We start from the raw sequence: 113795 nt of genomic DNA on the forward strand, positions 1-113795 counted from the left end.
TCCAGATGCTCGCGCCGAGCTCGCAGGCGTGCATGCGGGCCGCCTTCCGGCTCTACGGCGGCATCCTCGACGAGGTCGAGGCGCAGGACCACGACGTCTTCGTCCGGCGCGCCACGGTGCCGAAGCTGCGCCGCATCGCCGTCGCGCTGCGCTGCCTGCTGACCCGCCCCGGCGCGCCGGTGCCGATCCCGGGCACGCCGTCGGACGTGTTCGACGCGGTGTCCGCGATCCCGCCGGCCGCCGCGCCGCACTCCCGCGAGCCCGCCGCCGACCTGCACCTGCCGGCCGTGCTGGACCTGCGCGGCACCGCGGCATGAAGGTCGCCGTCGTCCTGTTCACCCGCGACCTGCGGGTGCATGACAACCCCGCGCTGTCCGCCGCGTCGCGCGCCGCGGAGCGGGTGCTGCCGTTGTTCGTGCACGACCCGGCGCTGCCAGCCGGCGACAACCGGCGCCGGTTCCTCGACGAGTGCCTCACCGACCTGAAGGCGTCGCTGCGCAAGCGCGGCGCCGACCTGGCCGAGCTGCGTGGCGACCCGGTGACCGAGGCGGTCCGGGTGGCGAAGGCGGTCGGCGCCGAGGGGATCGGGCTCGCGGACGACGTCAGCGGCTACGCCCGCGACCGGGAGCGCCGCCTGCGCCTGGCGTGCGACGGCGAGCGCATCGCCCTGAAGACGTTCCCCGGTGTCACGGTCGTGCCGCCCGGCGCGGTCCGGCCCGCCGGCGGCGGCGAGCACTACAAGGTGTTCACGCCCTACTGGCGGGCGTGGCAGGCGCAGCGCCCGCGGGACGTCGAGGGGGCGCCCCGCTCTCTGCGACTGCCCGACGACCTGCCGGAGTCGTGGTTCGGCGGACGCCCGGCCGGTGGCGACGGCGGGGAGACCGCGGCCCGGCAACGGCTCACCGCGTGGCTGCCGCACCTGGAGGGCTACGAGGGCGACCACGACGCCATGGCCGCCGACCGGACCTCCCGGCTGAGCCCGTTCCTGCACTTCGGCTGCCTGTCGCCGCGTGACGTGGCGGCCCGCGTCGGCGGCCGCCCCGGTGCCGGGCCGTTCCTGCGGCAGCTGTGCTGGCGCGACTTCTACCACCAGGTCCTGTTCGCGTTCCCGGACCTGCGGCGCAAGGCATACCGGGCGTCGGCGGAGGACACCTGGCACGACGGGTCCGACGCGCTGCAGGCGTGGCGCGAGGGGCACACCGGCGTCCCGATCGTCGACGCCGGCATGCGGCAGCTGCTCGCCGAGGGCTGGATGCACAACCGGGCCCGCCTGATCACCGCGTCCTACCTGACCAAGCACCTGCGCGTCGACTGGCGGGCCGGCGGCGACCACTTCTTCGATCTGCTGCTCGACGGCGACGTGGCCAACAACTACGGCAACTGGCAGTGGGTCGCGGGCACGGGCAACGACACCAAGCCGTACCGCCGCTTCAACCCGATCCGGCAGGCGCACCGCTTCGACCCGCTGGGCGACTACGTGCGCCGCTACGTGCCGGAGCTGGCCGGCATCGAGGGCAAGGCGGTGCACGAGCCGTGGAACCTGCCGGAGCCACCGCGGGGTTACCCGGCGCCCCTGAAGCTCTAGGCGCTCGTCAGCGCCACCCGGAATGCCGTGGTCAGCGCCTCGTCGAGATGGTCGAGGAGATCCTGCGGGTCGGCGTAGACGGTCGCGGCGCCGTGGTCGAGCAGCTCCGCCGCGCACAGCCCGCCGCTGGTGAGCCCGATGCACGGGATCGACAGCGCACCGGCGGCCTTGACGTCCCAGACCGAGTCGCCGACGAACACGACCTCCCCGGCGTCCAGGCGCGAGCGGCGCAGCGCCACCTCCACGATGTCCGGCGCCGGCTTGCTCTCCCCGGCGTCGTCGGCGCTGGTCACGGTGTCGATGACCGCGTCGGCGTCCAGGCAGCGCAGCAGCGCGCCGAGCTCCGGCTTCGACGCCGACGTGGCGAGCACGTTGCGCAGCCCCCGGTCCGCGCAGGTCTCCAGCAGCTTCTGCGCACCCGGCAGCCGGCGCAGCGACGTCCATTTGGTGGCATACAGGCTGTCGTGGGCCGCCCGCAGCGCGTCGTCGTCGCCGGTGTCGCGCCCGCCGCCTTCGCCGGAGCCCAGCAGATGATCCAGGATCTTGTCCGACCCCATGCCGATCGCCCGGTGGATGCGGGCCGACCCGACGTCGTGCCCGTACTGTCGAAACGCCTGCCACCAGGCCGTCGTATGCAGATAGACACTGTCGACGAGGGTCCCGTCGACATCAAAGAGCACACCGGTCACTGGTTTGGTCATGCGTGCGTTGTACCCACCTGCGGGGGGTTTCACTGGAAATATGACCGAGCCACAGGTACGTGCAGTGGAGCCGTTCCCCGGCTTCGACGTCGACGACCTCGGTGACTTCGCGGTGGAGCACTGCAGCGTCACGCTGGCCGATCAGCTGCCCGGCGGTCCGGAGCACGCCACCGAGCCTGACAGCCCGAAGGGACTGGCCGGCATGGACGATTGAGTTCGCCGATGGATGGGCATCCATCACCGCATGGTCCGTGATGCCCTCGGCGACGTCGTACGCTTCGTGCCGTCACTGCTGCTGTTCCTCGTCATCCTGCTGGTCGGCTGGGGCCTCGCGGTCCTGCTGCGGGCGGGGGTCCGCAAACTGCTGGCCAAGGCCGGCTTCGACCGGCTGGTCGATCGCGGCGGCGTCGGGCGGGCACTGTCCCGGACGAGTTTCGACGCCGGCGACCTGATCGCCAAGCTCGTCTACTACGCCGTCCTGCTCTTCACGCTGCAGATCGCGTTCGGCGTGTGGGGCCCGAACCCGGTCTCCGAACTCATCGACAGCGTGGTGTCCTGGCTGCCCAAGGCGGCCGTCGCCATCGTCATCGTGGTCGTCGCCGCGGCGCTCGCCAACGGCCTGCGCGAGCTGGTGTCGGGTGCGCTGGGCGGCCTGTCGTACGGGCGGCTGCTGGCCAACCTCGGCTACTGCTTCGTCCTCGGCCTGGGCGTCATCGCGGCGCTGAACCAGATCGGCATCGCCACGTCGGTGACCACGCCGGTGCTGATCGCGGTGCTCGCCACGATCGCCGGCATCCTCATCGTCGGGGTCGGCGGCGGCCTGGTCCGGCCGATGCAGCAGCGGTGGGAGGGCTGGCTGACCCGTGCCGAGCAGGAGGCGCCGGCGGTGTCCGAGCGCGTCCGGGCCGCCGCGCAGGCCCGCCGCGAGGAGGCCGAGGCGCGCCGTGCGGCCGAGGCCGAGGCCCTCCGCCAGGCCGAGGAGGCCCGCCAGGCGGAGGCGGCCCGTCAAGCGGAGACGGCCCGGCAGGCCGAAGAGGCCCGGCAGGCCGAGGCCGCCAGGCAGGCGGCGGCGACACGGGTCTCCGAGTCCACGGGCCCGGCCGACGCACCGACGATGATCGTCCCGACCGTGCCCCCGGCCGTACCGCCGACTACGCAGAGTGCGCAGATGCAGGTCCCCGCCCAGCGGCCGGTGACCGAGCCGCCGAAGGACCCCGACCAGACCGTGGTCATCAACCCGCACCGCGACGACGCCTGACCGGTCCCGCTTTCGACGACCCGCCCCGAGAGGGCGGGTTTGTCGTTTCATGCTGAACCTATACAAAACTCCTCGACCGACAATTTCCCCGCACTCCGGATCACTCGGACATTGTAATTTGTTGATATGCGGCAATGGCTGCCCCGGTAAACCCTCGACATTGCCCTACATCCCCTGTTCGGCGCTTTTCTGCGGAGTGATTGCCTCTGTTCCGCGGTCTCGAAAACTGGCATGTTGTGACGGCGTATATCGAGCATTCGAGATATGCAGCGACGGCGTGCGCGTAGACCGAGGGTGGGCCACGCCGGAGCAGCGACGCGGGGGAACCAGTCACAAACCCTTCGGACACAGCCCGTCCATGAGAGGGGGCATGATGAGCCGACGGACATGGGTGCGCGCCGCGATGGTGTCAGCACTCGTTCCGCCACTGCTCGTGATCGTCTCGGCAAGTCCGAGTCAGGCAGCACCGGTGCAGCGCGGCAGCCTGTCATCGGTGCCGGGTGCTTCGCTGGTCAAGCAGACCTCGACCGCCAAGTCACCCACGAGCCGCATGGCAAAGACCGACCCAGCCCTGCTCAACCGCACCGACAGCACCCAGCTGTCGATTGCCGTCAAGCTCGACTACGACTCCACCGCCACATATTCCGGCAGCATCGCCGGATATGAGGCGACGAGCCCGTCGGTCACCGGCAAGGAGCTTTCAGGAAGTAATGCGGAGCAGCGTTACGAAAGCCGCATCGCCGGAATTGAGGACAAGTTCCTCGCCGAGCTCAAGAAGCAGGTACCGGACGCCAAGGTCGGTCAGAAGCTCCGCACGGTCTACGGCGGTATCGCACTGACGGTGCCGGCCAACAAGATCGGCGCGATCCTCAAGATCAACAACGTCGTGGCGGTCCAGTCCGACGCGGCCCGCGCGCCGCAGACCGACTCCAGCACCAGCTTCATCGGTGCGGACCAGGTCTACCCGTCGCTCGGTGGCAAGCCGAACGCCGGCAAGGGCGTCATCTTCGGCGCGCTCGACAGTGGCGTGTGGCCGGAGCACCCGTCGTTCAAGGACAACGGCAACCTCGGCGCCCCGCCCGCGAAGGCGGACGGGACCCCGCGTGCCTGCGACTTCGGCGACAACCCGCTGACCCCGGCGGCCGACCCGTTCGTCTGCCAGAACAAGCTCATCGGTGGCAAGGGCTTCCTGGCCACCTACAACGCCAACCAGCCGGTGGAGATGTTCGGGTACACCGCCCGCGACTCCGACGGCCACGGCACCCACACCGCGTCGACCGCCGCCGGTAACCCGGTCGCCTCGGCGAACGTCCTCGGCGTCGAGCGGGGGCCGATCAACGGCGTCGCGCCCGGTGCCTGGATCTCGGTGTACAAGGTCTGTGGCGCGACCGGTTGCTACAGCACCGACTCGGCCGCCGCGGTCGCCCAGGCGATCAAGGACGGCGTCAAGGTCATCAACTTCTCGATCTCGGGTGGCGCGAGCCCGTACACCGACGTCGTGGAGCTGGCGTTCTTCGACGCCTACAAGGCCGGCGTGTTCGTGGCCGCCTCCGCCGGCAACGCCGGTCCGGGCGCGTCCACGGCCGACCACCTGTCGGGCTGGGTCACCACGGTCGCGGCGTCGACGCAGAAGCGCTCCTTCGAGTCGACCCTGACCGTCAGCTCCACCGACGGCACCCAGACCGTGCTGAAGGGCATCTCGATCACGCAGGGGATCAGCACCCCGACCAACGTCGTGCTGGCGTCGGCTCCGCCGTACAGCAACCCGACCTGTGAGGTTCCGGCCCCGCCCGGGATCTTCGCCGGCAAGATCGTGGCGTGCCAGCGCAGCCCCGGGCGCATCCTGAAGGGCTTCAACGTCAAGCAGGGTGGTGCCGCCGGCATGATCCTGTACAACAACCCGGCGGCTGACGCGCTGAGCGACAACCACTGGCTGCCTGCGGTGCACCTGGCCGACGGCACGGCGTTCCTGAACTACGTCTCTGCCCACCCGGGCATCAAGGCGAAGTTCACCCAGGGCGAGAAGGTCATCGGCACCGGTGACGTGATGACGAGCTTCTCGTCGCGCGGCCCCGGCGGCCAGTTCATCAAGCCCGACATCACCGCGCCCGGCGCGCAGATCCTGGCCGGCCAGACGCCGGTCCTGGACGACGCGGCGGGTGGCCCGCCCGGCCAGTACTTCATGGCCATCGCGGGCACCTCGATGTCGTCGCCGCACATCGCCGGCTCCGCCATCCTGGAGAAGGCGGCACACCCGGACTTCACCCCGGGTCAGATCAAGTCCTCGCTGATGACCACCGCGACCACCAACGTGAAGAAGGAGAACGGGACGACTCCGGCCGACCCGTTCGATCTCGGCGCCGGTCGCGTCCAGGTCAACCTCGCCGCGAACCCCGGTCTCACCTTCGACGAGACGGCCGACCGGTTGTTCGCGCTGGGCAACGACCCGGTCAACGCGGTGCAGATCAACCTGCCGTCGGTGAACGCCCCGGTCATGCCGGGCAAGCTCACCGCGGTGCGTACGGCGAAGAACGTCACCAACAAGACGCAGACCTACCGCGTCGAGACGACCTCGCCGGCCGGCTCCTCCATCACGGTCTCGCCGGCCATCTTCACCGTCGCACCGGGCAAGACCGCGACCATCAACATCACCATCAAGTCCAGCGCCCCCAAGGCGCAGTACTTCGGTGAGGTCCGGTTGAAGCCGCTCAGCTCCAGCGTGCCGGCGCTGCACCTGCCGGTCGCGTTCATCCCGCAGCAGGGCGACGTCACGGTGACCCAGGCGTGCAGCCCGGCGTCGCTGACGCTGCTGCAGAACAGCACCTGCACGGTCACGGCCACCAACGGCACCTTCAACGACACCACGGCGGACTTCACCACCACGACCACGCTCAACCTGCCGATCGTCGGCGCGAGCGGTGCCACGGTGACGAACCTGTTCAAGGCGGAGAAGAAGAACGCCCCGTTGGCCGGCGCGATTGCGGGCACGCCGTCGATCGCCCCGGGCACCATCGCCGGGTACATCCCGCTCGACCTGTTCGGGGGCACGCTCGTGGCCCCGGTCGGCGACGAGAACCTGACGACGTTCAACGTGCCACCGTTCAAGTACAACGGTGTCGAGTACACCTCGCTCACCATCGACTCCAACGGATACCTGTATCCGGGCAGTGACGACAGCAACGAGAACAACAACTGCTGTGACATCAGCCCGATCCCGAATCCCGCGAAGCCGAACAACGTCCTCGCCCCGTTCTGGACCGACCTCGACGGCACCGGCGCGACTGGCCTGCTGGTCAACGTGCTCACCGACGGCGTCTCCACCTGGATCGTGGTCGAGTGGCGGGTGAACGACTTCGGCACCACCAACGGCCGGACCTTCCAGGTGTGGCTGGGCTCGGGTGGCGCGCAGGACATCGCGTTCTCGTATGACTTCGCGACGATCGCGAGCCTGCCCTCGGGCCAGGACCTCGTCGTCGGCGCGGAGAACGAGGCCGGTACCGGCGGCCAGGGTCTTCCCCTGAACACGCTGCCGACCACGGACCTCTACGTCACCAGCAGCGACCCGGTGCCCGGTGCGTCGACGTCCTACACCGTCACGGTGAAGGGTCTGTTCCCAGGCTCGGGCAAGGTCACCACGTCAGTGGTCACCCCGGCCGTCCCGGGCACGACCATCGTCTCCACCGACATCGGTGTGACGCTGAAGTTCAACCGCATCGGCACGTAGTCACGCCGATCGAACCCGACGGCCGGTCCTCATCCAGAGGACCGGCCGTCGGTCATTTCCGCAGCGGCTTCGCCGTAAGTGCAGTGGGGGGTTCCCACCCCACACCCCCCCATGCGCCGCTCCGCGCCGCACTCGTGCCTAGCCGTTGACGGATGTTGCACCGTGTGTGCAGGATCAAGGGCATGCGGACGTTTGCGAGTGCGGGTGAGCTGCTGGCGGCAGTCGGTGAGGTCCTGGGCCACAGCGGCTGGCGGGAGGTCACCCAGGAGCAGATCAACCTGTTCGCCGAGGCCACCGGCGACCACCAGTGGATCCACGTCGACCCCGAGAAGGCCGCGGCCGGGCCGTTCGGCACCACCATCGCCCACGGCTTCCTGACGCTGTCGATGCTGCCGGTGCTGGCCTCCGAGGTGTACCGGGTGGACGGCGTCCGGATGGGCATCAACTACGGCCTGGACAAGGTCCGCTTCCCCGCCACGCTGCCGGTCGGCTCCAAGGTGCGCGCCACGGTGCAGCTGCTGGTCGCCGACGACCTCGGCGAGGGCTGGCTCCAGCTGAAGAACAAGGTGACCATCGAGCGCGAGGGCCAGGAGAAGCCGGTCTGCGTCGCCGAGTCGCTGACCCGGCTCCTCCTGTAGCTCAGCTCGGAATCGCCACCAGGTCGGCCAACGCCGCACGATGGGCCGAGGCCGACCCGAAGGTCACGGCGTTGGAGCGGGCGCGCTTCAGGTACAGATGCGCGGGGTGCTCCCAGGTGAAGCCGATCCCGCCGTGCAGCTGGACGCACTCCTCGGCGGCCTTGACCGCCACCGGGGAGCAGAACGCCTGTGCGAGGGCCGCCGCGACCGGCAGGTCCGCGTCCCCGGTCGCGAGGCAGTCCGCCGCGTAGCGGGCCACCGCGCGGGCCTGCGTGACGCTCACCCAGAGGTCCGCGAGCCGGTGCTTGATCGCCTGGTACGACCCGACCTGCCGGGCGAACTGCCGCCGCGTCTTGACGTAGTCGACGGTCGTCGTCAGGCACCACTCGGCGACGCCGAGCTGCTCGGAGGCCAGCAGTGCCGCCCCGGCCCGCAACGCCCGCTCCACCGGTGCGGTGGCGTCGGCGCTGACCAGCCGGCCGGTCACCCCGCGCAGCGTGACGTCGGTGAGCGGGCGGGTCAGGTCGAAGCTCACCACGGGCACCCGTTCGGCGTCGGCGGCCTCGACCGCGTAGAGACCGGCGGCGGTGGGCACCAGCAGTACCTCGGCGAACCCGGCATCCACGACGCTGGTCACGGTGCCGTCGAGCCGGTCACCGTCGGCGGTCACCGACACCACGGCGGCAGAGGCGGACAGCGGCACCGCCAGCGTCGCGACGCGGCTGCCCGCGGCGACCGCGTCGAGCAGCGGGTCGCCCGTGCCGAGCAGTGCGGCGACGGCGAGCACCGAGCTGCCGAGGAACGGTACCGGCGCGACACTGCGACCCAGCTCCTCCATCACCACGGCGGTCTCCCGCCACGACGCGCCCGCGCCGCCCTCGGCCTCGGGCACCGGCAGGCCGGCCACCCCCAGGTCCACCGCCAGGGCCCGCCACAGCTTCAGGTCGACGGGCTCCGGCGACTCGATGCGCGCCAGCACCGCCTCGAACCCGGCGCGGGCGGCCAGCAGGGAGCGCACGCTGGCGCGCAGCTCCTCCTCCACGTCGCTGTACAACAGGTCGGTCATTTGGGCAGGTCCTTCCACGCGACGTCCTTGTCGAGCCGGTGCTCCGGCGGCAGTCCCAGGACCCGTTCGGCGACGATGTTGCGCAGGATCTCCGAGGTGCCACCCTCGATCGAGTTGCCTTTCGCGCGCAGGTACCGGTAGCCCGCCGTCCGACCGGCGAAGTCGACGACCGTCGGTCGTCGCATGGTCCACTCGTCGTGCCGCAGCCCCTCCTCGCCGAGCAGGTCCAGCTCCAACGCGGAGATCTCCTGGTTGAGCCGGGCGAAGAGCAGCTTCGCCGCCGAGCCCTCCGGCCCCGGCTGCCCGACCGTCAGCTGCTGGCGCAGCCGCGTACCGGTGAGCCGGGCCGCCTCCGCGTCCACCCACAGCCGCAGCAGGGCGTCGTGCAGCGCCCGGGTGCGCAGCTCGGGCCGCTTGCGCCACAGGTCCGTCACGACGCCGATGATGCCGCCCTCGCGGGGCGACGCGCCGCCGCCGATCGCGACCCGTTCGTTCATCAGCGTGGTCTGCGCGACCGCCCAGCCCTCGCCGACCGCGCCGAGCCGGTCGGTGTCCGGGACGCGGACACCGGTCAGGAACACCTCGTTGAACTCGGCCTCACCGGTGGCCTGGCGCAGCGGGCGTACCTCGACACCGGGCGCGGTCATGTCGAGCACGAAGTACGTGATCCCCTGATGCTTCGGCACGGCCGGGTCGGTGCGGGCGATGAGGATCGCCCACCGCGCCTCGTGCGCCATCGACGTCCACACCTTCTGGCCGTCGACCACCCAGTCGTCACCGTCACGGACCGCGCGGGTGGCCAGGCCGGCCAGGTCGGAGCCGGCGCCGGGCTCGCTGAACAGCTGGCACCACACCTCCTCGCCGGTCCACAGCGGGCGCAGCCAGCGGCGGCGCTGCTCGTCCGTGCCGTGCCGCAGGATCGTGGGCGCCGCCATGCCGAGCCCGATGCCGATGCGGCGTGGGTTGTTGTCGGGGGCACCCGCCGCGGCGAACGCCTCCTCGACGACCGTCTGCTCCTCGCGCGGCAGCCCGAGCCCGCCGAGCCCCTCCGGGAACTGCACCCAGGCGAGCCCCGCGTCGAAGCGGGCCCGCAGGAAGTCCAGCGGCGCGAGCGCGTGCGGGTCGTGCGCGGCCAGGAAGTCCCTCGTGCGTTGTGCTGGGGTCATGATCGGCCCTTTCAGTTGAGAGGGCCGCCGGCCACGTAGATGACCTGCCCGGACACGAACCCCGCGCCCTCGCTCGCCAGGAACGAGATGGTGTGCGCGACGTCGGCGGGGACACCGACCCGGCGGACCGGGATCCGCTCGGCCGCCGCCGTCTGGAACGCCTCGAAGTCGACCTTCATCCGCGAGGCGGTCGCGGCGGTCATGTCGGTGGCGATGAAGCCGGGCGCCACCGCGTTGACGGTGACTCCGAACGGACCGAGCTCGATCGCGAGGGTCTTGGTGAAGCCCTGCAGTCCGGCCTTCGCCGCGGAGTAGTTGGCCTGGCCGCGGTTGCCGAGCGCGGAGGACGAGGAGAGATTGACGATCCGCCCGAATTTCGCCGTCGTCATGTGTACCTGTGCCGCCCGGCTCATCAGGAACGCGCCCCTCAGGTGCACGCCCATGACGGTGTCCCAGTCGTCGTCGCTCATCTTGAACAGAAGGTTGTCGCGCAGCACGCCGGCGTTGTTGACCAGCACCACCGGCGGGCCGAGCTCGTCGGCGACCCGGGTCACGGCGGCGGTCACCGCGGCGGAGTCGGCCACGTCCGCGCCGACGGCCAGGGCGGTGCCACCCGCCGCACGGATCTGTTCGACGGTGTCCTTGCAGGCGCCCTCGTCCAGGTCGAGCACCGCGACGGCGAGCCCGTCGGCCGCCAGTCGGAGTGCGGTCGCGGCCCCGATGCCGCGGGCCGCGCCGGTCACGATCGCCACGCGGGCCTGTGTGTCAGTCATGCCTCCGATCCTCGCCCCTGAGACACGGTCCTGAAAAGGCACTGAGAGTGCAAATTGTTCTGCTGTTTCTTCCGCGGCGGCCTTCGGCCGGAAGAGCAGTGGGGGATTCTCACCCCACACCCCCAATGCTTCGCTTCGCTCGCACGCCCTGCGCTTCGCGCGGCCGGAACACGCGCGTGCGCGCGGCGATTGAAGACCCCGGCGCGAGGTTCCGGGCAGTTCAGGTCTGTCGTCCTGTTCGCCTGCCATTCGCGCGAGACGCGGAGGCAGGGCCGTCCGGCGGGGGCGGCCCGTCCGAAGAGGTCCGTGTGGCGGAATGTGGGTTGTGTCCGATTGGTGGAATTTGCGTGAAGTTCTGGGTGGGGAACCGTTTAGGTGCGGCACGGTTGCGCCGATGGTCTCAGCGTCACACGGAAGAGACGGGAACACGGGGGGCACGGATGAACGGCAACGCGATCACGAAGGCCATCACGCTCGCAGGTTTCGCCGCTCTGGCGGGGCTCGGCACGATGATCGGTTCGACCGCCGCCCATGCCTCTGCCGCCGCGACCGACGGCAAGACCGTCGCGTACGTCCGGGCCGGCGTCATCTACAGCAGCAACGGCACCGACGAGGTCCGCCTCACCGAGGACGAGGTCAACGCCCGGCCGCGGTTCTCGCCCGACGGCAGCAAGCTCGCGTACCTGCACAACGACACCGTGTGGGTGATGAACGCCGACGGCGGTGACAAGCACCAGGTCAGCGACCGGACCGCCGGCGGGCCGTCGTGGTCGCCCGACGGCAGGTGGATCGCCTACGCGGCGCTGTCCTGCACCGGCGGCCCGGGTGTCTTCCGGGTGGGCACCGAGGGCGGCACCGCCTCCGAGCCGCTCTTCCCCGCCTCCTGCCGGGACCAGGCCGCACCCGAGGTCGGCTACGTCATGGAGCAGCCCGAGGAGGCGTACCCCGCCACCGGGCCGAACCTGGTGGACCGGCTGCGGACCGACGACGCGGTCGCCTGGTCGCCCGACGGCAGCAGGATCGCGTTCCGTGGCGGCGAGTGCGAGTCGATCGCCGACAACTGCCTGAGCATCGGCAACGTGGACTCCGGCACCGAGCGTGCCATCGACTACTACGGCGGTGGCGGCAGCGGCACCAGCGGCTTCGGCGTCGTGCCGGCGTGGCGCGCCGACGGGCAGAAGGTCACCTGGACCATGTACACCGAGGACGGCACCGCCGTGCGGGTCACCGAGGCCGACGTCGACGGTGCGAACCGCCGCCAGGTCGGCGCCGCCGGCGACCGCGAGATGGTCTACGCCGGCACTCGGACCGGCGTGCTGACCGCCGCGCACCAGGGCCACTCCTGGATCACCGCGGTCAACCTGGCCACCGGCGCCCGCACCCCGCTGCACCAGGGCTCGCAGCCGACCGTCAGCGCTTGATGACCAGTACCGCCGCCATCCTCCTCAGCGCGCTGACGCTGACTGTGAGCGCCTGCGACTCCGGTTCGACACCCGTCGAGCCGGAGTCTTCGCGTACCACCGCCGGAAGCGTGATGCTCACGGTCGAGGATCTGCCCGATGGCTATGTGACCAGCCCGCCGCAGGCGGCGCCCGAGGTCAGCGCGATCGGCTCGGTGAGCGTGCCCGGCTGCGACGTGCTGCTCAACCGGTTCCGTGACGGCGGCACGGGCGTCCGGTTCGAGGCCGGCGGGTCGGGCCCCTTCCTCGCCGAGGAGCTGGCCGAGGATGCCGGTGCGCCGGGTGTAGTGCGGGACCTCGGTGGCCGGTGTGCCGCGTTCACCGACACCGACGCGGGTGGCGAGACGACCAGTGTCACGGTGGCGGAGGGCGGCCTGCCGGGGCTCGGCGACGAGTCCGCGGCGTTGCGGATGACCGCGTCGGGCGGGGCCGGCGACGACGCGTACACGCTCAGCGGCTACCTGGTCGCGATCCGGGTCGGCGGCACCACCTGCACGATCGTGCACTTCGGCCAGCCCGGCGTCGACCCGGCCGAGACAGAGACGATCGCCAGGGCCGCGGTGCGCAAGCTGCAGCGGCGACAATGAGACATGCGGCTGGGCACGTTCAATCTCATGCACGGACGGTCCCTCGCCGACGGGCTGGTCGACGCGGACCGGGTGCACGCGGCGATCGCCGGCCTCGACGCCGACGTGCTCGGCATGCAGGAGGTCGACCGGGGGCAGCACCGCAGCGGCCACGCCGACCTCGCCAGGATCGCCGCCGACGCGCTGGGCGCGCCGGAGGTCCTGTTCGTGCCGGCGGTGGTCGGCACGCCGGGCGTGGGCTTCCGGGTGGCGACCGACGCGGACCAGGACGGTGCCGACCCGCACTACGGCGTCGCGCTGGTGAGCCGGTATCCGGTGCTCGAATGGCGGGTCACCAGGCTCCCCGCCGCCCCGCTGCGCTCGCCGACCTTCGTAGGTCTGGCTGCCGGTCCGCGGCTGATGCTGCTCGACGACGAGCCGCGGGTACTGATCGCCGCGGTGCTCGAAACACCGATCGGACGTGTGACGGTCGCCACCACGCACCTGTCATTCGTGCCGGGATGGAACGTGCGGCAGCTCCAGCTGGTCCGCTGGGCGCTGCGGGCGATGCCGGCACCGCGCGTGCTGCTCGCCGACCTCAACCTCCCCGGCGGGCTGCCCCGGCTCTTCTCCGGCTGGCACCGTCTCGCGGGCGTGCCGACCTACCCGTCCTCGGCGCCACGTGTGCAGTTCGACCACGTGCTCGCCGATCGGCAGGGGATCGAGCGCCTCCCGCGGGTCCTTCAGGTGGCGAGTCCAGCGGTGCCCTTTTCCGACCACCGACCACTCGTTGTGACCCTGCGTAATCGACCGGGCACGCTTGAGATCGATTAGGGCAGATTTAAGCGCGAGTGGAATGCCTGCTTACGGCGGTTTGTCCGGGCGTGATTGCGAGCCGTGTTCGTTTAACTACGATTCTTCGGCGCCTTGTAGATTGGGCGTTCGTTTGTTGGGATGCGTACCGTCAGTGATTTCCAACCGAAGGTACAAGGCCGCAGAGGCCGCCGGTCCGGAGGATAAGAGCCGTGAAAGGTCGCCACCGCTCAGCGGGGTCGTCAGGCGCAGCGCTGAAGATGGGCGCCGCCGCCGTCGCCGTGCTCGTTGTCCTCGCCGGCAGCTGGTATGCGTTCCGGAAGTTCTCCCAGGCATCGTGCGGCTCGTCGACGAAGCTCTCGATCAGTGCGCCCGCCGACATCGCGCCCGCGCTGAAGCTGCAGGTGGCCGACTGGTCCGCGCAGGCCAAGTCCGATGACGCCTGCGTCGACGTCGAGGTCATCGAGGCCGCACCCGCCGACGTGGCCGCCGCGATCGCCGCGACCTCGAAGAAGTCCCTGACCGGCGTCGGCCAGGCCAACGGCAAGACCCGCATCCCCGACGTGTGGGTGCCCGACTCGTCGCTGTGGCTGCAGCGCCTGCGCGCCGCCAACCCGACCAGCGTGCCGGCCAGCGCCAAGCCGATCGCCCGCAGCCCGATCGTCGTGGCCGTGCCGGAGCCGATCGCGACGACGTCCTTCGGCTGGCCGAACGCAAAGATCAAGTACACCGACCTGATCGCCAAGGTGTCCGGCGACCAGAAGGTCAAGCTCGGCATCGTCGAGCCCAGCCGCGACTCGACCGGCCTCGCCGGCCTGATGACCCTCGCCGCGGCGGCGACCGCCTCCGGCGGCGGCAACGCGACCCAGGCCACCCAGATCGCGACCGCCGCGCTGCGCGCCCTCGCGGCCGGCCGGTCCTCGCTGCGGGACGACCTGATGCAGAAGTTCCCGCGCGGCTCCGACCCGCAGGCGCTCAGCGCCGGCCTCACCGTGGCGCCGCTGTCGGAGCAGGCGGTCATCCAGTACAACGCCCAGCAGCCCCCGGTGCGCATCGCCGCCATCTACGCCGAGCCGGCGCCGGTCGCGCTCGACTACCCGTTCGTGGTGCTCAACAAGGACCGGTCCGCCGTCGCCGAGCAGCTGCTCAAGTCGCTGGGCGGCGAGGGCTTCCGGGACCGCCTCGGCGCGGTCGGCCTCCGCGGCTCCGACGGCGCCGCCGGCAAGGGCTTCCAGACGCCGACCAACGCGCCGCCGGCGCTCACGGCCAGCCAGGTCCCCGAGCCGGCCGCGATCGAGGGCCTGCTGACCAAGTGGCAGGCGATCACCCTGCCGGCCCGCATGCTCGCCGTCATCGACGTCTCCGGCTCCATGCTCACCAAGGTCCCCACCGCCGGAGGCGTGGACCGCATGACGGTGACCCTGGAGGCGGCCCGCCGCGGCATGCAGCTCTTCGACGACTCCTGGGCCCTCGGCGTGTGGACCTTCTCCACCCAGCTCGACGGCGCGAAGGACTACAAGCAGCTGGTGCCGATCGGCCCACTGGTCAGCCAGCGCAACCAGTGTCTCCAGGCACTGCAGGGGATCCGCCCGAAGCAGAACGGCGACACCGCCCTCTACGACACCATCCTCGCCGGCTACAAGGCCGTGCAGAGCGGCTGGGACCAGGGCCGGATCAACTCGCTCATCGTCATGACCGACGGCGAGAACGACGACCCCGCCGGCGGCCTCTCCCTCGACCAGTTGATCGCGGAGCTCAAGGCCACCGCCGACCCCGCCAAGCCGATCCAGGTGATCCTCATCGGCATCGGCGACAAGGTCGGCGAGGGCGCCATGCGCCAGATCACCGACGCGATCGGCGGCGGCACCTTCGTCGCCCCCGACCCCGCCAAGATCGGCGACATCTTCCTGCAGGCCATCTCCCTGCGCGGCCAGGCCGCCCAGCCCAAGTAGCCCACCCCCGACGCACCCCCGTGATCACGGAACTCCAGCGGCTCCCCCAGCCCCATCCAAGTTCCGTGATCACGGGCACGCGCTCATCGACCCGTCTCGCAGGCCACGCACCCCGGTGATCGAAGCCGCTTCACGGTCGCCCGCACGACCACCACACGACTTGGATCACGAGGGCGCCACGCGCAACACCCGACCGGCGCCCCGAACCGCGACCCGACTGCGTCCCGAACCGCGGTCCGACTGCGTCCCGTTGCGTCCCGACCGCGCCCGCCAGTCGATGTGGTCATCCGGGCGACCAGCACGCGACTTCGATCACGAGCGGGTTGATCGAAGTCGTCCGACGGTCGCCCGCGCGACCACCACGCGACTTGGATCACGAGGGGTGCCATGCGCAACACCCGACCGGCGCCCCGAACCGTGGCCTGACTGCGTCCCGATTGCGTCCGCCGGTCGTGGTGGTCATCCGGGCGGCCAGCGCACGACTTCGATCACGGGCGGGTTGATCGAAGTCGTCCCGCGGTCGCCTGCGCGACCACCACGCGACTTGGATCACGAGGACGCCACGCGCAACACCCGACCGGCGCCCTGGACCGCGGCCCGACTGCGTCCCGCTGTAGCCCGACCGCGCCCCGAACTGCGGCCCGACCGCGCCCCGTTGCGGCTGTCCGCGACTGCGTCAGCCGGTCGTGGTGGTCATCCGGGCGGCCAGCGCACGACTTCGATCATGAGCGGGTTGATCGAAGTCGTCCCGCGGTCGCTTGCACGACCACCACGCGACTTGGATCACGAGGGCGTCACGCGCAACGCCCGACCGGCGCCCCGGACCGCGGCCCGACTGCGTCCCGCTGTAGCCCGACCGCGCCCCGAACTGCGGCCCGACCGCGCCCCGAACTGCGGCCCGACCGCGCCCCGTTGCGGCTGTCCGCGACTGCGTCAGCCGGTCGTGGTGGTCATCCGGGCGGCCAGCGCACGACTTCGATCACGGGCGGGTTGATCGAAGTCGCCCGGCGGCCGCCTGCACGACCACCACGCGACTTGGATCACGAGGATGTCGGGCGAGATCAGGTTCGAAGCCGGGGGCGAGTCGGGGAGGGGCCGGATGGGGTCTCGACTCGAGATTGGACGTCAGACCTGTCGTGAGGAGCGAAGCGAAGCACTGGGGGTGTGGGGCGAGAATCCCCCACTGCTCTACCAGCCGGACTTGCGGGCCCTCGCCTCGTAGAGCAGGACCGAGGCAGAGACCGAGACGTTGAGCGAGTCGCCCGAGCCGAGCATGGGCACCGCGACGCGCTGGTAGCCGTGGCCGTACCACTCCTTGCCGATGCCGTAGCGCTCGCTGCCGACGACCAGGGCGGTGCGGCCTGAGTAGTCGGCCTGGCGGTAGTTGACCGCCTCGTCGGTGTCGGCGAGCAGGACCGTGAAGCGGTGCCGGTCGAGCCAGGCGACGGCGTCGGCGGTCTCCTCGAACTCCACCGTCGGCACGGTCAGGATCGTGCCCTGGCTGGCGCGGATCACCTTCGGATGGGTCAGCCGGGTCTTGCGGTTGGTGAGCACCAGGCAGTCGGCGTCGCATGCGTCCAGGGACCGGATCAGCGTGCCGAGGTTGCCGGGGATCTCGACGCCGTCGGCGACCAGTACCAGCGACGTCTTGCCGAATCGGAGATCCGAAGGCTCCCACCGGGGCAGGGCGGCCAGGGACAGCAGGCCGTCGGGCTTGTCGCGCTCAGACATCTTTTCCATCGTGCGCAGCGACACCCGGAAAGACCGTTCGGCCCGCTCGGCGATCTCCGCAGCCCGGCGGTGCGCCTCGTCGGCGTAGATGGCCTCCGGGCACCAGAAGAACGTGTCGATGGGCGCGTTGGCCTCCAAGAGCATGTTGTGCGCCCAGAGGCCCTCGGCGACGAAGAGCTTGTAGCGGTTGGGTGCGGTGTTGTTCTGGATGTGCTGCACCTGCCGCACGGCGGGGTGCTGGACCCCGATGGCCTGGAGTTCCATCACAACGTGACGGTAACCGACAGCTCAGGTGCGTCCGTGACGGCCCACTCGCGCACGTTGCCGGCGGCGGTGAGGTCGGCCCGCACCTGCTCGAGCACCGCTGCGGGGGCGGTCACCTCCAGCAGTGCCACCTCGGCGCGCATGGACTGCTGGGCGGCGGACTTCGCCTTGCGCACCGCCGCCAGCACCGCGGTCGCAACCGACAAAGGCGAAATGTCCGAAGAGTCGGTCAAGGTGGGCCAGGGAGCGCGGTGCACCGAGCCCGGCTGCCACCAGGACCAGACCTCCTCGGTCACGTACGGCAGGAACGGCGCGAACAGCCGCAGCAGCGTCGACAGCGCGGTCGTCAGCGCGGCCCGGGCCGAGTCGCTGCCGGGGACCTCGCCGTAGGCACGGGCCTTCACCAGCTCCAGGTAGTCGTCGCAGAACGACCAGAAGAACTGCTCGGTGCGCTCCAGAGCACGCGCGTAGTCGTACACCTCGAAGGCCGCCGTCGCCTCGGCCACCACCGTGGACAGCGCGGCCAGCAATGCCTTGTCCACGGGCTCGGTGACCACGAACGACGCGCCGGAGGGGAAGCCGAGCACGAACCGGCTCGCGTTGAGCAGCTTCGTCGCCAGCCGCCGGCCGACCTTCATCTGGTTGAGGTCCAGCGCGGTGTCCACGCCCGGCCGGGCGCTGGTCGCCCAGTACCGCAGCGCGTCCGCGCCGAACCGCTCCAGGAGTGCCTCCGGCGAGTCCGGCGCGTTGTCCTTGGACTTGCCGATCTTCTTGCGGTCCGGGTCGACGATCCAGCCGGCGATCGAGGCCCGCTTCCAGGGCAGGACGCCGTGCTCCACGTGCGCGCGCAGCACCGTCGAGAACAGCCAGGTCCGGATGATCTCGTGCGCCTGCGGGCGCAGGTCCATGGGGAACACCCGGCCGAAGAGGTCCGGGTCGTCGAGCCAGCCGCCGATGATCTGCGGCGTCAGCGACGACGTCGCCCAGGTGTCCATGACGTCAGGGTCGCCGACGAACCCGCCGGGCTGGCCACGCTGCGACTCCTCGAAGCCGGGCGGCGTGTCGCTGCTCGGGTCCATCGGCAGGGAGGCGGGCACGATCGGCTCGTCGTGGATCGGATGGGCGTCGGCGTCCAAGGGATACCACAGCGGGATCGGCACGCCGAAGAACCGTTGCCGGCTGATCACCCAGTCGCCGGTGAGGCCCTCCACCCAGTGCTCGTAGCGGGTGCGCATGTGCGCCGGCGTCCACTGCAGCTCCCGCCCGCGCTCCAGCAGGGCGGCCCGCAGCTGCGGCGACCGGCCGCCGTTGCGGATGTACCACTGCCGGGTCCCCACGATCTCGAGCGGCTTCTCGCCCTTCTCGTAGAACTTCACCGCGTGCGTGATCGGGCGCGGCTCGCCCTCCAGCTCCCCCGATGCCCGCAGCGCCGCCACCACCTTCTCCCGCGCCTGGTGCACGGTGAGCCCGGCGACCAGCGCGTAGCGGTCCTCGTCGACGTCGGCGGGCGGCTGCAGCCCGAACCGGCCGTTGCGCTGGATGACGGTGCGGGTCTGCAGGTCGAGCTCCCGCCACCAGGTCACGTCGGTCAGGTCGCCGAACGTGCACACCATCACCAGGCCGCTGCCCTTCGAGGGGTCGGCCAGGGGGTGTGCGAGCAGCGGCACCTCGACGTGGAACAGTGGCGTGCGCACCGTGCTGCCGAAATGGGGCTGGAACCGCTCGTCCGAAGGGTGCGCGACCAGCGCCACGCACGCCGGCAGCAGCTCCGGCCGGGTGGTCTCCACGGCGAAGTCGCCGAACCGGACACGGTGGTAGGCGCCGGGCCGCTCGCGGTCCTCCAGCTCGGCCTGGGCCACGGCGGTGCCGAACGTCACGTCCCACAGCGTCGGGCCGTCCACCGCGTACGCGTCGCCGCGCTCGAGACTGTTGAGGAACCCGCGCTGCGCGGCGGCCCGCGCCCGGTCGCCGATCGTGGTGTAGAGCAGTGACCAGTCCACGGACAGGCCGAGGTTGCGCCACAGCTGCTCATACGCCTGCTCGTCGACCTCGGTCTGCCGCTTGCACAGGTCGATGAAGTTGCGCCGGCTGATCTTCTGCGGCGGGCCACCGGGGGTCTTCGTGATCACCAGGTGCTCGTCGTAGGGCAGCGTCGGGTCGCACTGCACCCCGTAGGTCAGCTGCACCCGCCGCTCGGTCGGCAGGCCGTTGTCGTCCCAGCCCATCGGGTAGAACACGACCCGGCCGCGCATGCGCTGGTAGCGGGCGATCGCGTCGGTCTGCGTGTAGGAGAACACATGGCCGATGTGCAGTGCCCCGCTCACCGTCGGCGGCGGCGTGTCGATGGAGAACACGTCGTCCCGCGAAGCGGTCCGGTCGAATCTGTAGGTCCCTTCGGCGTCCCATACCTTTACCCAGCGCGCCTCGAGGCCATCGAGGGTCGGCTTGGCAGGTATACGCGTCGAATCGGACATGTGCCCCATGCTAGAGCGGTGACTGCCGCGACACCCCTCAATAACCGCATCGCCGCCGCTCTCGTCTTCCTGACCAGCGGTGCCGTGCTCGTCCTGGAGATCGTCGGGCTGCGGCTCGTCGGCCCGTACGTCGGCGTGACGCTGTCCAGCAGCACCGCGATCATCGGCGTCGCCCTCGCCGCGATCGCCTACGGTGCCTGGACCGGCGGCTGGCTCGCCGACCGCCGCATCGACCAGCGCCGGCTGCTGTCGCCGCTGCTGCTGCTCGCCGCCGCCGCGACCGCGGCCACCCTGCCGATCATCCGGGTTGCCGGCGAGTGGCTGCGTGGCACCGAGGCCACCAGCGTGCTGCTGCTGGCGACGATGACCCTCTTCGTGCCGGCCGCGCTGCTGTCCGCGGTCACCCCGCTGGTCGTCAAGCTCCAGCTCGCCGACCTGGCGCACACCGGCAGGGTCGTCGGCAAGCTGTCCAGCGTCGGCACCCTCGGCGCGATCACCGCCACGTTCGCCACCGGGTTCGTGCTGGTGGCGACCGTGCCGACCAGCGTGATCCTCTTCGGACTCGCCGGTGTCCTGGCGCTTGCAGGGTTCGGATTCGGCGGGTACTGGCGCCGCCGCGGCAACCTGTCGGCGGCCGCCGTGTTCGTCGTCGTCGGCGTGCCGATCGGGATCGTCGCGCCGAACCCGTGCGACGTGGAGACCGCCTACACCTGCGCCGCGATCGGCGTCGACGGCTCCGGCCGCACCCTGTTCCTCAACGGCGCCCAGCACTCCTACGTGGACCTGGACAACCCGGCGCACCTGGAGTACGCATACACCCAGTGGATCGGGTCCTATGTGGACAGCCTGCCGGCCGGACCCCTCACGGTGCTGCACCTCGGCGGCGGCGGGTTCACCCTCCCGCGGTACGTCGCCGCGACCCGCCCCGGCAGCGACAACCTGGTCCTGGAGCTCGACCCGGCGCTCGTCGACCTCGACCGGCGGCGCCTCGGACTGCGGACCGGCCCGCTGCTGCGGGTCGAGACCGGCGACGCCCGCGCGAACCTGCGCCGCCAGCCGTCCGCGTCCAGGGACGTGGTCATCGGCGACGCCTTCGGGCACCTGGCGGTCCCGTGGCACCTGACGACCCGCGAGCTCGTCACCGACGTGCGCCGCGTCCTGCGCCCCGGCGGCGTCTACGCACTCAACGTCATCGACGGCCCAGCCCGGCGGTTCATCCGCGCGGAGGTCGCCACCATCGCCGCGGTCTTCCCCTACGTGACCCTGGTGGCGCCGCTGCCCGCGCTGCGCGGCGAGACCGGCAGCAACTTCGTCGTGTTCGCCTCCACGGCGCCGCTGCGGCCCGCCGCGGACTCGCTGACGGGTGCCGACCTGCACGCCTTCGCCGGCGGCGCAACGGTGCTCACCGACGACTACGCGCCGGTCGACCAGCTGCTCACCTGGGACTGAGCGGCTTCGCGGGCCGCCCGGTCAGGCGCCGCACGTCGTCGCTCACCGCGGCCAGCTCGCCGGCGGCGATCGCCTCGTAGGAACTCACCCAACCGGCCACCTCGAACGCCGGCGCGCCGTAGTGGGCCCGGGACGCGTACGCCTCCTCGACGGTCTCCGGCTCGTAGCGGACCCCGAGCCGGGCCGCGACCTCGTGCAGGCTCAGCGCCTCGGGCCCGGTCAGGTCGTAGGTCCGGCCGTCGTGGCCGTCGCCGGTGAGCGCCACGACCGCGCACGCGGCGATGTCGTCGTAGCTGACCGCGGCCACCCGGCCGTCGCCCGCCGGGCCGCGGATCACCCCGTCGGGTCCGGCCAGCATCGGCAGCATCTCCTGGTACAGGTTGTCGCGCAGGAACGTCCAGCGCAGCCCGGTGGCCCGGATGTGCTGCTCGGTGTGCCAGTGGTCGCGGCCGAAGGTGAAGGTGCAGTCCGGTGCCGCGCCCGCGAACGACAGGTACACGATGCGCCGCACGCCCGCCGCGACCGCGGCGTCGACGGCGCTGCGGTGCTCGGCGAGCCGGTCCGCCGACTCCCGCCCCGAGACCAGGAACAGGGTCTCGACCCCGTCGAGCGCCTGGCGCATCCGTGGCGTGTCGCGGTATTCCGCGTCCTTGCGCGTCAACCGTCGCGCCTGCGGCAACGCCGCCGCCACCCTGCCGCCGACCTGGCCTGACGATCCTGTCACCGCGATCATGCCAACCAGTATGCGGCGGCCCTCAGATGGATTTCAGGTGGCGGGCCGCCTCGGGGAGAGGCTCGCCGACCGTCTGGTGCACCGACCGCCACAGGCTGTCCACCGCGCCGGCCGGCTCACCCCGGGCGGCGAACAGCGCCGTCAGCCAGTCGCTGGCCTCGCGCAGCAGCCGGGGGTCGTCGGTGAGCAGCGCCGCGGACAGCGAGTGCAGGGCGTGGTCGACGGCGTCGTCGGCCAGGCCGGGCTCGTCGGACGGATCCCCGGGCGCGTCGAGCCAGCGGCGCCGGGCGGCGGCGCGGAACTCGGCGAAGCGGATCACCATCTCCGCGTGCTCGTCCGCGCCGGCGTGCCGGGCGCGGTCCGTGGCCCAGGCCGGGTCACCCCCGCGAGCGTCGCGAGCACGCCCGCCGCGGCGCGGGCGTCCTTCGCCCAGCCGGACGCGCCCAGCGCCCTGGCCCGGGTGTCGTCGGTGCCGAACGCGCCGCCGCCGACCAGGACCGGCAGGCCCGCCTCCCGGGCGGCGTCGATGAGGCGCCGGGCGGCCGGCAGCGACGCCGCGACGGAGCAGCTGATCGCGACCGCGTCGGCGTCGACGTCGTCGAGGAACCGGGCGAACTGCTGCGGCGACGTCGACGCGCCCAGGAACGTGGTGCGCCAGCCGGCGGCCTGCAGGGCGAAGCCGACCAGCCGGGCGGGCAGGCCGTGCCACTCCCGCTCCGCGCAGGCCAGGATCACGTGCCCGAGCGGCGCTGCGGGTGCGGGGATCCGGCCGCCGACGGCCATCGCGACGGACTCGCTGATCGCGGTCGCGGCGTGCTCGTGCGCGACGGTCCACGCGCCCTGCGCCCAGCGCACGCCGACCTGCTCCTGCGCCGGCGCGACGACGTCGAGCAGGACGTCGACGGGGTCGGTGCCACCGTCGAGGAGGGTCATGGCGTGCCGGAGCGCACCCGCGGCGTCGCGCTGCTCGAGCAATGCGAAGTACGGCCGGAAATCCAGCGCCGTCACGCTGTCACCTCCGCTGCGCTCCGGCGCCCGCGTGATGGACTGCGCTGCTGGTGACCGGTTCCTCCGCTGCGCTCCGGACCGGTCACGGGGCCTCCGCCCGCAGGGCCAGCACCGCCAGGTCGTCGCGTTGCGTGCCGCCGGAGTCTTCCAGGACCGCGATCTCGATCGCCTCGACGAGGGCGTCGACGCCGGCCTGCGCGTAGTCCGACAGCAGGCCGGTGAGGCGCCGGGTGCCCCGGCTGACGCTGTGGTGCCCCGCCTCGGTGACGCCGTCGGTGTAGAGCACGAGGGTGTCGCCGGGCGCCAGGAGGACCTGCGTCTGGGAATACTCGACGCCGGCGATCAGCCCCGCCGCGAGGCCGCGCACCGCGACGGGCTCGACCACGCCGCAGGTGCGCACGAGCAGCGGCGGCGGGTGGCCGGCGGACCCGACGGTGACGTGCAGGCCGCCGCCGTCGCGCCGGCGGACGCGGCCGTAGACGGCGGTGACGTAGCGGCCCGAGGTGGTGCCGTCGAGCATCGTGTTGAGGGCGCGCAGCACCGCGGCCGGCTCCCGGTCGACCGCGGAGGCGCCGCGCACGGTGTGCCGGGCCTGGCCGGTGACCACGGCCGCCTCGACGCCCTTGCCGGAGACGTCACCGAGGACGAACGACCAGTCCGCGGGGTCGCCCCAGGCGTCGTAGAAGTCGCCGCCGATCTCGCCGTCGCCGGAGGCGGGCCGGTAGCGGGCGGCCAGCGCGCTGCCCTCGAGTTTCGGCAGCTCCGGCGGGCGGAGGCTGGCCTGCAGCACGGTCGCGATGCTGGAGCGCTCCGCGTAGCGGCGGGCCGCGTCGACGGCGAGCGCGATGCGCACTGCCAGCTCCTCGGCGAGGGCGATGTCCTCGGCGACGAACCCGTAGCCGCTGCGCCGGGCCAGCGTCAGGGTGCCGAACGTGGTGCCGCGGGCGGTCAGCGGCAGGCCGAGCACGTCGGCGGGGCGCAGGGCGGCGACCTGCTCGCGCATCCCGTCGTCGGGCACCAGCGCGGCCAGGCCGTCGGGCTCCAGCGGGTCCTGGTCGAGCGAGACGTGCAGCAGCTCGGGCCGGCCGGTCATGAGGAGCCTCGCCTGGCCGCCGACGCCGTCGGTGCCGGGATGCCGGCGGGTGGTCGACGCCGGGCCCGAGCCGCCGGTGACGAGGCTGGTGTACGTCGCGCCGTCCCGCCCCACCTGCATGATCTGCGCCCAGTCGGCGAGGTGCGGCACGCACGCCGCCAGCGACCGGCGCACGGTGTGCGGCAGGTTGAGCGACCCGGACACCTGGCGGCCGGCGTCGGCGAGGAACTGCGCCCGCCGCTGCGCCACGGCGAGCATGGCGGCGTCGTCGAGCGTGACCAGGGCACGCCCCACGAAATCCAGATCACCGCTCATACGATCGAGTCTGCGTGGTGCCGCAGACCGGGTCAAACGGTGCGAGCGTTTGAAGTCCGCCCGATGGGTACCACACACTGTTGACCAGCGATCAGTAGCAGATCCGCAGCTCGGTTCGCGAAAGGACATGGCACAACGTGGTCAACGACGAGACGGTATGGGAACTGTCCGTGCACCGCGCAGACGGGCTGGTGACGCTCGAGGCGGTGGGTGACCTCGATCTGGACACCGCGCCGAAGCTGCTCACCGAGGTGGTCAGGCAGTTGGACGCGGGGATGACGGAGCTGGTCATCGACCTGACCGCACTGGAGTTCATCGACTCGAGCGGCCTGGGCACGCTGGTCGGCTGCTGGCGTCGCGCGCAGCAGGCGGGCGCGACCCTGATCGTCGCCAATCCCAGCGACGACGTGTCAATGACGCTGGCGATCACGGGCCTCGATCAGATCCTGCCGATCCGGGACGGGAAGCAGGCCGCCTGATCCGGGACGGGAAGCGGTTCGCCTGATCCGGCGGGAATCGGGGCCGCAGGGCCCTACTGCACCAACTCGGCCCAGACGACCTTGCCGGTCGGGAGCGGGCGGACGCCCCAGGAGCGGGCCAGCCTCGACACGATGAACATGCCCCGGCCCGACGTGCTGGTCTCGTTGTCGATCTCGGCGATCTGCGGCAGCGCCGGGCTGGCGTCGCCGACCTCGATGAGCACCGCACCGTCGCGGCGGAGCAGCCGCAGCGCCGCCGGTGGCATGCCGTGGCGCAGCGCGTTGGCGACCAGTTCGTGGCCGACCATCACCGCGGCCCTGGTGAGGTGGGTGAGGCCCCAGGCGGCCAGCGTGCGGGTGATGACCCCGCGGGCCTGCCGGGCCGCGCCGGCCGGCACCTCGACGGTGACCTCTGCGGTGTCGGGCTCGGTGGTGACCACGTTGCTCATGGTGCCCGCTCGCGCCGGAGTTGAACAGTGACGCCGTGCCCAGAGTCGGGGATGAGTCAGGTTTGCGCCACGTCCGTGGTGGGCACACCGGAACCCAGTCATAGGGGATACAGCGCCAGTACAGGGGGCCCAGGGATGCTCGTCCAGCCAGAAATGACGGTTGCCGGTGGTGCGCAGCGCTCCTCGGATCTTCGTTCCGCGCTAGGCGCGCGTCACCAGGAACTCGCCGCCGAGTATGCCGACGCGGTCGCCGAGATGACCATGGCCGGTGTGGTGGACGCCGGTGACGACGTCGCCGACCTGGGCACCAAGGCGTTCAGCCGGGACCAGGAGTTCGCCCTCGCGCTGTCGATCCGGGCCAGGATGGACCAGGTGGAGCGCGCGATGGAGCGCCTCGACGAGGGCACCTACGGCCGGTGCGAGCGCTGCGCCGAGGACATCCCGGTCGCGCGGCTGACCGCCTTCCCGTCGGTCACGCTGTGCGTGCGGTGCAAGAGCCTCAGCGAGCGCCGCTAGCGCTGAGCCGCTCGACGACGCCGAGCGCCCGGTGAGCGGCGCTCTGCAGGTGCGGCAGGTAGTCCGCGGCGGCGGGGTTGTCGCCGAGGTCTTCGGACAGAAACGCCACATAGTTCAGGATCGCGCCCAGAGCATTGGAAAGGTCATGGGCGCCGTCGGCGACCTCGGCCCTGAGCTGGGCGAGTTCGTCGGCTGGTTCCTGCTCGCCCATCCGTCCCCCTGGCTAGAGTGAGTCCCGTCGACTGTAACGGGGCGTAGTCAGATGGTAACTCTAGTCACAGCGCTGTTGGTACTAGCGGTGTTCTTGCGTGCGCTCGGAGGGTTTCTCGCCACCCGGGACCCGATGCAATGGAACATCACGCTCATCTTCCTGCCGCCGGTGGCGGTATGCGGCACCGCGCTGGTCCGGGAGGTCACCGGCGGGCCGCTGCCGCCGGCGGTGGGCGCGACCGCCACCGCACTGCTCATGCTGCAGCCGTACCTGACGCTGCGGCTCATCGCCCGGCTGCGGCAGGTGCCGACCTGGCTGGACCGCACCCTGCTGGTGTTCCTGCTGGCGAGCATCGTCGCCGTCGCGGCCGCGCCACGCCCGCTGAACGTCGGGTACCTGCTGCTGGCGTCCGGCACGTTCGCCGTGACCGAGGTGGCCGCGGGCACCTATCTGCTGCTCGGCGCGCAACGGCGCTCCGGTGCGGCAAGGGCCAGACTGCGCATCGCCGCGGCCGCCACCTATGCCTTCGTGCTGATGATGCTGCTGCTGTACACCGGCGCCGCGCTGTCGCCGAGCACCAGGAGCTGGGTCGCGCCCATCGGGCGGGTCGTCGCGCTGGTCTCCGCGGTCGGCTACCTCATTGCGTTCATGCCGCCCGCCTGGCTGCGCCGGATGATGTCGGCCACCGTCTGGTACGAGGCGACCGAGGACCTCCAGCGACTGCCGGCGGCCGTCAGCACGGGCCAGGTGTGGCGCCGGTTCGTGCAGGTGGTGCACGAGACGACCGGCACCGACGCGGTCGTGCTGGTCCGCACCACGCCCGACGGCCACGTCGAGCAGGTCGCCGCCGCATGCCGGTCCGGCGCGAGCCTGCCGCACGACCCGATGCCGGAGCTGACCGACAAGGACCTCGAGCTGCTGCTCGCCACCCGGCAGCCGGTCGCGGTCGGCACGAACCGCAGGCCCGTGCCCGCGCTCGCGGCGTACTACGCGCAGACCACCGGCGCCCGCCTCGTCACCGCGCTGGAGCTGCCACTGTCCTCGCACGAGTGCGGCGCCGTGCTGCTGCTGGACCGCTACCGGGCCCTGTTCACCGCCGACGACCTGCGCCTCACCGCCGTGCTCGGCGGCCAGGCGCAGGCGCTCGCGGAGCGCAGCACGACCCTCGCGGAGCAGCGCCACCTGACCGAGCAGCTGGCCGCGTCCGTCGAGGCGCTCACCCACGCCAGCCAGGCCAAGAGCGACTTCCTCGCGGGGATGAGCCACGAGCTGCGGACCCCGCTGAACGCGATCATCGGCTTCAGCGACCTGATGCGGGCCGAGCATCCCGACGGCGATCGGCGCACCGTACCCGCCGACTGGGTCGACCACATCCACAACAGCGGCCGGCACCTGCTCGGGCTGATCAACGACATCCTCGACCTGGCCAAGGTCGAGGCGGGGCGGCTGGAGCTCAACCCGGAGCCGCTCGCCCTCGACGTCGCGGTCAACGACGTGATCACCGGCCTGCGGCCGCTCACCGACCGCAAGCGGCTGGAGGTGCTGCTCAGCGTGCCGCAGGTCGCCGTGCGCGCCGACCCGCTGCGCTTCCGGCAGATCCTGGACAACCTGCTGTCCAACGCGATCAAGTTCACCCCCGAGGGTGGCCGGATCGCGCTGACCGCCGCCCAGGAGTCCGGCGAGGTGGCGCTGACCGTCGCCGACAACGGGGTCGGCATCGCCGCGGAGAACCACGTCCGGGTGTTCGAGGAGTTCCAGCAGGTCGGCAGCGTCGCCCAGCGGCAGGCCGGCACCGGGCTGAGGCTCGCGCTGACCCGCCGGCTGGTCGAGGCGCACGGCGGCTCGATCGCGCTGCAGTCCGCGCTGGGGGAGGGCAGCCGGTTCACCGTCCGGCTGCCGGACGCGACCGCGGAGATGCCCGACACCGCGCCGGCCGCGCTGCCGGTCGCGGAGCCGGTCGGCACCGCCCGCGGCCGGGTGCTGATCGTCGACGACGACGCCCGTGCCGCCGAGCTGCTGATGACGTACCTCGCCGCGGCCGGCTACCAGGTGCGCGTCGCGCCCGGCGGTGAGGAGGGCCTGGCGGCCGCGCGGGCCTGGGCGCCCGACGCGATCCTGCTCGACGTCGTCATGCCCGGCCTGGACGGCTGGGACGTGATCCGGGAGCTCAAGCACGAGAAGTCGCTGCGCGGGATCCCGGTCTTCTTCGCCACGATCATCGACGACCGGAAGGTCGGCATGTCGCTCGGCGCCACCGACTTCTTCGTCAAGCCCGTCGACCACGACCTGCTGCTGGCGCAGCTCGCCCGGCACGTGGTGCCGTCGAGCGGGGGCGAGGCCGCCTCGGTGCTCGTCGTGGACCGCAACGACCAGACCCGGCACGTGGTCGAGCAGCACCTGCGTGACGGCGGCATCGACGTCGTCACCTGCGACGACGGGCCGGAGGGGCTGCGGCTGTCCCGCGACCGGCACTTCGACCTGATCATCTGCGACCTGCAGATGGCCGATGTCGACGGGTTCGCGCTGCTCGCCGGGCTGGAGGGTGACCCGGCGACGCGGGGGATCCCGGTCCTGGCGCTCACCGAGCCCGACCTGTCCGACGACGACCGGATCCGCCTGACCGGCAAGGTCATCGGCACCATGCCCCGCAGTGCGGCCGCCTCCGACGGCGTCCGCGAGTGGGTCGACCTGGCCGCGGTGGCCAGCACACTGTCCGACGCGCGGGGGAACGGGGCACAGAAGTCATGAGCAAAGTGCTGCTGGTGGAGGACGAGGAGCTCAACCGGGTCCTGGTCCGGGCGATCCTGGCCCGCGCCACCGACGACGTGATCCGCGAGATCGAGCTGGTCGAGGCGGGCAGCCTGCAACTGGCCCGCGACGCGCTGATGGAGAGCCCCGTCGACGTGATCCTGCTCGACGTCAACCTGCCCGACGGCAACGGGCTCAGCCTCGCCGCGGACCTCAGCACCCAGCCCGGCCGCCCGCAGGTCATCGCCCTGACCGCGAGCGTGCTGCCGCACGAGCGGGCCGCCGCCATGAGCGCCGGCTGTGACGCCTTCCTCGACAAGCCGTACGGGGCGCAGGACCTATTGAAGATCCTCGCTTCACATCTCCCTTCCTAGTCGCGTTTGAGCGTCACCTACCCGGGGGTAGGTGTGATGACGCTCACTCGTCGTCAAAGGGGAGGAACGGGTGCAGACTCTCGCCGAAGGTCTACGCCTACAGATGGACGCGCTGGACTACGTCCTCCTGTCGCTCTACTTCATCACCGTCCTGGGCGTGGGTCTCGCCGCCCGCCGCTCCATCAAGAACAGCGCGGACTTCTTCCTGTCCGGGCGCTCGCTGCCGGCCTGGGTGACCGGTCTCGCCTTCATCTCCGCCAACCTTGGCGCGCTGGAGATCCTGGGCATGGCCGCGAACGGTGCCAAGTACGGCATCATGACGGTCCACTACTACTGGATCGGCGCCGTGCCGGCCATGGTGTTCCTCGGCATCGTCATGATGCCCTTCTACTACGGCTCCAAGGTCAGAAGCGTCCCGGAATACATGCGGCGCCGCTTCAACCGCCCCGCCCACCTGCTCAACGCGCTGTCGTTCGCGCTCGCGCAGGTCCTCATCGCCGGGGTCAACCTGTACGCCCTCGCCCTGATCATGCAGGCGCTGCTCGGCTGGCCGCTGTGGACCGCGATCGTGGTCGGAGCGGCGATCGTCCTGACGTACATCACGCTGGGTGGTCTCTCCAGCGCGATCTACAACGAGGTCCTGCAGTTCTTCGTGATCATCGCCGGTCTGCTGCCGATCGCGATCATCGGCCTGGTGAAGGTCGGTGGGATGGACGGGCTGTTCGCCGCGGTCCGCGACACGAAGCTCGGCGAGGCCGGCCTGCACACCTGGGCGGACACCGGCGGCAGCGACAACCCGCTCGGCGCGCCGTGGTGGGGCATCGTGTTCGGCCTCGGGTTCGTGCTGTCGTTCGGCTACTGGACCACGAACTTCGCCGAGGTCCAGCGTGGTCTGTCGGCCCGCAACATGAGCGCCGCCCGTCGCACGCCGATCATCGCGGCCTACCCGAAGCTGGTCATCCCGTTCGTCACCGTCATCCCCGGCCTGGTCGCGCTCGTCACGGTCAAGGGGCTCGGCGCCGACCAGGGCGACCTGCAGTACAACAACGCCATCCCGCTGCTCATGCGCGACTTCCTGCCCAACGGGGTGCTCGGCATCGCCGTGACCGGTCTGCTCGCGTCGTTCATGGCGGGCATGGCGGCCAACGTGTCCGGCTTCAACACCGTGTTCACCTACGACATCTGGCAGGAGTACATCAAGAAGGACAAGCCCGACGGCTACTACCTGCGCATCGGCCGCTGGATCACCGTGGTCGGCGTCGTGATCGGCATCGGCACCGCGTTCATCGCCTCCGGATACAGCAACATCATGGACTACATCCAGGCGCTGTTCTCGCTGTTCAACGCCCCGCTGTTCGCGGCGTTCATCATCGGCATGTTCTGGAAGCGGATGACCGCGTGGGCGGGCTTCTGGGGGCTGCTGTGCGGCACGATCGCGGCGTTCATCACCTACGCCGGCTACAAGTGGTGGGGCTGGTTCACGTTCGGCTCCGACCTGGACGAGTCGTTCTGGGGCGCCGGCATCGCGTTCGTGACGGTCACGATCGTCTCCGTCGTCGTCACCCTGTTCACCACCCGCAAGACCGATGAGGAGCTCAGCGGTCTCGTCTACGGCATCGGCCGCCACGACCTGAGCGCCGGCGCGATCGCCGGTGACCAGGCCTGGTACCGCTCGCCGATCCTGCTGGGCATCGGCGCTCTGGTCCTGGCCGTCGCGTTCTACCTGCCGTTCCTGTAGTGGAGAGGGTGTCTGCACATGTCTGACCAGACGACGAAAGCGGAGACCGCCAGGGCGGCCCGGCTGTTCGACGTGCGCCGCGTGATCGGTGGGCTCTTCACCGTGTACGGCGTGATCGTGACGATCCTCGGCATCTTCGACTCGCAGGCGGAGATCGACAAGGCGGCGGGGGTCCGGATCAACCTCTGGATCGGCCTGGGCATGCTGGCGCTCGGGCTGCTGTTCCTGCTCTGGCAGTGGTGGCGCCCGGCCGAGCCGCCGCCGCCGAGCGACATCCCGCCGGCGGATGAGATTCGGGAGTAACAGCCAGTTCCGGGGTCCGGCGCGGTGAGGGAAACTGCGCGGCATGAAGATCGTGCTCGCCGACATGGCGCCGGACCCGGACCCGGCCACCAACGCAGTGATCGTCGTGGTCGCGCTCGGCGTGGTCGTGGTGGTCGCCGCCGTCATCCTGCTCGTCGTCTGGCTCCGCCGCCGGGCCCGTTCCTAGAACACCAACCCGATGAGCAGCGACGCGGCGTTCGCGCCGAGACTCGCCACCAGCAGCAGCGCCGGGTCGCGGCGGGTCGCCAGCCACAGCACGGCGGCCTCCGCGACCACGACCGCAGCTTCCGCGCTCCACAACGCGCCGGCCGACGGGCTGGGCGCGAGCGACCACCACAGCAGCGGATGCGTCAGCAGGTTCACCGACACGCCCAACAGCACGGCGCGCCCGGCTGTTGCAAAACGCAACGCCGTCAGCGCCAGCACATACAGCGGCACCTCCACGGCGAGGGTCAGCAGCAGCGCCTGGATCACCCGATGAAGGTAACGCTGCCGTTCCTGCTCGCGGCCGCGGCCGCGCTCGCCGTCGCGCTCGGCGCGCCCCTGGCCACGACGGTGCTCGGACTGATCGCGTTCGGAGTGCTGCACAACGTCCTGGAGCTGCGGTATGTGACCGGCCGGTTCGCGCCGGTGCTCAGCGGGCGCTTCCTGGCCGTGCTGTTCGGGCTGATCAGCGCGATCGTGCTGTGCCGGATCGGGGCGCTGTTCGTCGGGCAGCCGGCGCGCGACGCCGAGATCCTGGTCGGCTACGCCGTGCTCGCCGCGGGGTGCGCCCACGCGCTGCGCGGGTGGCTGCTCGGGGGTGCGGGCACGGTGCTGGCGCTCGCGGCGGTGGTCTCGCTGTCCTGGCCCGGCTACCACTTCGTGGTCCTGGCGCACCTGCACAACGTGGTGCCGCTGTTCTTCCTGTGGGAGTGGGCCGCGGCGCTCCCTGTCGTGACGCGCCGCTGGTTCCGGAGCGTCCAGGTCGGCTGGGTGCTCGTGCTGCCGCTTGCCGTCCTCCTCGGCGCATTCGACGGGGCACTGGGCAATGTCTCCGCCTCGACGGTGGCGTCGTTTGCCGGCGACCCCGCGAAGATCGTCGCGCTGAGCGCGCCGCCCGGATCCGACGCGCTGATCGGCGCACGATTCCTGGTCGTGTTCGCATTCCTGCAGACCATGCACTACTTCGTCTGGGTCTGGTTCCTGCCCCGGCACGCCCCCGACGCCGCTCGGGCCTTCGAGAGCCGGGTGCCATGGCTGCGTGGGCGTCGGGCGTGGGCGCTCGGGACAGGGATCGGCTCCGCGCTCGCCGTGCTGTTTGCCGTTGACTACACGTCCGGGCGGGCCATGTACGGCGCATTTGCCTCATATCACGCGTACCTGGAGTTCCCAGTGTTGCTGGCGATGCTGCTCGGGGCCAATGCAGCGCGTTCACAGCTGGTTTTCAGGGAAACCGCAACGGACGGCCAGGAAGGGGTTGCACTCTCGACGTTGACAAGGGAATCCTGACCGAACCGGGAGCGAATCATGACGCGGCTGCTTGTGGTCGACGACGAGCCGGACATCGTCGAGCTGCTGTCCGCGAGCCTGAAGTATCACGGCTACGACGTGGCCAGCGCCACGAGCGGCCGTCAGGCGATGGAGGAGGCGCGCCGCTTCCGCCCCGACATGATCCTGCTCGACGTCATGATGCCCGAACTGGACGGCTTCGAGGTGCTGCGCAAGCTGCGCGGCGAGGGCACCCGCGTGCCGGTGCTGTTCCTCACCGCCCGCGACGCCACCGAGGACAAGATCAAGGGCCTGACCCTCGGCGGCGACGACTACGTCACCAAGCCCTTCAGCCTCTCAGAGATCCTCGCCCGGATCCAGGCGGTGCTGCGCCGGGTCGCCGACCCGGCCGGCGGCGCCGCGGCCCCGTCGTCGCGGCTCACCTTCGCCGACATCGAGCTCGACGAGGACACCCACGAGGTGTTCAAGGCGGGCCACGAGGTCCAGCTGTCGCCGACGGAGTTCAAGCTGCTGCGGTACTTCATGACCAACCCCGGCCGCGTGCTGTCCAAGGCGCAGATCCTGGACCACGTGTGGCAGTACGACTTCGGCGGCGACGCCGGCGTCGTCGAGTCCTACGTGTCCTACCTGCGCAAGAAGATCGACACGTCCGAACCGCGCCTGCTGCAGACGCTGCGCGGGGTCGGCTACTCGCTGCGGCTGCCACGGACATGAGGGCGTGGCCGCTGCGGGTCAAGCTGGTCGCCCTGATGCTGGTGCTGCTGGCCGCCGCACTCACGATCACCGGTGGCATCGGCCTCTACAGCACCCGCAACTACCTGAGCACCAAGCTGCAGGCCCAGCTCACCGAGACCGTTCCGCGGGCGGGCATGGACTGCACACCGGCGGGGGTGCCCCGGCCGCGCGACAACGGTCCGCACGGGCCCGCCCTGGGCAGCGGCTACTGGGCGGCCTGCGTGGCCGGCGGCACCGGCACCATCACGAAGGCCACCTTCGACCCGCGCACCGCGCAGCAGGCCGAACCCAAGCTGCCCGGCAACATCAAGGACCTCGAGGGTCCCGGACCGTTCTTCACGGTGCCGTCGACCGACGGCACCGGCCACGACTGGCGCGTGCTGCTCGCCCGTGGCCGGGACGGCGGCTACGTCCTGGTGGCGCTGAGTGAGGACGAGATCGACGAGACCGTCAACCAGCAGCTCTGGGTCACCGTCGGCGTCGGCGCCGGGGTTCTGCTGCTGCTCGCGGTCGTCGCGTACCTGCTCGTGCGGTCCAGCCTGCGCCCCCTCGTCGAGGTCGAGCAGACCGCCGAGGCGATCGCGGCCGGGGACCTGACGCGACGCGTGCCGGAGGCGGACCCGCGCACCGAGGTCGGCGGCCTGTCGACGGCGCTGAACACGATGCTCGGCCAGATCGAGACGGCGTTCGAGGAGCGCCGGGCATCCGAGGAGGCCGCGCTCGCGTCGGAGGAGCGGATGCGGCGCTTCGTCGCCGACGCCAGCCACGAGCTGCGCACCCCGCTCACGTCGATCCGGGGCTTCGCCGAGCTGCACCGCCAGTCGGGCCGCGCCGACGACTACGTCGGCCGGATCGAACACCACGCCACCCGCATGGGCCTGCTCGTCGACGACCTGCTGCTGCTCGCCCGGATGGACCAGCAGCGCCCGCTGGAGAAGAAGCCAGTCGACCTGCTCGCCCTGGCCACCGACGCGCTCATCGACGCCCGCATCACCGCCCACGACCACCGGCTGCGCCTGCGTACCCAGGGCGGCGACGACGATGACGACGTCGAACCGGCGATCGTCCTCGGCGACGAGACCCGCCTGCGCCAGGTGCTGCAGAACCTGATCATTAACGCGCTGACCCACACCCCGGCGGGCACCGAGGTCACCGTCTTCGTCGGCACCGAAGGCCGCGACGCCGTCCTCGAGGTGTCCGACAACGGCCCTGGCATGACGCGGGAGGACGCCGAGCGGGTGTTCGAACGCTTCTACCGCACCGACCCGAGCCGGACCCGCGCGCTCGGCGGATCCGGCCTGGGCCTGTCGATCGTCAGCGCCCTGGTGGCGGCCCACGGCGGCAAGGTGACCCTGCGCACCGCCCCCGGCAAGGGCGCCGCCTTCCGCGTCACCCTCCCCCTGGCCCCGCTCGCTTGATCAAAGGACGCCCGTGGTCGCCGGGGTGGCCACCGACGTCCTTCGATCACGTTCACAAGATCGTCCGCCGGCGCCGAACCGCGGCGGTGGGCCGTTGATCAACGGCAGGAAGGGCGGACCGCCGGCGAAGCGGTCCGCCCTCCGCTGGGTTACGGGTGCGTCCAGGTCTGGGCGCCCGTGCCGTTGCAGTCGTAGATCTGCAACTGGTTGCCGTTGGTGGTGGTCGAGCCGGGGATGTCCAGGCACTTGTTGGCCTGGGGGTTGCGGATCGAGTTGTTCGCGCCGATCACCCACTGCTGGGCGGCGGTGCCGTTGCAGGTGTACAGCTGCACGGGCGTGCCGTTCACCGTGCCGCTGGCCTTCACGTCGAGGCACTTGCCGGCCAGGCCGGTGAGGGTGCCGTTGGCGTTGACCGTCCACTGCTGCGCGCCGGTGCCGTTGCAGTCGTAGATCTGCACCTTGGTGCCGTCGGCGGTCTGGCTCGCGTTGATGTCGGCGCACTTGCCGAGCGCCGTCAGCGGGCCGGTCCGGGCGCCGGGGGTGCCGATGCCGGGGCCGGTGAACGTGTAGCTGTCCAGGTCGAGGATCGCCCCGGTGCCGCCGGTGAACACGATGTACAGGTCGTGCGTGCCGTCGTCAGGCTTCGTCACCGGGCCGCTGACCTCGGCGTACGTCTCCCAGCCGCCCGTGTTCGGCACCGTCAGCCGGGCGACCTCGGTGCCGGTGGGCGAGTCGTAGCGGAAGGAGACCGTGCCGCCGCCACCGCCGGACGAGACCCTCGCCTTGACGCCGGTGATGTTCTTCAGCGATACCGCGTGGTGCCGGACGCTCTCGCCGGACTGGATGTCGCCGAGACGTTTGCCGCCGTCCGCCGCGGCCGCCGTGATGACCTGCGGGCCTGACAGCGACACGTAGTGCTCGGCCTGCCAGTACTTGGGCCACAGCGTGAACTCCGAGGAGCCGGTCAGCGGCACCGAGCCCGACGCGCCGTTGTCGGTGTAGGTGGCGCGCACGACGAAGAACAGCACCGAGTCGGGTCCGGCGTGCACCGGCCCGGTGTTGAAGGTGGCCGAGCAGCCGGTGCCGGCGCCCTCGTCGTGGGCGTGCTCCTGGTGGCCGAGGGCGACCGCGATCACGATCTTCGAGCAGTCGATCGGGCCGTCCTGCGGGTCGGTGGCCGAGGCGGTGACGGTGAAGTTGTCGTTCCAGTCGAACATGCCGCCCGCCGGCACACCGGAGATCGTGACGGTCGGGCGGTTGTTGCCGACGGTGATCGGCACCAGCGTGGTCCCGGTGTGACCGGCCGGGTCGCGCACCGTCAGCCGGGCCTGTTTGGCTCCGTTCGTGGTGTACGTGTACGCCGGGTTCGCCGCCGTCGAATCGGTGGTGCCGTTGTTGTCGAAATCCCAGGCGTAGGTGATCGCGTCGCCGTCAGGGTCGCTGGAGCCGGCGCTGGAGAAGGTCACCGCCAGCGGCGCGAGGCCGTTGTCCTTGTTCACGGTGGCCTTGGCGATCGGCGAGCGCCCACCCTGCACATAGTTGATCTTGTACAGGCCGGCGTCGGCGGCGCCGGAGAAGTAGCCGCTGCCGTACTCCAGCATGTACATCGAGCCGTCGGGGCCGAACTGCCAGTCGATCGGGTGCACGAACGGCGACCCGGCGAGCACCGGCTCGACCTGGCCGGCTACGGGGTTGCCGGTGGCCGGGTTGCCGTTGTCGAAGTTGACGGCCTTGACCCAGTTGCGGCAGTACTCCGAGATGATCCACTTGTTGTCGTAGTACTGCGGCCACTTCACCGAGGAGTTGAGGTTGGGGTCGTAGTGGTACACCTCGGTGTGGTTCGGCGATCCGCAGCCGCCCGGGCTGTCCAGCTGCGGCCACTGCACGCTGCCGCCGTGCTGCTCCCAGACCAGCGCCGGCCTGGTCGGCGGGAGCTGCTGCAGGCCGGTGTTGCGGGGCGAGTTGTTGACCGGCCCGGTGCTGCCGCCGCACGGGAACCAGCCGCGGGGCGCGTTGGCCGCGAAGTCCCAGTCGTTGTAGGCCACGTTCGGCCCGCCGCAGTAGGGCCAGCCGTAGTTGCCCGGTTCGGTCGCCCGGTTGAACTCGTCGAACGCCGCCGGGCCGCGGTTGGCGACCGTGGCGCCCGCGTCGGGGCCGACCTCGCCCCAGTACAGGGTGTTGTTCGCCTTCGTGTCGACCCAGATGCGGTACGGGTTGCGGTTGCCCATCGTGTAGATCTCGCCGCGGGTCTGCGCCGTCTGCGCGAACAGGTTCCCGGCCGGGATCGTGTAGGTGCCGTTGCTCTCCGGGTGGATCCGGTTGATCTTGCCGCGCAGGTCGTTGGTGTTGCCCGCGGTGCGCTGGGCGTCGTACTGCGGGTCGCGGCCGGTCCGCTCGTCGATCGGCGCCATGCCGGCCGAGTCGCCGCCGGAGTTGGTGTTGTCGCCGACCGCGAAGTACAGGTTGTTGCCGCTGTCCCAGGTCATCGAGCCGGCCGAGTGGCAGCACAGGTTCCGCTCGGTCGGCCACTCGATGATCATGTCCTCGCTGGCGGGGTCGAGGACGTTGGTGGTGGCGTTGAACGTGAACCGGGAGATCCGGTTGACCAGCGGGGTCACCTTCGGTGAGTAGAAGATGAAGACCCAGCGGTTGGTGGCGAACTGCGGGTGCAGCGTGATGCCGATCAGGCCGTCCTCGAAGCGCGCGTCCAGCTGGAGCGTCAGCGCCACCGTCGTGGACTGGGTCGCCGGGTTGTACAGCCGGACCTGACCGCCGCCCGCGGTGGTGCCCCGGTTGATGTACATGACCTTGCCGTCCGGCAGGACGGCCAGCTCGATCGGCTCACCCATCGTGAGACCGCCGTCGAGCTTGACCTTCTCGAAGTCGCTGGCGGGCGGCGGTGCCGCGGCGGCGGCGCCCGGAGCGGCGGTCTCGACGGCCGCGAACGTTGCAAGACTCACGAGACTCGATGCGATCAGGACCAGGGCTGACGTGCCGACGGTCCATCGTCGGCGGTGGGGTGGTTTCACCGGACCTCCTGTTAGCGGACTGCCCGATGGACTCCCGCCGACTGGAGGACATCGATGTGCGCCAGACAGTAGCGTCTTTCGTTCAGAAGCAACAGACTTTCTTCTATATCGACGAAAGTTGACCGCTGGACCGTTCACTCTTGCGGGGTGCATGCGAACAGCCGGCCGCCAGTTGGGTATGGAGTGGGGGTGTTCGAGGACCGGGTCGACCTGTGGGACGTCACGCTGCGCGTCCGCCGGGAGGGGACGGGCCCTGCGGTGCTGCTCCTGCACAGCCACGCCGGCACGCTGGACGTCTGGGACGACCTCGCTGCGGCCCTCGCCACCAGGCACGCCGTGGTCCGTCCCGACCTGCGCGGCTATGGCGGCTCGGACCGCGCCACGGACGAGGCGTGGCCGGCCCTGGAGCACGAGATGGTGCTGGACTGCCTCGCCCTGATGCATGCCTCGGGCCACGACACCTTCGCGGTGGTTGGCGTCGACCTGGGCGCGCACGTGGCGGCCCGGCTGGCAGCGGAACACCCGACGAAGATCGACCGCCTGGTCGTCATCGACGCCGTTCCGCTGCCCCCGCCGACCCGCCCGACCCTGGTGCTCTGGTCGGGCGGGGCCCCGTTCGGCGGGCCGCTGCTCGACTTCCTCGGCGCCGGGCCTCAGGACCGGTAGAAGGCGACGGCGCCGGCGTCGTGCGCCGGCACGGGATAGGTGTGCACCACCTTGAAGGACCGGTCGAGCACCTTCACCTGGGTCGCGGTGACCACAACCGCGCCGTCCGGGCGGAACCAGACGTGCTCGAACGTGCCGAGCGGCATGCGCTGCTTCGCCACCGTGTCGTAGACCAGCGCCGTGGAGTACACATGGGACGGGTCGCTGTTCACGTTGCCGAGCGCGACGTACCGGCCGTCGTCGGACACGGCCTGGACCGAGGTCGGGCAGCCGGCGGTCTGCTCGCATTCGGCCAGGCCACTGACGGACACGTCCCGCGGCGCGCTGCCGTCCACCTTCGAGATCCTGACGGCGTTGTACTGGTCCGGCGAGATGTATGCCGTCCTCGTGCCGCTCGGGGAGTACACCAGGTACTGCGGCGAGCCGGTGAACGGGCTGCTCGCGCCGGTCGTTGCGTCGTACCGGACACCGTCGGCGATCAGAGTCGTGCCGTCCGGCGTCCAGACGACCGTGCTGCCGCCGGACCAGTTGACGTTGCGCGCGACCGTGCGCCGCGTGCCGCCGGCGGCGACGACCACCAGGTCACCCGGGTGGATGTTGCTGATGTCCGGCGAGGTGTTGATCGCCAGCCGGGTCCCGTCCGGCGACGGCGTCGCGTAGATGTCCTTGCTGGTGGCGGTGCCGAAGGTGACCGTCTGCAGGGTGCCGTCGACGTAGCGGTGCAGCTCGATCGGTTTCCCGGCCTTCAGCGTGAGGAACGACAGCGCGCCCGGGATCGCGTCCGCCGTGGACGCCGGCGGAGAACTGGGCGGGGAGCCCGGCGTGGACGCCGCGGTGGACGGCACGGTGGACGGCGGCCGCGACGGCGAGGCCGAGACCCCCGGCAGCACCGGCGGTCCGTCCTCGGGCCGCAGTTGCAGCAGGGTCGCGCCGCCGGTCAGCGCCGCCAGCACCGCCACCGCGGCCGCCGCCGTGACCACCGTCCGCCGGGTCCGCAGCCGCCGCGAGGTGCGGTCCACCCGGTGCCGGAGGTCGGCGAGGTCGGTACCGGTCATCTCGTCGGCCAGGTCGTCGAACTGTTCGTGCAGGTTCATCGGAACATCCCCTCCGTCGCCAGGTCCGGCAGCGCCTTGCGCAGCGCCGTCAGACCGCGCGACGTGTGGCTCTTCAACGTGCCGATCCGGCAGCCCAGCAGCTCGGCGGCCTCCGCCTCGCTGTGGTCCTCGAAGTAGCGCAGCACCAGGGCCGCGCGCTGCCGGGTCGGCAGGGTCAGCAGCGCCTGTCGCAGCGCCAGCCGGTTTGCCGCGTCGCCGGCCTGGTCACGGCCGTCGCGGCGCTCGGGCAGCTCGCCGGGCAGCGACTCCGGGACGCGTCTGCGGCGCCACCGGCTGACCTGCAGGTGGTACATGACCTGCCGGGCGTACGCCTCAGGATTGCCACCGTCACGCAGCTTCCTCCATGCGCGGTGCGTGCGTGCCAGGGCGTCCTGCACCAGGTCCTCGGCGAGGTGCCGGTCACCGGTCAGCAGGTACGCCGAACGCAGCAACGCGGGAGTCCGGGACCGGTAGAAGGCCTCGAAGTCGTGCTCGTCCTGTTCCATCGCCGCGGAGACCTACGCGGTGTAGAACAGCTCGCCGGCGGCGGGCGCCGGGAAGGTGCCGGTGACCCGCCACGACGCGTCGACGACGTGCAGCCCCTGGTCATCGGCGATGACGGCGCCGCCGGCGGCGGTGAACCACACGTGCTGCAGGTGCGGGTACGCCCTGAGGTTGACGGCCTCGCCGGTGCGGGTGTCCACGACGAGCGTCGTGGCGGCGGTGTGGCCCGGGTCGGTGTTGCCGCGGCCCAGCGCCACGTAGCTGCCGCTGTCGGAGACGGCCTGGACGGCGAAGGGGCAGGCCGTCTCGCACCCGGGCAACTTGGAGACGTCGACGCTGCGGGCCTTGCCGCCGTCGGCGGCCGCGACCCCGACCGACTGCTCGGACCTGGCGTAGGCGACGGTGCCGCCGCTCACGGAGTACGTCAGGTACTTCACGTCGCCGAAGCCGGTCGCCTTGGGGGCGCCGCCGGACACCGCGAACTGGATGCCGCCGAGGACGACCGACCTGCCGTCCGGGGCCCAGGTCGGCGCCGCGCCGCTGCCCCAGGAAAGGTTGTGGGCCAGCGCCCGCCGCTCCCCGCCGGCGTCGACGACGACCAGGTCGCCGGGGGCCACGTTGTGTGCGTCCGGGCTGCTGATCAGGGCGAGGTGCTGCCCGTCGTAGGACGGCCGGGCCAGCACGTCCCCGGCGGCGGCGGTGCCGAACGCGACGGTCTTGCCGGCCCGCTGCAGGGTGATCGGCTTGCCCTCGGCGAACGTCAGCACCGACAGGGTTCCCGGAAAGCCTTTGGTCGCGGCGGGCGGCGCCTTGTCCTGGACCGTTGGGCTCGGTGCGGGGGTCGGCTGTTTCGTCTGGCAGCCGGCGAGCCCGGCGGCAAGGGCGACGGCGGCGACGGCGGCGACGGTCCGGGCGATGCGGTTCATGGGGTGGCATCCCTTCCGTGGTGTATGCCAGTGACCGCTATAGAAACGCCACCCCCGCCCGATCGGGTTACCTGGATCCGGAAGTTTTCCCCGACAGCCGAGTGCCCGGGATCCGCAGGGGGATCCCGGGCACCCGACCCTGTGGGAGTTAGGCCTTGGTGATGGCGTCGCCGTTGACCTTGATGGCGACGGCCTTGAGCGCCTTGCTGGCCGGGCCGTTCGCGACCGAACCGTCGGCGACCTTGAACTTGCTGCCGTGGCACGGGCAGTTGATCGTGCCGCCGGACACGTCTCCCACGACGCAGCCGGCGTGCGTGCACACCGCGGTGAAGCACTTGAACTGGCCGGCGGTCGGCTGGGTCACCACGATCTTCTGGTCTTCGAAGATCTTGCCGCCGCCGACGGGGATGTCGGAGGTCTTCGCGAAGCCGCCACCGCCGCCGGCCGGGGCGCCGCCGTCACCGGTGGCGCCCGTGGCACCGGCGCCGGTGTCCGCCGGGGCGGGCGCCGCGGTGTCGGTGCCGGTGTCGCCGTAGGCCGCGCAGCCCGCGAGGGCCGCGGTGAGCCCGACCGCGCCGGCGCCGGTCAGCAGGGTCCGTCGAGTCGTGTTGCTCATGGTTCTTCGATGCCCTTTCAGATCTTGACGCCGAATGTGGTGAAGAACCACAACGCGGAGGTGACGAACAGGCCGGAGAGTGCGGTGAAGACGAGGCCGCCGAACAGGGGCAGCGCCCAGCCGGGCACGCCCTTCTTGGCCAGGATCAGCATCTTCGCGGCGAAGGTGCCGTAGAAGAAGCAGCCGAGCAGCGAGTGCATGAGCACCCGCGTGTCGAAGTCCGCGAAGCCCAGGGCGTACAGGCAGTGCAGCGCGACCGGGATCGAGGCGATGAAGGCCAGGCGTCCCGACCAGCGGTGCACCCCGCCGAGCCACGACGCGTTCTTCAACGGGATCTTGCCGTACATGACGAGCGCGGTGAACAGCTGCACGATCGCGAGCGCGAAGGCGAGCGTGGCGAGCCAAACCTTGACCGTCTGCGGGCTGGAGAAGCCCGCGACGTTCACCGCGATACCGGTCGGCTCGTGCAGCTTGCCGTAGACGCCGAGGGCGCCGGCGACGAAACAGGCGACCAGCACCGGCACGATGAGGGTCGCGGCCGTCTTGGGGTTGGTGGGCTGGATGACCGGAGCGGTCTGGGTCTCATCCGGGGACATGTGGACGGCTCTCCTCTCAGTAACCGGAGCTGGCGTTGGGGTCGCCCGCCTCGATCGGGATCTTCGTCCCGTCGACCGTGGCGGTCTTGCTGTTCACGTCGAACGGCGGTGCCTCACTGGTCTCGCCGTTCTTGTTCTTCTGCACGCCGACCTGCTTGCCGTCCGGCAGGACGACCCAGCTGGCGTCGAGCTTGTTGCGCAGCGAGGCGGCCGAGCGGTACAGGCCGGAGGGCGCCGTCGCGGTCTTGACCGTGAACCCCCACGACTTGCTGCCGGCGGTGACGTTGCCCTTGACCTGGCCGCCGCCGTAGGTGCCCTTCAGGTTCCCCTGCGGTCCGGTCAGGTCGATCTGACCGTTGGCCATGGTGCCGTTGAGCCACGCCTCGACCTTCTTGCCGTCGCAGACGTAGGCGATCGCCTTGCCCTTGTTGACGACGATGGCGAGCGACGCCGCGCCGCCGTCGACGGACCCGGCGTAGGTGACCGTGCCCTGCTGGCCGGCGTTGCCGGTGCCGTCACCGACTTGTGCGCTGGACGCCGCCGCGCTCGGCGGCGGGTCCGTTGTCGGCTGGGTGGTCGGCTGCGCGGAGCCCGGTGCGGCCGGCGCCGCGGCGGTCGTGGTCTGGTTCGCCGCAGCGTTGTTCTTCTCGACGTCGTTGCTGAGGTCGACGTTGAGCGTGTACAGAACGCCGGCAACTACAAGTCCGGCGCCGAGCGTGATGAGCGGTGCCTTGAACTTCATCGGTGACTCCCACAGTTGATCGCACCCGTCAGGTGCTTCGGTGAATATGAGACCGAGGTTGGCGTACGGTGTCTGCGTCCAAAGACGCACAACGCAACTGCTGCAATGTCGCCAAAGTGACCAGCTCAGAGAATGGTGCGTGCGATGCCTCGTGTCGTTGTGTGGGCAACCCACCTGGCGTTGCCCCTCGCCGGTCTGTGGTTGCTGCTGACCAGGCCCGGGGCCGACCAGATCTGGCAGCACCACGACACCCACTTCTGGCTGGTCATCACGGTTGCCGCGGTCAACGTCGCGGTCGGCGTCGCGATGAGCGTCGCCGCGCACCGCCGCCAGGACGGGCGGTTGTTTCTCGTCTCGCTGGTGTTCCTGGCCGGCGCGGGTTTCCTTTTCGCGCACGCGCTCGCCACGCCCAAGGTCCTCATCGCGCACCCCAATGCCGGCTTCGACATGGCGATGGCGGTCGGCCTGATCATCGGTTCGGTGCTCGCGCTGGTGTCGTCATTGCGACTGCCGGCCGGCATCACGCGGTGGCAGCTGGCCCTGCGCCCCGCTTTGGGGCTGGTGCTGTTCGCCTGGATCGTCGTGTCGGTGCTGGACCTGCCGCCGCTCAACCGGCAGACCCAGGTGCGTGACGTCGAGGGGCCGATGGTCGTCGCCTCGTACGTCGCGGTCGCGCTGTACCTGGTCGCCGCGGTGCGCTTCTACCTGCGGTACCGGCGCGCGCCGGGCGTCGTGCTGATGTCCGTGGTGACCGCGTTCGCGCTGCTCGCCGAGGCGATGCTGGCGGTGACCCTGGCTGACAAGTGGCGGCTGTCGTGGTGGGAGTGGCACCTGATCCTGACCGCGGCGTTCCTGTTCGTCGGGTACTCCGCGTACGTGCAGTACCGGCGGGAGGGCAGCGCGGCCGGCCTGTTCGACGGCATCGCGGTCGCGGAGACCACCCGCCGCATCCGGGCGCAGTACGAGACGGCCCTCGAGGAGCTCGTCACCGCGCTGCAGGAGTCGGAGGCGGGCGGCCGGCCGGAGCGGCTCGCGGCGCGGATGGCGGAGCGTTTCGGCCTCACCGAGAAGCAGGCGGAGGTCCTCGACCGGGCCGCCGCCGCGCTGCTCGCCGAGCGGGACCTGTCCGGCCGGCTCGGCGCTCTCGTCACCGTCGGCGAGCAGGCCCGCGTCGGCGCCGGCGAGGAGGAGTTCCTGCGCTCGGCGGTCCAGGCGGTCCGGCCGTCGTTCGGCGACGTCGAGGTCGGCCTGGTCTCCGGCGGCGTGACCCGCGTGACCGGCGCCGACGTGCTGCCGCTCACGGTCAAGGGCAAGGTCGCCGGCGGCGTGCGGATCCCCGCCGACGGCCGGCCCGAGCTGCGCGCGACCCTCGCCAACCAGCTGTCGATCGGTCTGGAGAACTCGCGCCTGTACGGGGAGCTGTCGACGCTCTTCCGCCAGTACATGTCGCCGGACGTCGCGGCCGCCCTGCTCGCCGACCCCGACCAGGCCGCGCTCGGCGGGCAGCTGGTCGACGTGACGGCGCTCTTCGCCGACCTGCGCGGCTTCACGACCTTCTCCGAGGCGGTCGAGCCGGGCGAGATCGTCGAGATGCTCAACCGGTACCACGGGGTCGCGGTGCCCTGCATCCTCGACAACGGCGGCACGATCGTGCAGTTCGTCGGCGACGCGCTGCTGGCGCTGTTCAACGCGCCCGCCCGGCAGGACGACCACGAGACGCGGGCGGTCCGGGCGGCGCTGGAGATGCAGGACGCGGTCCGCGTGATCGCGACCGGGCACCCCGACTGGCCCCGCTTCCGCGTCGGTGCCAACACCGGGCCGGCGCTGGTCGGCAACATCGGCAGCGAGCTGCTGCGCGGCTTCAACGCGATGGGCGACGCCGTCAACGTCGCGGCGCGGCTGCAGACGATCGCCGAGCCGGGTCAGGTCGTCATCGGCGGCGCCACCTTCGACGCGCTCCGCGACGTGGTCGCGACCCCGCTCGGCGACCTTGAAGTGAAAGGACGCCGACAGACAGTCCGGGCATATGTGGTGGAGACTATGGCGTCGTGACCGAGTTCTACGAGCTTTTGAGCGCCGACGAGCAGGCCGCCCTGGAGGCGGCCGGGCATCGCCGGCAGTGGAAGCGCGGCGCGGTCATCTATCGCGAGGCGAGCCGCTCCGAGTCGGTCATCGTGCTCAAGGACGGCCGGGTCAAGGTCTCCTCCGACACCGCCTCGGGCGTCGAGGTCGTGCTCGCCGTGCGCGGGCCCGGCGCGCTGCTCGGTGAGTTCTCCGCCGTCGACGGCGGCCCGATGTCGGCGACCGTCACCGCGCTGGAGCCGGTGACCGCGCTCGCCGTGCCGACGCCGGAGTTCGAGCGGTACCTGCTGGGCCACGCGCGCGTCTCGATGCTGCTCATGCGCGAGGTGATCCGCAGGGTCCGCGACGCCGACCGCAAGCGGATCGAGTTCGGCGCCTACGACACCACCGGACGGGTCGCGGCGCGCCTCGTCGAGCTCGCGGAGCGCTTCGGCGAGCAGACGGAGGAGGGGCTGCGGATCAGTCTGCCGCTGTCGCAGGACGAGCTCGCGGGCTGGACCGGATCGTCCCGGGAGGCGGTCACGAAGGCGTTGCGCACGCTGCGTGAGGAGGGCTGGATTCAGACCGGCCGCCTGCACGTGATCGTCCGCGACCTCGCCGCATTGAGAGACCGCGCTCAATAGCTGGATTCACCCTTGCTTTGACCCTTGCAACTATGCGCATACCCGGTTGTTGATCTTTACAGGCAATAAGGACCCCCTAGTCTCTCGCGACAGGTGCATCGAGGCATCGACATCATGCCTGGGTGCTTTCGCCCCACCAGGGAGGTACCTGTGCGTAAGTTGACCGTGGGACTTTTGAGTCTCACGCTTGCGTCGGGTATGGGGGTGTTCGCCGGTGGTGGTGCTGCGTATGCGGTGCCGGCATCCGGGGGACCGTCCGTAGCCGACGCCGCGTCACCCTCCGACGAGTTGCCCAACCCGTTGGAGGACAAGCGGCGCGAATCCCGTGAGGTCGCGATCTCGCAGATCCTGAGCGGCCAGGCGACGCCGGAGAAGCGTGGATCCAGCACGGTCGTCAAGATCGGCCAGAAGGGCCCGAGCGGTAAGGGTGGCGACACCAAGACCAAGAAGGCCCGCGTCGACCAGTACGTCGAGCTGAGCCGCGAGAAGACCGACAAGATCTTCGTCGTCCTCGCCGAGTTCGGCAATACGCGGCACCCGAGCTACCCGGACCAGGACACGTCCGCCGCGACTCCTGGCCCCACCGTGTTCGACGGGCCGCTGCACAACGCGATCCCCGCCCCGGACCGGTCGGTCGACAACTCGACCGTCTGGGAAGCGGACTTCAGCCAGCAGTACTTCTACAACAAGTACTTCGCGACCGGCAGCGGCGCGGAGTCCTTGAAGACGTACTACGAGAAGCAGTCCTCGGGTCGCTACAGCGTCGAGGGTCTCGTCACCGACTGGGTCAAGGTCCCGTACAACGAGGCCCGGTACGGTCGCAGCAACGGCTACCCGTGCGGCAGCAACGTCTGCAGCAACACCTGGTACCTGATCCAGGACGCGATCAACGCGTGGGTCGCGGGCCAGCAGGCGCAGGGCAAGACCGACGCCCAGATCAAGGCCGCGCTCGCCTCCTACGACCAGTGGGACCGTTTCGACTACGACGGTGACGGCGACTTCAACGAGGCCGACGGTTACATCGACCACTTCCAGATCGTCCACTCCGGTGGCGACCAGGCCGATGGCGACCCGTACCAGGGCGAGGACGCGATCTGGAGCCACCGCTGGGCGGCGTTCCAGAACTTCACCAGCGGCCCTGCGTTCAACCAGATGGGCGGCACGCAGATCGGCTCGACCGGCCTGTGGGTTCGTGACTACACGATCCAGCCCGAGAACGGCGGCCTGAGCGTGTTCGCGCACGAGTACGGCCACGACCTCGGCCTGCCGGACCACTACGACACCTCGGGCGCCGGCGGCAACGCCGAGAACCCGGTCAACTGGTGGACCATCATGGCGCAGAGCCGGGTCAGCAAGCCGGGCGACAACAACATCGCGGACCGCGCGGCCGACCTCGGTGCGTGGGACAAGCTGCAGCTCGGCTGGCTCGACTACGAGATCGTCGTGGCCGGGCAGAACAAGACGCTGGACCTCGGGCCACACGAGTACAACAGCAACAAGGCCCAGGCGGTCGTCGTCGTGCTGCCGAAGAAGCAGATCGTCACCCAGCTGCCGGCCCCGCCGGAGGGCACCAAGTCCTGGTGGAGCGGCTCCGGTGACAACCTCAACAACTCGCTGACCCGCACCGTGACGCTGCCCGCGGGCACGTCGACGCTGAGCTTCAAGGCGGCGTGGGACATCGAGGACTGCGGCCCCGACGCGTGTGACTACGCCTACGTCGAGGTGGACGACGGCACCGGCTTCAAGTCGGTCCCGGGCTCGATCACCACCGCGGCCGAGGGCAACGGCATCGACGGGACCAGCGCGGGCTTCGTGCCGGCGACGTTCGACCTGTCCGCCTACGCGGGCAAGACGGTCGGCCTGCGGTTCCACTACTTCACCGACGGTGCCGCCGGCGGCCAGGGCTTCTTCGCCGACGACATCAAGGTGACCAACGGCGCGACCACGGTCTTCGCCGATGGTGCCGAGGCCGGGGCCAACGGCTGGACCGCGGTCGGCTTCACCGCCGTGGGCAGCACGCTGACCACCGCGTACGACAACTTCTACATCGCCTCGAACCGTCAGTACGTGTCCTGGGACCAGTACCTGCGGACGGGCCCGTACAACTTCGGGTTCGCCGACCGGCCGGACTACGTCGAGCACTTCCCGTACGAGCAGGGGCTCCTGGTGACCTACTGGGACACCTCCTACTCGGACAACAACACCAGCCAGCACCACGGTGGTGGCCTGATCCTGCCGATCGACGCGCACCCTGACCTGATCTACAAGCTGGACGGCACCCCGTGGCGTCCGCGCATCCAGGGCTACGACGCGACGTTCGGCCTGACCAAGGCCAGCTCGTTCACGCTGCACTACGGCCCGAACAGCACCCCGAGCTACATCCGGGGCCAGAACGGTGTCGCGACGTTCGACGACAGCAAGAACTACTACCGTGAGGACCCCGCCACCAGCACGTACTACGGTGTCAAGGTCCCCAACAACGGTGTGAAGATCAAGGTGCTGTCCACGAACGGCACGACTGTGAAGATCCGTATCACCGGCTGAAGTAGTAGCCGCTGACGCGGAACCACGCACAACGGGAGGAGGTCCAAGTGCTATGAAACGAGCACTGGGCCTCCTCCTCGCCGTCACCACCGTGTCCCTGGCCGGCTGTGCCGCCAGGTCGACCGACGACGCCGCCGCGCCGCCGCCCTCCGCCTCGGCCCCCGGCACCCCGACGCCCGCGCCGTCCGGTTCGAAGGCCGTGCCCAGCCCCGGTGACTCGGTGATCACGCTGCCGTCCGGGGTACCGAAGACGACCGCTCCGCACGAGCCGACCGACGACTTCACCGTGCTCACCACCACCGGCCAGATCCGGCTCGAGGGCGCCTGCGTCGAGCTGGTCACGGACAAGGTGGTGTGGCTGCTGATCGGCCCGCCCGCCGCGGGGCTCCGCGCCGGCCAGCGGGTCAAGGTCACCGGCCTGCCCGACCCCGGGTTCGAGTCGCAGTGCACCGGCAGCCCGTTCAAGGTCACCACGGTCACCCCGGCCTAGTGACCCGTCCCGCGGCGCAGCGGCGAACCGTTGAGGAATGAGCGGTTCTGTATCTCAGCCCGTGCCCCAGGCGGTGCTTCGTGCCGGACAGCGGGCACCTGACTTCGAGTTGCCCAGCGCACCCGACCACCGGGTCGGCACGTCAGAGTTCCGTGGCCGCCCGGCTGTGCTCGCGTTCTACCCGGCCGACTGGAGTCCGGTCTGCGGCGACCAGATGACGCTGTACCAGGCGGTCATGCCGGAGTTCGAGCGCTACAACGCCGGCGTGATGGGCATCTCCGTGGACAACGTCTGGTCCCACCGGGCGTTCGCCGAGGATCGGGGGATCACGTTTCCGCTGCTGGCGGACTTCGAGCCCAAGGGTGAGGTGGCCCGGCAGTACGGCGTCTACGACGAGCACAGCGGCGTCTGCCAGCGGGCCCTCTTCGTGCTCGACGGCGAGGGCGTGGTGGTCTGGAGCCAGGTCGCGCCGCCCGGGGTCAACCCGGGCGCCGACGGGATCCTCAACGCCCTCGAAGGGCTCGACAGCGGACGGCGGCCGGTGCTGTGACCACGACCCCGTTCCAGGTGACCGTGGCCCGGCTGGTGGTGCCGGTCGGGCCCGAGGAGCACACCCTGTCCGACGGCCCGGTGTCGCTGGTCGAGTACGGCGACTACCAGTGCCCGTACTGCGGCATGGCCCACGCTATCGTGCAGGACCTGCTGCGGCTGCGGCACGAGACGATCCGGTACACCTACCGGCACTTCCCGCTCACCAACGTGCACCCCTACGCCGACCTGGCCGCGGAGGTCGCGGAGGCGGCGGCGGTCCGGGGGAAGTTCTGGCCGGCGCACGACTGGCTCTTCGAGCACCAGCGCAGCATCAACCCGCGCCAGCTGATGGTCGGTGTCGAGCGGCTCGGCCTGCCGTCGGAGGAGATCGCCGAGGAGGTCGGCGCGCACGTCCACCTCGACCGGGTGCGGCGCGACTTCGTCGGTGGGGTCCGCAGCGGGGTCAACGGCACGCCGACGTTCTTCATCAACGGGGTCCGCCACGACGGCGGCTACGCGCTGGAGGAACTCCTCGAGGCAGTGGACGAGGCCGCCGAATCGATTGTCTGACCTTTATGCAACGTGAGGCCGGTTCCCATCACGCGCCGTATGGGAGCCGGCCCGCCCGCGTGTTCACCGCCGGTTACCCAGCGCGATATCGATGGTTGACTTCTGTACCGCAATCATCAGCGAATAAAGCTCAACAATGGCCTTGCCGTACGGATCTGAATGTTACAGACCGTGTGATCAGGTGACCTTTGGACCCGAATTACGTCTGATCACGCTCGGTAGCGTTGACTAGCTGAGTCAACCGTCAATATCACTTTGCCAGTTAGCCGATCATTCAAATCCTCATTACATAAGTTGCGGAGCACTGTCCCCGCAGTGCATGCTTTCGCGTTGGGTCTGTGAGATCTTTCGGAACCAAACTGAGCTGAAGACGGAAGTGTGGTGACGGTGCGCGCCGGCTGGTGTTCGTGGCGCCCTTCACCCTGCCCTCTTCGAGGAGTGCGGGCGGATGCTGCTTGCAGATGACTTCTTCCTGATCGCGCACGACGACCGGGACGGCCGGTCCCGCCTGTCGCAACGGGCGGTCGAGCTCGGCCTGGCCGGAGCGATGCTCGGCGAACTGGTCCTGGAGCAGAGGATCGTCTGCGAGGGCGACCGGCTCAGGGTCATCAGTCACGAGCCTCCCTCAGACCCTTTGGCGCACACCAACCTCGCCACCATGATGGCCGAGATCCAGCACCGCGAGATCCGCACCTGGCTGCTCTTCCTCGGCCAGACCGCGGTCGACGCGGTCGGCCAGCGGCTCGCCCGTGTCGGGCTGGTCGAGCAGCACCAGGTGCGGCGCCTCCTGCGCACCTCGACCCGCTGGATGGCCACCGACATCAACCTCCCCGCAGGGCGGGTCGTGCGACTGCGCCGCCTGCTCACCGGCCACGAGCCGATGCGGGTCGCCGACACCACCCTTGCCGGACTGGCCGACGCCACCGGACTGTCCGGTCACGTCCTGTGGGACACCGACCAGAACAGCGTCAGAAGACTTCAGCAGGCGGTCAGCGCACTGCCGCCACCACTGCGAGACCTGATCCTCCAGGTCGAGTCGGCGGTCGGCGACGCAGTGCTCTCGCAGCGCGGCTAGCGGACTTTCCTCTCCCCTTCCCCCCAACAAACCCCCTGGAGGACCGATGTCCGCAACGTCGCCTGCGCGACCGAGCGTGGTATCACAGGCACTGGCCCGGGACCGTCTCGGCGTGCCGTCCGTCATCATGTTCGCCCTCACGGCGGCCGCCCCCCTCATGGTGGTCGGCGCCCTCGTCTCATCGGCGTGGGGGTGGGTCGGTGTCACCGGCTTCCCGCTCGCCTTCGTCATCATCGCGATCGTCCTGGCGATGTTCAGCTTCGGCTACGTCGCGATGTCCCGGCACATCACCAACGCCGGCGCGTTCTACAGCTACATCTCCCAGGGCCTCGGTCGCCCGCTCGGCGTCGGCGGCGCGCTGGTCGCGCTGCTCGCCTACAACCTGCTGCAGATCGGCCTCTACGGCGCGTTCGGCTTCTTCGCCTCGGTCATCCTGGCGGACAAGGCAGACCTGACCGTCGACTGGTGGATCCTGGCGCTCGCGCTGTGGCTCATCGTCGCGGTGCTCGGCCTGCTGCGCGTCGACGTCAACAGCAAGGTCCTCATGGTCCTGCTCGGCGCCGAGCTCATCGCGGTGACGATCTTCGACTTCATCTTCCTCAGCAACCCGGCCGAGGGCGGCGTCAGCTTCGAGCCGTGGGCATGGGGCTCACTGAAGGACGCGGCCGGCCCGGCCTTCGCGGTCTGCATCACGGCCTTCGTCGGGTTCGAGGCCGCCCCGGTCTTCGCCGAGGAGGCCCGCAGCAAGAACCGGACCGTCGCGGTGGCCACGTTCCTCGGCCTGGCCGTCATGGTCGTCTCCTACGCCGTCACCAGCTGGGCCGCCGCGGTCAGCATCGGCGTGGACGCCACCGTCCCGATGGCGCAGACCCCGGAGATCGCCCAGGCCGGTGGCCCGTTCTTCCCGGCCCTGGCCGAGAAGGGTGGTGCCTGGGCCGCCGACCTCGGTCTCGTCCTGCTGACCACCAGCATCGCCGCCGCGGCCCTGAGCTACCACAACACGACCGCGCGGTACGCATTCGCGCTCGGCCGTGAGCGGGTCCTCCCGGCGTTCTTCGGCCGCACCCGGGCCCGCTCCGGCGCACCGGCCTCCGGCTCGCTCTTCCAGACCGCGATCGCGCTCGTCGTGCTCGTGCTCTTCGCGGTCCAGGGCTGGGACCCGATGCTCAACCTGTTCTTCTGGCTGGGCACCTCCGGCGGCGTCGGCGTGCTGTTCCTGGTCTTCGCGACCTCGCTGTCGGTGATCTTCTACTTCCTGAAGGACGCCCGCGGTGAAGGCGCATGGTCGCGGCTCATCGCGCCGATCCTGTCGTCGGTGGCGCTCGGGTACATCATCTGGCTCGTCGTCGACAACTTCGGCGGCCTGCTGGGCTTCCAGCCCGGCACCGAGAACGCCGCGGTCTGGGCGTTCCCGGCGGCCTACGGCGCGGTCGCGGTCATCGGCATCATCTGGGCCCTGATCCTGCGGGGCATCAGCCGCCAGGACTACGACTCGATCGGTCTCGGCGCCCGCGCCAACACCGCCCGGTCCGACGCCCCGGACTACGCCACGCAGTCATAGTTCGGCGTTGCACGACGAAAGAGCCGGGGCGGCCGCCCCGGCTCTTTCTGTTCAGCTGGACCAGTTACCCGTAGGTGAGGGCCGGCGTGGGCTCGACTCGGTCGGCCGCGCGACGCAGCGTGCGAGCGGTGAAGTTGCGCATCTTGCCCATGGTGGCCGACTCGCGGCGACGGTCGTCGACGACGGGGGCGTTCGGCATGGCCGAGTTCGCCTCCAGGCGGACGGCCTCCAGCGACATGATCAGTGCGATCGGGGTCATGACTTCTCCTTGGCAGTGTTGGGTCCGGTGGTCGACCTGACCACCAGGGATACGGGCAGCGTCAGGCGACGCAGCGCCGGGTCTTCGGGCGGGTCGAGCAGCAGCTCGCCCGCGAGCCGCCCGCGCTCGACGCTGGGCTGGCGGATCGTGGTGAGCCCGGCGGCATCGGCCTCCGGGATGTCGTCGAAGCCGGTGACCGAGGCGTCCCGGCCGGCCTGCAGGCCCCGCACCCGCAGCGCGTCGAGCACGCCGAGGGCCAGGACGTCGGAGGTGCAGAGGATCGCGGTCGCCCGGTCGAGCCGGTCGAGCGCGTGGGCGGCCGCCGCGGCGCCCTCCTCGCGCTGGTTGCCCGCCGCGTTGATCAGCACGACCTTCTCCCACGGCACCCCCGCGGCCAGGAACGCGTCGCGGAAGCCGCGGACCCGCTCGCCGGTCACGTAGTAGCGCAGGTCATCGGGGTCGGCGTGCACCTGGCTGGTGACGCCGTCGTCGACGATCCAGTGCGCCACCACCGCGATGTCGCGGTGGCCGAGGTTGACGATGTGCTCGCCCAGCCGCCGGGCCGCCGCGCGCTCGTCGATGCCGACGTAGCTCGCCTCCGGCCCGAACGCCTGCGGGTCCTCACCGATCACCACCGGCACGCCGCGGGAGCGGACCAGCTCCAGCGCCGAGTGCCAGTCGGGGACGCAGTAGAGGCAGAAGGCGTCGACGGCGGCGTTGCTGATGACGCGCCGGCCGGCCGCCTCGTCCTTGGGCAGGTTGAGCAGCAGCAGGGAGGTCTCCCTCGCCGAGGCCGCCTCCGCGAGTCCGCGCAGGTAGGCCACCGCGTAGGGATCGGTGAAGGCCATCGACAGGTTGTCGGTCAGCAGCACACCGATCGCGTTGACCTTGCCGCTGCGCAGCGAGCGCGCCGTCGGGTTCGGCCCCGAGTAGCCCAGCCGCTGCGCCGCCGAGAGGATCCTGGCGCGCAGCTCGGGGGAGAGCTGATCCGGCCGGCTGTAGGCGTTGGACACCGTGCTGCGTGACACGCCGAGCTCGTCGGCGATGGTCTGCAACGTGGCCTTCATGGTTCAGTTCCCTCCCTTCTCTGCATCGATCCAGTTCCTTCTGTATCGATACAGTACGTCGGGAGGGAGTCAGACCGCCAGCCTTTTGTCGGGTCCTGGCATGTGTGCCCTGACACGTGCCCTGACCTGCTCATTTAACCCTTACGCAATGGCCCGCCACCATGGTTCAACTGCCGGCAACGCGTCGATGTTGAGTCGGTCACCTGGACGGGGGATCGCCAGCGTGATGTCACGGGCGGCCGCCTCGTCCAGCAGCCGCTCGACCGGCTCCGACCACGCGTGCACGGCCAGGTTGAACGTGCACCAGTGCAGCGGGATCAGGACCCCGGCCCGCACGTCGAGGTGCGCGCTCGCGCCGTCCTCGGGCTTCATGTGGATGTCCGGCCAGGCGTCGCCGTACGCCCCGACCTGGATCAGCGACACGTCGAACGGCCCGTACTCCTCGCCGATCTCCTTGTAGCCGCCCCAGTAGCCGGAGTCGCCGGTGTAGAACAGGCTGCGCCGCTCGCCCTTGACCGCCCAGGACGCCCACAGGGTGCCGTCGCGGCTGAACCGGCGGCCGGAGAAGTGCCGCGCCGCCGTGGCGGTCAGCGTGACGTGCCGGACGTCCACCGACTCGTCCCAGTCCAGCTCGACGATCCGGTCCAACGGCACGCCCCAGCGCTCCAGGTGCGCCCCGACGCCGAGCGGGACCAGGAACGGCGCCTGCTGCGTGCGGGCCAGCGCCTTGATCGACGCCAGGTCCAGGTGGTCGTAGTGGTCGTGTGAGATCACGATCGCGTCGATCCTCGGCAGCTCCTGCACGCCCAGCGGCATCGGGTGCAGCCGCTTCGGTCCCACGAACGACGTCGGCGAGCAGCGGTCGCTCCACACCGGGTCGAACAGCACCCGCACGCCTTCGACCTCGGCGAGGGCCGTCGAGTGACCCAGCCACGTGACGTGCAGGTCGCCGTCCTGCTTCGCGGGGAACGCCGGCTTCACCACCGGGATCACCCCCTTCGGCCGCCTCGGCTGCTGCCCGAAGATCAGCTCGCGGAACGCGGCGGCCATCGCGCCGTCCGGCAGGACCTCCCGCGGCACGGGGTTGACGAACTTGCCCTCCCCGTACTGCGGGGAACGCCGCATCCGCTCCGCCCTCGCACCCGAGGCCGCGGCGCCCAGCTGCGCCGGGAGGTCACGCAGCGCCCACGCCACCCCACCCGCCGCAGCCGCGACCGCCGCCAGGGTCAGGACCCGTGTCGTCTTGCCCATGCTCCGTCGACCTCCAGTTCACCCGCTATGTCGTGAGCTTCAGCACCAAGCTTTCCATCGGCACCACATCCACGGTTGCACGGATTTTCCACTGTTCCTGCCGTCACGGCCCGTCACAAGCCCCCTCATCAGCGCAAATGCCTCCGAAGGCCGTGGCAGGTGCCGGTCGGCGCGTGAGCGAACAGACAGAACCGGCAGGTCGTGCCGTCTTTCCGGCTCTGTTGCCGAGCATCGAGGTATGGAAGGCTGCGCGCAAACTTCCCCCTTCACGCGTCGGTCACTTTCCCCCGGAGGCCCGTCGTGACCTGGTTCATCAACCAGTCACTGCTGTTCATCGTCATCGCATTCCTACTCGGCCTGCTCGTCGGCTACCTCTGGTGGGGTCGTCAGGTGCGCCGGATCCGTACTCAAGAGAGCACCGCCACCCCCGCTGCCGTACAGCCGCTGGTCGCCGCGGCACCGGCCGAGCCCGTCAAGGACGAGGTGGAGACCGAGGCCGCGTCCGCTGCCGAGCCGATGCCGGCCGAGCCCGTGGCCGCCGACCCGGTCGTCGACGAGCCGGCGCCGGTCGCGGTCGCAGACCCCGAGCCCGTCCCCGTCGTGGAACCCGTCGCCGAGGTCGAGGCGCCGGTCGAGTCCGTGGAGGACGTGCCGTCCGATGTGGACGACGAACTGGTCGCGGACGTCGAGTCCGCGTTCGCGGCCGCGCCGGTCGCCGCGGCCGAGGACGACCTCGCCCGCATCGAAGGCATCGGACCGAAGATCGCCGCGGCGCTGAAGGCGGCGGGCATCACCACGTTCGCGGCCCTCGCCGACGCGGAGCGGTCCACATTGGAGGATGCGCTCGCGAACGCCAACCTGCGGTTCGCGCCGAGCATCGGCTCGTGGGGGCGGCAGGCGCGCCTGCTCGCCGACGGTGACGAGGCCGGCTTCAAGGAGCTGACCGACTGGCTGATCGCGGGCCGCGAGCCCACCGCGAAGCCCGCCGCCGCATTGCCCGTGGCCGCGGCGGTGCCGGCCGGGCCCGAGGTCGCCGACCCGGTCGAGCCTGAGGTCGCCTTCGCGGCTGAGCCGGTCGTGGAGCCGGTGGCCGAGCCTGAGCCCGTCGCCGTGGTCGAGCCCGAGCCGGTTGCTGTGGTTGAGCCCGTCGCCGAGCCTGAGCCCGTCGCCGTGGCCGAGCCTGTCGCCGTGGTCGAGCCCGAGCCGGTTGCTGTGGTTGAGCCCGTCGCGGAGCCGGAGCCGGTGGTCGAGCCCGTCGCCGAGGTCAAGCCGGTGGTCGAGCCCGAGCCCGTCGCCGAGCCGGAGCCGGTCGTCGTTCCCGCCGCCGTGGTGGTCGAGGACGGGCCGCCGGACGACCTCCAGCGCATCGAGGGGATCGGGCCGAAGATGTCGGCCGCGCTCCTCGCCGCGGGGATCCGCACGTACGCGAAGCTCGCCGACTCCGACGTCGACACGCTGCGCACCGCGATCGAGAACGCGAACCTGCACTTCGCGCCGAGCATCGTCACGTGGGCCCGCCAGGCGCGCCTGCTCGCCGACGGCGAAGAGGAGGCGTTCAAGGAGCTCACCGACTGGCTGATCGCCGGCCGTGAGCCCACCGCGAAGCCCACCGCCAGCAGCGACGCCGGGTCGGTCTGATGGCGGGCACGACGACGACCCGTACCGTGCGGCATGAGCTGCGCAAGGTCAACCCCTGGGTGCCGATCGTGGTCGGTGTCGTGGGGCTGGCCGCGCTCATCGGCGGCGCGGAGGTGCCGTTCCGGCACCACATCGAGGCGGTCCTGACGGATCACACGAAGGTCGCGCTGAGCAACGCCGGGATCGACGCGGACGTGTCGTTCACCGGTCGGGACGGCACGGTCCGTGTCGACTCGGCGGACGAGCAGCGCAAGGCCGAGGACGTCGCCGGCGCCGTCGAGGGCGTGCGGGTCGTGACGGTGATCGCGCCGCCGAAGGTCGAGGTGCCGCCGTCACCGGTCGCGGTGAAGCTGCTCGTCGACGCCGGCAAGGTCACGCTCACCGGCACCGTGTCCGACGCCGCGGCCAAGTCGGCGCTGGGCGACGCGGCGAGGGCGGCGTTCGGCGCCGACAACGTCCTCGACGAGGTGACCGTCGACGCGAAACGCAGCAGCGACGGCGTCAAGATCGCCGCGCTCGCGCCGGTGCTGGCCGCGCTGGGCAAGGAAACCAAGGCCGGCGTCGTCGACCTGCAGGGCGGCACCGTGACCCTCACCGGCACGGTCGTGTCGCAGCAGGTCAAGGACCAGGCGGAGGTCGCGGCCCGCGACGTCACCGGCATCGTGCGCAACGAGCTCGCGGTCGGCGAGGCGAAGGCCGAGCAGGTGCAGACGCAGCTGGTGGCGCTGCCGACGGTCGAGTTCGAGAACGACAGGGCGACGCTGACCCCGCAGGGCCAGGCGGTCGTGGCGAACGTCGCGTCGATCCTCAAGGCCAACCCCAGCATCCGGATCAGCATCGAGGGCCACACCGACAGCACCGGCACCGAGGCGCGCAACCAGGCGCTCAGCGAGGCCCGCGCGAAGACGGTCCTGGACACCCTGGTCTCGCTGGGCATCGCCGCGGAGCGGATGAGCTCGAAGGGCTTCGGCGAGTCCCGCCCGAAGGTCCCCGACACCAACGACGCCGCCAAGGCGATCAACCGGCGCGTCGAGTTCATCGTCCAGCAGTAACCACACACGAAAGCGGGGCCTGCCGGATCCGATCCGGCAGGCCCCGCTGCTTTGCTACCTGCTAGTGGTGCACGGGGTACAGCGGCTCACGCGTCAAGCTGTCCGCCCGCAGCGACTTCGCCTGCAGCGAGACCGCGGTCGGGTCGGGCTGCGGCAGCGCGTCACAGGTGGCGTCGGGCTTGTCGCCGGCCTTGCGCTTCGGCAGCTTGCCGGTCGCGAGGTAGTCGGCGATCGCGTTGTCCACGCACTCGTTGCCGTTGAGCGAGTTCGCGTGCGTGGTCTGGCCGACCTCCGCGAGCAGCGCGCCGTGCGGGAAGCGGCGACGGGCCTCGAGGCTGCCCTCGAACGGCGTTGCCGCGTCCAGCGTCGTGCCGACGAACAGCACGCTCTGCACCTTCGAGCCGTCGACCTTGACCGGCTTGGACACCTTGCCGGGCCAGAAGAGGCACGGCGCGTTGTACCACGCGTTGTCCCAGGTCATGAACGGCGCCTTGAGGAACGTGCGCCAGTTGTCGCGCTCCCAGGTGCTCCAGCTCTGCGGCCACTGCGTGTCGGTGCACTGCACCGCGTTGTAGACCGCGAAGCCGTTGTCGTCGCCGGGGGCGACGTAGTTCTCGTACGCCGCGACGATCAGGTCCGTGTTCTTGTCGTTCGCCCAACCGGCGAACGCCTCGGCCAGCTCCAGCCACGTCGACTGGTAGTACCCGGCGTAGAGGAAGATGTCGGCGAACTCGTCCGGCCCGACCACACCGCCGGCAGGCGTGCTGCGCAGCTTGTTCTGCTCCGCGTACCAGCGCAACTGCACCTGATCGGCGGTCTTGCCGAGGTGGTAGACGTCGTCATACTTGGCGAGCCAACCGAACCAGATCTTCTCGTTGCGCTCGAAGTTCACGTCCTGATCCAGGTTGGCCTGGTACCAGACCTTCCGCACGTCGACGTTGCCGTCCAGCACCATGCGGCGCACCTGCTTCGGGTGCAGCGTGCCGTAGACCTGGCCGAGGTACGTGCCGTAGGAGAAGCCGTAGAAGTTGATCTGGCTGGCGCCGAGCGACTTCCGGATCGACTCCATGTCGTTGACCGAGTCGACCGTCGTCATGTGGTCCAGCAGCGCGCCGCCGGCCTGACCGCAGGCCTTGGCGTAGTTCTTGGACCGGTTGAGCCAGGTCGTCTCGATGCTCTGGTTCCACGGGATGTACTCCGGACGCGGCCCGTTGAAGTAGTCGTTGTCGCACGACAGCGCGGGCACGCTCGATCCGACGCCACGCGGGTCGAAGCCGATCCAGTCGTACGCCTCGCCGGCCCCGTTGGGCACGAACTCGCCCAGCACCGACAGCGTCAACCCGGAGCCACCCGGCCCGCCGGGGTTGACCAGCATGATGCCCTGGTAGTCCTTCGCGGCCACCTTGGCCTTGATCCGCGACACGGCGATCTGGATCTTCTTGCCATTGGGCTTGCTGTAGTCCAGTGGCACGTCGAGCAGCCCGCACTCCGCACCACGACGCTGCAGCCCGGGGCTCTCACACTGCCCCCAGGTGATCTTCGCGGCCCCTGCCGTGTCCGCTGCCGGCGCTGCAGAGGCGCTGTTGCTCGGGGCGACGGCCAACATCGTGGCCGCCGCGGTGAAGAGAACGAGCCCCTTCACAGTTCTTTGCTTCACAGATCCTCCCAAAGTTGCCCAAATGAGTGTCTTCGGGCAACTGATTCGGGCAAAACAATGTCACGCTGATCGTTGAGGTCCAGCCAGACGCGCGGAAGGCGTACGACCCTTTCCTCCACCCGAGCAACCAGCGGATTGGTTGGTGATGCCTGTGACGGAGACCCCGCTGGATCGGCTCTGCGCGCATCGCGGGGTCGCGGTGCCGGCCGCCGGGCACCTGCTCGACCTGGCGGCGGAGCTGGACCTGCGCCCGGCCGACCTGCTGACGATCGCCGGCGGTGCGGTGCCCGCCGAGTACCTCCCCGCCGACCCCGGCGCGGCGCCGCTGATCGAGTCGTTGCCACTGCTCCGCCTGAAGGTCGCCGCGGCCGAGGCCGCCCGTGGTCACGCCCGTTCCCTGGCCGGGCCGCCGACGGCCGGCGGATCGCCCGGCCTGCCCGCGCTCGAGGCGGTGACGTTCGGCGCGGTGTTCAGCCGGCTGATGCAGATCCGGAACATCACACGCTGGGGCATGGCGTACGCAACGAGCTCGGCGCTCAGCACGGTGGCCAGAACGATGCGCGGCGGCGTGCCAGGCCCGGAACGCGTGGCGCTCATGGCCGCCACGCTCTGCCTGCGCCCCGACGACGTCGAGGCGATGGCCGCACGAGGGACGGAGGCGCCACCCCCTGAGGCATGGGTCCACGATCACCTGCCACAGCTGTGGGCCGTCGGCGAGCTGATCCTGGCCCTGGTGCCGCTCCAACGCGACCAGATCAACGCCGTGCTTGCCCGGGCCCCGGACTGAGGTCGTGCACCGATGCCGGCCGGGGGAACGGTCGACCGCGGTGACCTTCCTGCCCCGCCGGTGCAGCGGCCCGGCGTGCCGGTGTGGGTCGCCGGCTTCCCGGGCAAGCGGCGACCGATGCAGCGGGCGGCCCGGCACGACGGCAACTTCCCGGTCAACCTCGAGCACCCGGACCAGCTGGCCGAGGCGGCCGCGACCATCGCCGGGCTGTGGGAGCCCGGGCCGTATGACATCGCGGTCGAACTCGTAGCGGGCGTCGATCCGGGGCCCTACGCGGCGGCCGGTGCCACCTGGTGGCTCACGGCGTTCGAACCCACGTCGGTGACCGTCGACGAGGTGCGCGGCGTGCTGCGGGCCGGCCCGATCACCTGAGCACCACCGCTCAGCTGCTCGCGATCCTGGTCAGCCACTCGTCGAGCAGGGCGAGCTCCGCGGCGCTCAGCGCCGTGACCCCGGGCAGCGCCGTCCGCAGCGCCCCGGCGGCGCCCGCCAGGCCGGCGCCCGTGCCCGCCTGCCCGCCCGTGCCCGCCTGCCCGTCCGCGCCCGCCGGCTCGCCGGTGACGGCGGCGATGACCGACTCGCGGGCCAGTACCGGCAGCGCGGGGTCCCGCTGCTGCGGTGGCAGCGCGATGAGGGTGAGCGTCATGCCGCAGCCCGCCGAGTGGATCAGGTGCGCGGCGCGCTCCTCGCTGACCCGCAGCCGGCCCGCCGCCGCGATCCGCCGCACCTGCCCGGCGAGCACCTCGGCGGCGGCGCGGGCCGCCGGGGACTCGACGCCGGGGCGGGGCTCGCCGTAGATGAGGGTGTAGGCGGCCGGGTGCTCCAGCCCGAACGCGACGTGCAGGTCCCAGCCGCGCCGCAGGTCCTCGACCGGGTCGGCGCTGTGCCCCAGTGCCGTCTTGCCGCGCAGGTAGGACACGAAGCCGTGGCTCGCGACCGCGTCCAGCAGGCCCTGCTTGTCGCCGAAGATCCGGTAGATGGTCGGCGCCTGCACGCCGGCGGCCGCGCTGACCGCCCGGGTGGAGATCGCCTCACGGCCCCCCTCGTTCAGCAGCGCCGCGGCCGCTTCGACGATCTTTTCGCGGGTAGTGGTCACGGTAACAACGCTAACACTTGCACGTTAGCGTATTGATGCTAACGTCGAGTTGTTATCAGTGCTAACACGCCTTCGGGAGGGTGTCATGAACAGGGTTGCCGTCGTCACCGGTGGATCGCGCGGGATCGGCCGGGCCGTCGCGCTGCGGCTGGCCTCGGACGGGCAGGCGGTCGTCATCGCGTACGGCCATTCGCCCTCCGCCGCCGACGCCGTGGTGGCCGAGATCACCGGCAAGGGCGGGCAGGCGGTCGCGGTGCAGGCCGACGTCGCCGACGAGACCGCCGTCGCCGCGCTCTTCGACGCCACGGAGCGGCAGTTCGGCGGCGTCGACGTGGTCGTCAACGCGGCCGGCGTCATGGTCCTTTCACCGGTGACCGAGCTCGACCTCGACGACCTGGACCGCATGCACCGCACCAACATCCGCGGCACGTTCGTCGTCGACCGCGAGGCGGCCCGGCGGGTCCGCCGCGGCGGCGCGATCGTCAACTTCTCCACCTCGATCACGCGGCTGTCGGCGCCGACCTACGCCGCGTACGCCGCGAGCAAGGCCGCCGTGGAGGCGATCAGCCCGATCCTCGCCAAGGAGCTGCGCGGCCGCGACGTCACCGTCAACGCCGTCGCCCCCGGCCCGACCGCCACCGACCTCTTCCTCAACGGCAAGGACGACGCCACGATCGAGCGAACCGCGAAGATGAACCCGATGGAGCGGCTCGGCACCCCGGAGGACATCGCCGAGGTCGTCTCGTCCCTGGCCGGGCCCGCGCGCTGGATCAACGGCCAGACGATCTACGTCAACGGCGGCGTCGCCTGACCCCTCGGAAAGTCGCCTGACCCCCTCCGAAAACAGTGTCGTCGGACTCTTGTCGCAACGGCGGCAGACGACACCTGCGGAGGGGATGTACCGTGTCGGGCACGAGGATGAATTCAAGTTGTCACGACGCCGGGCGCGGCATTGCCACCGCCCCTCGGCGCACGGGAAACGGGGAGCCGACATGGGACGTGGACGGGCCAAGGCCAAGCAGACGCGGATCGCCCGGGAGCTGAAGTACTTCACCCCGCCGACCGACCTCACCGCCCTCCAGCACGAGCTCGCCGGCGTGCACCTCCCCGAGAACGACGACGCGGACCCGACCGACCACACCCCGGACCGCGACGACCGCACGCCCCGCTAGCCGGCGGTGCCACCCGGCGAGCTGACCCCCAGGCGGTCAGCTCGCGGCGGACGCCTGCCGCAGCGCCTCCCGCATGACGCGTTCGAACTCGCGTGGTGCCGAGAGCATCGGGAAGTGGTCGGCCTCGGGGATGACCGTGAGGGTGGTCTCGGGTGCTCCAGCCGGGCGAAGTGCTCGTGCCGCTCCGCTCGATCACATCACCCATGCCCGTCAACCTATGAGCTGCAGCTCCGCGAGCTGGGTCTCGCCGGCGCCGTGGTTGGCGGTGATCTGCAGCCGGTAACGCGAATAGGCCGCGTTCCCCGCGACGGTGAACACCCGTGTCTGCCGGCGGTCGATGAAATCGACGTCGGTGCGGGTGTCGACCGTCGTCCAGGTGACCCCGTCGTCGGAGCCCTGCAGGACCCAGTTCCTCGGGTCGCGGCCGGGCAGGTCGTCGGCCGAGGTCAAGGTGTACTGCTTGACGGTGGCCGCGGAGGTGAGCCGGCAGGTGATGGTGGCGGTGCCCGCGACCGTCAGCCACTTCGTCAGGGACGAGTCGTCGGTGAGCTTGGCGCGGCCCTCGGCGGGGGTGTCGCCGCTGACGGTGACGGTGCTGCCGGTCGCCTTGTCGAGCAGCTGCTGCGGTGCCGCGGTGCCGGTGGTCAGCGAGCCCGGGATGTCGGAGGCCCCGGTGCCCCACGACGACGGGCTCGGGCCCATCACGAAGTGCAGTGTGCCGCCGGCGGTGAGGTCGGCGTGGGTCAGGTAGTTCTTCGTGTAGGCGACGCCGTTGAGGGTGGCGCTCTGGATGTACCGGTTGGTGTCGCTGACCCCGGGCGCGGTGACGGTGAACGTGCGCCCGTTCTCCAGCGTCAGCGTCGTCTTCGGGTGCAGCGGTGCGCCGATGGCGTAGTCCGTGGTGCCCATCCGCGCCGGGTAGAAGCCCAGCGCCGAGAAGATGTACCACGCGGACATCTCGCCGTTGTCCTCGTCGCCGAGGTACCCGTTGCCGGTGGCCGCGCCCGAGTTGTAGAGGCCCGTGAGCACGCGCCGGACCTGGTTCTGGGTCTTCGCGGGGGTACCGGCGTAGTTATACATGTAGAGCATGTGATGCGTCTGCTCGTTGGCGTGCGCGTACTGACCCATGTTCGTGTCGTAGATCTCGCGCATCTCGTGGATGATCGCGCCGTAGCAGCCGGTCAGGTAGTCCCGCGGCGCGGCGAGCATCGCGTCGAGCTTCGCCGACAGCTGGGCCCGGCCGCCGTAGAGGTTCGCCATGCCCTGCGGGTCCTGCGGCGCCGGCGTCGCGTAGTGCCACGGTGCGCCCTCGACGAACTCGCAGCCCCACAGGTTGGCGCTGAAGTCGGCGTCGCTGGTACGCCACGTGCCGTCGCTCTGCCTGCCCCGGAAGAAGCCCACCGACGGCGAGAACAGGTTCACGTAGTCCAGGGACCGGTTGCGGAAGTAGGCGGCGTCGTCGGCGTACCCGAGCGCCTGGGCCATCTGCGCGATGCCGAAGTCGCTGGTGGCGTCCTCCAGGGTCCACGACGCCGAGTCCCCGCGGGAGTCCGAGGGCACGTACCCCTTGAACGTCGACACGTCCAGCCCCATCCGCCCGTTGACCCACGGCGAGTACACCATGGCGTTCTTGACCATCGAGGCGTACGCGGCCTGGTAGTCGAAGTTGCGCACACCCTTGGCGTAGGCGTCGGCGAACACGAGGTCCTGGTTGGTGCCGGGCATGATCGCCCGGTTCCACGGCGCCGACCAGCTCGGCGTCCAGCCGCTGGTCTTGTACGCGTTGACGAACCCGTCGAGCATCTCGCCGGTGCGGCCGGGTTCGAGCAGCGTCAGCAGCGGCCACTCGGCCCGCGCGGTGTCCCAGAAGCCGTTGTTCACGTACATCTGCCCGTCGTGGACCGTGTTGTCGTAGGGGCTCTGGTACTTGCGGACCCCGCCGACCATCTCCGAGCGGTTGTTCGGGTACATGAGCGACCGGTACAGGTTCGAGTAGAACGTGACGAGCTGGTCACCGGTCGCGCCCTCGATCCTGACCCTGCCCAGCGCCGTGTCCCACTGGGCGGCGGCCTCGTCCCGCACCGTGTCCAGGCTCTTGGCGCCGATCTCCTGGTTCAGGTTCGCCGTGGCCTGCGCGACGCTGATCCAGGACGTGCCGGTCCGCAGGGTCACCTGCTGGTTGACGGTGGTCGCGACCCGGATCCAGCTCGTCGCGCCCTGCCCGGTGATCGTGCCTGACGCGGTGATCGCGGCGTCCACGGTCGCGGAGAAGTACAGCTTCTGGCCCCGGTGGTCGGCGTAGCCGGAGATGGTGCGCGCCGCGGCGTCGACGCTGATCGAGCCGCCGGCGCTGTCGACGGTGTCGAACAGGATGGTGGCGTCCGCCGCCGCGGGGAACGTGAACCGCATGACGCCCGCATGGTCCGTCGGCGCGATCTCGGCGGTGATCCCGTACGTGTCGAGCCGGGTCTTGTAGTAGTGCGCCTTCGCGACCTCGTTGGCGTGGCTGAAGGTCGACTTGCGCGCCTCCGGGGTGGACTTGACGCCGCCGGTCATCGGCATGATCTGCAGCTGGCCGTAGTCACCGATCCACGGGCTGGGCTGGTGACTGATCGCGAAGCCCTGCACGGTGGACGCGTTGTACTGGTACAGCCAGCCGTCGTTGTTGCCGTTCGTCACCGGGGTCCAGAAGTTGAACCCGTGCGGGACCGTCGCGCCGGGGAACGTGTTGCCCCGCGAATAGTTCAGGTCGGAGTTGGAGCCGCGGCGGGTGTCGACGAGATCGGAGACGCTGCCGGCGGCGCCGGCGCTGATCCGGATGTCGTCGAAGTAGCCGCGGAACGTGCCGGTGCCCTCGGGCTTGTCGTAGCCGATCAGGATCCGGTCGATCGTCTTGCCGCTGACGGCCTCGCCGATGACCGACGTGACGTAGTTCCAGGTGTCGAAGGCCAGGACCCGGCCGCTGCCCTGGTCGCGAGGGTTGACCCGCACCCCGTGCTGATCGACGGCGCCGGAGTTGCGCAGGTACGTGCCGTCGGTGAACACCAGGTCCACGGCCACGTCGAGGTTCCCGCCGCGCTGCGGCAGCACCCAGTAGGACAGCGTCGTCGACGCGCCGACCACGATGTCGACGTCGAAGACCCGGTTGTAGGAGGAACTGCCGGTGGTGCTGGTGTCGGTGCCGGAGTACATCAGCGCGGCGCTGCCGGTGTGTGCGGCCTCGGCACGGGTCCCGCTCTGCATGCCGGGGAGGCCGCAGCAGTACCCGCCGACGCCGGCGCTGCTCTCGACGGTGTCGGTCCATGTGGGCTGTGCGTCGCCGGCCTCGAAACCGGAGCTGAAGTCGCCCGGTGCCGCCGTCGCCGGGGTGGTGATGGCGGTGAAGAGGCCGGCGACCAGCGCGCCCGCGGCGATCCAGACCGAGGCGCGGCGACGCACAGACGTTTCGGTCACGGGTCCTAGCTGAACACGCGCAGCTCATAGATGCGAGTCGCGACCTCGCCGGTCTGCGTGGGGGTACCCACGTTGAGGCGCACGTAACGGCCGGTGACCCCGCTGACCGGGTGACTTGTGGTCGCCGCCGTGTTGCCGGTGATGTTCACCACCTGGGTCCAGGTCGTGCCGTCGCCGGACACCGAGATCGTGAACGCCCTGGTGTTGAGGCTCGCCGCCTCCCCACCGGCCTGGGCGTGCGCGAGCTCGAACCGGCCGATGCTCCTGGCGCTGCCGAGGTCGACCTGCAGCCAGGCACCGGCGACCGACGAGCAGAACTTGTCGGAGTTGCCGCCGCTCACGCTGCCGTTGACGGCCTTCTCCGGGCCCTCCGACGCCACGCACGGTGACGTGCCGGTGGCGGGCCTGCCCTGCGCGACGTTGACGCCCGCGCCCACCGGCGCCCCGACCACCACGTTGTCGAACGTCGCCGCCGCGTTGAAGACCCGCACCCCGTCACTGCCGGACGCGTACGTGCCGTCCGTGACGTTGATCTTCGGGTTGGCCATGTCGTCGACGTACACCTTGATCGACGACCCGATCGCCGTGACGCGCAGGTGGTAGCTGGTGCCGGCCGTGACGGTGAGGTTCGCGGTGCCCAGCTGGGTCCAGTTGTTGGCGGCGCGGCCCAGCACGACCCGCCCGGCCGGGCTGATGCCGGCGTAGTAGCCGTTGTAACCGTCGGTGCCGGAGGTCGCGTTCGTCACCCGGAACGTCAGCCCCGCGTCGCCGCCACCGCTGGTCACCGTGACGTCGGCGTCGTAGGAGAAGTCGCCGAAGTTCGTGTCCAGCTGCGCCTTGCCGCCCAGGCTGCTCCCGGCGGTGTACCTGCCGTTCACGGTGCTCCAGGCACCGCCGTAGGCCCTCCACCCCAGCGCATTGCCGTCGGCGAAGTTGTCCTTGACCCGCATGGTGATGCGCGGAATCGTGCCGTCGGCGTTGAACGTCATCCGGTCGTAGGCGAGCTGCCGGTGGTTGCCGTCGGACTCGGCCAGGGGCCGCCGGTGATACAGGATGTACCACGTGTCCGTGCCCGGCACGTTGATCACCGAGTTGTGCCCCGAGCCCTTGGCGACCGTCGGGTCCTGCGCGAGCACCTTGTCCAGCTTGGTGAACGGCCCGGTCGGCGAGGTCGACATCGCGTAGGACACCGAGTAGTCGGGCCCGGTCCAGCCGCCCTCGGACCACATCAGGTAGTACTTGCCGTTGCGCTTGAACATCTGCGAGCCTTCGACATACCCCGACGGCGTGATCTCCTTGAACGTGCTGCCGTCGCTGAACGTGCCGAGACTGATCATGTCCGCGTTGAGCTTGGCCACGTTGGCGTGACTCCAGCCCCCGTAGTAGATGTAGGCCTGCCCGTCGTCGTCGATGAAGACGTCCTGGTCGATCGGCTGCGCACCGTTGTAGAACTGCCCGATCAGCGGCCTGCCGATCGCGTCCCGATACGGCCCCGCCGGGTTGTCGGCGACGGCGACCCCGATCCCGCCGAGCGCGGAGTTGTTCTGGATGTCGTTCGCGGCGAAGTACAGGTAGTACTTGCCGTTGCGCTGGATCGGCGCCGGCGCCCACATGGCATAGCTCGCCCACGACACGTTGGCCTTGGTGAGCACGTTGGGATGCTTCGTCCAGTTGACCAGGTCCGTCGAGGAGAAGGCGTCGAGGTAGGTCTGCTCCGAGTAGCTCTTCGACGTCGTCGGATAGACCCAGAACGTGTTGTTGTACACGGCGACGTCAGGATCGGCATACCACCCGTCGACGAACGGGTTGCCCGCCTCCGCGGTCGTGTAGTCCGGGACGGCGGCGGCGCCCACACCGGGCACCAGCACACCCCCGACGATTGCGGCGGCGGTCAGGGCGGCGAGTCTCTTGGCTGCGGTGAACATCGGTGGCGGCTCCGACGGTGACGCGCTGGCGGGCGCGGGGGTGGTGGATCGCACATGTTCCGTAAATATTGAACAGAACGTGCCGACCACGTCAAGGTTGAACCCCCACTGAGGCCCGAAATGACACATATACCAAAACGCCAACCAACAATTTCTGACTTTCTCTGTCAACCCTTCGCGGAAGTCCTGCCGAGCACCGTCAACTCCCGACGAAAGCCCGGCGCGGAGCCGCACGGCCGTTGCCGCGTCCGCCCGACGACAGCGGCAGATGCGCAACGCCCGCCGTCGCAGTTGGACGGCGGGCGAAGGCGGGCGGCTCGAGGTGACGATGCAGAGATCAGCCCTCCGCTCTACGGTGAAGCGGGCATTTCGGGTCGGGTTGGTCGAGCTCGTGCCAGGTGTCTTCGACGCAGCTGCCATCAAGCAGGTCGACGCGCGCGGTGCAGCGACTCCAATGGCAGATACATCCGGCTATAAGAGCCTTTTCGTATTCCATGAACGGATTTTCTCGCGTCGCCAACACGATGGGGCGCCTCAAGACCAGGCTCACACGCGGGTCACATTGCGTCCTGAAAAGGGTGACCGCCGCCCGTGCCGTCGCACCCCCCGCCGGGAGCACGGTGAAGCCGTGCGCTGAGGACAGTGAGCCGGGTGGGAAATCCGGTGTCCGTGGGGAGTGGGGTCGGCTACAACTTCTGTGTGCTGCGCAAATACCCGAGGACACCGCACCTGCAGGGATCGCGGCTGCAGCCGGGCGACCATGACCTGGCGCAGGTGCCGTTCGCGCAGCTTGCCGGGCAGGTGCTGGTCGTCGAGGAGAAGCTCGACGGGGCCAACTGTGCGGTCAGTTTCGATGCCGATGGTGAGCTGCTGCTGCAGTCGCGGGGGCACTACCTCACCGGCGGGCCGCGGGAGAAGCAGTTCGGGCTGCTGAAGGCGTGGGCGGCGACCGTGCGGTACGAGTTGCAGCCCGTGCTGAGCGACCGCTACGTCATGTACGGCGAATGGCTGTACGCCAAGCACACCGTCTTCTACGACGCGCTGCCGCACCACTTCTGCGAGTTCGACGTCTACGACCGGGTGGCGGAGGAGTTCCTGTCCACCGGGCGGCGCCGTGAGCTGCTGGAAGGGCTGCCGGTCAGCTCGGTGCCCGTGCTGTACACCGGGCGCATCGGCAAGCTCGCCGAGCTGACGGCGTTCGTCGGGCCGTCGACCTGTAGGACGACGAGGTGGCGCGACGCGCTGCGGGAGGCCGCCGTTGCCGGTGGTGCCGACCCGGACCAGGTCGTCAAGGAGACCGACATGTCCGAAGACATGGAGGGGCTGTACCTGAAGCTCGAGGACGCCGGCACCGTGCTCGGCCGCTACAAGTGGGTGCGGCCCAGCTTCCACACCGCGATCCTGGACTCCGGCAGCCACTGGCAGGACCGGCCGATCGTCGCGAACCGGGTGCGGGCGTGAACGTCTTCGAGCGGCTCTGCCCCGCCGGGCCGTCGTGGTCGGTGCCGTGGCAGGAGATCCACGCCGCGTTCGACTGGGTGCGGCGGCTCGACGGGGTGCCGCAGGACGCCGTGCACCACGCCGAGGGTGACGTGGCCACGCACACGCGGATGGCGTGCGAGGCCCTGGCGCAGCTGCCGGCGTGGCGGGAGCGGCCGGCCGGCGAGCGGGCCCGGCTCTTCGCGGCGGTGCTGCTGCACGACGCGGCGAAGCCGGACTGCACCCAGGTCGAGGAGGACGGGCGGATCACCGCGCACGGCCACTCGCGCCGCGGTGACCTGACCGCGCGGCGGGTGCTGTGGGAGGCGGGGGTGCCGATCGCGTGGCGGGAGCACGTGGCCGCGCTGATCCGGCATCATCAGGTGCCGTTCTGGGCGCTGGAGCGGCCCCGCGGCGACCTCGACCGGATCATCCACCGGGTCAGCCTGCTCGCCCGCAACGACGATCTCGGGCTGCTCGCCACCGCCGACATTCTCGGGCGGGTCTGTGCCGACGCGGGTGAGATGCTCGACAACGTCGCGCTCTTCGTGCAGTACACCACGGATGACGGCTGCCTCGACCAGCCTCGGCGCTTCCCGTCCGAGCATGCCAGGTTCACCTATTTCCGGAACCTGGATCGGGTCGCTGACTTCGCGGCGTACGACGACACCAAGGTCACTGTGACCGTCATGTCGGGGCTGCCCGGATCGGGGAAGGACCACTGGATCGCCGCCAACCGGCCGGGCGTGGCGGTGGTGAGCCTCGACGACTGGCGCGAGCGGCTGCGGGTCAGGCCCACCGACGACCAGGGCCCGGTGATCGCCGCCGCGACCGACCAGGCCAAGGTGCTGCTGCGGGCCGGCACGCCGTTCGTCTGGAACGCGACGAACCTGACCCGGCAGATGCGGGCGCGGTGCATCGGGCTGGTCGCCGACTACGGCGGGAGGATCGAGATCGTCAGCGTCGAGGCGCCGCCGGAGGTGATGCGGCGGCGCAACCGGGCCCGCCCGCGCCCGGTGCCGGACGGGGTGGTCAACCGGATGGTCGGGCGCTGGGAGACGCCCGACCCCACGGAGGCGCACCGCGTGAACTGGGTCCTCAACGCCTGATCGTGCCGGTGGTGGTGGCGGTGGTGCGCTGCCGCTGCATCGCGAGGGCCTGCAGGGCCGAGGAGCGCACCAGCAGCAGCGGGTTGAGCGGTTCGTTGGCCGCGATCGGCTTGGCGTACGGGCGGTTCTCCACCGACCAGCCGTCGTGCAGGTTGTACTCGACGGAGAAGCTGCGGTTGCCGGTCTTCGAGTAGTCCAGCAGGATGCCGGGGCCGAGCGCGCGGGTGGCGACCTCGCCGGCCATGTGCGGGATCGGCGAGAAGAAGAACGCGACCTTCGGGATCGGCTGGAAGAGGTCCACGTCGATCAGGTCGAAGATGCCGACCGGCTGGTACATGCCGTGGGTGTCGTGGATGCACAGGCCGGCGCCGAGCTCGACCCGTCCGGTGTTGTCGATCTCCATGTGGCCGGCCGGGCCGCCCGGCGTGACGATGCCGGCGCCGTCGTTGCCGGCGACCGTGAGCACGCTGCCCAGCGGGGCCGGGTAGTTGTGGGTCGGCACCACCTTCGTGCTCGGTGCCATGGTCGAGTGGCGGGCCGTGAACATCGAGTACGTCTCGTGCCAGGCGACCTCGAGATGGCGTTCGAGGTAGTGCACGGAGAGCCAGATGGTCGGGGCGCCGCTCGCCGAGGTGGCGATCGCGTGGAGGCCGAAGAGCGCGAAGTGGTGGTCGCGCAGCTGCTCGATCGTGGCCTCGTTCATATCGATCGTGAGTTTGTGCTGCTCCACGGCTGTCCTCCAGGGTTCTGCGCGGCAGTAGAACCTCAGTGTGGAGCGATTGGGTTGCGCAATCGGGGCATTTCGTGAAAGTCACTCACGCCCTGGCCGGGCTGCATCGATGACGGCGCGGGCGGCGCGGTCCAGCTCGGCGGGGTCCGGCTGGAAGGCGGCGGCGATGTCCGGGTGGAGGCTCGACCTGGCGGTCTCCAGCAACCGGGCGCCGACCTCGGCGGCCGACTCTGCGTGGTAGTCCTGGGCGACCTGTTCGGCGGCCCATTGCAACGCCGAGCTCAGCTGGGCTTCGAGAGGCTCCTGCAGCTTCTGCGCCGCCGGGCTGAGCTGAGCGTCGTCGAGTGAGACGTGGAGTTCCTGCATGATCGCGCGATACCCATGTGCCGCGCGTTTCAAGCGCTGCGCGCGAGCAGTCGCACCGACCGGGGCGCGTTGCGCCGGGCCGGGTACGTCGAACGGACCAGCGCGAGGGCCCACGCCATCCGCGCCACCGCCGTGTCCGGGTGGTCACCGAACTCGCCGGCGACCTGGGCCGCGCAGCCCTTGATGCCGACCCGCCGCAGCGTCGTCGCGACCGCCGCACGGATCTCGTCGCTCTTCGGCGCCTGCGAGCACTGCAGGTGGGAAACGAACAGTGCCTCGGCTCGTACCGCCTCGAATGTCGTGATTGCCATCTCGCACCCCTTGGTGTGTGTTCCTGATAACACCAACGCTAGAAGTGTCCGAAGCGTTCGGGCTCACGGATTCATGCCACCGTCGTGTACCCGTCACCCTGCGTGTGGTGGTGCGGTGGCGTAGGGGCTGTGACAGGGTGATCGCGTGTCGTTGACCCCGTCTGGTCCGGTCCGTCTGCACCGCGCCGCGCGCATCGAGGACGCCTTCCACGACGTGCTGGAGCGGCGGCTCCGGCTGCGCGGGTGGAAGGTCGCCGTCACCCCGTACACCGGCTACGGCGGCCCCGGCTGGGTCCGCGTCCTCGGCCGGGTCCTGCTCGCCCGCCTGGACCCGAAACCCGGGCGGCGCCTGAAGAAGCTGCGGGGCTGGCGCTCGTTCACCGCCGTGTCCGTGGCGAACGCCCCGGTGCGCATCACCGCCGGGGACCGCACCTGCGAGGTCCGCTGCGACCGGGGCGGCTTCATCGACACCGTCATCGAGGCGGACCTCGCCCCCGGCTGGGCAACCGTCACGCTGCAGAGCGAGGACAGCACCCCGGTCGAGGCGCCGGTGCGGATCATCGACCCGTCGGTGCGCTTCGGGATCGTCTCCGACGTCGACGACACCGTCATGGTCACGACGCTGCCGCGCCCGCTGCTGGCCGCGTGGAACACGTTCGTCCTCGACGAGCACGCGCGCGCCTCGGTACCGGGGATGGCGGTGCTCTACGAGCGGCTGGTCAACGCCAACCCCGGCGCTCCGGTGTTCTACCTCTCGACCGGCGCCTGGAACGTCGCGGCGACCCTGACCCGGTTCCTGTCGCGCCACCTGTACCCGGCCGGCCCGCTCCTGCTGACCGACTGGGGCCCGCAGCCCGACCGGTTCTTCCGCAGCGGCCAGGCGCACAAGCGCGCGTCCCTGGCGCGGCTGGCGGAGGAGTTCCCCGACATCCGGTGGCTGCTCGTCGGCGACGACGGCCAGCACGACCCGGAGATCTACGCGGAGTTCGTCGCCGAGCACCCCGACAGCGTGGCCGCCGTCGCGATCCGGCACCTGTCCCCGACGCAGGCGGTCCTCGCCGGCGGCTTCCCGACCACGGTCGAGAGCACCCGCCGGCTGCCGGCCGACGCGAGCGCCGCACAGCGCTGGCTGCGCGCCCCGGACGGCGCCGGTCTCTGGCGCCTGCTCCGGGACACGGAGATGCTCTAACCCTGGTCCGGTCCCGGCGCCACCATCCACAGGTGGCCGTCGGGGTCGGCGAAGGCGCCGGCGTACCCCCACGGCTGCTCGGCGGGCTCGGTGACGACCCGGCCGCCGGCGGCCCTGGCCCGCTCGATCACGGCGACCACGTCCTCACGGCCCGGCACCGACCGGCTCAGGACGCACTCGCTCGTCCCGGCCGGCGCCACCTGGTGATCGCCGATCACCCAGCCGAACCCGTCGGCCGGCACCAGCATCAGGGCGACCCCGTCCGCGACCGGGAACTGCAAGGGCTCCGGCAGCCCGTCGCCACCCTCCGGGCCGAACGGCTCGGCGTCCAGGACTGCGCGGTAGAAGGCGTGGGAGGTGTACCGGTCGGCGACCGGCAGCGCGATGGTGAAGGTCATATGAGGTATACGTCAGGGAGTGCCGGAACTCATCGCGGCCGCTCGCGGGGCGCCGACCTTGGCGATGATCTCCCGCAGGACGCGCTCCGACGCGTCGTGCGGGACCTGGCAGGTGCCGGCCGCCAGGTGGCCGCCGCCGCCGTACTCGAGCATCACCGAGCCGATGTCGGTCGGTGAGGTGCGGTCCAGGATCGACTTGCCGACCGCGAAGACGGTGTTGAGCTTCTGCCTGCCCCAGATCACGTGGATGGAGACCCGGGCGTCCGGGAACAGCGCGTACACCATGAACCGGTTCCCCGCGAAGATCACCGCTTCGTCCCGCAGGTCGACGACGACCACGTCACCCTCGACGTGGCTGACCCGACGCAGCTGGTCGACGAAGAGCTCCTGCTGCTCGCGGAAGAGCTCGGCCCGCTCTGCCACGTCCGGCAGCGCCAGGATCTCCTCGACGTCCTGATGGTCGATGCACGCGTCGATGAGCTGCATCATCAGCTGGTAGTTGGAGATCCGGAACTGGCGGAACCGCCCCAGCCCGGTGCGGCTGTCCATGAGGAAGTTCATCAGCGTCCACCCGACCGGCTGCAGGATGTCCGCGATGTCGTACTGGGCGGAGTCGGCCTTGTCGACCGCCTCCATCAGCTCGTCCGACACGTTCGGGAAGCGCGCGGCGCCGCCGAAGTGGTCATAGATGACGCGGGCCGCCGACGGGGCCTCCGCGTCGATGATGTGGTTGTCGTTGTCGCCGGTGTTGCGCAGCGTCTCCGAGTGATGGTGGTCGAAGACCATGTGGGCGCCCGGCGCGTACGGCAGATTCGTCAGGATGTCGTTCGGCCCGACCTCGACCGCGCCGTCCTGGACGTCCTTGGGGTGCACGAACGTGATGTCGCCGATGAGCTCCAGGTGACGCAGCAGCACGGCGCACACCAGGCCGTCGAAGTCGCTGCGCGTCACGAGTCGGTGCTTCACGAGAAATCCCCTCACCTGCGTCGGCCGGTCGACAGTTGCCCTATCGGCCGGCCGTCCGCAGACGTGAGGGTCTTACAGCACGGACAGATGCACGTGGTTGGTGTGGTCGCTGGAGGGATCCCCGCCGACGCCGCTGTAATGGTGCCAGCCGACCGCGGGCGTCCAGATCTGTTTGAACCAGATGACGTACATGACGCCGAGCCGGTCCGCGTTCTTCACGAAATAGGTCGCGAGATTGGCGCCGTAGACCTTGTCCTCGCCGGCGGCGACACCACCGAAGCCGGACTTCGATTGTACCGAGAAGTCGCAGGCACGACCCTTCGGGTGCTCATACGGCCCGCTGGGCCGGTAGCACGAGACGAACCGCTTGAAGCCGGCCGCCTGCGCCTGCTGCATCGCGTGCAGCGTGCGCTGCGTGATGCAGCCGGTGGTGGTGGGATCGTTGACCTTGCACGACTCCGCCGACCAGCCACCGCTGGCGTTGCGCGGCGACGGCTGCGCGAGCGGCAGGTTGGCCGAGACGAAGCCGTTGCTCGGCCCGCCCGCCTGGGCCAGGCCCTTCTCGGCTTCCTTCTTCTTCGCGGCCATGACCGCGACCTGCTCCTGCTGGAGCTTGACCTCTGCCTCCAGCGCGGCCTTCTGCGCCGCCTGGTCCTTCTTCAGCTGGTTGAGGTCGCGCAGCAGGTTGTCATTGTGGTGGGCGATCTCGTCGATCGAGCCGGCGCGCTCCGCGAACCCGGTCGGGCTGCCCGAATCCATCAGCGCCACGAACGTGGTGAGCGGCCCCGTCCGGTACGCAGCGACGGCGATCGCCGAGACCTGCTCGGTGACCCTGGCCAGCTCCGCCTCGGTCACGGCGAGCTTGGCGGTCAGATCGGCCTGGTTCTTGACCGACGCGTCGAACTTGTCCTTGGCCTCGATCCAGCCACGGGTGCTCTCGTCGAGGACCTGCGCGAGGGTCGCGTTGGAACCCTCGTCGCCTGTGTCGTCGCCCGGCTCGGCGGCGGCCGGTGCGGCAGCCATCCCACAAAGGACGGCGGCCGTCATCAGGACGGCGAGAATCCGCCGACCGGGATGTCGTGATGACATCTGGCTCGTTGTTCCTTCCGTCGGCCGCCGACCGGGTTAGCTGACGGGTTCGGGACGGAACGATCCCTACCGCGGTTGCCCGCGGATTCACCCCAGTTACGGTTGGGTCCCCGATTCGCCGGTGTCGAGCCGGCGATTAGGCGGCAGTCGCGCCCGGCACCGCGGGGAGCGGTGCCTGTCGGACGAGACCGACGGCCAGCCTACCCAGGGCGATTCGCCCGCGCAGCGCACCGATTGTGCGGTGCTGTGACACACCTCTCGAAACGGCACCACCCCAGCAGGTCGCCTAAGCGTCCCGAAAGAAATCGACGTGATGGAAATCACTAAAATGCTTTCACGCTTCCGGAACCGTCTGCCCGCGACCATTGTTCTACGCAACCTACCGATCGCGCAGTGTCACCACCCCGGATGCGGCGGAATGCCGCAATGCGCCGCTATTCAATCTTCAGAGTAGTGAATGCGCACAAATGACACCCGGCCGCGCTTGCCGTTCTTCCACCGATGGTCCACGCCCGTGATCCAAGGACGGCGCCGACCGCGTTCCGTCCTTCGATCTGCCATCCGGGACGTCGCCCCGGATGGCGCCGCCGCTGCCCGCGATCCGCCGGCCGCGCCAACCTGGTCGACGCCGCTCACGACCCGCGAAACGGCATGGCCGCCCCTGCCTCGGTCGCCTCCGCCCGTGATCCAAGGACAGGGATGGCTGTCCCGGTAGCCAGCCCCATCCTTCGATCAAGCAGGCCGCGAAGGCTACCCCCACCGGAGTCGCCTCCACTCGTGATCCAAGGACGCCGGTGGTTGTCCCGGTAGCCGGATCCAGCCTTCGATCATGCAGGCCGGGAGGCGACCCCCGGCCGACGTCGCCTCCGCTCGTGATCCAAGGACGGCGGTGGCCGCCCGGATGGCCAGATCGCGCCATCGATCACGGAAGTCGACGCGCGGCCGGCGCACGCCCGATCGGCAGACCACGAACGCGGCAGCAGACGACCCCTGGCGCGCCGAGCACGCACGCCCGCCGCCGGCCCGTGCCGCCCAGGCCCGCACGCGCAAGGCAGCCGCCCGACCCCGATCTCGACCTCCACGCCCGACCTGCGGCTCACCCCGAGCCGCGCCCGGCCCTCCCGTGATCCAAGGACGGCGGTGGCCGCCCGGATGACCAGATCGCGCCATCGATCACGGAAGTCGACGCGCGGCCGGCGCACGCCCGATCGGCAGACCATGAACGCGGCAGCAGACGACGCCGGGCGCGCCGAGCACGCACGCCCGCCGCCGGCCCGAGCCGCGCCAGGCCCGCCTGAACCGGGCCCGCATGCGCAATGCAGCCGTCCGACCCCTGCGGCCACCCGAGTGGCGCCCGGCCCGCCCGTGATCCAAGGACGGCGGTGGCCGCGCGGATGACCAGATCGCGCCATCGATCACGGCAACCCACGCGCGCGGCCGGCACACGCCCGATCGGCAGGCCATGAACGCGGCGGCAGACGACCCCGGGGGCGCGCCGAGCACGCACGCCCGCCGCCGGCCCGCGCCGCGCCAGGCCCGCACGCGCAAGGCAGCGCCCGACCCCGATTTCCCGCTCCACGCCCGACCTGCGGCTGACCCGAGCGGCGCCGGGTCCGTGATCCAAGGACGCCGGTGGTCGCTCGGGCGACCGGATCGCGCCATCGATCACGGAAGTCGACGTGCATAGCGGCCGCCCATCCGGGCCGCGGCCGGCACGGCCCTCGATCCCGATCTTCCGACTCCCCGTCCGGAGCGCTTGCACCCGGCGCTGCACATGCACGCCGACGGCTGGACCGCCCCTGCTTCGCGCCCGACCTGCGGCTCACCCGAGCGGCGCCGGGTCCGTGATCCAAGGACGGTGGTGGTCGCTCGGGCGACCGGATCGCGCCATCGATCACGGAAGTCGACGTGCATGGCGGCCGCCCATCCGGGCCGCGGCCGGCCCGATCCTCGATCCCGATCTCCCGACTCCCCGCCCCGAGCGCACCGTGCAAGGCTCCGCACACGCACGCCGCCGGCTGGCCGCTGCTTCGCGCCCGATCTATGGCTCGCCTGAGCGGCGCCCGGTCCGTGATCCAAGGACGGCGATGGCTGCTCGGGAGGGCAGCGCCGCCCATCGATCGCGGTGCGAACGTTAGGGAAACCGTAAAGTTTGTTCATAAATAGGTGTTGTCGGTGGTCAGGGGGTGGTCGGGCTGGTCGTATGAGGGACCAGTGTCGATCTGAACGGAAGTGATCAGGTGTCCAGAGTGCGCCTGCTGGCGATGCTCGCCGCGACCGCCGTCGTCGGTGGGGTCGTCGCCGTGTTCAACATGCTGCCGGCGTCGGCTGCCACCTGCGCCGCCGCGTGGCAGTCGTCGGCGGTCTACACCGGGGGCGCCACCGTGTCCCACAACGGCCGTAACTTCCTCGCCAAGTGGTGGACGCAGAACGAGGCGCCGCCCGGCACCAGTGGGGTCTGGCAGGACCAGGGCGTGTGCGGCGGGAGCACCCCGCAGCCGCCGACGCAGACCGGGTCCGCCGGCGGGTGCAGCTTCCCGGCCTGGGTGCAGGGGCGCAACTACGTCACCGGTGACGTCGTGAAGTTCACCGACGGCAAGTACTACGTCGCCGAGCACGACAACCCGGGGTACAGCCCGACGATCAGCACCTGGTACTGGGACCCGTACACCTGCAACGGGCAGCCGAACCCGACGACGCAGCCGCCGACGAACCCGACGACGCAGCCGCCGTCGAACGGGGCGTTCGTGGTCAGCGAGGCGCAGTTCAACCAGATGTTCCCGAGCAGGAACCCGTTCTACACGTACAACGGCCTGGTCGCGGCGTTGAGCGCGTATCCGGCGTTCGCGAAGACCGGCACGGACGCGGTGCGCAAGCAGGAGGCGGCCGCATTCCTCGCGAACGTGAACCACGAGACCGGTGGGCTGGTGTACATCGTCGAGCAGAACACCGCCAACTACCCGCACTACTGTGACACGAGCCAGCCGTACGGGTGCCCCGCCGGGCAGGCCGCGTACTACGGTCGCGGGCCGATCCAGCTCAGCTGGAACTTCAACTACAAGGCCGCCGGTGACGCGCTCGGCATCGACCTGCTGCACAACCCGAACCTGGTGCAGACCGATCCGGCCGTGGCGATGAAGACGGCGCTCTGGTACTGGAACACGCAGAGCGGGCCGGGCACGATGACGCCGCACAACGCGATGGTCAACGGCGCCGGGTTCGGCGAGACGATCCGCAGCATCAACGGCAGCCTCGAGTGCGGCGGGCGGAACCCGGCGCAGGTGCAGAGCAGGGTCGCGGCGTACCAGCGCTTCATCGGCATCCTCGGCGTGGGCGTCGGAGCGGGCTCGCTGAGCTGCTAGGTCAGGAGCTGGAAGGGCGCCCCGGGGAGTGGGGCGCCCTTCTTCTATGCGAGGGCGGCACGCAGCAGGCGTTCAAGACGCGCCGCGCGCGCCGGGTGCCCGTGCGAGGCCCACGAAACCAGGCCGGTGAGGTGGGCGGCGAAGTCGGGGTGCCCGTCGCGGTTGGCGGCGTCCAGGCCGTCGCGGGCCGCGGTGTGCAGCATGGCGCGCAGGCGGTCGTAGTCGTCGCGGGGGACCGCCGGGTGCGCGTTGACGACGAGGCCGGCGAGCCGCTGCCGGTCGCCGCTGCCCCGGACGCGGGTCTTCGCCGGGTTGACGTGGAATCCCTCGTCCGCAACGACCGCGCTGACGGCTTCGACCAGGCGGGAGGGGTACCCCAGCGAACCGGAGAACGCCAGATCGTCGGCGTAGCGGCCGTAGGTGACGCCGAACCGCGCCGCGAGTCCCGTGAGGCGGCGGTCGAGGCGGAACGCGACGAGGTTGGCCAGGGCCGGTGACGTCGGCGCGCCCTGCGGCAGGTGCGGGGTGCGGTGCTCGATGCGCCCGGAGACCGCGTGCGGGGTCCGCGTGGTGCACATCGCGGTCAGGGCGTGCGCGACCGGCTCCGGGTAGCCGGCGGTGCGGAACAGGCCGTAGACGCGCCCGGCGGTGACACTGGTGAAGAACGCGCGCAGGTCGAGGCGCACCACGGTCGCCTGCCCGGCGTGGGCCGCCGCGAACGTGTGCGCCGAACGCCCCGGGACGAACCCGTGCGCGGCCTCGTGCACCGGCAGCGGTCCGAGCACCTCGTCGAGCAGGCGGCGCTGGATCGCCTTGAGCCGTGATTTCGGTGCCTCGATGAGGCGGTCGCCGATCCAGATGTACGAGTAGTGCCTGACCTTGTGGTCGGCATGCTTCCGGTTGATCCCGCGACGGTCGGCGAACCAGTCCAGTTCGTCGGGGTCGAGGTCGAGCAGCTCGGCGAGCGCGGCCAGGTCGTCGATGCGCGGCGAGTCCCAGCGCTGCCGCACGGTGCGGGTGGCGGTCGCGCGGCGGACCCGGATCGGCTGGCGGGACGGCGCGGTGATGAACTCGGCCAGCTCCCGGGGCCGGTCCGCGGGCGCCTCCCGGTAGGCCCGCAGGACGGCGGTGACGACCGGGCCGAGCCACCGCGGCCGGCGGCCCAGCACCTCGTAGCCGACGTCGAGCAGCGGACCCCGCGCCCAGTCGACGGTCAGGAACGCGTCGGCGAGCGCGCCGGCGACGACGCGGGCAGCGTGTCCCGACGAATCCCGGTCGTGCCTGCGCCGGCTCGCGCGAAGCGCGGGGGCGCGCCGGCGATGCGCTGCCGTGCTCAATCCTGCGTCCCCGGGGTTACCCCGGAGAGACCATCGCTGGTCTGCTCGGGACACGCTGCCACCCCGCCACCCTAATGGTCAGGGCAGGTGCTGCCGGTACTCCTGCAGCGCGCGCCGGGCAAAGACCTGCTGGAACGTGGCGACCCGCTCCGAGCGGCCGCGGCCGATGAAGCTGACGAACCAGTGCAGGACCGCGGTGACCCGGTTCTTGAAGCCGACCAGGTACAGCAGGTGCACGGCGAGCCACATGAGCCAGCCGATGATCCCGGAGAAGTGCAGCTTGCCGACGCTCGCCACCGCCGAGAAGCGGGAGATCGTCGCCATGCTGCCCTTGTCGAAATACTTGAACGGCTGCCCGGTCGGCTGCCCGGCGAGGCGCTTGGTGATCTGCCCGGCGGCGTGCCGGCCGCTCTGGATCGCGACCTGCGCGACGCCCGGCAGCCGGTTGAGGGACATCATGTCGCCGACCGCGAAGATCTCCGGGTGGCCCGGCACCGTGCAGTCCGGGTTGACCTCGAGCCGCCCCGCACGGTCCGTGGACGCGCCGGTCGCCTTCGCCAGCTGCGTCGACAGCGACGGCGCGGCCACACCGGCCGCCCAGATCTTCGTCATCGACTCGATGCGCTGGTGACCGTTGCGGGTCTCGACCTCGATGCCGGTCTCGTCGACGCCGACGACCTTCGTGCCGAGCTCGACCTCCACGCCCATCTTGTGCAGCTGGCGCAGCGCCTTCGTCGACAGGTGGTCGCCGAACGTCGACAGGACCGTGTCCAGCGCGTCGACCAGGATGATCCGCGCGTGCTTCGGGTCGATGTTGCGGTACTGCCCGGGCAGGTGGCGATGTGCCAGCTCGGCGATCTGGCCGGCCATCTCGACCCCCGTGGGGCCGGCGCCCACCACGACGAACGTCAGCCACCGCTCGATCACGGCCGGGTCGGTCTCCAGCTCCGCGAGCTCGAACGCGCCGAAGATCCGCCCGCGCAGCTCCAGGGCGTCGTCGACGCTCTTCATGCCGGGCGCGTGCTCGGCGAACCCGTCGTTGCCGAAGTAGGACTGCGACGCGCCCGCGGCGACGATCAGCGAGTCGTACCCCACGGTGTAGCTGGTGCCGGGGGCGACCGCGGTGACCGTCTTCGCCTCCGGATCGATCTCGGTGACCGTGCCCAGCAGCACCTTGGCGTTGTCCTGCCGCTTGAGGATCTCCCGGATCGGCGGCGCGATCTCGCCCTCGGACAGGATGCCCGTCGCGACCTGATACAGCAGCGGCTGGAACAGGTGGTAGGCGGTGCCGTTGATGAGGGTCACGTCGACCGGCGCGTTCTTCAGCGCCTTGGTCGCGAACAATCCACCGAACCCCGCGCCCACGACCACGACACGGTGACGTCCTTGTGCACGCTCGTCCATCTACATCTCCCGATCAGAGTGTGGATCGTGCAGATCAAGTACACCACCACTTCGCGCCCGTGGCCGTGTGTCGTCCGTGACGTTTCCGGGGTGCCGCTCAGGGAATTCCGGGGTGCCGCTCAGGGAACTCCGGGGTGCCGCTCAGGGAATGAGGCCTCGCACATACGCGGCCTGACCTGCGTGCTGCGTGTCGTCGTCCAGGACGCTGACCAGGCGCACCCCGAGCGTCACCGGCGGATCCCATCGCTCGTCGACGATCCGGTCCAGGTCCTGCTCCGTCAGCGTCGCCAGCCACTCGACGGTCCGCGCCGACACCGCCTCGAAGTACCCGACGAGCACCTCCGGGCTCTCCGGGTGCACCGCCAGGACCTGCGCCGCGGTGTGCCCGTAGCCGGTGTCGTCCGGGTCCGGCTTCAGCCCGAACCGCGCCGCCCAGTCGCCATTGACCCACACCTGCTCGGCGCCGTCGATCAGCTCCGTGACGTGGTCGTCCTGGACCCGCGTGAGGTGCCAGACCAGCCAGCCGATCGTGTTCGCGCCGTCCGCCGGCGCCCACCGCAGCTGCTCCGCCGTGAGCCCGTCGACCGCGCCCCTGACGAGGTCCGGCAACCGCCCGAACCCTTCGACCAGCAGTTCACTCACCCGCATCGTCAACAGTTCCTCTCGTGGCACGTTTCCGGGATTTGACCTTCCACCAAGGTCCGTAGTGTTCAGCACATCGCAAGAACGCACCGAACACCACATAAACGCTAGCTTTCACAACAAGGGGAATGACATGAGCGAGTACGGCGAGTTCGAGACCGGCGAGCAGCACGAGGCGCTGGACCAGGTGCACGAGGTCGACGCCAGCGAGCAGGACTACCAGTCGCAGTTCGGCGTGTACGAGCAGGACCACGCGTCGGCCGAGAACACCAGCTTCGACCAGGGCCACCACGTCGAGTACACCAACCCGTCGGGTGAGCACTACGAGGAGTCGGACTTCACCTCCTACGACCACAGCGAGGCCGAGGCCGACCACATCTTCGCCGCCGAGGGCTCCGAGTCCGCGTCGTCCAGCGAGTTCCACCAGCTCGACGCCCTGCAGGCGCGCTTCGACGCCGCGTTCGCCGAGGGTACCTACGCCTCGAACTGACGCCTCACCCGGCTGCAATGAAAAGGGGGTCCCGTCCCGGGGCCCCCTTTTCAGAATTTGGTCGGAATGATCGCGGCGAGCGCGCTCACCACGAACGGGCTGATGATCACCAGTCCGCTGCGCAGCTCCCCGAACGTCGTCTGGTCGATGCCGAGCAGCTTCTCCAGCCTCGCCCGCTCCTCGGCCTTGTCGACCAGGTCCTCCAGCGCGACGTCCGTCAGCGGGAAGTGCCGGTCCACGAACAGCGCGCACCGCCGTCGCAGGGTGGTGCTCGCCGGCACGTACATGACGCCGACCACGAACGAGGCGACCGCCCCGGAGAACAGCACCGCCGCCTTCGGCAGCTCCGCACCCCACCCCGTCGCCGCACCGTTGACCAGCGTGACCAGCAGCACCAGGAACCCGAGCTGGTTGAGCAACCGGCTGACCAGCCGCCGCAGGCTCAGCAACGTGTTGAGCTGATGCCCCGGCGAACCTTCGATCCTGCGCCGCGCCACCCGCTGCACCGCACCCAGCGTCGCCGCCGACGGCAGCGCCCCGCAGATCGCGATCGCCGACAACGCCAGCCCGCGCCCCGTCAGCCCCTGCTCCCCGAGCACGTACGGCGTGGCGGCCACCAACCCGACGGCCACCGCCACCGACGCGAGCACCAGATGCAGCACGTGGAACAGCCTGACCCGATGCACCGTGCCCAGGTCCCGCCACCGCGCCGCCCCGAACCCGAACGCCTCCCCGCTGGCCGCCCCGAGCACCGCCGCCAGCACCGCGAACAACACCCACCGCGGCTCATGCCCATGCTGCGGACTCGTCCACGCGATCCACGTCCCGAGCACTGCCCCGAGCAGCATCGCCAGCAGCCGCACCTCGCCGGTGATCGTCTCCTCGGCATCCTCCGTCACCGCCACGCCGCACAGCTTCTCATCGCTGTCACCCTGTCGATAGGGTCGGCATTCGTGATCACTGTCGCTGCGCTGACCCCCTCCGACCGTCCCGCGTGGGAGGAGCTGTTCACCGGGTACAACACGTTCTACGAACGGGTCCTGCCGCCCGCCCGGTTCGACATCGCGTGGGCAGGCTTCATGGCCGACACCCGCATCCACGCCCTCGGCGCGAAGCTCGACGGCCGGCTGGTCGGCATCGCCCACTTCCTCACCCACGCCAGCACCACCACGGACGACGTCTGCTACCTGCAGGACCTCTTCACCGCACCCGACGTCCGCGGCAAGGGCGTGGCCAGAGCACTCATCGCGGCCGTGGCCGACTGGGCCCGCGAGCAGCACTGCAACCGCATCTACTGGTCCACCCACGTGTCCAACGCGACGGCCCGCCGCCTGTACGACCAGGTGGCCGTCAACCGTGGCTTCATCCTGTACCAGATCCCGCTCTGACCAGGAACGTTGCCACGGACGGAAACACCCGCGTGCTCCAGCCAGCCGACAAGGTAACCTGTCTCCGCGGGCTGCTAGCTCAATGGCAGAGCTGCGGACTTTTAATCCGTAGGTTCAGGGTTCGAGTCCCTGGCGGCCCACGTTCCGCCAATCGGCGCAGCCTGCTCATCGGCTGTGCCGATTCGCGTTGATGGCTCCACTTTGCCCCGCGCAAGGCTTCGCCTTGCTCCCCAGTGGGGCTTCGCCACCCCACACCCCCCGAAACCGTCGCCGGCTGGTTTGGTTTGGTCTGGTCTGGTCCTCTTTTCGCGTTTGCCGGTGGTGTACGAGGTGCCCCCGGCGGGGCCGTTCTGGGTGGCTGGCCGGTTGGATCCGGGGACCGAGGGTTGGGATGGTTCGAGTGCAGCGGATGAGGTCGCGGGGGTGCCGTCTCGGCCGTCCTGCGGACAGATGCTGGCACGATGTCTGATACGGATCCGCCGGTGGAGCGGGGCAACCCAACCTGCTCACGATGCGCGACGCCACCTTGTCACGGCCTTCGCCCACCTCGGGCACGCAGAGCACGCCGACCTGTATAGCCAAAGGTTGAAAACGGCATGCGTCGTGTCAGCGCTTCGGAGTTGGCACGCATCGCGGAGGAGACGGGTGAGCCTTTCGAGTGGTTGGTGACCGATTCTCCGCCGGCAATCAATTCATACCGGGTGGGCTTGGGCGTTGCTACGACATCCTCCGATCAGCTCGTCGAGGCGCATGATCGGCCGACTCGTGGCCCGCTCCGCCGCGGGCGGTCACGGTTCCCAGTAAAGCAACGGCGTCGTCCTCCCGCAGGATGTCCAGTTGGAGCCGACCTGGCTGCCGCCCCTGTCGCTGTCGACGCCGATCCCGCGCCGTTTCCTCGCTCCAGTCCGCTGGCTTATCGCCGTTCTGCTCGTCAGGGGACGGTGCGCCGCCGACCAGACGGTGGCGACGACCTGACATGTCTGGTGTCCGCCAGGTGCAGCCGTAGCGCGCCGCCCCGGTCTTCACGAAGCTTTGCCCACCGGTACGGACCCTGGTACCGGCAGAAGGAGGGCCAGCTCAATGCCAAGCAAGAGACCGACGTTGGTCGGCGCTGTGCTTGCTGCCACGCTCGTCGTGGCCGGCAGCGGAAGCGCGTACGGCCACGAGCCACTGGAGCCCGTAGCCGGGGTCACCGGCGTACCGGCGTCGTCGGCAGCCGCCCAGCAGATCACGCTCATCACCGGTGACGTGGTCACGGTGACCAACGTGGGGGGCAAGCCGGCGGTCACGGTGACCCCGCACCGCGCGAACAGCCTCTTCCGCACATATTCGATCGGCAGCGACATCTACGTCCAGCCGTTGGAGGCTCAGCCGCTCATCGCGTCCGGCCAGGTCGATCGGCGTCTGTTCAACGTGACCGAGTTGATCGCGCAGGGATACGACGACGCGCACAGCACGTCGATCCCGCTGATCGTGCGTTACCCCAAGAAGGGGGCCGGCAAGGCCGCGGCGCCCGCCGCCCCGGCCGGGAGCCGGAAGATCCGGGACCTGCCCAGCGTGCGGGGCGCTGCGGTTGCCGCCGAGAAGAAGCAGGCGGCCGCGTTCTGGGAGGCGGTCGACGACGACACCGCCGAGGGGCGTGGCCCGAAGGCGAAGTTATCGGGCGGCATCGAGCACATCTGGCTGGACGGCAAGGTGAACGCCCTGCTCGACGTGAGCGTGCCGCAGATCGGCGCGCCCGAGGCATGGGCCGCCGGGTACGACGGCACCGGGGTCAAGGTCGCCGTGCTGGACACCGGAGTGGACCCGAATCACCCGGACCTGGCCGGGCAGATCGTCGACAGCCAGAGCTTCGTCCCCGGCGAGGCCGTTCAGGACGGGCACGGGCACGGCACCCACGTCGCCACCACGATCGCCGGCACCGGCGCGGCCTCCGGCGGTAAGTACAAGGGCGTCGCACCCGGGGCCAAGCTCGTGATCGGCAAGGTGATGTCCAACGCGGGCAGCGGCTACGATTCGCAGATCATCGCAGGGATGGAGTGGGCGGCCCACTCGGGCGCAAAGGTCATCTCGATGAGCCTGGGGGGCACGCCCGACGCCGACACCACCCCGACGGCCGAGGCGGTGAACGAACTGACGGCGGAGACCGGCGTGCTGTTCACCATCGCCGCCGGCAACGCCGGGCAGAACGGCGCGAAGACCCTCGGCTCGCCCGGCATCGCCGAGGCGGCGCTGACCGTCGGCGCGGTGGACGGCGCCGACGCGGTCACCTACTTCTCCAGCCGTGGCCCTACGCCCGGCGGACGTCTCAAGCCGGAGATCACCGCGCCGGGCTGGAAGATCATCGCGGGCCGGGCGTCCGGCACCACCATGGGCGCCCCGGTGGATGACTTCTACACCGCCGCCAGCGGCACATCCATGGCCACGCCACACGTCGCCGGCGCCGCGGCGCTTCTGGCCGGGCAGCACCCGGACTGGACCGCGCCGCGGCTGAAGAGCCAGCTGATCAGCACGGCGAAGACCACCCCGGGCGCCCCGGTCTACGACCAGGGCGCCGGCCGGACCGACGTCGGCCGGGCGGTGCGCCAGTCGGTGTCCGGCTCCGGTGTGGTCGACTTCGGCACCCAGGACTGGGACACGACCAGCAAGTCCGTCAAGCCGATCACCTACTTCAACGACGGTGACCAGCCGGTCACCCTCGCCCTGACGGTGAAGGGCGACGGCAGCGACCTGCCGGCCGGGGCGCTGGCGCTGGGCGCCGACACGGTGACCGTGCCCGCCCACGGCACCGCCGACGTGACCGTGAGGCTCGACCCCACCATCCTGCGGACCGGCACGTACGGCGCCCACGTCGCCGCTGCCTCCGCCGACGGCGCAACGGTCGTGACCACCGCGGTCGGGGTCGTCAAGGATGTCGAGCGCTTCAACGTCAGCGTCAAACTGATCGACCTGGACGGCAAGGCACCGGCCGAGACCTACAGCATCATGTGGTACTGGAGCTTCTCCGACAGCACGGTCGGCGGCCAGTACATCTTCTTCGGCGCCGATGGCACGGTCGACATGCGGCTGCCCCGTGGTGAATACGCCTTCGTGTCAGCCACCTACCGCAACACCCCTGGCTTCAACCAGGTCCGGGATTACGTCTACGGCGCGGAGTCGGGCGTCGTCATCGATGCCGACCGCACCATCACCTTCGACGGGCGCAAGTCAAACCTGGTCACCGTCGACACGCCCAAGCCGAGCCAGGCCAGACAGGTCCGGATGGGCTTGTCACTGATGAACCACGACAAGTCGCTGACAGCCGGGCTTCAGGAAGATCTGTCGGGCAGCACGCGGCTGCACGCCATCCCGTCGCAGCTGGGTAACGCGGCCGTGGAGCACCGGCTGAACTGGTCGCTGACCGCGCGGGCAGTGGAGGCGCAGATCGTCAGCACCGAAGCCTTCCCGATCGCACCGGAGTACGTCGACGGCTGGATCGGCTCGCCACATCTGGACGGCACCCAGGTGCTGCGCGTGGTCGACGCCGGCATCGGGCGACCGCAGGACTACGCGGGCAAGGCGGCCAAGGGCGCGCTGGCACTGGTACGGCGCAACGACGAGGTTGATACGGGCACGCAGATCGACAACGCGGCGAAAGCCGGCGCCGGCGCCATCATCATCTACAACGACGTGCCCGCCGACTGGGGTCTGACCAGCTACTCGTGGACGCCGGCCGCGATCCCGGCCATGACCCTCAACAACGGGCCAGGTGCTCGACTGGCCGGCCTGGCCGCCCACGGCGACGTCAGGATCAAGTTCAGGGGGACCGCGGTCAGCCCGTACACCTACGAAGTGCTCAAGTATCAGCAGGGCATCCTGCCCGACCAGCACCACCGGGTCAGCACCGAGGAACTGGCCACCGTGGAGACCTCTTTCCACGCCTCGGCACGCGATACGGAAGGCGGGTACGGCAGGTTCTTCTACACGCCGCAGCAGGCATTCCTGGTCATGACCCGGGCCCGGGTGGTCATGCCCCAGTTCGTCATGCAGTACGTCACAGCCGGAACACTGACGATCGAGATCATGGCGCCGGCCTCGGTACGGGAGTCGTTGCCCGGTGACCACCAGACGGGACTGGCCGCGTTGCGGCCGGGTCAGCGGGCGACCCAGATCTGGAACAAGGCGGTGGTCCGGACCGCGATAACGGCCAGCACTCCCGAGGGTGCCCTCCGGCAAGGCGATGTCGGGGTGATGCTCCCGGTCGGGCTCCTCGATGGGGCGACCGGTCAGGTGCTCGGGTACCGGCACGGCGCCGACAAGGAACTGACCACCGTGTACCGCGACGGTCAGTTGCTGGGAAACGCCGCCACCACGCAGGTGGCCTTCCCGATGACGGCCGAGCGGGCCCAGTACCGCGTCGTGATGGACGTGCAGCGGGACCTGCCGGCGTGGACGACCTCCACCAAGGTCAACACCGCCTGGACGTTCCACTCCGAACACACCGAGAAGGCATTGCTACCGGTGATCTCGGTCGACTACGACCTGGACGTCGACCTGAACAACAGTGCGAAGGCAGCGTCGATGACCCCCGTCAACCTCGGCTTCCGCTACCCGCACGGCCTGGACGGCCTGCGGATCAAGGAGGCGAAGCTGTGGGCGTCATACGACGACGGCGCCACCTGGCAGCGGGTGACCCTCACCAGCACCGGCGCCGCCGGCGCCACCGGAAAGATCCAGAACCCCCGGCTGCGCGGCGGCAACGGGTTCGTCACCCTGCGGGTGCAAGCCACCGACGCTGACGGCAACACCGTCGAGCAGACCGTGACCCGCGCCTACCAACTGCGGTAACCACCCGCGGGTCGCCCTCGTCCGTGACCCGGACGGGGGCGGCCCGCCCTCGCGGGCGGACCCTCAGGGTGCGATGAGCCCCGACCGGGCGGCGTACCAGGCCAGTTGCATGCGGCTGTTGGTCCCGGTCAGCTTCATCAGCCGTTGAACCCGGCGATGCACGGTTCGTTCGCTGGTCCCGAGCCGGCTGGCCACCGTCTTGTCCGGCATGCCGGACAGCAGGTAGGTCAGCAGCGCGACGTCGACATCGTCCCACGCCGACGCCCCCTCGTTGAGGCCGGCGGCGGTGAGCCGCAGCGGCGTGGCGGCCTGCCAGACCCGCTCGAAAAGCGCCACCAGCAGGTGCACCAGCGACTGTCCCCGGACCAGGAGGAACCCGGGGTGGATGCCGGTCTGGTCGGGCAACATAGGTAACAGCACCGCCGCCTGATCCACGATGATCATCTTGCTGGGCAGTTCGGCGGCGACCCTGATCTCGTACCCGTTCTTGAGGAACCTGCCGAGTTCGGCGGGTGTCCGTGGATCGTCGAGGGCGGCGCGTTCATACACATACCGGTAGCTGGGCACTTCGGCGGAGCTGTCGAGGTCGACGTCGAGCACGTACGGAGGGCGGAAGAATGCAAGTACCTCCTGTTTGGCGCCCCGCTCAATGTTGTCGATCCAGGTGGCAAGCTCCTCCGGCGTGCTGAGCGCCTCCACCTCACTCACGGTGGAGGCCGCCCCGGTCCGGTATACGTCCACCAGCTGAGCCAGCCGGCCCTGGACCTGTTGCAGCTCGGTCTGCCGTTGCACGATCATGGTGCCGAGCCCGACATCCGGCGGTACGACCATATGCAGGCCGCCGCCGTCACGGGTCGCCAGGCCGAGCGCGACCAGCCGCGCCATCACGGACGCCGCAACCGGTTCCGGCAGTCCGAGCGCCTCCGCCACCTCGGCGATGGTCGCCCGCCGCCGCCGCAGCAGCTCGACGTACACGGCCTCGTCCTGTTCGCTGATACCCAGACCGTGTAGCATCCGTCACCCATTCCAACCCTCATTGCGGCGTCGCCCGGCCTACTATGCCGCGCCCAGACGACCGGCGACAGGGGCGAATGGCGGTACTTTCCCTGGTCGGGGGCGTCTTCGGCGCCGCGTCCGATGGTCGATGCCGCCCGGATCGAGCACCACGGTCATTCGGCGGGCGCGGTGCGTTCCAGAAATACATGGCCGGCCCCGTACCCGGTAGACCTCCAGCCTGGTGCCGTCGAGCCGCGCATCGGTTCGGTCATCGGGCATCACCGTGCCCGCGTGACCTGCGAAGACGCAGCGGCAGCGGGTCGCCCACTACAACATGAGCCGGGTTCGCATGGTGATACCTGCGGCCCACCACCTGGCTACCGTGGCTGTCGCCGCGGGGCGTGGGGTTCCCACCCCGCACCCCCATGCGCCGCGAGCGGCGCACTGCCAGCGCTGCGCGCGGCAGCTTCTGCGCTTCGCGACCCATCCCGGTGGTCACCGTCAAGTGCAAGTCAGCGCCGGTGCCCGCTGTTCCGGGTGCCCTGGCAGTGCCCTGGCAGGGTCATGCTCGAACGGCCGCCCAGGGCACGGCCATCACGGCATCTCACAGTTCGTGGATGACCCTCCTGGTCGGTGGGGCCCTATTTCTGTCTCCTCGCCCGCGCGACCTCGTCCATGCTCGTCACTTTCAGTCCGGGCCTTCCCGGCCGTCGAGCCGGCTCCAGCTTCCCGGTGGCCTGTTTCCTCGCCCGCGCGACCTCTTCCGCGCTCATCACTTCCAGTCGCCTTCCCTGCGGCTGAGCGAGCTCCAGTTCCCCGGTGGCCGGGATCGCCTCCAGTTCCCCGGTGGCCAGGATCGCTTCGGCACCAACTCGGGCTGGAGAGACGTGCCGTCCGTGACCCCGGGCTGATCTCGTGGACGGTGTCGCCCGAGCACCGAACAAGGCACATCATCCAGATGCTGCGTACGCTGCGAGCGCGTCGGCGGCCTGCTGCGCGGCCCGGCGGGCGGTCTGCACCGTCGCGCCGGCCAGGTGCGGGGTCAGCACCGCGTTGGGCGCCGTCCGCAGCGGCGAGTCGGCCGGCAACGGCTCAACGTCGAACACGTCGAAGGCGGCGGCCCGCAGCCGTCCCGATTCGAGGGCGGCGGCCACGGCCGGATAGTCGAGGAGCCCGCCGCGTGCGGAGTTCACCAGCACCGCGCCGTGCGGCAGTTGGGCCAGTTCCTTCGCGCCGATCATGCCGCGGGTCTCGGCGGTGAGCCGGGCGTGCAGGCTCAGCACCTGGCTGCGGGACAGCAGCTCGTCCATTGTGACCAGTTTGGCGCCGTCGAGGGCGCCGGGGTCGGCGTACGGGTCGTGCACGAGCACGGTCGCGTCGAATGCGCGCAGAATGCGGGCCACCCGGCGCCCGATGGCGCCGTAGCCGACCAGACCGACGGTGGCGCCGCCGAGTTCCGAGCCAACGGCGTCGAGCGCGTACAGGTCGGAGCGCCACTCGCCGGCGAGCACCGACGCGTGGGTGGCCGGGATCTGGCGCAGCGCCGCGAGCAGCAGCGCGATGGTGTGTTCGGCGGCGGCTGCGGCGTTGCGTCCCGGTGTGCTTCGGACCTCGATCCCGCGGGCTTCGGCGGCGGCCAGGTTGACGTTCACCGGCCCGCCACGGGTGACCACGATCAGTCGCAGCGCTCGGGCGTCAGCCAGGACTCGTTCGGTGAACGGTGCCATCTGGGTGATTGCCACCTCGACCCCGGGCAGCAGGGCGATGAGTTCGTCCTCGATGTCCGACGCCTCGTCGACCTCGCCGACCCGGCCGAACGGTGTGTGCGGCCATGGTCCGGTGTGCGTGATGATGTCGAGGCCGGTGAACCGGCCGAGGGCTTCGACAACGAGCGGGGGGGTGACGAAGTGGTCGCCGGCGACGAGTACGCGGGTCACGGGGTGGTCCTCCAGGTCGAGCGGGCGTTGGCAACGGCCGACAGGTAGTCGGCGTAGCGGTCGTCGTGGGAGCGGTGAGGGGTGAACACGGTGGTCGGCGGTGGCGGCAGTTCCGGGCCGCCGACGGTGCGCAGGGCCGCCTGGGCCGCGCCGCGGGCACCGATTTCCTCACCGGTCAGCACCCTGACGGGTCGGCCGAGCACGTCGGCGAAGATCTGGGCCCACGCGGGGCTGCGCATGCCGCCCCCACCGGCATACAGCTCGCCATCGAGCCCGGCGACGGTGAGGCAGTGCCGTGCGCTGTACGCGATTGCCTCGCAGGTGGCGACCACCAGGTCGGCGAACATGACCCCGGTGTGCAGCCCGTCGATGCGGGCCCGGGCCGCGGGCGCCACGAACGGCGCGCGCTCTCCCGCCTCGGCGAAGAACGGCAGCACGGACAGGCCGGTGGAGTCACCGCCAGCCAGCAGCGCCGGCAGGTCGTCGATGCTCGCCCCGCCCATGCCCAGCACCCAGTCCAGTCCTGCCGTGCCGACCATCGCCGGCAGCGCCCGGAGCCACCGCCCCGGCTCCCAGGTGGTGAGCGTCAGCCCGGCGGGCTCGCCGGTGCCGATCCGGTCGGTGAGCACCTGGCAGGCCAGGGTCGTGCCGGCGATCAGCAGGCCGTCGCCGACCTGTGAGACGCCGGCGCCGAGGGCCGAGGCCGGCAGGTCGTACGGCGCGGCGACCACCGGGGTGCCGTTCGGCAGCCCGCCGACCGTGGCGCCCAGCTCCCCAACCGGTGCGGCCAGCACCGGCGCGAGCAGGTCCCGGCGGTGGGCCAGACCCAGCGCGACGAGCAGGGCGGGGTCGTAGTCGCGGGTGCCGGGATCGAGGAACGGCACCGAGGACACGTCGGTCGCCCGCAGCCCGGTCAGCCGCTGCACGACGACGTCCTTGCAGTACGCGGCGGTGGCGGTTTGATCCAGTGTGGCTGGCTCGTGGCGGTCGAGCCAGGCCAGCAGCGGGCCGGCGTTGCCGGCGAACGGCAGGTTGCCGGTGCGGTCGAACACGTGCCGCAGTACGCCGCTCGCCGTCCATTCCGCGACGATGTCGGCGGCGCGCGCGTCGAGCCAGGAGATGGCCGGCCGGACCGGGTGGCCGGCCTCGTCGATCGCCCAGAGCCCGTCGCCCTGTCCGGTGACGCCGACCGCGGCGACTGGGCCGGGTTCGAGCTCTTCCAGCACGGCCACGACGGAGGCGGTGACGGCCGCCGCGTCCTGCTCGTATCGGCCGGGGCCGGTCCGGTGCAGCACGGTGGGCCGGGCGGCGCGACGGAGCGCGGTGCCATCCGCGGCGAAGGCGACGGCTTTGGTGACGGTGGTACCGACGTCGACACCGACCGCGTGGGGGCTGTCATACCGCTTCATGCTCGACTCCGCTTTCCCGCATTTCCAACAGCGCCTCGGGCGGTGCCTGCTTGTCGGTGATGACCAGGTCGATGTCGGACAACGGGGCGAGCCGGTGGAGGGCGACCCGGCCGAGCTTGGTGTGGTCGACCATGAGCACGGTCTTCTGCGCGGCGCGGATCATGGCCCGCTTGACCAGGACGATCTCCTGTTCCTGGTGGTAGGCGTAGTTGGCGGACACCGCGGAGGTGGAGGCGAAGAGCAGGTCGACGCGCAGCGCGTCGATCGCGTCGATGCACGGCACGCCGAGGAAGGAGTCGTGCGTGAGGTAGTACTCCCCGCCGAGCGCCAGCAGTCGGATGCCCCGCATGGTGCTGAGCAGCTTGATGGTCTCCAGGAAGTTGGTCATCACGGTCAGTGGCGCCGCGTCCTCCAGGAGCCGGGCGAGCGCCAGGGTCGTGGTGGAGTCGTCGAGCATGATCGCCATCCCGGGTTCGATCAGCTCGCGGGCCCGTTGCGCGATCGCGAGCTTCTCGGCCTTCGCGGCGCGCAGGCGGTAGGACACGTTGCTCTCGAACACGCTTGACGGTTGGGCGCTCACGCCGCCGCGGAACTTGCGGACGATGCCCTGCCGCTCCAGCTCGTCGAGGTCGCGGTGGATGGTCATGAGGCTGACTTGGAACTGTTCGGCCAGCTCGTTCGCCGACACGGAACCATGTTGCAGGACGTGCTCGACGATCTCCGCCTGCCGCTGGGCCGGTCGGCTGCGCTCCGTTGCGTCGGTCATGGCTGCCATCCTTCAGACACCGGCATGTTGTAGGCCAGCAGGGCCGCTGGCGCGTCGTGCGCGGGCAGCCGGAGCGTGGTCACCGCGGTCGGATCGAGGACCGGCAGCCGGCGGCGGTACTCCGCGAGCGGCAGACCCAGCGCCGCGCACACGACCAGCCGGATGACCGTGCTGTGTGCCACCACGAGGACAGGACCGTCCGGCGCTCGCTCGCTCAGCGCGGCGAGCCCGGCGCGGAACCGGTCGACGGCGTGGGCCGGATGCTCTCCGCCGGGGAAGTGATGTGTGACGGGGTCGCGGACGAACCGCTTCGCGACGGCGGGGTCGAGGTCGGCGAGGGTGTGCCCCTCCGCGATGCCGAAGTCGAGTTCTCGCAGACGCGGGTCGGCGGCGGGGACGAGACCGGTCGTCGTCGCCGCGGCAGCCGCCGTGTCGACAGCCCGGCGCAGGTCGGAACTGGCGAGCGCGACGAACCCGCGGTCGGCGGCCCAGCGGGCGAGCGCGGCCGCCTGCCGTACGCCGGCAGCGTCGAGCTCGATGTCGCTGCGCCCGGTGTAGCGGTTGGGTGCATGCCAGGCCGTGCGGCCGTGCCGGGCCAGCGCCACGGTCCTCATGCCACACCGCCGGGAGCGCCGACCAGTGGGGTTGTCCTGGCGTAGTCGGCGAGCACGGTGTCGATCCAGTCACGCTCGACCAGCGCGTCGAGGAAGTTCGCGTAGGCGTCGGCGAACCGTGCGGTCGCGCCGGGCCGGGGCGTGACGACGGTTCCGGGGCGGATCATGCGGTCGGCCGCGGTGACCAGCGGTTCGTCGCCTGCGGCGGCGAGGACGGCCATGCCGAAGGCCGGTTCGGCGCTGGCCGGCAGGATGAGTTCGTGGCCGAGGATGTCGGCGCGCAGCTGACACCAGTAGCGGCTGCGGGTGCCGCCGCCGGTGATGTAGTACGGCCCGTCGGTCCGCGCGCCGAGGCGGCGCAGGTGTGCGTACGCGAGCTTCTCGACGTACGCGACGGCCTGCAGCGTCGCGGCGTACCGGTCGTCGTCGTCGACGAAGTCTCCGGCGTCGAACGCTTCCGCGTCGGGGCGTACGAACGGGAAGCGTTCGCCCCGGCCGGTGAGCGGGTAGACGATGCCGCCCGCCGGCTCGAATCGTGCTGCTGCCGCGTCCCGGGCGGTGCGATCGGCGGCGGGGAAGCGCAGGACGAGCGCGCCGGCGCCGACGCTTGACGCGCCGCCCGGCAGCCAGCCGTGATCGGGGTGGCGGTGCGAGTACACGGCGCCGGCGGGGTCGTCGAGCCGGTGCTCGGTGACGCCCTTGAGGACGAGGGTGGTGCCGAGCACGGCGTTCCACGAGCCGGGGGTCAGCGCGCCGGCGGCGATCTGCGCGGCGCAGCCGTCGGTCATCCCCGCCCGCACGGGCGTGCCGTCGGCGAACCCGGTGTGCGCGGCGCCGTGCGCGTCGATCCGGCCGAGCAGCGTCCCGGGTCGTACCACGTCCGGAAGTACGTCCGGGGGTATCAGTGACGTCGCCGGCCAGTCCCGCGCGGCCGGGTCGTAGCCGGTTTTCAGCGCGTGGCTCCAGTCGGATGCGACCGGGTGTCCGACCAGTCGCGCGGCGAGGAAGTCGGGGCAGTGCTCCAGCCGGACCCGCCCGGCGCGGAGGCCGGCGCGCACGGGTGCGCTGCCGTGCTCGGCCAGCCACGCGAGCTTCGCCGTCGGCCAGGAGGGCTGCCCGAGGCCGGTCCAGCCGTCGGCGGCGCGTCCGTCGTCGTACATGAGCGCTGGTGTGAGTGCCCTCGCCGGGGCCGCCGCGTCGCCGGCGAGGAGGAACGTTCCGGACGTGCCGCAGATCGCCAGCCCGCGGACGAGCCGGGCAGGTCGGGGGTGGACCCGCTCGGCGCTGGTGAGAGCCTCGCTGCTCGCCCGGCCGAGGACCTGCCACCACTGCTCGGGATCCTGCTCGTGGATGGGGCCGGACCGGTGGCTGTCCAATCGGCCGGCGCCGCGCCCCACGACGGCTCCCCGGTCGTCTACCAGCAGGACTCGCAGGCTCTGGGTGCCGACGTCGACGCCGGCCCAGAGGCCCGGGGTGGAGGTGTGCTCTGTTCCCATGCGCGGTCGCAGCTTCCCATCATGCTAGGTGATCAATTGATGTGAAGATAACATCAATATATCGCTCGGGCTAGGATCGGGGCGGCCGAGCCTGGTCAAGCTGGTTGTGGAGCCGGGCCCGTTCCGGTCGCTGCTCGCGACGGGCGCAAGATTGTCGATGGCCCAGCTCGATGCCTCGGTACGACCGCTGCCCAGGTGCTCCCGGCGGACGGCCGAGGCTGCGGCGGAGGCGAAGAAGCCCGGTATGCGGCCGGCCTGTCGGCGGGCGGCCGCGGCCCTCATGGCGGACGCCGGTCCACGGGCCCTCACGCTGGCGCTTCTACTCGTGATGTTGGTCTTGTGAAAAAAACACTGCTGATGTTAAATCGACGTCACCGCTGTTACACCCTGTCTTCGATATTCACCCGCCGCGCTGCCACATCAGGAGGAGGCACGCCACGGAGACGCCTCCTCGCGGCCGTGACCGTGCTCGTCGTGGAATCACCATGCTCGTCGATGTGGAGGCCCTCCGCCGTCGTGGCGAACGCGCGGCACGCGGAGGGAAGCGGGGCCGTGTGCCTCATCACCAAGGGAAGGAAGCACGAAGATGTCCCACCCGCGCAAACGACGGATCCAACGTGTCCTCGCGTTGAGCACCGCGGCGCTGCTGTCCGTATCGCTGTTCGGCTGCGCGAGCAACGACGTCGGTCATGGGGGCGCCGGCGCCGCTGACCAGCGGCGGTTCTCCGCACTCACGGTCGGCCACGACGTCACGGAGGACGTCTCGGCCGGAAAGAAGAAGAGCAAGGCGCCTGTCGTCTGGGCGCACCGCGGTGCGTCGAAGATCGCCCCCGAAGAGACCCGGGCGGCCTACGAGCAGGCGCTGAAGGACGGTGCCGATGTCCTTGAGGGCGACGTCGCCCAGACCAAGGACGGCGTGCTCATCATCATCCACGACGACACCCTGAGCCGCACGACGAACGTGGAGGAGGTGTTCCCGGACCGATCGCCCTGGAACGTCAGAGACTTCACCCTCGCCGAGATCAAGCAGCTCGATGCCGGATCGTGGTGGGACGACTCCTACGCGGGCGAAAAGATCCTCACGTTACGTGAGTGGATCGCCTTCGACAACGGCCGCGCGGGACTCGCCCCCGAGCTGAAGAGGCCGGAGGTGTACCCCGGCATCGTGGAGAACTTCGCGCGGGAGATGCGCCACTGGGGTTACACGAGCGGCAACCTGAAGGCGAAGAACGGCGCGCCGATGATCTGGGTGCAGTCCTTCAGTGAGCAGGCGCTCAAGGACTTCGGCGCGTTGCTGCCCGATGTTCCGGTGTTCGCTCTTGTTTCGGGCTACACGTACATCAACGGCACCGACGAGGTGCTGGCAGACGTCGCCACCTGGGCCGATGCGATCGCGGGCAACCCTGCGCTGAGCCGTGCCTCGCAGGTGAGCCGGGCCAAGGCGTTTGGATTGACGGTCATCGGCGAGGTCGAGGACAGCCCAGAGCTGATCGAGGCCACGGTCAACCAGGGCTACGACGTCGTGTTCACCGACGTTCCGGACGTCGCCAAGGCACAACTGTCCGGAAAGAACCCGCTGCCGCACCGCGGCGCGGTCGTGATCGACACGGTGCTCTACGACCCGGCGGGGGACGACATCGCCGCGGAGGGCGGGGAGTACGTCGCTCTCCGAAACACCAGCAACCGTGCCGTCGATCTCTCCGGGTACACGGTGCGTGACTTCTCGAACAACGTCCTCTCTGTCGGCAACGGCGCCGTGATCGAGCCCGGAAGCCGCTACTTCATCTACGTCGGGCCGGGAACCGACCGCGCCGACGCCCACTTCAACGGGCGCACGGCGGGGGTGTTCAACAACACCGTGACCGATCACGCCTTCCTCTACAACGGCAAGGGGATCGTCGACATCTACTCCTACATCGCCTGACCCGCAACGCCTTGCGGAGCGCTGTGCACCCTCCGCGAACGACCGGAGGGTGCACAGCCTCGTGGGTGTCAGTGCTCAGAAGCGAGCGTGGGGTGGTTGACGTGGTCGATCGCCCAGGCAGCAAGCATTCAGTCGAAGGAGACTCAGTGAAGAACCGAATCGTCGGGGCCGCCGCCGCTGCCACGGTGCTTGCGCTCAGCATCACCGCGTGCTCCGCCCCATCAGTCGACGACTCGCGCGATGATGCCGGCGCTCTCGTCATCTATTCCGCCGAGGAAGTCGTCGACTTCTTCGCCAAACGCTTCGAGAACGACCGGTCCGGCGTGAGCGTCGAAGTCGTCAAGGGAAGCTCGGGCGAGTCCGTGAGCAGGGTGATCGCCGAGAAGGACAACCCGCGGGGCGACATCGTCATCGCCGGCAACGACCCGGCTTCGTCGAATCCGGGCGTGTTCGCCAAGAACGAGGGCGTCGATCTGTCCGGCATCAACCCCGCACTCATCGACGATGCGGGTTACGCGGTACCGGTCGTCGTCTTCCCCGTGATCTTCGTCTACAACGAAGACCGGCTGAAGGGCGATGCGGTTCCCACCAAGTGGGCCGAGCTCGCCGACGCCAAGTGGAAGAAGCGCGTCTACATGGGCAACCCGATCACCTCTGAGGCCGCGTACAAGGCCATGGCGACGTGGTGGGCGATCGGCGGCTGGGACCTCGTCAAGGCGATCGCCCAGAACGTCATCGTGACCGAGGGCTCCACAGACCCCATGCGCGCCGTCGGCAACGGCGAGGCCGCCATCGGCATCGGCGTCGAGCAGCAGGTCTACAAGTGGGCCGATGGGAAGAAGACGAAGGCCGGGTACCCGACCGACGGCATCATCCTTCACGTCCAGACCTGGTACAAGGTGGCGCATTCGCCGAGCCCGACCAACGCGACGAGCTTCCTCAACTTCATGTTGACGCCGGAGAACCAGAAGCTCATGACCAAGGAATATCCCGGGATGCGCTCCGTGCTGACGGACGAGCCCGTCTCGGATGCCGTGCCCCCGCTGAGCCGGCTGAACATCATCGACCTCCCCGAAGAGGCGATGAAGGACCGCAAGGCCTGGAACGACCGCTGGAAAGACATCATCACGTCCGTCGGATAGGCGAACGTGTCTGGCCCGGCGGCGGCATCTCGGTGTCGCCGCCGTCCCACCACAACGAATGAGGACACATGACTCACGACACGCGGCCGGGAACGGTCACCAGACCAGGCCCGTCCGGTGCCGCCGTGACCGACCATGCACCGGTGACGCTGGACCGTGTACGCATCCGATTCGGGACGACGGTCGCCGTGCACGGCGCCGATCTGCGGATCGAGTCCGGGGAGTTCTTCACGCTGCTCGGCCCGAGCGGGTGCGGCAAGACGACGCTGCTGCGCACCATCGCCGGCTTCAACCGGCAGGACTCGGGGACGATCAGCGTGGGGGACGAGGTGATCGACCACCTGCCGCCCCATCGCCGGGACACCGGCATGGTCTTCCAGAACTACGCGATCTTCCCCCACCTCAACGTGTGGGACAACGTCGCCTACGCGCTGAAGCCGCGTGGCGTCACCGGCAGCGAGCTCAAGCAGCGCGTCGCGGAGGCCATCGAGATGGTCGACCTGCAGGGCTACGAGAAACGCATGCCCAAGCAGCTGTCGGGCGGCCAGCAGCAGCGCGTGGTCATCGCCCGGGCCGTCGTCGCGCGCCCGCGCGTGCTGCTCATGGACGAACCCCTCGCGAACCTCGACGCGAAGTTGCGGGTGCGACTGCGTGAGGACCTCCGTGCCCTGCAGGCGACGCTGGGCATCACCACCGTCTACGTGACGCACGACCAGGAGGAGGCGCTCAGCCTCTCCGATCGGATCGCGGTCATGAGCGCGGGGCACATCCTGCAGGTGGGGACCCCGGAGCAGATCTATCGTCACCCGGTCTCGCTCAAGGTGGCGGAGTTCATCGGCGAGGGATCGTTCATCCGCTGCACCGCGAGAGCCGAGGTGGGGGCGACCCTGCTTCGCTTCGAGAACGGCGCCGAGATGCGTGCGAGCGGCACCAGCACGGCCGTTGACGGAGGCTCGGGGGGCTCGGCCTGGATCGGCATCCGGCCGCAATCGCTGCGGGCGGTCACGGACGGTGGCGTCGGCGCGAACGGCCTGCGCGGCACGATCGTGCGGCGCACGTACTACGGGCCGTACACGCGTTTCGACATCGAGTGCGGGACCGGCCGCCCCTTCTCGCTGCAGGCCTCCAGTGCCGACCTGCCCGACGCCGGTCTCGATATCGGCGATCCCCTGGCCTTCGACGTCGACCCCGATGACGTCATGGTGTTCCCGGGTGATGATCAGGAGGGCGAGCTGTGACCACCGTCCTGCCGCGGGATGCGCCGGCCCCGACGCGGCGGCGCCGCCCCCGCTTCACGTTCTGGACGGGCGTGACCGCCGCGACGATCCTGGTGTTCGTCGTGTTGCTCCTGCTGCCGCTGTTCTCGCTCGTGATCTCGAGCTTCGCCGGCAAGCAGTCCGACGACGTCAGCCTCTGGCAGGTGTACGTCACGCTGTTCACGAAGCCCTATTACTACAAGGCGCTCATCAACAGCTTCGTCCTGAGCATCGCCGCGATGGCGCTCTCCCTCATCATCGGCTTCCCCCTGGCATATTGCGTGACGCGGTTCAACATCGCCGGCAAGCTCATCATCCGTGCGGTGATCGTGCTCACCTTCGTGTCACCGCCGTTCATCGGTGCCTACTCGTGGATTCTGCTGCTCGGCGAGAGCGGCGTCCTGCGCCGCTGGCTGGCCGCCGTGGGTGTGACGCTGCCGCCGATCTATGGGTGGTTCGGGCTGATCCTCGTGCTGTCGCTGCAGGGCATCCCGTTCGTGTTCCTCATGGTGAGCTCGGCGCTGAAGACCGTGGACCAGAGCATCGAGGATGCCGCGATCAACCTCGGTCGCGGGCCCATCGCGGTGATCCGCACCGCGATCCTCCCCCTGATCGTGCCGGGTGTGTCGACGGCCGCCCTCCTGGTCTTCGTCACCGCGTTCTCCGACTTCGGCACGCCCGCGATCATCGGGCAGAACCTCCGGGTCTTCCCCCGGCTCGTGTACAACGAGTTCGTCAACGAGACCACGGGCGGCAACTTCACGGTCGCCAGCGCCCTGTCGGTCGTGCTGCTGGCCGTGTCGATCTGCGCGCTGCTCGCGCAACGGGGCTACGCCGAGCGGCGCTCGTACGGCCAGGAGGTCCTGCGGCCCCTCGCCGTGCAGCGCATCGGTGGAGTGCGGCGCCTGCTCGCCACGGCCTTCGTGTACGCCGTGGTGTTCGTCGCGGCCCTCCCGATCGTCACGGTCGTCGTATCGTCGTTCCTCGAGAGCAAGCACTCCGTCATCACCGGGAACTTCACGATCGAGGGCTATCTGCAGGCCCCGCGGTTGTGGTCGTCGCTGTTGAACACACTCATGTTCGCCACCGTCGCGACGCTGCTCTGCGTCGTGTTCGGTGCCCTCGTCGGGTACGTGACGGCACGTTTCCGGACGCGCCTCGCGTCGTTCATCGACCTCATGTCGATGATGCCGTACGCCGTGCCCGGGGTCGTGCTCGGCATCGCCTTCGCCCTGTGCTTCGCCGGTGCGCCCCTCTTCCTGGGTGGGACGGCGGCGATCCTGATCCTCGCCTACTTCGTCCGAAGGCTGCCCTACTCCATCCGCTCGACCTCGGCGATGCTGAGCCAGATGGGCACCCAGACCGAGGAGGCGTCGATCAACCTCGGGGTCGCCCCGGGCAAGACCTTCCTGAGGATCACGGTGCCCATGATGACCCCGGCCCTCATGTCGGGCGCGCTGCTGACCTGGGCGACCGTGGCGCGAGAGTTCAACGCGACGGTGATCCTGTACGGCAGCAGGACCACGACGATGTCGGTCGAGGTCTTCCGCGAGGTGCTGTACGGCAACTTCGGCAACGCCTCCGTGGTGGGCACGGTGCTCATCGCCGTGTCGATCGTGCCCATCGTCATCCTGTTCAAGGCGCTCGGCAAGGACGAGGACGTGCTCCTGTGACGCCGTACATCGACAACTCCGCGCCGGAGCGTGAACTGCGGGAGTCGCTGCGCCAGCTCGCTGTCGCGGTCGCCCGTGAGGGCGCCGATCTCGCGATCCGTCTGCAGCGCGAGGGCATCGAGGTGGCCGACACCAAGAAGGCGCCGGAAGACATCGTCACCGCCGCCGACCGTGCCGTCGAATCGCTCATCTGGACACGTCTCGCCGAGGCCCGGCCGGGCGACGGCTTCTGCGGGGAAGAGTCGCCGCAGGTCGGCAGCGACACGGGCTACTTCTGGATCGTCGACCCGATCGACGGCACGGTCAACTACTACTACGGGCAGCAGCCCTCGTCCGTCTCGGTCGCCGTTGCGCGGGGCTCCGCCGATCCGGACACGTGGCAGTTGCTGGCGGGCTGTGTCGTCAACATCTCCAATGGGGAGACGTTCTCGGCGGCGAAGGGGGCGGGGGCCTTCCTCGGCTCCGCGCCGATCCGCGTCCGCCACACCCGTCCGAGCTCGCTCGCGCTCGTCTCGGCGGGGTTCGGGTACTTCCCGGAGCAGCGAATGCAGCAGGCCGAGGTGCTCAAGCGCCTGCTTGGCCGCGTGCGGGACATGCGCCGCGTCGGCTCGGCGGCTCTGGAGCTGTGTTCGGTGGCGTCCGGACGCCACGACATGTACTACGAGCGGGGCCTCAACGCGTGGGACATCGCCGCCGGCATGCTGATCGCGGCCGAGGCCGGCGCCGATGTCGTGGGCCTGGACGGGCGCCCTGCCGGACCCGAGTTCATCATGGTCGCGCATCCCGAGCTCGCCGCCGAGTTCGCGCCGCTCGTGATCGAGTGGCATCGGGACGTCGGGCTGATCCCGAGCGGGGACACTTGCTGAGCTTGACTTTTCGTCGACACCTGCAATACCGGATCGTGCTTGCCGAGACGAGCAGGAACGGCATCAACCGCGTTCCGTGCTCGTCACTGGTAGTGGTAGCGGCAGGAGATGATCGTGACTTCGTCCGGCGCGACGGCGTAGACCAGGCGGTGCTCGTCGTCGATCCGGCGGGAGCGTAGGCCGGCCAGGCCAAGCGAGTCGTGGAGATCCACTCGATTCGGCATCGCCGCGACGCCTACCGTTCGGCGGGCACGTCCTGATGCGGCCCCGACAACGTCCGCCATGCCTGCGACGACACATCCTCCCATGGGCTGCCGCCTCGGCGCCGAGGGCGGGGCAAGGCGGCGGCAGTGCATCGCCGGCGATCGTGGCTACCCGCTTCGCATGGTGATGCGTCCGGCCCACCGACCTGGGTCGACCCTGCTCGCCGGACCTTCGGTCCGGCTCGCCATCGGCCGGTGGATTCCCCGCGCAGCCTTCGGCTGCTCCCCAGCGGGGGAGCTTCGCTCCACCCACACCCCCTCAACCCCGTCGCCACCCGGACGTGTCGCAATGCTCCGTGTGGTTGCTGCGCGTAGCGCGTCGGCGTGTCTGCGCCACAGCGCTTCCATCGTGCTCTCGTAAGGGCGCACATCCGCCTCGTCCGGATCGGGGCCGCCAGCCTCGCCCGCTTCGACGTAGTCGCAGGTGTACGCGTACAGCGCCGCCTTCGGGTCCGCTCCGTAGGTTCAGAGTTCGAGTCCATGGCGGCCCACAGTGGCGCTGAGCAGTATCTTTGTGGCGTTCGTTTGCGCAATGTGCGAACTGCTGGCCGTGTGGGGTGTTTCGTCGAGCCTGGGCGCGTGGGGAGTACGGTCCTGGTCAGGGCGATGACTTCGGTTGACGAAGCGGCCGCTCTTGAGGCTGAAGCCGAGGAGTGTCCCGAAGAGCGGGGTGAGCTTCTGCTCGAAGCTGCGGCGGCTTGGCGTCGGGCCGGCCGTGCCGACCGGGCGAGAGGGCCGCTGACGCGGTTGGTCGCGGAGGGCGGCGATGACGCTTGCTTTGCCCGTTTCGAGCTGGCTGAGGGTTACTTCGAGGACGATGCCATTGATGAGGCGTACGCAGAATTGGATCGGCTGGCCCACGAGGCCGCGCTGACCGATGATCATTGCACGTTCGTCGCTGAGCTGCTGGCCGAGCGTGGCGATCTGGAAGGCGCACTGCGCTGGTACGACCGGGCGGTGGCCCGGCTGGAGCCCGAAGATATCGAGGCGCTGCGGGGACCCAGCGGATGGATGCGCATGTCTTCGGTGATGGTGCGCGGACGCCGCGAGGTGCGGCGGCGACTGGGTCTGCCGGTTGATGTCACCGATGAGATCGCCCCGCACGCGCCTCTTCAGAGCCCGCCGGTCGATGGTGAAGAGCTGCGGGACTACCTGGAGTCCGGCGAGGCACCGAAGCGGGTGCGGATGCTCGTGTTCCAGCGGGCGGAGCGAGCCGAGGCCCGGCGCCGGTGGCCACAGGAGTACGAGGCGCCGGACGAGGAGTACTACCCGGCCAAGGAGCAGAGCTGGCGCGAACTGGCCGCCAGTGGTGTCCCCTCGATCCGGGTCGTTCCGATGAGCGTCTCGCAGCTGTGTGAGCTCGCGGAGCGGATCGGCGGTTCGCCGACGGACTCGCGGGTGAAGGTGCGGTATGCCGAGACGGTTGCAGAGCAGGCCGATATCGTCTGGCCGCCACCGCGAAACGGGGCGTGCTGGTGTGGCTCCGGCGTCAAGTACAAGAAGTGCTGTGGCGGGGTGCGCTGACACGTCGATGTTGGTCATCGCCGTGATGTCTATGCGCGTAGTCTCTGCGTCATACCCCACCATCCTGGCGGCTTGACCTGCGGAAACGCATCGGCAAGGGATCGCCGGTAATGACGTGGGCCGGGTTCGCATGGTGACGCGTCCGGCCCACAGGCTTGGGCGCACCCTGCTCGCGGGTCCCCTTCGGGAACCGGCTCGCCGGGGTGCCTGTCATTCTCCGCGCACGGCTTCGCCGTGCTCCCCAGTGGGGGAGCTTCGCTCCACCCACGCCCCCTCAAGACCGTCCCGGGGCGGGGTGTGTGTCCTTTGCTCGGCTGCCGCCGCCGAGGCTGGCGCTGAGGCGGGTCAACGCATCTCGTCCAGGTCTGTCGGAAGCGAGCCACGGCGCGCCGATCTCCGCGTTGTCTCGTTCGGTGTCGAGGTGGCAGCGGTGAGCTAGCCGAGGGTCGCGCAGACGGCGTCGAGCACGGCGGTCTTGAGTTCTGCCTCCGGCACGTCGGTGAACATCACGGTGCAGTCGCCGAGGCCGCCGACCGCGACCGTCGCCCGGGTCCGCTGGGCGAGGGTGGGTGCGGGGCCGAACAGCAGGGTGGTGAGCCTGCGGCCCCATTCGGTGACCTCCGCCGCCAGGTTGAGGTCGGCGAGCACGCTGGGGTCCTGCATGACCATCTTGGTGATGTCGCGGTGGTGGTACGTGACGTCGAAATACGCGCTGAGGACCGCGCGGCGGTCGGTGAGGTCGCCGGGCCAGCGGCCGGACTCGAAGGCGTCCAGCAGTGCCGACACGTCGTCGACGAGCGGCTGGAACAGGCTGCGGACGAGGTCCTCGCGCGAGGCGAAGTGGTAGTACAGCGCGGGCTTGCTGATGCCGACGCGCTCCGCGATCTCGCGCAGGCTTGCCTGCGCCACGCCCTTCTCGCCGATCAGCTCCATCGCCACGGCGCGGATGCGGTCGGCGGTCTCTGTGGTCCTCACCCTTGGCACGCGTCACATTCTACTTTACTTACCGGGAGGTAAGTGGTTCCCTTTACCTATCGGTAAGTAAACGAACCTTGGGGGAGCCATGCACGTGCTCATCTCCGGTGCGAGCGTCGCCGGGCCCGTCCTCGCCTACTGGCTGCACCGCGACGGTCACCGTGTCACCGTCGTGGAGCGGACCTCGCAGCTGCGGGTCGGTGACGGCGGGCAGGCGGTCGACCTGCTCGGACCCGCCGTCGAGGTCATCGCCCGGATGGGCCTGCTGCCGCAGGTCGAGGCGGCGCGGACCACGACCGACACGATGACCCTGATCCGGCCCGGCCGCCCCGACGTCACGATCGACGCCGCGCAGCTGCTCGCCGGCGTGTCCGACCGGCACGTCGAGATCATGCGGGGCGACCTCGCACAGATCCTGTTCGACGCGACCCGCGACGACGTCACGTACACCTTCGGCACCACCATCGAACGGCTGCTGGAGCACGACGGCGGGGTCGACGCGACCCTCTCCGACGGGACCACGGCCACCTTCGACCTGGTCGTCGGCGCCGACGGCCTGCACTCCGGAGTGCGGCGGCTGGTGTTCGGCCCCGAGGAGGACTACAGCCATTTCCTCGGTGGCTGCCTCGCCGTGTTCAGCGTGCCCGACTTCATCGGCCTCGACGGGCGGGTCCTCGGCTACAACACCGTGGATCGGGCCGTCGCCCTCTACCCGACCCGCACGCCCGGCCGCGTCCGCGTCGTGATCCTGTTCCGCGGGCCGCAGCCGGACCACCGCGACCAGGCCGCGCAGCGGCGGCTGCTGCGCACCGTCTGCGCCGGGCTCGGCTGGGAGGTGCCGCGGCTGCTCGAGCACCTCGACGCCGCCGACGACTTCTACCTCGACTCGATCAGCCAGATCCGGCTGCCGTCCTGGTCCCGTGGCCGGATCACCCTCGCCGGCGACGCCGGTTACGGGCCCGGTCCGGCCGTCGGTGGCGGCAGCAGCCTCGCGGTCGTCGGGGCCTATGTCCTCGCCTCCGAGCTGGCGGCCGCCGGTGACGAGCACGCGGTGGCGTTCCCGGCGTACGAGCGTGCCCTCGCCGAAGCGGTCGCCGCCAGCCGGACGATCGGCCCGTCGGTCCTGGCGACCCTGATCCCGCGCAGCGAACTGCAGGTGTGGACGATGGCGCAGGCGATGCGCCTGCTGCCCCGGCTGCCCGGGTTCCTGCAGCGGAAACTGACCTCGTTCGGGGGAGGCCCGGCGGCGATGCTCAACGGGGTCGACCTGCGCGACCCTCTAGTCTTGCGCTCATGACTGACGGGGTGGTGGCCGCCGACGCGGCCGGGCTGCGCCGCGCCGCCGAGCTGCTGCGGCAGGAGTCCGTCTGCGCGTTCCCGACCGAGACGGTGTACGGGCTCGGCGCGCACGCCTTCTCCGCCAAGGCCGTCGCCGAGGTGTACCGGCTGAAACGCCGCCCCTCCTGGAACCCGTTGATCGTGCACGTCGCGTCGACCGCGGACGCGGAGGCCCTCGCGCACGAGTGGCCTGAGGCGGCGCGGCTGCTGGCGGACCGGTTCTGGCCCGGCCCGCTCAGCCTCGTCGTGGAGCGGGCCCACCACCTGCCCGCCGTCGGCGGCCCCCCGACGATCGCGATCCGCGTGCCGGCGCACCCGGTCGCGCTGGCCCTGCTCCGCGAGTGCGGGCTGCCGCTCGCGGCGCCGAGCGCGAACCGGTCGGAGAGCATCTCGCCGACGACCGCGCAGCACGTGATCCGCAGCCTGCCGGACGTGCCGCTGGTCCTCGACGGCGGTCCGTGCCGCTTCGGCATCGAGTCCACCGTCGTCGACGTCACCGTCGCGCCGCCGCGGCTGCTGCGCCCCGGCGCGTTGAGCCTCCGCGCGATCCGCGACGTCGTCGGCCCGCTGCAACTGCCCGGCCAGGGTTTCGCGGGCGCGGAGGTCAGGTCGCCGGGGCTCGCCCACCGCCACTACGCGCCGCGGGCCCGGCTGCACCTGGTGGACGACCCGGCGGTGCTGGCGGCGACCGCGGAGGACGCGGACCCGGGCACCCTCGGCATCCTCACCCACCGTTCGACGGCGCCGCCGGGGGCGCATGTGGAGCTGCTGTCCGCGGACCCGCTCGAGTACGCCGCCGACCTGTACGCCGCCCTGCACCGCCTCGACGACGCCGGCGTGGCGATGATCCTCGCGCAGGCGCCGCCCGCCGGCGACGACTGGCTCGCGATCCGCGACCGTCTCACCCGGGCGTCCGCCCGCTGACATTGCCTGGGCGGCCGGAGCGGGACGGCGACCCCCCGTTTCGAGTCGCCGGCCCGTTCCTGACCGCCGCTGCCGTTGTGCTGCCGTCCGACCGGCTACGCGGCTGACCAGCAGCTATCGCCGCATCGCAGTGGTTGCCGCAGCTTGAGGAACCTGCTGTTCCTGCCGCCGCCCGCGCTGCCCAGGCCGCAGGCGGTGCGGTCCTAACAGCGGCAGCCGATGCGGGCGGGGACCTGCGTCGCCGTACCGGCGGCCGCGGCCACCGCCTCCAGCATCGTGTCGCGGCGCTCGGCGGTGATGAGCTCGCCCCGCACGACGACGGCGTGGATGTGGCGGGTGTTGCGGATGTCGGCGAGCGGGTCGGCGTCCAGCACCACCAGGTCGGCGGGCGCTTCGCGGCGGACCGTGCCGGAGCCGAGGCCGAGGAACCGCGCCGCGTCGCGGGTCGCCGCCTGCAGCGCCCGCATCGCCGGCACGCCGGCCCGGACCAGCAGCTCCAGCTCGTCGTGCAGGCTGAACCCGGGGTACACGTAGGAGGTGCCGGTGTCGGTGCCGGCCAGCAGCGGCACCCCGGCGCGGTGCAGCGCGCCGACGAACCGGCCGCGGTGCCCGAAGAGCTCCTGATGCCCGGCCGCCTCCTGCGGGGTGCGCCCGTCGAGGTAGATCTCCTGCATCGCGAAGTCCCAGGCGGCGCGGACCTCGGCCGGGATGTACCGCAGCCGCGGGTCGTCCTGGTCGACGGTGCCGGGCAGGTCCAGGACGCGGTGCATGACCAGCGTCGGGGTCTGGTGGGCGTCGCGGGCCCGCAGGCGGGCGAAGACCCGGGCCGCCCGCCGCGGGTCGTAGCCGCGGGCCGCGGCCAGTTCGAGCGGGTGGACGCGGTGCAGCCAGCCGTTGTAGTCGCCGGCCTCGACGGTGAGCTCCGACAGGGCACGGCGGATCTCGTCCTCGTGCCGGGACGTGGCGTACCAGCTGGTGAAGACGTGTTCGAAGCTGCGCTGCCCGAGGTCGGCGGCGGCGGTGACCGGCACGTCGTCGGGGCAGTGCCCGGCGAACTGCAGGCCGAGCCGGTGCGACTCCTGCGCGATCGCGGTGAACGACTCCCGCGACAGCCGGCTGTACACCTTGACGAAGTCGGCGCCGTCGGCCGCGACCTGCCGGACCGCCGCCCTGGCCTGCTCGGCGTCGGCGACCTCGACGTAGGGCGCGCCGAGGCCCGTCCACAGCGACGGCGAGCCGTCGATGAGCGGGCTGGCGATCACCGACCGCGGCCCGAGCAGCGTGCCGTCGGCGACCCGCTGCCGCCACTCGTGCAGCGTCGGGTAGCCGGACATCTCCCGGACGGTGGTGACGCCGTTGGCGATGAACAGCGGCGGGTCGATCGTGTCGATGCCGCTGCTGTGCACGTGCATGTCGGTGAGGCCGGGGATGACGAAGCGGCGCCGGCCGTCGACGACCGCGGCGTCGCCGGGGACCCTGACGGTCCGCGCCGGGCCGAGGTCGGTGATCCGGTCGCCGCGGGCCACGACCGTCATGTCGTGCCGCGGCGGTGCGCCGGTCGCGTCGATGACGGTGCAACCGACGACCGCGACGGCGGGCCGCGTGGTGGCGGCAGCGGCGGGTGTACCGACGACGAGCCCGGCGCCGATGCCGACGCCGGTACCGAGGAGTGCGCGGCGGGAAACGTTGATGTCCATGGCATCGACTCTTCGGCATCGCAGGCCGCTGGTCAGTGGCGCCAGGGAGCCGATCGGGGTGGTGAAAAGTCCACCCCGCCGGGCAAGAGCAAGGGCGGGCGCCCCCCGAGGCACCCGCCCTTCCCGCTACCGGTGTGTCATCACCACGGCGCGGGCGCCGGGGGCACGACGACCGGCGGGCGGTCGTCGCAGGTGATGGTGTTCGGCAGTTCCCACGGGGCGAGCCACGGGCCCGTGGTGCCGCCGCCGTCGTTGCCACCCAGGTCGACGACCGAGAACTCCGAGCCGGCCGGGGTGAAGTGGAACGTGCCGCAGTTGTTGATGCCGACGGCGCCGACGTTGCGGGCGTCCACGTTCTCGAACGTGGCGGAACCCGCGGCGCGTGCGCTGAGCACCGAGGTGCCCGTGCCGTCGACCCGGATGTTCTTGAAGTGGACGTTGGTGATGGAGTACAGGTCCTTCACCGGCCAGTCGGCGACGAGCATGATCGCGTTGTAGGTGTTGTCGAGGAAGTGGTCCCCGGTCACCTGGATGTCCGCGTCGATGTTCTTCTCCAGCGCGAGGAACCAGATGGCACCGAGGCCGATGTTCCAGTTCAGCTCGTACGTGCCGGCGCGGACCGTGGTGTTGTCCGTGACCTTCACGAAGCCGGTGAACGGCTCGGCGCCGAAGCGGGAGCCGATGTGGATCGCGCTGCCCTCACGGATCGGGTCCGCGACGAGGTTGTTGGACACCGTGGTGTCCTTGCCGCCGTAGATCGCGATGCCGTTGGCGAGGACCGGCGTCTGCACCGTGTTGTGGTCGAACGTGTTGCCGGCGTTGGTGGTCTTCTCCGCCCACATGGCCAGACCGTCGTCACCGGAGTTGCGCACGAAGTTGTTGGACACGCTGGAGTTCGTCACACCGGTGTGGAAGTTCAGCCCGTCGGCGATCTGGTCGACGATGATGTTGTTGGTGACCTTGGTGTTGGTCATCGGGCCGTCGAACCACAGGCCGACCTTGGTGTGCTGGATGTACAGGCCGTCGACGGTCGAGTTGCTCAGCGCGCCGCCGATGCCGTTGACCTGGTCGGTGTCGATGCGCTCCCGCACGTCACCGATGATCGAGAAGCCGGACAGGTGGACGTTGCTGCTGCCACCGTCCTGCGAGTACCTGCCGTAGAAGCCGACCCCGGTGTGGATCGAGTTGTCCGGCGCGGGCTCGCTGAGCGCGACCTCTTTGCCCTTGATGATCGTGTACCAGGAGCCGGCGCCCTCGATCGTCACGTTGTCGACGATGATGTGGCGGTTCACCTGGTAGGTGCCCGGCGGGATGTACACCTTCAGGTGCGTCTTCTTGGCGAACGCGATGGCCTTGTCGATCGCGTCGGCCGAGTCACGCCGGCCCGTCGGGTCCGCGCCGAACAGCCACACGTTCGCGGCGATGAGGCTGACCTTCGGGGCGCCGACCAGCTCGGAGTCGAGCAGGTCGATGACCGTCCACGCGGCGCTGTTCTTCGGGGCGGTCAGGCGGACCTTGTCGCCGGCCTTGTACGTCTTGCCCAGCAGCAGCCGCTGCTCGTCGTAGAAGTGGTTCGGCCGGAACGGGGTGGTGATCGTCGGCGTCGGCGTGGTGGCGGCCGGCACGCAGGCGCACTCGGTGATCCACCAGTCGGGGTGCAGCAGGCCCGCGTTCGGGTCGTTCGAGAACGGGTACTGGTTGTACAGCCACGAGTACTGCGACGTGAGCGTCATCGTGGTCTTCTTGCCGCCGTTGACCGTCACGTCCAGCGGCGAGGTGATGCCGCCGCCGTTGGGCGCGTCGGGGATGCTGTAGCGGACGTTGATCGCGTTGGCGGACTTCGGCAGCGTGAACTCCACGTACTGCCCGGGGGTCAGCTTCACCGCGCTGCGGCCCGAGGCCTCGGCGGGCAGCGTGTAGGCCGTGCGGTCCGGCCCGATGACGGTGCCGTTGGTCTTGGCCTTCTCGGCTTCCTGCTCGACGAAGCCGACACTGGCGCCGCGGCCCGCGGTCAGTGCCGGGTCGATGGCGGCGCGGGTCACGGCTGGTGAGGTTCCGGCCGCGGAGGCCGGGCCGGCGCCGGTGACCACGACGCCGAGACCGACGGCTGCGGCCGTCGCCGCCGCGGCCCACCGCGGCGGCCCGCTGGACCACCGCGATAAAGGTCCTGTGCTCCGTGACATCGATGACTCGATTCTCTCGGGAGGGGCGGACGCCCGAGACGCTCTACGGCGGGGCGGCGCCATGAGGATGAGGGTGAGGTGACCTTAGGACCCTCGTTCCCCACTCCACAAGGCTCTGCGAAATATTTACGCAACGTTGGAACCGGATCTGTCGTCGTCTTGTCGGTTTGTTGCGCAAAACCGCCGTCATCGTTGCGGCACCAGGACATGCGAAAGCGGCGGGACCCGATGCCGGATCCCGCCGCTTTTGCCGGACTTCGATACGGGCCCTAGCCCTGCGTGCCGATGTTGACCATCCACGGGATGCCGAACCGGTCGACACAGGCGCCGAACTCGTCGCCCCACATCTGCTTCTCCAGCGGCACACTGATCTTCCCGCTCGCAGACAGCTTGTCCCAGTAGCCGTGCAGCTCGACGCTGTCGTCGCCGCTCAGGCTGACCGTGATGTTGTCGCCAGGGTTGTGCGCCATCTCCGGCGGCGTGTCCGAACCCATGATCGTGTAACCGCTGGGGGTCTCCAGCATGCCGTGCATGATCTGGTCGGCGATCGGGCCGGCCTCCGGGTTGAACTCGCCGAACGTGTTGAGCCGCAGAGCGCCACCGAAGACACCCTGGTAGAACTCCATCGCCTGCCGGGCGTTGCCCCGGAAGCTCAGGTACGGATTGAGCCGAGAGGTCATCACAAACTCCCTTGGTCGCGATGCACAACGGATGTCAGCACGTCGATCCGAGCCTATTCGCCGGCCGGGCGCCGCGAGGCCGAATCCGCCGGGCCCGGCCTACCACCGCCGCTCCAGTCGCTCTTCTAGGGTAGGTCGATGCGACGGTTGCCAACGCCTCGAACGGCAGTCCGCCTGCTCGTCGCCGCGCTGTGCGCGCTGGCCCTGCTGCAGGCGATGCGCCCCGCTGTCTACTCGACCCGGATCGGCGTGGACACCGTGCGCATCGCCGGACAGCAGCACCCCACCCGGCAGTACCGGGAGAAGCTCGAATACCTCAGCCGGGAACTGCACCGCCAGGTCCCCGCCGGGACCAGGGTCGTGATCGTCGAGAAGATCGTGGACCTGCAGATGCGCCTCGTCGAGTTCGCCACCATGTACGGCATCGAGGTCGTCGACCTCACCGGCCGCGCCGACCTCGAGGTGTACCTGGAACCCGACCCCGCCGCACCGCACGGCGTGCGGCTGCTCACCCGGAAGCCGGCCGCATGATCCAGACCCTGCTCGCGGTGCTCATCCTGGTCGTCGTCGGGCTGCCGCTCAGCTACGCCCTGACCCGCGCCGTGCCGCTCGCGATCGTCCTCGCACCGATCGCCGGCGCCGCCGTCGCCACCGCGGCCGTGCTGCTCATGCTCGCCTGCACCGGCCCGCTGCTGCTGTGGTTCGTCCCCGTCTACCTGGCCACCGGCGTCCTCGCCTGGCGCCTGCGCGACCGGCCCCGGATACCGTGCAGCGGCTGGCGCGACGC

99 protein-coding genes, 1 tRNA gene, 2 pseudogenes and 1 riboswitch (2 of these 103 running past the window's edge) are annotated in these 113795 nt (G+C 70.4%); of the genes and pseudogenes, 54 read left to right on the plus strand and 48 right to left on the minus strand.

What is annotated here, in order from left to right; all coding sequences use genetic code 11:
- Positions 1 to 194 (plus strand): annotated as a pseudogene (locus OHA72_RS08995) (phytoene/squalene synthase family protein); its annotated part reaches 706 nt to the left of the window's first position; the annotation flags it as partial.
- A 119-nt stretch (positions 195 to 313) separates the two neighbouring features.
- Positions 314 to 1585, plus strand: coding sequence for a cryptochrome/photolyase family protein (locus tag OHA72_RS09000; RefSeq protein ID WP_327007371.1), 1272 nt, complete (start codon positions 314 to 316; stop codon positions 1583 to 1585).
- Here the strand turns inward: OHA72_RS09000 and OHA72_RS09005 are convergent.
- Positions 1582 to 2286, minus strand: a complete 705-nt coding sequence (locus OHA72_RS09005) for an HAD family hydrolase (RefSeq protein WP_327007372.1) — start codon at positions 2284 to 2286, stop codon at positions 1582 to 1584. The two genes, OHA72_RS09000 and OHA72_RS09005, sit on opposite strands and share 4 nt — an antisense overlap.
- Before the next feature lie 40 nt (positions 2287 to 2326).
- Here OHA72_RS09005 and OHA72_RS09010 point away from each other — a divergent pair, with 40 nt between their 5' ends.
- The 4 genes from OHA72_RS09010 to OHA72_RS09025 all read left to right on the plus strand — a co-directional run bounded on the left by OHA72_RS09010 (position 2327) and on the right by OHA72_RS09025 (position 7906).
- Positions 2327 to 2500: a hypothetical protein gene (locus OHA72_RS09010; RefSeq protein WP_327007373.1), complete on the plus strand. Its 174-nt coding sequence runs from the start codon at positions 2327 to 2329 to the stop codon at positions 2498 to 2500.
- Positions 2501 to 2530: 30 nt separating this feature from the next.
- Complete coding sequence (locus OHA72_RS64570; protein WP_442788544.1) at positions 2531 to 3544, plus strand: mechanosensitive ion channel family protein; 1014 nt, start codon at positions 2531 to 2533, stop codon at positions 3542 to 3544.
- Positions 3545 to 3914: 370 nt separating this feature from the next.
- Positions 3915 to 7268 carry a S8 family serine peptidase gene (locus OHA72_RS09020; RefSeq protein ID WP_327007374.1) on the plus strand — a complete coding sequence of 1118 codons (3354 nt, stop codon included), beginning with the start codon at positions 3915 to 3917 and terminating at the stop codon, positions 7266 to 7268.
- A 182-nt stretch (positions 7269 to 7450) separates the two neighbouring features.
- Positions 7451 to 7906, plus strand: coding sequence for a MaoC family dehydratase (locus OHA72_RS09025; RefSeq protein ID WP_327007375.1), 456 nt, complete (start codon positions 7451 to 7453; stop codon positions 7904 to 7906).
- A gap of 1 nt (position 7907) precedes the next feature.
- On the opposite strand, the gene OHA72_RS09030 is transcribed toward OHA72_RS09025, so the two are convergent.
- Genes OHA72_RS09030 through fabG form a run of 3 tightly spaced genes read right to left on the minus strand, consistent with a single transcriptional unit; the run spans position 7908 to position 10911 of the window.
- Positions 7908 to 8972, minus strand: coding sequence for an acyl-CoA dehydrogenase family protein (locus OHA72_RS09030; RefSeq protein WP_327007376.1), 1065 nt, complete (start codon positions 8970 to 8972; stop codon positions 7908 to 7910).
- Positions 8969 to 10138, minus strand: coding sequence for an acyl-CoA dehydrogenase family protein (locus OHA72_RS09035; RefSeq protein ID WP_327007377.1), 1170 nt, complete (start codon positions 10136 to 10138; stop codon positions 8969 to 8971). The genes OHA72_RS09030 and OHA72_RS09035 overlap by 4 nt, the downstream gene beginning before the upstream one ends.
- Before the next feature lie 11 nt (positions 10139 to 10149).
- On the minus strand, positions 10150 to 10911 hold the full coding sequence (gene fabG / locus OHA72_RS09040) for a 3-oxoacyl-ACP reductase FabG (RefSeq protein ID WP_327007378.1): 762 nt from the start codon (positions 10909 to 10911) through the stop codon (positions 10150 to 10152).
- Positions 10912 to 11351: 440 nt separating this feature from the next.
- Between fabG and OHA72_RS09045 the strand changes: the two genes are divergently transcribed.
- From OHA72_RS09045 to OHA72_RS09060, 4 genes are all read left to right on the plus strand, one after another.
- Positions 11352 to 12332, plus strand: a complete 981-nt coding sequence (locus OHA72_RS09045) for a TolB family protein (RefSeq protein WP_327007379.1) — start codon at positions 11352 to 11354, stop codon at positions 12330 to 12332.
- Complete coding sequence (locus OHA72_RS09050; RefSeq protein WP_327007380.1) at positions 12329 to 12958, plus strand: hypothetical protein; 630 nt, start codon at positions 12329 to 12331, stop codon at positions 12956 to 12958. Before OHA72_RS09045 ends, OHA72_RS09050 begins: the two co-directional genes overlap by 4 nt.
- A 3-nt stretch (positions 12959 to 12961) precedes the next feature.
- A complete protein-coding gene (locus tag OHA72_RS09055; protein ID WP_327007381.1) occupies positions 12962 to 13771 on the plus strand; it encodes an endonuclease/exonuclease/phosphatase family protein in 810 nt (269 codons plus the stop codon).
- 239 nt (positions 13772 to 14010) lie between these two features.
- On the plus strand, positions 14011 to 15702 hold the full coding sequence (locus OHA72_RS09060) for a substrate-binding domain-containing protein (protein WP_327007382.1): 1692 nt from the start codon (positions 14011 to 14013) through the stop codon (positions 15700 to 15702).
- 1188 nt (positions 15703 to 16890) lie between these two features.
- On the opposite strand, the gene OHA72_RS09065 is transcribed toward OHA72_RS09060, so the two are convergent.
- On the minus strand, positions 16891 to 17697 hold the full coding sequence (locus OHA72_RS09065; RefSeq protein ID WP_327011515.1) for a TrmH family RNA methyltransferase: 807 nt from the start codon (positions 17695 to 17697) through the stop codon (positions 16891 to 16893).
- Positions 17697 to 20171 (minus strand): valine--tRNA ligase, encoded by a 2475-nt coding sequence (valS, locus tag OHA72_RS09070; protein WP_327007383.1) that lies wholly within the window; start codon positions 20169 to 20171, stop codon positions 17697 to 17699. The genes OHA72_RS09065 and valS overlap by 1 nt, the downstream gene beginning before the upstream one ends.
- Before the next feature lie 18 nt (positions 20172 to 20189).
- Here valS and OHA72_RS09075 point away from each other — a divergent pair, with 18 nt between their 5' ends.
- Positions 20190 to 21620 (plus strand): fused MFS/spermidine synthase, encoded by a 1431-nt coding sequence (locus OHA72_RS09075; RefSeq protein WP_327007384.1) that lies wholly within the window; start codon positions 20190 to 20192, stop codon positions 21618 to 21620.
- Here the strand turns inward: OHA72_RS09075 and OHA72_RS09080 are convergent.
- The 4 genes from OHA72_RS09080 to OHA72_RS09095 all read right to left on the minus strand — a co-directional run bounded on the left by OHA72_RS09080 (position 21607) and on the right by OHA72_RS09095 (position 24769).
- Positions 21607 to 22353, minus strand: coding sequence for an NAD(P)H-binding protein (locus OHA72_RS09080; protein WP_327007385.1), 747 nt, complete (start codon positions 22351 to 22353; stop codon positions 21607 to 21609). The two genes, OHA72_RS09075 and OHA72_RS09080, sit on opposite strands and share 14 nt — an antisense overlap.
- A gap of 22 nt (positions 22354 to 22375) precedes the next feature.
- The gene (locus tag OHA72_RS09085) at positions 22376 to 22675 is read right to left on the minus strand and encodes a hypothetical protein (protein WP_327007386.1); all 300 of its coding nucleotides are present in this window, start codon (positions 22673 to 22675) and stop codon (positions 22376 to 22378) included.
- A complete protein-coding gene (locus OHA72_RS09090; protein WP_327007387.1) occupies positions 22669 to 23361 on the minus strand; it encodes a cobalamin B12-binding domain-containing protein in 693 nt (230 codons plus the stop codon). The genes OHA72_RS09085 and OHA72_RS09090 overlap by 7 nt, the downstream gene beginning before the upstream one ends.
- 82 nt (positions 23362 to 23443) lie before the next feature.
- A complete protein-coding gene (locus OHA72_RS09095) occupies positions 23444 to 24769 on the minus strand; it encodes a PP2C family protein-serine/threonine phosphatase (protein WP_327007388.1) in 1326 nt (441 codons plus the stop codon).
- A gap of 191 nt (positions 24770 to 24960) precedes the next feature.
- Between OHA72_RS09095 and OHA72_RS09100 the strand changes: the two genes are divergently transcribed.
- Positions 24961 to 25248 carry an STAS domain-containing protein gene (locus tag OHA72_RS09100; RefSeq protein WP_327007389.1) on the plus strand — a complete coding sequence of 96 codons (288 nt, stop codon included), beginning with the start codon at positions 24961 to 24963 and terminating at the stop codon, positions 25246 to 25248.
- A 53-nt stretch (positions 25249 to 25301) separates the two neighbouring features.
- Here the strand turns inward: OHA72_RS09100 and OHA72_RS09105 are convergent, their stop codons facing one another.
- Positions 25302 to 25697, minus strand: a complete 396-nt coding sequence (locus OHA72_RS09105) for an ATP-binding protein (protein WP_327007390.1) — start codon at positions 25695 to 25697, stop codon at positions 25302 to 25304.
- Between the two features lie 153 nt (positions 25698 to 25850).
- Between OHA72_RS09105 and OHA72_RS09110 the strand changes: the two genes are divergently transcribed.
- Complete coding sequence (locus OHA72_RS09110) at positions 25851 to 26213, plus strand: TraR/DksA family transcriptional regulator (RefSeq protein ID WP_327007391.1); 363 nt, start codon at positions 25851 to 25853, stop codon at positions 26211 to 26213.
- Here the strand turns inward: OHA72_RS09110 and OHA72_RS09115 are convergent.
- Positions 26197 to 26424, minus strand: a complete 228-nt coding sequence (locus OHA72_RS09115; protein ID WP_327007392.1) for a hypothetical protein — start codon at positions 26422 to 26424, stop codon at positions 26197 to 26199. The genes OHA72_RS09110 and OHA72_RS09115 overlap by 17 nt on opposite strands.
- Before the next feature lie 87 nt (positions 26425 to 26511).
- On the opposite strand from OHA72_RS09115, the gene OHA72_RS09120 reads away from it, so the two are divergent.
- The 5 genes from OHA72_RS09120 (at position 26512) to OHA72_RS09140 (ending at position 31774) form a co-directional block, all read left to right on the plus strand.
- Positions 26512 to 29172: a hybrid sensor histidine kinase/response regulator gene (locus tag OHA72_RS09120; RefSeq protein ID WP_327007393.1), complete on the plus strand. Its 2661-nt coding sequence runs from the start codon at positions 26512 to 26514 to the stop codon at positions 29170 to 29172.
- Positions 29169 to 29546 (plus strand): response regulator, encoded by a 378-nt coding sequence (locus tag OHA72_RS09125; RefSeq protein WP_327007394.1) that lies wholly within the window; start codon positions 29169 to 29171, stop codon positions 29544 to 29546. The genes OHA72_RS09120 and OHA72_RS09125 overlap by 4 nt, the downstream gene beginning before the upstream one ends.
- 103 nt (positions 29547 to 29649) lie before the next feature.
- Entirely contained in the window at positions 29650 to 31284 is a 1635-nt protein-coding gene (locus OHA72_RS09130) for a sodium:solute symporter family protein (RefSeq protein WP_327007395.1), read from the plus strand.
- Positions 31285 to 31302: 18 nt separating this feature from the next.
- A complete protein-coding gene (locus OHA72_RS09135; RefSeq protein ID WP_327007396.1) occupies positions 31303 to 31587 on the plus strand; it encodes a hypothetical protein in 285 nt (94 codons plus the stop codon).
- 43 nt (positions 31588 to 31630) lie between these two features.
- Positions 31631 to 31774: a hypothetical protein gene (locus OHA72_RS09140; protein ID WP_327007397.1), complete on the plus strand. Its 144-nt coding sequence runs from the start codon at positions 31631 to 31633 to the stop codon at positions 31772 to 31774.
- Here the strand turns inward: OHA72_RS09140 and OHA72_RS09145 are convergent.
- Positions 31771 to 32082 (minus strand): hypothetical protein, encoded by a 312-nt coding sequence (locus tag OHA72_RS09145; RefSeq protein WP_327007398.1) that lies wholly within the window; start codon positions 32080 to 32082, stop codon positions 31771 to 31773. The two genes, OHA72_RS09140 and OHA72_RS09145, sit on opposite strands and share 4 nt — an antisense overlap.
- Before the next feature lie 3 nt (positions 32083 to 32085).
- Here OHA72_RS09145 and OHA72_RS09150 point away from each other — a divergent pair, with 3 nt between their 5' ends.
- Genes OHA72_RS09150 through OHA72_RS09160 form a run of 3 tightly spaced genes read left to right on the plus strand, consistent with a single transcriptional unit; the run spans position 32086 to position 35252 of the window.
- Positions 32086 to 33099, plus strand: a complete 1014-nt coding sequence (locus OHA72_RS09150; RefSeq protein ID WP_327007399.1) for a hypothetical protein — start codon at positions 32086 to 32088, stop codon at positions 33097 to 33099.
- Positions 33100 to 33117: 18 nt separating this feature from the next.
- Positions 33118 to 33813: a response regulator transcription factor gene (locus OHA72_RS09155; protein WP_327007400.1), complete on the plus strand. Its 696-nt coding sequence runs from the start codon at positions 33118 to 33120 to the stop codon at positions 33811 to 33813.
- The gene (locus OHA72_RS09160) at positions 33810 to 35252 is read left to right on the plus strand and encodes a sensor histidine kinase (protein ID WP_327007401.1); all 1443 of its coding nucleotides are present in this window, start codon (positions 33810 to 33812) and stop codon (positions 35250 to 35252) included. Before OHA72_RS09155 ends, OHA72_RS09160 begins: the two co-directional genes overlap by 4 nt.
- A 149-nt stretch (positions 35253 to 35401) precedes the next feature.
- On the opposite strand, the gene OHA72_RS09165 is transcribed toward OHA72_RS09160, so the two are convergent.
- Positions 35402 to 38212 (minus strand): PQQ-dependent sugar dehydrogenase, encoded by a 2811-nt coding sequence (locus OHA72_RS09165; RefSeq protein WP_327007402.1) that lies wholly within the window; start codon positions 38210 to 38212, stop codon positions 35402 to 35404.
- Between the two features lie 258 nt (positions 38213 to 38470).
- Between OHA72_RS09165 and OHA72_RS09170 the strand changes: the two genes are divergently transcribed.
- Positions 38471 to 38947: an alpha/beta fold hydrolase gene (locus tag OHA72_RS09170; protein ID WP_327007403.1), complete on the plus strand. Its 477-nt coding sequence runs from the start codon at positions 38471 to 38473 to the stop codon at positions 38945 to 38947.
- Here the strand turns inward: OHA72_RS09170 and OHA72_RS09175 are convergent.
- The 6 genes from OHA72_RS09175 to OHA72_RS09200 all read right to left on the minus strand — a co-directional run bounded on the left by OHA72_RS09175 (position 38935) and on the right by OHA72_RS09200 (position 43425).
- Complete coding sequence (locus tag OHA72_RS09175; protein WP_327007404.1) at positions 38935 to 40041, minus strand: hypothetical protein; 1107 nt, start codon at positions 40039 to 40041, stop codon at positions 38935 to 38937. The genes OHA72_RS09170 and OHA72_RS09175 overlap by 13 nt on opposite strands.
- Entirely contained in the window at positions 40038 to 40547 is a 510-nt protein-coding gene (locus OHA72_RS09180) for a SigE family RNA polymerase sigma factor (protein ID WP_327007405.1), read from the minus strand. The genes OHA72_RS09175 and OHA72_RS09180 overlap by 4 nt, the downstream gene beginning before the upstream one ends.
- A gap of 12 nt (positions 40548 to 40559) precedes the next feature.
- Positions 40560 to 41471 carry a hypothetical protein gene (locus tag OHA72_RS09185; RefSeq protein WP_327007406.1) on the minus strand — a complete coding sequence of 304 codons (912 nt, stop codon included), beginning with the start codon at positions 41469 to 41471 and terminating at the stop codon, positions 40560 to 40562.
- 148 nt (positions 41472 to 41619) lie between these two features.
- Positions 41620 to 42087, minus strand: a complete 468-nt coding sequence (locus OHA72_RS09190) for a Rieske (2Fe-2S) protein (protein ID WP_327007407.1) — start codon at positions 42085 to 42087, stop codon at positions 41620 to 41622.
- Positions 42088 to 42104: 17 nt separating this feature from the next.
- Entirely contained in the window at positions 42105 to 42683 is a 579-nt protein-coding gene (locus OHA72_RS09195; RefSeq protein ID WP_327007408.1) for a DUF6529 family protein, read from the minus strand.
- A 16-nt stretch (positions 42684 to 42699) separates the two neighbouring features.
- On the minus strand, positions 42700 to 43425 hold the full coding sequence (locus OHA72_RS09200) for a hypothetical protein (RefSeq protein WP_327007409.1): 726 nt from the start codon (positions 43423 to 43425) through the stop codon (positions 42700 to 42702).
- Positions 43426 to 43569: 144 nt separating this feature from the next.
- Here OHA72_RS09200 and OHA72_RS09205 point away from each other — a divergent pair, with 144 nt between their 5' ends.
- From OHA72_RS09205 to OHA72_RS09240, 8 genes are all read left to right on the plus strand, one after another.
- Positions 43570 to 45477: an adenylate/guanylate cyclase domain-containing protein gene (locus OHA72_RS09205; protein ID WP_327007410.1), complete on the plus strand. Its 1908-nt coding sequence runs from the start codon at positions 43570 to 43572 to the stop codon at positions 45475 to 45477.
- Complete coding sequence (locus tag OHA72_RS09210; RefSeq protein WP_327007411.1) at positions 45474 to 46130, plus strand: Crp/Fnr family transcriptional regulator; 657 nt, start codon at positions 45474 to 45476, stop codon at positions 46128 to 46130. Before OHA72_RS09205 ends, OHA72_RS09210 begins: the two co-directional genes overlap by 4 nt.
- Before the next feature lie 288 nt (positions 46131 to 46418).
- Positions 46419 to 48674 (plus strand): immune inhibitor A domain-containing protein, encoded by a 2256-nt coding sequence (locus OHA72_RS09215; protein ID WP_327007412.1) that lies wholly within the window; start codon positions 46419 to 46421, stop codon positions 48672 to 48674.
- A 52-nt stretch (positions 48675 to 48726) separates the two neighbouring features.
- Positions 48727 to 49164 (plus strand): hypothetical protein, encoded by a 438-nt coding sequence (locus OHA72_RS09220; protein ID WP_327007413.1) that lies wholly within the window; start codon positions 48727 to 48729, stop codon positions 49162 to 49164.
- A gap of 37 nt (positions 49165 to 49201) precedes the next feature.
- Positions 49202 to 49714: a peroxiredoxin gene (locus OHA72_RS09225; RefSeq protein WP_327007414.1), complete on the plus strand. Its 513-nt coding sequence runs from the start codon at positions 49202 to 49204 to the stop codon at positions 49712 to 49714.
- Positions 49711 to 50265: a DsbA family protein gene (locus tag OHA72_RS09230; protein ID WP_327007415.1), complete on the plus strand. Its 555-nt coding sequence runs from the start codon at positions 49711 to 49713 to the stop codon at positions 50263 to 50265. The genes OHA72_RS09225 and OHA72_RS09230 overlap by 4 nt, the downstream gene beginning before the upstream one ends.
- A gap of 448 nt (positions 50266 to 50713) precedes the next feature.
- Positions 50714 to 51340, plus strand: coding sequence for a GOLPH3/VPS74 family protein (locus tag OHA72_RS09235; protein ID WP_327007416.1), 627 nt, complete (start codon positions 50714 to 50716; stop codon positions 51338 to 51340).
- 46 nt (positions 51341 to 51386) lie between these two features.
- On the plus strand, positions 51387 to 52901 hold the full coding sequence (locus OHA72_RS09240) for an APC family permease (RefSeq protein WP_442788545.1): 1515 nt from the start codon (positions 51387 to 51389) through the stop codon (positions 52899 to 52901).
- Positions 52902 to 52965: 64 nt separating this feature from the next.
- Here the strand turns inward: OHA72_RS09240 and OHA72_RS09245 are convergent, their stop codons facing one another.
- From OHA72_RS09245 to OHA72_RS09255, 3 genes are all read right to left on the minus strand, one after another.
- Positions 52966 to 53160, minus strand: coding sequence for a hypothetical protein (locus OHA72_RS09245; protein WP_327007418.1), 195 nt, complete (start codon positions 53158 to 53160; stop codon positions 52966 to 52968).
- A complete protein-coding gene (locus tag OHA72_RS09250; protein WP_327007419.1) occupies positions 53157 to 54227 on the minus strand; it encodes a LacI family DNA-binding transcriptional regulator in 1071 nt (356 codons plus the stop codon). Before OHA72_RS09250 ends, OHA72_RS09245 begins: the two co-directional genes overlap by 4 nt.
- A 141-nt stretch (positions 54228 to 54368) precedes the next feature.
- A complete protein-coding gene (locus OHA72_RS09255) occupies positions 54369 to 55478 on the minus strand; it encodes an MBL fold metallo-hydrolase (RefSeq protein ID WP_327007420.1) in 1110 nt (369 codons plus the stop codon).
- A gap of 300 nt (positions 55479 to 55778) precedes the next feature.
- Between OHA72_RS09255 and OHA72_RS09260 the strand changes: the two genes are divergently transcribed.
- Together OHA72_RS09260 and OHA72_RS09265 are read left to right on the plus strand one after the other, a co-directional pair.
- The gene (locus OHA72_RS09260) at positions 55779 to 57116 is read left to right on the plus strand and encodes a helix-hairpin-helix domain-containing protein (protein ID WP_327007421.1); all 1338 of its coding nucleotides are present in this window, start codon (positions 55779 to 55781) and stop codon (positions 57114 to 57116) included.
- Positions 57116 to 58168, plus strand: a complete 1053-nt coding sequence (locus OHA72_RS09265; protein ID WP_327007422.1) for an OmpA family protein — start codon at positions 57116 to 57118, stop codon at positions 58166 to 58168. The genes OHA72_RS09260 and OHA72_RS09265 overlap by 1 nt, the downstream gene beginning before the upstream one ends.
- A 61-nt stretch (positions 58169 to 58229) precedes the next feature.
- On the opposite strand, the gene OHA72_RS09270 is transcribed toward OHA72_RS09265, so the two are convergent.
- Entirely contained in the window at positions 58230 to 59810 is a 1581-nt protein-coding gene (locus OHA72_RS09270; protein WP_327007423.1) for an alpha/beta hydrolase, read from the minus strand.
- 166 nt (positions 59811 to 59976) lie between these two features.
- Between OHA72_RS09270 and OHA72_RS09275 the strand changes: the two genes are divergently transcribed.
- Together OHA72_RS09275 and OHA72_RS09280 are read left to right on the plus strand one after the other, a co-directional pair.
- Positions 59977 to 60612 carry a hypothetical protein gene (locus tag OHA72_RS09275; RefSeq protein ID WP_327007424.1) on the plus strand — a complete coding sequence of 212 codons (636 nt, stop codon included), beginning with the start codon at positions 59977 to 59979 and terminating at the stop codon, positions 60610 to 60612.
- A 12-nt stretch (positions 60613 to 60624) separates the two neighbouring features.
- The gene (locus tag OHA72_RS09280) at positions 60625 to 60984 is read left to right on the plus strand and encodes a hypothetical protein (RefSeq protein ID WP_327007425.1); all 360 of its coding nucleotides are present in this window, start codon (positions 60625 to 60627) and stop codon (positions 60982 to 60984) included.
- 10 nt (positions 60985 to 60994) lie between these two features.
- Here the strand turns inward: OHA72_RS09280 and OHA72_RS09285 are convergent, their stop codons facing one another.
- Positions 60995 to 61708 (minus strand): TetR/AcrR family transcriptional regulator, encoded by a 714-nt coding sequence (locus OHA72_RS09285; RefSeq protein ID WP_327007426.1) that lies wholly within the window; start codon positions 61706 to 61708, stop codon positions 60995 to 60997.
- An 85-nt stretch (positions 61709 to 61793) separates the two neighbouring features.
- Between OHA72_RS09285 and OHA72_RS09290 the strand changes: the two genes are divergently transcribed.
- A complete protein-coding gene (locus OHA72_RS09290) occupies positions 61794 to 62519 on the plus strand; it encodes an SDR family oxidoreductase (RefSeq protein ID WP_327007427.1) in 726 nt (241 codons plus the stop codon).
- A 181-nt stretch (positions 62520 to 62700) separates the two neighbouring features.
- Positions 62701 to 62880: a DUF3073 domain-containing protein gene (locus OHA72_RS09295; protein ID WP_327007428.1), complete on the plus strand. Its 180-nt coding sequence runs from the start codon at positions 62701 to 62703 to the stop codon at positions 62878 to 62880.
- A gap of 210 nt (positions 62881 to 63090) precedes the next feature.
- On the opposite strand, the gene OHA72_RS09300 is transcribed toward OHA72_RS09295, so the two are convergent.
- Both OHA72_RS09300 and OHA72_RS09305 read right to left on the minus strand, forming a co-directional pair.
- The gene (locus tag OHA72_RS09300) at positions 63091 to 66333 is read right to left on the minus strand and encodes a GH92 family glycosyl hydrolase (protein ID WP_327007429.1); all 3243 of its coding nucleotides are present in this window, start codon (positions 66331 to 66333) and stop codon (positions 63091 to 63093) included.
- Between the two features lie 5 nt (positions 66334 to 66338).
- Positions 66339 to 68084 (minus strand): annotated as a pseudogene (locus OHA72_RS09305) (family 43 glycosylhydrolase); the annotation flags it as partial.
- An 873-nt stretch (positions 68085 to 68957) separates the two neighbouring features.
- Between OHA72_RS09305 and OHA72_RS09310 the strand changes: the two are divergent.
- Both OHA72_RS09310 and OHA72_RS09315 read left to right on the plus strand, forming a co-directional pair.
- Positions 68958 to 69719, plus strand: coding sequence for an RNA ligase family protein (locus OHA72_RS09310; RefSeq protein ID WP_327007430.1), 762 nt, complete (start codon positions 68958 to 68960; stop codon positions 69717 to 69719).
- The gene (locus OHA72_RS09315) at positions 69716 to 70846 is read left to right on the plus strand and encodes an AAA family ATPase (RefSeq protein WP_327007431.1); all 1131 of its coding nucleotides are present in this window, start codon (positions 69716 to 69718) and stop codon (positions 70844 to 70846) included. Before OHA72_RS09310 ends, OHA72_RS09315 begins: the two co-directional genes overlap by 4 nt.
- Here the strand turns inward: OHA72_RS09315 and OHA72_RS09320 are convergent.
- The 3 genes from OHA72_RS09320 to OHA72_RS09330 all read right to left on the minus strand — a co-directional run bounded on the left by OHA72_RS09320 (position 70836) and on the right by OHA72_RS09330 (position 72253).
- Complete coding sequence (locus tag OHA72_RS09320; protein WP_327007432.1) at positions 70836 to 71549, minus strand: hypothetical protein; 714 nt, start codon at positions 71547 to 71549, stop codon at positions 70836 to 70838. The genes OHA72_RS09315 and OHA72_RS09320 overlap by 11 nt on opposite strands.
- Before the next feature lie 108 nt (positions 71550 to 71657).
- Entirely contained in the window at positions 71658 to 71942 is a 285-nt protein-coding gene (locus tag OHA72_RS09325) for a hypothetical protein (protein ID WP_327007433.1), read from the minus strand.
- Positions 71943 to 71971: 29 nt separating this feature from the next.
- A complete protein-coding gene (locus tag OHA72_RS09330) occupies positions 71972 to 72253 on the minus strand; it encodes a hypothetical protein (RefSeq protein ID WP_327007434.1) in 282 nt (93 codons plus the stop codon).
- Positions 72254 to 72398: 145 nt separating this feature from the next.
- Here OHA72_RS09330 and OHA72_RS09335 point away from each other — a divergent pair, with 145 nt between their 5' ends.
- Positions 72399 to 73442: an App1 family protein phosphatidate phosphatase gene (locus tag OHA72_RS09335; protein WP_327007435.1), complete on the plus strand. Its 1044-nt coding sequence runs from the start codon at positions 72399 to 72401 to the stop codon at positions 73440 to 73442.
- Here OHA72_RS09335 and OHA72_RS09340 read toward each other — a convergent pair.
- The 3 genes from OHA72_RS09340 to OHA72_RS09350 form a co-directional block, all read right to left on the minus strand.
- Complete coding sequence (locus tag OHA72_RS09340) at positions 73439 to 73840, minus strand: VOC family protein (RefSeq protein WP_327007436.1); 402 nt, start codon at positions 73838 to 73840, stop codon at positions 73439 to 73441. The two genes, OHA72_RS09335 and OHA72_RS09340, sit on opposite strands and share 4 nt — an antisense overlap.
- A gap of 12 nt (positions 73841 to 73852) precedes the next feature.
- Positions 73853 to 74806, minus strand: a complete 954-nt coding sequence (locus tag OHA72_RS09345) for a DHH family phosphoesterase (protein ID WP_327007437.1) — start codon at positions 74804 to 74806, stop codon at positions 73853 to 73855.
- Positions 74807 to 74878: 72 nt separating this feature from the next.
- Positions 74879 to 75829 carry a coiled-coil domain-containing protein gene (locus OHA72_RS09350; protein WP_327007438.1) on the minus strand — a complete coding sequence of 317 codons (951 nt, stop codon included), beginning with the start codon at positions 75827 to 75829 and terminating at the stop codon, positions 74879 to 74881.
- 75 nt (positions 75830 to 75904) lie between these two features.
- Positions 75905 to 76040, minus strand: a riboswitch (cyclic di-AMP (ydaO/yuaA leader).
- A 2095-nt stretch (positions 76041 to 78135) separates the two neighbouring features.
- Here OHA72_RS09350 and OHA72_RS09355 point away from each other — a divergent pair.
- Positions 78136 to 79257 (plus strand): glycoside hydrolase family 19 protein, encoded by a 1122-nt coding sequence (locus tag OHA72_RS09355; RefSeq protein ID WP_327007439.1) that lies wholly within the window; start codon positions 78136 to 78138, stop codon positions 79255 to 79257.
- A 44-nt stretch (positions 79258 to 79301) separates the two neighbouring features.
- On the opposite strand, the gene OHA72_RS09360 is transcribed toward OHA72_RS09355, so the two are convergent.
- The 3 genes from OHA72_RS09360 to OHA72_RS09370 all read right to left on the minus strand — a co-directional run bounded on the left by OHA72_RS09360 (position 79302) and on the right by OHA72_RS09370 (position 82646).
- Positions 79302 to 80594 (minus strand): reverse transcriptase family protein, encoded by a 1293-nt coding sequence (locus OHA72_RS09360; protein WP_327007440.1) that lies wholly within the window; start codon positions 80592 to 80594, stop codon positions 79302 to 79304.
- 78 nt (positions 80595 to 80672) lie between these two features.
- A complete protein-coding gene (locus OHA72_RS09365) occupies positions 80673 to 81998 on the minus strand; it encodes an NAD(P)/FAD-dependent oxidoreductase (RefSeq protein WP_327007441.1) in 1326 nt (441 codons plus the stop codon).
- Positions 81999 to 82139: 141 nt separating this feature from the next.
- Positions 82140 to 82646 carry a mycothiol transferase gene (locus tag OHA72_RS09370; RefSeq protein ID WP_327007442.1) on the minus strand — a complete coding sequence of 169 codons (507 nt, stop codon included), beginning with the start codon at positions 82644 to 82646 and terminating at the stop codon, positions 82140 to 82142.
- Between the two features lie 127 nt (positions 82647 to 82773).
- Between OHA72_RS09370 and OHA72_RS09375 the strand changes: the two genes are divergently transcribed.
- A complete protein-coding gene (locus OHA72_RS09375; protein ID WP_327007443.1) occupies positions 82774 to 83130 on the plus strand; it encodes a hypothetical protein in 357 nt (118 codons plus the stop codon).
- 50 nt (positions 83131 to 83180) lie between these two features.
- Here the strand turns inward: OHA72_RS09375 and OHA72_RS09380 are convergent, their stop codons facing one another.
- A complete protein-coding gene (locus OHA72_RS09380) occupies positions 83181 to 84035 on the minus strand; it encodes a hypothetical protein (protein ID WP_327007444.1) in 855 nt (284 codons plus the stop codon).
- Between the two features lie 48 nt (positions 84036 to 84083).
- On the opposite strand from OHA72_RS09380, the gene OHA72_RS09385 reads away from it, so the two are divergent.
- From OHA72_RS09385 to OHA72_RS09395, 3 genes are all read left to right on the plus strand, one after another.
- Complete coding sequence (locus tag OHA72_RS09385; RefSeq protein WP_327007445.1) at positions 84084 to 84518, plus strand: GNAT family N-acetyltransferase; 435 nt, start codon at positions 84084 to 84086, stop codon at positions 84516 to 84518.
- A gap of 68 nt (positions 84519 to 84586) precedes the next feature.
- Positions 84587 to 84658, plus strand: a tRNA-Lys gene (locus OHA72_RS09390).
- A gap of 973 nt (positions 84659 to 85631) precedes the next feature.
- Complete coding sequence (locus OHA72_RS09395; protein ID WP_327007446.1) at positions 85632 to 89345, plus strand: S8 family serine peptidase; 3714 nt, start codon at positions 85632 to 85634, stop codon at positions 89343 to 89345.
- A gap of 63 nt (positions 89346 to 89408) precedes the next feature.
- On the opposite strand, the gene OHA72_RS09400 is transcribed toward OHA72_RS09395, so the two are convergent.
- The 6 genes from OHA72_RS09400 to OHA72_RS09425 form a co-directional block, all read right to left on the minus strand.
- Positions 89409 to 90359 carry a helix-turn-helix domain-containing protein gene (locus OHA72_RS09400; RefSeq protein WP_327007447.1) on the minus strand — a complete coding sequence of 317 codons (951 nt, stop codon included), beginning with the start codon at positions 90357 to 90359 and terminating at the stop codon, positions 89409 to 89411.
- 932 nt (positions 90360 to 91291) lie between these two features.
- Positions 91292 to 92278, minus strand: coding sequence for a 2-hydroxyacid dehydrogenase (locus OHA72_RS09405; RefSeq protein WP_327007448.1), 987 nt, complete (start codon positions 92276 to 92278; stop codon positions 91292 to 91294).
- Positions 92275 to 93687, minus strand: a complete 1413-nt coding sequence (locus OHA72_RS09410; RefSeq protein WP_327007449.1) for an FGGY family carbohydrate kinase — start codon at positions 93685 to 93687, stop codon at positions 92275 to 92277. The genes OHA72_RS09405 and OHA72_RS09410 overlap by 4 nt, the downstream gene beginning before the upstream one ends.
- Positions 93674 to 94453, minus strand: coding sequence for a DeoR/GlpR family DNA-binding transcription regulator (locus tag OHA72_RS09415; RefSeq protein WP_327007450.1), 780 nt, complete (start codon positions 94451 to 94453; stop codon positions 93674 to 93676). Before OHA72_RS09415 ends, OHA72_RS09410 begins: the two co-directional genes overlap by 14 nt.
- Positions 94450 to 95067, minus strand: a complete 618-nt coding sequence (locus OHA72_RS09420; protein WP_327007451.1) for a histidine phosphatase family protein — start codon at positions 95065 to 95067, stop codon at positions 94450 to 94452. The genes OHA72_RS09415 and OHA72_RS09420 overlap by 4 nt, the downstream gene beginning before the upstream one ends.
- Positions 95064 to 96563 (minus strand): FGGY-family carbohydrate kinase, encoded by a 1500-nt coding sequence (locus OHA72_RS09425; protein ID WP_327007452.1) that lies wholly within the window; start codon positions 96561 to 96563, stop codon positions 95064 to 95066. Before OHA72_RS09425 ends, OHA72_RS09420 begins: the two co-directional genes overlap by 4 nt.
- Positions 96564 to 97149: 586 nt before the next feature.
- Here OHA72_RS09425 and OHA72_RS09430 point away from each other — a divergent pair.
- The 5 genes from OHA72_RS09430 to OHA72_RS09450 all read left to right on the plus strand — a co-directional run bounded on the left by OHA72_RS09430 (position 97150) and on the right by OHA72_RS09450 (position 103424).
- Positions 97150 to 98487 (plus strand): glycerophosphodiester phosphodiesterase family protein, encoded by a 1338-nt coding sequence (locus OHA72_RS09430; RefSeq protein WP_327007453.1) that lies wholly within the window; start codon positions 97150 to 97152, stop codon positions 98485 to 98487.
- Positions 98488 to 98633: 146 nt separating this feature from the next.
- Positions 98634 to 99629, plus strand: coding sequence for an ABC transporter substrate-binding protein (locus OHA72_RS09435; protein ID WP_327007454.1), 996 nt, complete (start codon positions 98634 to 98636; stop codon positions 99627 to 99629).
- A 143-nt stretch (positions 99630 to 99772) separates the two neighbouring features.
- Positions 99773 to 100867 (plus strand): ABC transporter ATP-binding protein, encoded by a 1095-nt coding sequence (locus tag OHA72_RS09440; protein ID WP_327007455.1) that lies wholly within the window; start codon positions 99773 to 99775, stop codon positions 100865 to 100867.
- Entirely contained in the window at positions 100864 to 102558 is a 1695-nt protein-coding gene (locus OHA72_RS09445) for an ABC transporter permease (protein ID WP_327007456.1), read from the plus strand. The genes OHA72_RS09440 and OHA72_RS09445 overlap by 4 nt, the downstream gene beginning before the upstream one ends.
- Complete coding sequence (locus OHA72_RS09450; RefSeq protein WP_327007457.1) at positions 102555 to 103424, plus strand: inositol monophosphatase family protein; 870 nt, start codon at positions 102555 to 102557, stop codon at positions 103422 to 103424. Before OHA72_RS09445 ends, OHA72_RS09450 begins: the two co-directional genes overlap by 4 nt.
- 83 nt (positions 103425 to 103507) lie before the next feature.
- Here the strand turns inward: OHA72_RS09450 and OHA72_RS09455 are convergent, their stop codons facing one another.
- Entirely contained in the window at positions 103508 to 103708 is a 201-nt protein-coding gene (locus tag OHA72_RS09455; RefSeq protein WP_327007458.1) for a type II toxin-antitoxin system YoeB family toxin, read from the minus strand.
- A 585-nt stretch (positions 103709 to 104293) separates the two neighbouring features.
- Between OHA72_RS09455 and OHA72_RS09460 the strand changes: the two genes are divergently transcribed.
- Positions 104294 to 105211: an SEC-C metal-binding domain-containing protein gene (locus OHA72_RS09460; RefSeq protein ID WP_327007459.1), complete on the plus strand. Its 918-nt coding sequence runs from the start codon at positions 104294 to 104296 to the stop codon at positions 105209 to 105211.
- Positions 105212 to 105646: 435 nt separating this feature from the next.
- Here OHA72_RS09460 and OHA72_RS09465 read toward each other — a convergent pair whose 3' ends face one another.
- Positions 105647 to 106195: a TetR/AcrR family transcriptional regulator gene (locus OHA72_RS09465; protein WP_327007460.1), complete on the minus strand. Its 549-nt coding sequence runs from the start codon at positions 106193 to 106195 to the stop codon at positions 105647 to 105649.
- Between the two features lie 79 nt (positions 106196 to 106274).
- On the opposite strand from OHA72_RS09465, the gene OHA72_RS09470 reads away from it, so the two are divergent.
- Entirely contained in the window at positions 106275 to 107483 is a 1209-nt protein-coding gene (locus OHA72_RS09470) for an FAD-dependent monooxygenase (RefSeq protein WP_327007461.1), read from the plus strand.
- Positions 107480 to 108448 (plus strand): L-threonylcarbamoyladenylate synthase, encoded by a 969-nt coding sequence (locus OHA72_RS09475; RefSeq protein ID WP_327007462.1) that lies wholly within the window; start codon positions 107480 to 107482, stop codon positions 108446 to 108448. Before OHA72_RS09470 ends, OHA72_RS09475 begins: the two co-directional genes overlap by 4 nt.
- Positions 108449 to 108651: 203 nt before the next feature.
- Here OHA72_RS09475 and OHA72_RS09480 read toward each other — a convergent pair whose 3' ends face one another.
- The 3 genes from OHA72_RS09480 to OHA72_RS09490 form a co-directional block, all read right to left on the minus strand.
- Positions 108652 to 110145, minus strand: coding sequence for an amidohydrolase family protein (locus OHA72_RS09480; RefSeq protein ID WP_327007463.1), 1494 nt, complete (start codon positions 110143 to 110145; stop codon positions 108652 to 108654).
- Between the two features lie 140 nt (positions 110146 to 110285).
- Positions 110286 to 112328: a glycosyl hydrolase family 28-related protein gene (locus tag OHA72_RS09485; RefSeq protein WP_327007464.1), complete on the minus strand. Its 2043-nt coding sequence runs from the start codon at positions 112326 to 112328 to the stop codon at positions 110286 to 110288.
- Between the two features lie 269 nt (positions 112329 to 112597).
- Positions 112598 to 113008, minus strand: a complete 411-nt coding sequence (locus OHA72_RS09490) for a VOC family protein (protein ID WP_327007465.1) — start codon at positions 113006 to 113008, stop codon at positions 112598 to 112600.
- A 138-nt stretch (positions 113009 to 113146) separates the two neighbouring features.
- Here OHA72_RS09490 and OHA72_RS09495 point away from each other — a divergent pair, with 138 nt between their 5' ends.
- Together OHA72_RS09495 and OHA72_RS09500 are read left to right on the plus strand one after the other, a co-directional pair.
- On the plus strand, positions 113147 to 113539 hold the full coding sequence (locus OHA72_RS09495; protein ID WP_327007466.1) for a hypothetical protein: 393 nt from the start codon (positions 113147 to 113149) through the stop codon (positions 113537 to 113539).
- On the plus strand, positions 113536 to 113795 hold the beginning of the coding sequence (locus OHA72_RS09500) for a hypothetical protein (RefSeq protein ID WP_327007467.1). It continues 1102 nt past the right edge of the window; 260 of the gene's 1362 nt are visible here — the first part of the coding sequence; the start codon lies at positions 113536 to 113538; its stop codon lies beyond the right edge, outside the window. The genes OHA72_RS09495 and OHA72_RS09500 overlap by 4 nt, the downstream gene beginning before the upstream one ends.

Origin of the sequence: Dactylosporangium sp. NBC_01737 (assembly GCF_035963215.1) — a bacterium.
Taxonomy (GTDB): domain Bacteria; phylum Actinomycetota; class Actinomycetes; order Mycobacteriales; family Micromonosporaceae; genus Dactylosporangium.

What these genes read in the sequence shown, in the direction of transcription:
- OHA72_RS09000 (WP_327007371.1), top strand. Translation starts at nt 314, where the DNA reads ATGAAGGTCGCCGTCGTCCTGTTCACCCGCGACCTGCGGGTGCATGAC.
- OHA72_RS09005 (WP_327007372.1), bottom strand. Translation starts at nt 2,286, where the DNA reads ATGACCAAACCAGTGACCGGTGTGCTCTTTGATGTCGACGGGACCCTC.
- OHA72_RS09010 (WP_327007373.1), top strand. Translation starts at nt 2,327, where the DNA reads ATGACCGAGCCACAGGTACGTGCAGTGGAGCCGTTCCCCGGCTTCGAC.
- OHA72_RS64570 (WP_442788544.1), top strand. Translation starts at nt 2,531, where the DNA reads ATGGTCCGTGATGCCCTCGGCGACGTCGTACGCTTCGTGCCGTCACTG.
- OHA72_RS09020 (WP_327007374.1), top strand. Translation starts at nt 3,915, where the DNA reads ATGATGAGCCGACGGACATGGGTGCGCGCCGCGATGGTGTCAGCACTC.
- OHA72_RS09025 (WP_327007375.1), top strand. Translation starts at nt 7,451, where the DNA reads ATGCGGACGTTTGCGAGTGCGGGTGAGCTGCTGGCGGCAGTCGGTGAG.
- OHA72_RS09030 (WP_327007376.1), bottom strand. Translation starts at nt 8,972, where the DNA reads ATGACCGACCTGTTGTACAGCGACGTGGAGGAGGAGCTGCGCGCCAGC.
- OHA72_RS09035 (WP_327007377.1), bottom strand. Translation starts at nt 10,138, where the DNA reads ATGACCCCAGCACAACGCACGAGGGACTTCCTGGCCGCGCACGACCCG.
- fabG (WP_327007378.1), bottom strand. Translation starts at nt 10,911, where the DNA reads ATGACTGACACACAGGCCCGCGTGGCGATCGTGACCGGCGCGGCCCGC.
- OHA72_RS09045 (WP_327007379.1), top strand. Translation starts at nt 11,352, where the DNA reads ATGAACGGCAACGCGATCACGAAGGCCATCACGCTCGCAGGTTTCGCC.
- OHA72_RS09055 (WP_327007381.1), top strand. Translation starts at nt 12,962, where the DNA reads ATGCGGCTGGGCACGTTCAATCTCATGCACGGACGGTCCCTCGCCGAC.
- OHA72_RS09060 (WP_327007382.1), top strand. Translation starts at nt 14,011, where the DNA reads ATGGGCGCCGCCGCCGTCGCCGTGCTCGTTGTCCTCGCCGGCAGCTGG.
- OHA72_RS09065 (WP_327011515.1), bottom strand. Translation starts at nt 17,697, where the DNA reads ATGGAACTCCAGGCCATCGGGGTCCAGCACCCCGCCGTGCGGCAGGTG.
- valS (WP_327007383.1), bottom strand. Translation starts at nt 20,171, where the DNA reads ATGTCCGATTCGACGCGTATACCTGCCAAGCCGACCCTCGATGGCCTC.
- OHA72_RS09080 (WP_327007385.1), bottom strand. Translation starts at nt 22,353, where the DNA reads ATGATCGCGGTGACAGGATCGTCAGGCCAGGTCGGCGGCAGGGTGGCG.
- OHA72_RS09085 (WP_327007386.1), bottom strand. Translation starts at nt 22,675, where the DNA reads ATGGTGATCCGCTTCGCCGAGTTCCGCGCCGCCGCCCGGCGCCGCTGG.
- OHA72_RS09095 (WP_327007388.1), bottom strand. Translation starts at nt 24,769, where the DNA reads ATGAGCGGTGATCTGGATTTCGTGGGGCGTGCCCTGGTCACGCTCGAC.
- OHA72_RS09105 (WP_327007390.1), bottom strand. Translation starts at nt 25,697, where the DNA reads ATGAGCAACGTGGTCACCACCGAGCCCGACACCGCAGAGGTCACCGTC.
- OHA72_RS09110 (WP_327007391.1), top strand. Translation starts at nt 25,851, where the DNA reads ATGACGGTTGCCGGTGGTGCGCAGCGCTCCTCGGATCTTCGTTCCGCG.
- OHA72_RS09115 (WP_327007392.1), bottom strand. Translation starts at nt 26,424, where the DNA reads ATGGGCGAGCAGGAACCAGCCGACGAACTCGCCCAGCTCAGGGCCGAG.
- OHA72_RS09125 (WP_327007394.1), top strand. Translation starts at nt 29,169, where the DNA reads ATGAGCAAAGTGCTGCTGGTGGAGGACGAGGAGCTCAACCGGGTCCTG.
- OHA72_RS09130 (WP_327007395.1), top strand. Translation starts at nt 29,650, where the DNA reads ATGGACGCGCTGGACTACGTCCTCCTGTCGCTCTACTTCATCACCGTC.
- OHA72_RS09135 (WP_327007396.1), top strand. Translation starts at nt 31,303, where the DNA reads ATGTCTGACCAGACGACGAAAGCGGAGACCGCCAGGGCGGCCCGGCTG.
- OHA72_RS09140 (WP_327007397.1), top strand. Translation starts at nt 31,631, where the DNA reads ATGAAGATCGTGCTCGCCGACATGGCGCCGGACCCGGACCCGGCCACC.
- OHA72_RS09150 (WP_327007399.1), top strand. Translation starts at nt 32,086, where the DNA reads ATGAAGGTAACGCTGCCGTTCCTGCTCGCGGCCGCGGCCGCGCTCGCC.
- OHA72_RS09155 (WP_327007400.1), top strand. Translation starts at nt 33,118, where the DNA reads ATGACGCGGCTGCTTGTGGTCGACGACGAGCCGGACATCGTCGAGCTG.
- OHA72_RS09160 (WP_327007401.1), top strand. Translation starts at nt 33,810, where the DNA reads ATGAGGGCGTGGCCGCTGCGGGTCAAGCTGGTCGCCCTGATGCTGGTG.
- OHA72_RS09175 (WP_327007404.1), bottom strand. Translation starts at nt 40,041, where the DNA reads ATGAACCTGCACGAACAGTTCGACGACCTGGCCGACGAGATGACCGGT.
- OHA72_RS09180 (WP_327007405.1), bottom strand. Translation starts at nt 40,547, where the DNA reads ATGGAACAGGACGAGCACGACTTCGAGGCCTTCTACCGGTCCCGGACT.
- OHA72_RS09185 (WP_327007406.1), bottom strand. Translation starts at nt 41,471, where the DNA reads ATGAACCGCATCGCCCGGACCGTCGCCGCCGTCGCCGCCGTCGCCCTT.
- OHA72_RS09190 (WP_327007407.1), bottom strand. Translation starts at nt 42,087, where the DNA reads ATGAGCAACACGACTCGACGGACCCTGCTGACCGGCGCCGGCGCGGTC.
- OHA72_RS09195 (WP_327007408.1), bottom strand. Translation starts at nt 42,683, where the DNA reads ATGTCCCCGGATGAGACCCAGACCGCTCCGGTCATCCAGCCCACCAAC.
- OHA72_RS09200 (WP_327007409.1), bottom strand. Translation starts at nt 43,425, where the DNA reads ATGAAGTTCAAGGCACCGCTCATCACGCTCGGCGCCGGACTTGTAGTT.
- OHA72_RS09205 (WP_327007410.1), top strand. Translation starts at nt 43,570, where the DNA reads ATGCCTCGTGTCGTTGTGTGGGCAACCCACCTGGCGTTGCCCCTCGCC.
- OHA72_RS09220 (WP_327007413.1), top strand. Translation starts at nt 48,727, where the DNA reads ATGAAACGAGCACTGGGCCTCCTCCTCGCCGTCACCACCGTGTCCCTG.
- OHA72_RS09225 (WP_327007414.1), top strand. Translation starts at nt 49,202, where the DNA reads ATGAGCGGTTCTGTATCTCAGCCCGTGCCCCAGGCGGTGCTTCGTGCC.
- OHA72_RS09235 (WP_327007416.1), top strand. Translation starts at nt 50,714, where the DNA reads ATGCTGCTTGCAGATGACTTCTTCCTGATCGCGCACGACGACCGGGAC.
- OHA72_RS09240 (WP_442788545.1), top strand. Translation starts at nt 51,387, where the DNA reads ATGTCCGCAACGTCGCCTGCGCGACCGAGCGTGGTATCACAGGCACTG.
- OHA72_RS09245 (WP_327007418.1), bottom strand. Translation starts at nt 53,160, where the DNA reads ATGACCCCGATCGCACTGATCATGTCGCTGGAGGCCGTCCGCCTGGAG.
- OHA72_RS09250 (WP_327007419.1), bottom strand. Translation starts at nt 54,227, where the DNA reads ATGAAGGCCACGTTGCAGACCATCGCCGACGAGCTCGGCGTGTCACGC.
- OHA72_RS09255 (WP_327007420.1), bottom strand. Translation starts at nt 55,478, where the DNA reads ATGGGCAAGACGACACGGGTCCTGACCCTGGCGGCGGTCGCGGCTGCG.
- OHA72_RS09265 (WP_327007422.1), top strand. Translation starts at nt 57,116, where the DNA reads ATGGCGGGCACGACGACGACCCGTACCGTGCGGCATGAGCTGCGCAAG.
- OHA72_RS09280 (WP_327007425.1), top strand. Translation starts at nt 60,625, where the DNA reads ATGCCGGCCGGGGGAACGGTCGACCGCGGTGACCTTCCTGCCCCGCCG.
- OHA72_RS09290 (WP_327007427.1), top strand. Translation starts at nt 61,794, where the DNA reads ATGAACAGGGTTGCCGTCGTCACCGGTGGATCGCGCGGGATCGGCCGG.
- OHA72_RS09295 (WP_327007428.1), top strand. Translation starts at nt 62,701, where the DNA reads ATGGGACGTGGACGGGCCAAGGCCAAGCAGACGCGGATCGCCCGGGAG.
- OHA72_RS09320 (WP_327007432.1), bottom strand. Translation starts at nt 71,549, where the DNA reads ATGAACGAGGCCACGATCGAGCAGCTGCGCGACCACCACTTCGCGCTC.
- OHA72_RS09325 (WP_327007433.1), bottom strand. Translation starts at nt 71,942, where the DNA reads ATGCAGGAACTCCACGTCTCACTCGACGACGCTCAGCTCAGCCCGGCG.
- OHA72_RS09330 (WP_327007434.1), bottom strand. Translation starts at nt 72,253, where the DNA reads ATGGCAATCACGACATTCGAGGCGGTACGAGCCGAGGCACTGTTCGTT.
- OHA72_RS09340 (WP_327007436.1), bottom strand. Translation starts at nt 73,840, where the DNA reads ATGACCTTCACCATCGCGCTGCCGGTCGCCGACCGGTACACCTCCCAC.
- OHA72_RS09350 (WP_327007438.1), bottom strand. Translation starts at nt 75,829, where the DNA reads ATGGCTGCCGCACCGGCCGCCGCCGAGCCGGGCGACGACACAGGCGAC.
- OHA72_RS09365 (WP_327007441.1), bottom strand. Translation starts at nt 81,998, where the DNA reads ATGGACGAGCGTGCACAAGGACGTCACCGTGTCGTGGTCGTGGGCGCG.
- OHA72_RS09370 (WP_327007442.1), bottom strand. Translation starts at nt 82,646, where the DNA reads ATGCGGGTGAGTGAACTGCTGGTCGAAGGGTTCGGGCGGTTGCCGGAC.
- OHA72_RS09375 (WP_327007443.1), top strand. Translation starts at nt 82,774, where the DNA reads ATGAGCGAGTACGGCGAGTTCGAGACCGGCGAGCAGCACGAGGCGCTG.
- OHA72_RS09400 (WP_327007447.1), bottom strand. Translation starts at nt 90,359, where the DNA reads ATGCTACACGGTCTGGGTATCAGCGAACAGGACGAGGCCGTGTACGTC.
- OHA72_RS09410 (WP_327007449.1), bottom strand. Translation starts at nt 93,687, where the DNA reads ATGAAGCGGTATGACAGCCCCCACGCGGTCGGTGTCGACGTCGGTACC.
- OHA72_RS09415 (WP_327007450.1), bottom strand. Translation starts at nt 94,453, where the DNA reads ATGACCGACGCAACGGAGCGCAGCCGACCGGCCCAGCGGCAGGCGGAG.
- OHA72_RS09420 (WP_327007451.1), bottom strand. Translation starts at nt 95,067, where the DNA reads ATGAGGACCGTGGCGCTGGCCCGGCACGGCCGCACGGCCTGGCATGCA.
- OHA72_RS09425 (WP_327007452.1), bottom strand. Translation starts at nt 96,563, where the DNA reads ATGGGAACAGAGCACACCTCCACCCCGGGCCTCTGGGCCGGCGTCGAC.
- OHA72_RS09430 (WP_327007453.1), top strand. Translation starts at nt 97,150, where the DNA reads ATGTCCCACCCGCGCAAACGACGGATCCAACGTGTCCTCGCGTTGAGC.
- OHA72_RS09455 (WP_327007458.1), bottom strand. Translation starts at nt 103,708, where the DNA reads ATGGCGGACGTTGTCGGGGCCGCATCAGGACGTGCCCGCCGAACGGTA.
- OHA72_RS09460 (WP_327007459.1), top strand. Translation starts at nt 104,294, where the DNA reads ATGACTTCGGTTGACGAAGCGGCCGCTCTTGAGGCTGAAGCCGAGGAG.
- OHA72_RS09470 (WP_327007461.1), top strand. Translation starts at nt 106,275, where the DNA reads ATGCACGTGCTCATCTCCGGTGCGAGCGTCGCCGGGCCCGTCCTCGCC.
- OHA72_RS09475 (WP_327007462.1), top strand. Translation starts at nt 107,480, where the DNA reads ATGACTGACGGGGTGGTGGCCGCCGACGCGGCCGGGCTGCGCCGCGCC.
- OHA72_RS09480 (WP_327007463.1), bottom strand. Translation starts at nt 110,145, where the DNA reads ATGGACATCAACGTTTCCCGCCGCGCACTCCTCGGTACCGGCGTCGGC.
- OHA72_RS09485 (WP_327007464.1), bottom strand. Translation starts at nt 112,328, where the DNA reads ATGTCACGGAGCACAGGACCTTTATCGCGGTGGTCCAGCGGGCCGCCG.
- OHA72_RS09490 (WP_327007465.1), bottom strand. Translation starts at nt 113,008, where the DNA reads ATGACCTCTCGGCTCAATCCGTACCTGAGCTTCCGGGGCAACGCCCGG.
- OHA72_RS09495 (WP_327007466.1), top strand. Translation starts at nt 113,147, where the DNA reads ATGCGACGGTTGCCAACGCCTCGAACGGCAGTCCGCCTGCTCGTCGCC.